The 114638-nt window shown below is 57.8% G+C and carries 108 protein-coding genes and 1 pseudogene (1 of these 109 running past the window's edge); 66 read left to right on the forward strand and 43 right to left on the reverse strand.

Annotation, left to right across the window (positions count from 1 at the left end; translation table 11 throughout):
- Positions 1-116: 116 nt before the first annotated feature.
- A complete protein-coding gene (locus V0R60_RS06615) occupies positions 117-923 on the forward strand; it encodes an aminoglycoside phosphotransferase family protein (protein ID WP_136474933.1) in 807 nt (268 codons plus the stop codon).
- Between the two features lie 49 nt (positions 924-972).
- Positions 973-1863, forward strand: a complete 891-nt coding sequence (locus V0R60_RS06620) for a formate/nitrite transporter family protein (protein WP_136474932.1) — start codon at positions 973-975, stop codon at positions 1861-1863.
- An 8-nt stretch (positions 1864-1871) separates the two neighbouring features.
- Here V0R60_RS06620 and V0R60_RS06625 read toward each other — a convergent pair whose 3' ends face one another.
- Positions 1872-2972 carry an MBL fold metallo-hydrolase gene (locus V0R60_RS06625; RefSeq protein WP_136474931.1) on the reverse strand — a complete coding sequence of 367 codons (1101 nt, stop codon included), beginning with the start codon at positions 2970-2972 and terminating at the stop codon, positions 1872-1874.
- A gap of 126 nt (positions 2973-3098) precedes the next feature.
- On the opposite strand from V0R60_RS06625, the gene V0R60_RS06630 reads away from it, so the two are divergent.
- Positions 3099-4166 (forward strand): diguanylate cyclase, encoded by a 1068-nt coding sequence (locus V0R60_RS06630; RefSeq protein ID WP_330080137.1) that lies wholly within the window; start codon positions 3099-3101, stop codon positions 4164-4166.
- Between the two features lie 23 nt (positions 4167-4189).
- On the opposite strand, the gene V0R60_RS06635 is transcribed toward V0R60_RS06630, so the two are convergent.
- Positions 4190-4513 carry a DUF2025 family protein gene (locus V0R60_RS06635; RefSeq protein WP_136474929.1) on the reverse strand — a complete coding sequence of 108 codons (324 nt, stop codon included), beginning with the start codon at positions 4511-4513 and terminating at the stop codon, positions 4190-4192.
- Between the two features lie 142 nt (positions 4514-4655).
- Positions 4656-5573, reverse strand: a complete 918-nt coding sequence (locus V0R60_RS06640; protein ID WP_136474928.1) for a LysR family transcriptional regulator — start codon at positions 5571-5573, stop codon at positions 4656-4658.
- Positions 5574-5690: 117 nt separating this feature from the next.
- On the opposite strand from V0R60_RS06640, the gene V0R60_RS06645 reads away from it, so the two are divergent.
- Positions 5691-6449 carry an SDR family NAD(P)-dependent oxidoreductase gene (locus V0R60_RS06645; protein WP_136474927.1) on the forward strand — a complete coding sequence of 253 codons (759 nt, stop codon included), beginning with the start codon at positions 5691-5693 and terminating at the stop codon, positions 6447-6449.
- Here V0R60_RS06645 and V0R60_RS06650 read toward each other — a convergent pair.
- Positions 6446-7234 carry a LysR family transcriptional regulator gene (locus tag V0R60_RS06650; RefSeq protein ID WP_136474926.1) on the reverse strand — a complete coding sequence of 263 codons (789 nt, stop codon included), beginning with the start codon at positions 7232-7234 and terminating at the stop codon, positions 6446-6448. The two genes, V0R60_RS06645 and V0R60_RS06650, sit on opposite strands and share 4 nt — an antisense overlap.
- A gap of 100 nt (positions 7235-7334) precedes the next feature.
- Between V0R60_RS06650 and V0R60_RS06655 the strand changes: the two genes are divergently transcribed.
- Entirely contained in the window at positions 7335-8060 is a 726-nt protein-coding gene (locus V0R60_RS06655) for an SDR family oxidoreductase (protein ID WP_136474925.1), read from the forward strand.
- Here the strand turns inward: V0R60_RS06655 and V0R60_RS06660 are convergent, their stop codons facing one another.
- From V0R60_RS06660 to V0R60_RS06685, 6 genes are all read right to left on the reverse strand, one after another.
- On the reverse strand, positions 8061-8930 hold the full coding sequence (locus V0R60_RS06660; RefSeq protein ID WP_136474924.1) for an efflux RND transporter periplasmic adaptor subunit: 870 nt from the start codon (positions 8928-8930) through the stop codon (positions 8061-8063). It abuts the gene before it with no gap.
- Positions 8931-8941: 11 nt separating this feature from the next.
- The gene (locus V0R60_RS06665) at positions 8942-9148 is read right to left on the reverse strand and encodes a DUF1656 domain-containing protein (protein ID WP_136474923.1); all 207 of its coding nucleotides are present in this window, start codon (positions 9146-9148) and stop codon (positions 8942-8944) included.
- The gene (locus V0R60_RS06670) at positions 9135-11123 is read right to left on the reverse strand and encodes an FUSC family protein (protein WP_330080138.1); all 1989 of its coding nucleotides are present in this window, start codon (positions 11121-11123) and stop codon (positions 9135-9137) included. Before V0R60_RS06670 ends, V0R60_RS06665 begins: the two co-directional genes overlap by 14 nt.
- Positions 11124-11302: 179 nt before the next feature.
- Positions 11303-11419, reverse strand: coding sequence for a cytochrome c oxidase subunit CcoM (gene ccoM, locus V0R60_RS06675; protein WP_305956107.1), 117 nt, complete (start codon positions 11417-11419; stop codon positions 11303-11305).
- Positions 11420-11551: 132 nt separating this feature from the next.
- Positions 11552-11713: a hypothetical protein gene (locus tag V0R60_RS06680; RefSeq protein ID WP_168198438.1), complete on the reverse strand. Its 162-nt coding sequence runs from the start codon at positions 11711-11713 to the stop codon at positions 11552-11554.
- Positions 11714-11790: 77 nt separating this feature from the next.
- Positions 11791-12120 carry an aspartate-semialdehyde dehydrogenase gene (locus V0R60_RS06685; protein WP_136474921.1) on the reverse strand — a complete coding sequence of 110 codons (330 nt, stop codon included), beginning with the start codon at positions 12118-12120 and terminating at the stop codon, positions 11791-11793.
- Between the two features lie 200 nt (positions 12121-12320).
- On the opposite strand from V0R60_RS06685, the gene rapA reads away from it, so the two are divergent.
- Together rapA and V0R60_RS06695 are read left to right on the forward strand one after the other, a co-directional pair.
- On the forward strand, positions 12321-15167 hold the full coding sequence (gene rapA, locus V0R60_RS06690) for an RNA polymerase-associated protein RapA (protein WP_330080139.1): 2847 nt from the start codon (positions 12321-12323) through the stop codon (positions 15165-15167).
- A gap of 224 nt (positions 15168-15391) precedes the next feature.
- Positions 15392-17668, forward strand: a complete 2277-nt coding sequence (locus tag V0R60_RS06695; protein WP_330080140.1) for a putative bifunctional diguanylate cyclase/phosphodiesterase — start codon at positions 15392-15394, stop codon at positions 17666-17668.
- Here the strand turns inward: V0R60_RS06695 and V0R60_RS06700 are convergent.
- Entirely contained in the window at positions 17568-18455 is an 888-nt protein-coding gene (locus V0R60_RS06700; protein WP_136474918.1) for an NAD(P)-dependent oxidoreductase, read from the reverse strand. The two genes, V0R60_RS06695 and V0R60_RS06700, sit on opposite strands and share 101 nt — an antisense overlap.
- A gap of 200 nt (positions 18456-18655) precedes the next feature.
- Between V0R60_RS06700 and V0R60_RS06705 the strand changes: the two genes are divergently transcribed.
- Positions 18656-20839, forward strand: coding sequence for a hypothetical protein (locus tag V0R60_RS06705; RefSeq protein WP_203477580.1), 2184 nt, complete (start codon positions 18656-18658; stop codon positions 20837-20839).
- A 224-nt stretch (positions 20840-21063) separates the two neighbouring features.
- Here the strand turns inward: V0R60_RS06705 and V0R60_RS06710 are convergent, their stop codons facing one another.
- Complete coding sequence (locus tag V0R60_RS06710) at positions 21064-21369, reverse strand: DUF2288 domain-containing protein (RefSeq protein ID WP_136474916.1); 306 nt, start codon at positions 21367-21369, stop codon at positions 21064-21066.
- A 320-nt stretch (positions 21370-21689) separates the two neighbouring features.
- Between V0R60_RS06710 and V0R60_RS06715 the strand changes: the two genes are divergently transcribed.
- From V0R60_RS06715 to V0R60_RS06745, 7 genes are all read left to right on the forward strand, one after another.
- Positions 21690-22820 carry a branched-chain amino acid ABC transporter substrate-binding protein gene (locus V0R60_RS06715; protein WP_136474915.1) on the forward strand — a complete coding sequence of 377 codons (1131 nt, stop codon included), beginning with the start codon at positions 21690-21692 and terminating at the stop codon, positions 22818-22820.
- 225 nt (positions 22821-23045) lie between these two features.
- On the forward strand, positions 23046-23969 hold the full coding sequence (gene livH / locus V0R60_RS06720; protein ID WP_128324136.1) for a high-affinity branched-chain amino acid ABC transporter permease LivH: 924 nt from the start codon (positions 23046-23048) through the stop codon (positions 23967-23969).
- Complete coding sequence (locus V0R60_RS06725) at positions 23966-25222, forward strand: high-affinity branched-chain amino acid ABC transporter permease LivM (RefSeq protein WP_136474913.1); 1257 nt, start codon at positions 23966-23968, stop codon at positions 25220-25222. Before livH ends, V0R60_RS06725 begins: the two co-directional genes overlap by 4 nt.
- Positions 25219-25986 carry a high-affinity branched-chain amino acid ABC transporter ATP-binding protein LivG gene (gene livG / locus V0R60_RS06730; protein ID WP_136474912.1) on the forward strand — a complete coding sequence of 256 codons (768 nt, stop codon included), beginning with the start codon at positions 25219-25221 and terminating at the stop codon, positions 25984-25986. The genes V0R60_RS06725 and livG overlap by 4 nt, the downstream gene beginning before the upstream one ends.
- On the forward strand, positions 25987-26688 hold the full coding sequence (locus V0R60_RS06735) for an ABC transporter ATP-binding protein (protein ID WP_136474911.1): 702 nt from the start codon (positions 25987-25989) through the stop codon (positions 26686-26688).
- Between the two features lie 153 nt (positions 26689-26841).
- Entirely contained in the window at positions 26842-27513 is a 672-nt protein-coding gene (locus V0R60_RS06740) for a COG3650 family protein (protein ID WP_330080141.1), read from the forward strand.
- A 106-nt stretch (positions 27514-27619) separates the two neighbouring features.
- A complete protein-coding gene (locus V0R60_RS06745) occupies positions 27620-29233 on the forward strand; it encodes an NAD(P)/FAD-dependent oxidoreductase (protein WP_136474909.1) in 1614 nt (537 codons plus the stop codon).
- Positions 29234-29280: 47 nt separating this feature from the next.
- Here V0R60_RS06745 and V0R60_RS06750 read toward each other — a convergent pair whose 3' ends face one another.
- Positions 29281-30375 carry a PLP-dependent cysteine synthase family protein gene (locus V0R60_RS06750; protein ID WP_330080142.1) on the reverse strand — a complete coding sequence of 365 codons (1095 nt, stop codon included), beginning with the start codon at positions 30373-30375 and terminating at the stop codon, positions 29281-29283.
- A gap of 220 nt (positions 30376-30595) precedes the next feature.
- Here V0R60_RS06750 and nhaA point away from each other — a divergent pair, with 220 nt between their 5' ends.
- Entirely contained in the window at positions 30596-31774 is a 1179-nt protein-coding gene (gene nhaA / locus V0R60_RS06755) for a Na+/H+ antiporter NhaA (protein WP_136474907.1), read from the forward strand.
- Between the two features lie 68 nt (positions 31775-31842).
- Here the strand turns inward: nhaA and V0R60_RS06760 are convergent, their stop codons facing one another.
- Positions 31843-32307 (reverse strand): outer membrane lipoprotein, encoded by a 465-nt coding sequence (locus tag V0R60_RS06760; protein ID WP_136474906.1) that lies wholly within the window; start codon positions 32305-32307, stop codon positions 31843-31845.
- Between the two features lie 145 nt (positions 32308-32452).
- On the opposite strand from V0R60_RS06760, the gene V0R60_RS06765 reads away from it, so the two are divergent.
- Entirely contained in the window at positions 32453-32689 is a 237-nt protein-coding gene (locus V0R60_RS06765) for a hypothetical protein (RefSeq protein ID WP_330080143.1), read from the forward strand.
- Here the strand turns inward: V0R60_RS06765 and pdxH are convergent.
- The 5 genes from pdxH to dinG all read right to left on the reverse strand — a co-directional run bounded on the left by pdxH (position 32686) and on the right by dinG (position 40169).
- A complete protein-coding gene (gene pdxH, locus V0R60_RS06770; protein WP_136474904.1) occupies positions 32686-33333 on the reverse strand; it encodes a pyridoxamine 5'-phosphate oxidase in 648 nt (215 codons plus the stop codon). The two genes, V0R60_RS06765 and pdxH, sit on opposite strands and share 4 nt — an antisense overlap.
- 18 nt (positions 33334-33351) lie before the next feature.
- Positions 33352-34320, reverse strand: coding sequence for an OmpA family protein (locus tag V0R60_RS06775; RefSeq protein WP_330080144.1), 969 nt, complete (start codon positions 34318-34320; stop codon positions 33352-33354).
- 97 nt (positions 34321-34417) lie between these two features.
- Positions 34418-35563, reverse strand: coding sequence for a serine hydrolase domain-containing protein (locus V0R60_RS06780; protein ID WP_330080145.1), 1146 nt, complete (start codon positions 35561-35563; stop codon positions 34418-34420).
- A gap of 123 nt (positions 35564-35686) precedes the next feature.
- A complete protein-coding gene (locus tag V0R60_RS06785; protein WP_330080146.1) occupies positions 35687-37942 on the reverse strand; it encodes a beta-galactosidase in 2256 nt (751 codons plus the stop codon).
- 82 nt (positions 37943-38024) lie between these two features.
- Complete coding sequence (dinG, locus tag V0R60_RS06790) at positions 38025-40169, reverse strand: ATP-dependent DNA helicase DinG (protein ID WP_136474900.1); 2145 nt, start codon at positions 40167-40169, stop codon at positions 38025-38027.
- Between the two features lie 97 nt (positions 40170-40266).
- Here dinG and V0R60_RS06795 point away from each other — a divergent pair, with 97 nt between their 5' ends.
- On the forward strand, positions 40267-40731 hold the full coding sequence (locus tag V0R60_RS06795) for a CopD family protein (RefSeq protein ID WP_136474899.1): 465 nt from the start codon (positions 40267-40269) through the stop codon (positions 40729-40731).
- Positions 40732-40785: 54 nt separating this feature from the next.
- Here V0R60_RS06795 and V0R60_RS06800 read toward each other — a convergent pair whose 3' ends face one another.
- The 4 genes from V0R60_RS06800 to V0R60_RS06815 all read right to left on the reverse strand — a co-directional run bounded on the left by V0R60_RS06800 (position 40786) and on the right by V0R60_RS06815 (position 43394).
- Positions 40786-41544: a collagen-like protein gene (locus V0R60_RS06800; RefSeq protein ID WP_136474898.1), complete on the reverse strand. Its 759-nt coding sequence runs from the start codon at positions 41542-41544 to the stop codon at positions 40786-40788.
- Positions 41537-41812, reverse strand: a complete 276-nt coding sequence (locus tag V0R60_RS06805; protein ID WP_136474897.1) for a DUF1145 domain-containing protein — start codon at positions 41810-41812, stop codon at positions 41537-41539. Before V0R60_RS06805 ends, V0R60_RS06800 begins: the two co-directional genes overlap by 8 nt.
- A 94-nt stretch (positions 41813-41906) precedes the next feature.
- Entirely contained in the window at positions 41907-42614 is a 708-nt protein-coding gene (locus V0R60_RS06810; protein ID WP_136474896.1) for an OmpA family protein, read from the reverse strand.
- A gap of 90 nt (positions 42615-42704) precedes the next feature.
- On the reverse strand, positions 42705-43394 hold the full coding sequence (locus tag V0R60_RS06815; RefSeq protein ID WP_136474895.1) for an OmpA family protein: 690 nt from the start codon (positions 43392-43394) through the stop codon (positions 42705-42707).
- Positions 43395-43553: 159 nt separating this feature from the next.
- Here V0R60_RS06815 and V0R60_RS06820 point away from each other — a divergent pair, with 159 nt between their 5' ends.
- The 5 genes from V0R60_RS06820 to V0R60_RS06840 all read left to right on the forward strand — a co-directional run bounded on the left by V0R60_RS06820 (position 43554) and on the right by V0R60_RS06840 (position 48863).
- Positions 43554-44048 carry a DUF6231 family protein gene (locus tag V0R60_RS06820; RefSeq protein ID WP_136474894.1) on the forward strand — a complete coding sequence of 165 codons (495 nt, stop codon included), beginning with the start codon at positions 43554-43556 and terminating at the stop codon, positions 44046-44048.
- 4 nt (positions 44049-44052) lie between these two features.
- Positions 44053-44526, forward strand: coding sequence for a YchJ family protein (locus tag V0R60_RS06825; protein ID WP_330080147.1), 474 nt, complete (start codon positions 44053-44055; stop codon positions 44524-44526).
- Between the two features lie 19 nt (positions 44527-44545).
- The gene (locus V0R60_RS06830; protein WP_330080148.1) at positions 44546-46243 is read left to right on the forward strand and encodes a recombinase family protein; all 1698 of its coding nucleotides are present in this window, start codon (positions 44546-44548) and stop codon (positions 46241-46243) included.
- Positions 46244-46287: 44 nt separating this feature from the next.
- Positions 46288-47091, forward strand: a complete 804-nt coding sequence (locus tag V0R60_RS06835; protein WP_330080149.1) for a hypothetical protein — start codon at positions 46288-46290, stop codon at positions 47089-47091.
- Positions 47092-48164: 1073 nt separating this feature from the next.
- On the forward strand, positions 48165-48863 hold the full coding sequence (locus V0R60_RS06840; RefSeq protein WP_330080150.1) for a hypothetical protein: 699 nt from the start codon (positions 48165-48167) through the stop codon (positions 48861-48863).
- Positions 48864-48995: 132 nt separating this feature from the next.
- Here V0R60_RS06840 and V0R60_RS06845 read toward each other — a convergent pair whose 3' ends face one another.
- Positions 48996-49181, reverse strand: coding sequence for a hypothetical protein (locus V0R60_RS06845; RefSeq protein ID WP_038607861.1), 186 nt, complete (start codon positions 49179-49181; stop codon positions 48996-48998).
- A gap of 112 nt (positions 49182-49293) precedes the next feature.
- On the opposite strand from V0R60_RS06845, the gene V0R60_RS06850 reads away from it, so the two are divergent.
- The 3 genes from V0R60_RS06850 (at position 49294) to V0R60_RS06860 (ending at position 51006) form a co-directional block, all read left to right on the forward strand.
- A complete protein-coding gene (locus V0R60_RS06850) occupies positions 49294-49542 on the forward strand; it encodes a helix-turn-helix domain-containing protein (RefSeq protein ID WP_330080151.1) in 249 nt (82 codons plus the stop codon).
- A 54-nt stretch (positions 49543-49596) separates the two neighbouring features.
- Complete coding sequence (locus tag V0R60_RS06855) at positions 49597-49806, forward strand: hypothetical protein (protein WP_330080152.1); 210 nt, start codon at positions 49597-49599, stop codon at positions 49804-49806.
- 489 nt (positions 49807-50295) lie between these two features.
- A complete protein-coding gene (locus V0R60_RS06860; protein ID WP_330080153.1) occupies positions 50296-51006 on the forward strand; it encodes a recombinase family protein in 711 nt (236 codons plus the stop codon).
- Positions 51007-51311: 305 nt separating this feature from the next.
- Here the strand turns inward: V0R60_RS06860 and V0R60_RS06865 are convergent, their stop codons facing one another.
- Complete coding sequence (locus V0R60_RS06865; protein WP_330080154.1) at positions 51312-51833, reverse strand: hypothetical protein; 522 nt, start codon at positions 51831-51833, stop codon at positions 51312-51314.
- A gap of 23 nt (positions 51834-51856) precedes the next feature.
- Entirely contained in the window at positions 51857-52516 is a 660-nt protein-coding gene (locus V0R60_RS06870; protein WP_330080155.1) for a hypothetical protein, read from the reverse strand.
- Between the two features lie 214 nt (positions 52517-52730).
- Between V0R60_RS06870 and V0R60_RS06875 the strand changes: the two genes are divergently transcribed.
- From V0R60_RS06875 to V0R60_RS06895, 5 genes are all read left to right on the forward strand, one after another.
- Positions 52731-53201: an LEA type 2 family protein gene (locus V0R60_RS06875; RefSeq protein WP_256658328.1), complete on the forward strand. Its 471-nt coding sequence runs from the start codon at positions 52731-52733 to the stop codon at positions 53199-53201.
- Between the two features lie 6 nt (positions 53202-53207).
- Complete coding sequence (locus tag V0R60_RS06880; RefSeq protein ID WP_136474891.1) at positions 53208-53408, forward strand: SEC-C metal-binding domain-containing protein; 201 nt, start codon at positions 53208-53210, stop codon at positions 53406-53408.
- A 110-nt stretch (positions 53409-53518) separates the two neighbouring features.
- Complete coding sequence (locus tag V0R60_RS06885) at positions 53519-55960, forward strand: penicillin acylase family protein (RefSeq protein WP_330080156.1); 2442 nt, start codon at positions 53519-53521, stop codon at positions 55958-55960.
- Between the two features lie 181 nt (positions 55961-56141).
- Positions 56142-58190: a c-type cytochrome gene (locus tag V0R60_RS06890; protein ID WP_136474889.1), complete on the forward strand. Its 2049-nt coding sequence runs from the start codon at positions 56142-56144 to the stop codon at positions 58188-58190.
- Positions 58191-58334: 144 nt separating this feature from the next.
- On the forward strand, positions 58335-59450 hold the full coding sequence (locus tag V0R60_RS06895; protein WP_330080157.1) for a succinylglutamate desuccinylase/aspartoacylase family protein: 1116 nt from the start codon (positions 58335-58337) through the stop codon (positions 59448-59450).
- Between the two features lie 22 nt (positions 59451-59472).
- Here the strand turns inward: V0R60_RS06895 and V0R60_RS06900 are convergent, their stop codons facing one another.
- Both V0R60_RS06900 and dcd read right to left on the reverse strand, forming a co-directional pair.
- Entirely contained in the window at positions 59473-59706 is a 234-nt protein-coding gene (locus tag V0R60_RS06900; RefSeq protein WP_136474887.1) for a hypothetical protein, read from the reverse strand.
- A gap of 104 nt (positions 59707-59810) precedes the next feature.
- The gene (gene dcd, locus V0R60_RS06905) at positions 59811-60377 is read right to left on the reverse strand and encodes a dCTP deaminase (RefSeq protein ID WP_028943496.1); all 567 of its coding nucleotides are present in this window, start codon (positions 60375-60377) and stop codon (positions 59811-59813) included.
- A 351-nt stretch (positions 60378-60728) separates the two neighbouring features.
- On the opposite strand from dcd, the gene V0R60_RS06910 reads away from it, so the two are divergent.
- Positions 60729-60938, forward strand: coding sequence for a cold-shock protein (locus tag V0R60_RS06910; RefSeq protein ID WP_010221054.1), 210 nt, complete (start codon positions 60729-60731; stop codon positions 60936-60938).
- A gap of 161 nt (positions 60939-61099) precedes the next feature.
- Here the strand turns inward: V0R60_RS06910 and apbC are convergent, their stop codons facing one another.
- Positions 61100-62194 (reverse strand): iron-sulfur cluster carrier protein ApbC, encoded by a 1095-nt coding sequence (gene apbC / locus V0R60_RS06915; RefSeq protein WP_136474886.1) that lies wholly within the window; start codon positions 62192-62194, stop codon positions 61100-61102.
- A 154-nt stretch (positions 62195-62348) separates the two neighbouring features.
- Here apbC and metG point away from each other — a divergent pair, with 154 nt between their 5' ends.
- The 8 genes and pseudogenes from metG to V0R60_RS06955 all read left to right on the forward strand — a co-directional run bounded on the left by metG (position 62349) and on the right by V0R60_RS06955 (position 68945).
- On the forward strand, positions 62349-64388 hold the full coding sequence (gene metG / locus V0R60_RS06920; protein WP_330080158.1) for a methionine--tRNA ligase: 2040 nt from the start codon (positions 62349-62351) through the stop codon (positions 64386-64388).
- Positions 64389-64484: 96 nt separating this feature from the next.
- On the forward strand, positions 64485-65066 hold the full coding sequence (locus V0R60_RS06925; protein ID WP_330080159.1) for an Rnf-Nqr domain containing protein: 582 nt from the start codon (positions 64485-64487) through the stop codon (positions 65064-65066).
- A pseudogene (gene rsxB, locus V0R60_RS06930) lies at positions 65063-65887 on the forward strand (electron transport complex subunit RsxB); the annotation flags it as partial. The gene V0R60_RS06925 and the pseudogene rsxB, both read left to right, overlap by 4 nt.
- A gap of 16 nt (positions 65888-65903) precedes the next feature.
- The gene (locus V0R60_RS06935) at positions 65904-66890 is read left to right on the forward strand and encodes an RnfABCDGE type electron transport complex subunit D (RefSeq protein WP_136474882.1); all 987 of its coding nucleotides are present in this window, start codon (positions 65904-65906) and stop codon (positions 66888-66890) included.
- A 26-nt stretch (positions 66891-66916) separates the two neighbouring features.
- Complete coding sequence (locus V0R60_RS06940) at positions 66917-67504, forward strand: RnfABCDGE type electron transport complex subunit G (protein WP_330080194.1); 588 nt, start codon at positions 66917-66919, stop codon at positions 67502-67504.
- Positions 67497-68018 (forward strand): Rnf-Nqr domain containing protein, encoded by a 522-nt coding sequence (locus V0R60_RS06945; protein ID WP_330080160.1) that lies wholly within the window; start codon positions 67497-67499, stop codon positions 68016-68018. The genes V0R60_RS06940 and V0R60_RS06945 overlap by 8 nt, the downstream gene beginning before the upstream one ends.
- A gap of 4 nt (positions 68019-68022) precedes the next feature.
- On the forward strand, positions 68023-68661 hold the full coding sequence (gene nth, locus V0R60_RS06950) for an endonuclease III (protein WP_136474880.1): 639 nt from the start codon (positions 68023-68025) through the stop codon (positions 68659-68661).
- A gap of 104 nt (positions 68662-68765) precedes the next feature.
- Positions 68766-68945 (forward strand): PA3496 family putative envelope integrity protein, encoded by a 180-nt coding sequence (locus V0R60_RS06955; protein ID WP_136474879.1) that lies wholly within the window; start codon positions 68766-68768, stop codon positions 68943-68945.
- A gap of 95 nt (positions 68946-69040) precedes the next feature.
- Here V0R60_RS06955 and V0R60_RS06960 read toward each other — a convergent pair whose 3' ends face one another.
- On the reverse strand, positions 69041-69667 hold the full coding sequence (locus tag V0R60_RS06960; protein WP_136474878.1) for a response regulator transcription factor: 627 nt from the start codon (positions 69665-69667) through the stop codon (positions 69041-69043).
- A gap of 424 nt (positions 69668-70091) precedes the next feature.
- Between V0R60_RS06960 and V0R60_RS26945 the strand changes: the two genes are divergently transcribed.
- Entirely contained in the window at positions 70092-70652 is a 561-nt protein-coding gene (locus V0R60_RS26945) for a hypothetical protein (protein ID WP_371922254.1), read from the forward strand.
- A 44-nt stretch (positions 70653-70696) separates the two neighbouring features.
- Here the strand turns inward: V0R60_RS26945 and V0R60_RS06970 are convergent, their stop codons facing one another.
- Together V0R60_RS06970 and V0R60_RS06975 are read right to left on the reverse strand one after the other, a co-directional pair.
- Positions 70697-71914 (reverse strand): argininosuccinate synthase, encoded by a 1218-nt coding sequence (locus tag V0R60_RS06970; RefSeq protein ID WP_136474877.1) that lies wholly within the window; start codon positions 71912-71914, stop codon positions 70697-70699.
- Between the two features lie 129 nt (positions 71915-72043).
- On the reverse strand, positions 72044-72985 hold the full coding sequence (locus tag V0R60_RS06975) for a flagellar protein MotY (RefSeq protein WP_330080161.1): 942 nt from the start codon (positions 72983-72985) through the stop codon (positions 72044-72046).
- A gap of 130 nt (positions 72986-73115) precedes the next feature.
- On the opposite strand from V0R60_RS06975, the gene pyrC reads away from it, so the two are divergent.
- Both pyrC and rnt read left to right on the forward strand, forming a co-directional pair.
- Positions 73116-74162 (forward strand): dihydroorotase, encoded by a 1047-nt coding sequence (gene pyrC, locus V0R60_RS06980; protein ID WP_136474875.1) that lies wholly within the window; start codon positions 73116-73118, stop codon positions 74160-74162.
- Positions 74159-74827, forward strand: coding sequence for a ribonuclease T (gene rnt, locus V0R60_RS06985; RefSeq protein WP_136474874.1), 669 nt, complete (start codon positions 74159-74161; stop codon positions 74825-74827). The genes pyrC and rnt overlap by 4 nt, the downstream gene beginning before the upstream one ends.
- A gap of 62 nt (positions 74828-74889) precedes the next feature.
- On the opposite strand, the gene V0R60_RS06990 is transcribed toward rnt, so the two are convergent.
- Entirely contained in the window at positions 74890-75492 is a 603-nt protein-coding gene (locus V0R60_RS06990; protein WP_136474873.1) for a peroxiredoxin, read from the reverse strand.
- A gap of 235 nt (positions 75493-75727) precedes the next feature.
- On the opposite strand from V0R60_RS06990, the gene V0R60_RS06995 reads away from it, so the two are divergent.
- Positions 75728-75946 carry a bacterioferritin-associated ferredoxin gene (locus tag V0R60_RS06995; RefSeq protein WP_136474872.1) on the forward strand — a complete coding sequence of 73 codons (219 nt, stop codon included), beginning with the start codon at positions 75728-75730 and terminating at the stop codon, positions 75944-75946.
- A 198-nt stretch (positions 75947-76144) separates the two neighbouring features.
- Positions 76145-76615, forward strand: coding sequence for a bacterioferritin (bfr, locus tag V0R60_RS07000; protein ID WP_116548853.1), 471 nt, complete (start codon positions 76145-76147; stop codon positions 76613-76615).
- A 65-nt stretch (positions 76616-76680) separates the two neighbouring features.
- Here bfr and grxD read toward each other — a convergent pair whose 3' ends face one another.
- Together grxD and V0R60_RS07010 are read right to left on the reverse strand one after the other, a co-directional pair.
- Positions 76681-77016: a Grx4 family monothiol glutaredoxin gene (gene grxD, locus V0R60_RS07005; protein ID WP_038999109.1), complete on the reverse strand. Its 336-nt coding sequence runs from the start codon at positions 77014-77016 to the stop codon at positions 76681-76683.
- Between the two features lie 91 nt (positions 77017-77107).
- On the reverse strand, positions 77108-79216 hold the full coding sequence (locus V0R60_RS07010) for a molybdopterin oxidoreductase family protein (RefSeq protein ID WP_330080162.1): 2109 nt from the start codon (positions 79214-79216) through the stop codon (positions 77108-77110).
- Positions 79217-79595: 379 nt separating this feature from the next.
- Between V0R60_RS07010 and argF the strand changes: the two genes are divergently transcribed.
- Both argF and V0R60_RS07020 read left to right on the forward strand, forming a co-directional pair.
- A complete protein-coding gene (gene argF / locus V0R60_RS07015; protein ID WP_136474870.1) occupies positions 79596-80516 on the forward strand; it encodes an ornithine carbamoyltransferase in 921 nt (306 codons plus the stop codon).
- Positions 80513-81622, forward strand: a complete 1110-nt coding sequence (locus V0R60_RS07020) for an ABC transporter ATP-binding protein (RefSeq protein ID WP_136474869.1) — start codon at positions 80513-80515, stop codon at positions 81620-81622. The genes argF and V0R60_RS07020 overlap by 4 nt, the downstream gene beginning before the upstream one ends.
- 37 nt (positions 81623-81659) lie before the next feature.
- On the opposite strand, the gene V0R60_RS07025 is transcribed toward V0R60_RS07020, so the two are convergent.
- Positions 81660-82439 (reverse strand): PhzF family phenazine biosynthesis protein, encoded by a 780-nt coding sequence (locus V0R60_RS07025; protein ID WP_330080163.1) that lies wholly within the window; start codon positions 82437-82439, stop codon positions 81660-81662.
- A 95-nt stretch (positions 82440-82534) separates the two neighbouring features.
- Positions 82535-83005 carry a Cys-tRNA(Pro) deacylase gene (ybaK, locus tag V0R60_RS07030; RefSeq protein ID WP_136474867.1) on the reverse strand — a complete coding sequence of 157 codons (471 nt, stop codon included), beginning with the start codon at positions 83003-83005 and terminating at the stop codon, positions 82535-82537.
- A gap of 283 nt (positions 83006-83288) precedes the next feature.
- On the opposite strand from ybaK, the gene V0R60_RS07035 reads away from it, so the two are divergent.
- The 11 genes from V0R60_RS07035 (at position 83289) to V0R60_RS07085 (ending at position 95456) form a co-directional block, all read left to right on the forward strand.
- Complete coding sequence (locus V0R60_RS07035; RefSeq protein ID WP_136474866.1) at positions 83289-84140, forward strand: MIP/aquaporin family protein; 852 nt, start codon at positions 83289-83291, stop codon at positions 84138-84140.
- 66 nt (positions 84141-84206) lie between these two features.
- Positions 84207-85706 carry a glycerol kinase GlpK gene (glpK, locus tag V0R60_RS07040; protein WP_136474865.1) on the forward strand — a complete coding sequence of 500 codons (1500 nt, stop codon included), beginning with the start codon at positions 84207-84209 and terminating at the stop codon, positions 85704-85706.
- Positions 85707-85840: 134 nt separating this feature from the next.
- Positions 85841-86596 carry a DeoR/GlpR family transcriptional regulator gene (locus V0R60_RS07045; RefSeq protein ID WP_136474864.1) on the forward strand — a complete coding sequence of 252 codons (756 nt, stop codon included), beginning with the start codon at positions 85841-85843 and terminating at the stop codon, positions 86594-86596.
- Positions 86597-86774: 178 nt separating this feature from the next.
- Positions 86775-88313, forward strand: a complete 1539-nt coding sequence (gene glpD / locus V0R60_RS07050) for a glycerol-3-phosphate dehydrogenase (protein ID WP_136474863.1) — start codon at positions 86775-86777, stop codon at positions 88311-88313.
- Positions 88314-88624: 311 nt separating this feature from the next.
- The gene (locus V0R60_RS07055; RefSeq protein ID WP_136474862.1) at positions 88625-89557 is read left to right on the forward strand and encodes a glutamate/aspartate ABC transporter substrate-binding protein; all 933 of its coding nucleotides are present in this window, start codon (positions 88625-88627) and stop codon (positions 89555-89557) included.
- 99 nt (positions 89558-89656) lie between these two features.
- Positions 89657-90403, forward strand: a complete 747-nt coding sequence (locus V0R60_RS07060; protein ID WP_136474861.1) for an amino acid ABC transporter permease — start codon at positions 89657-89659, stop codon at positions 90401-90403.
- The gene (locus V0R60_RS07065; RefSeq protein ID WP_330080195.1) at positions 90400-91068 is read left to right on the forward strand and encodes an amino acid ABC transporter permease; all 669 of its coding nucleotides are present in this window, start codon (positions 90400-90402) and stop codon (positions 91066-91068) included. Before V0R60_RS07060 ends, V0R60_RS07065 begins: the two co-directional genes overlap by 4 nt.
- Positions 91065-91799, forward strand: coding sequence for an amino acid ABC transporter ATP-binding protein (locus V0R60_RS07070; protein WP_136474859.1), 735 nt, complete (start codon positions 91065-91067; stop codon positions 91797-91799). Before V0R60_RS07065 ends, V0R60_RS07070 begins: the two co-directional genes overlap by 4 nt.
- Before the next feature lie 68 nt (positions 91800-91867).
- Complete coding sequence (gene aauS / locus V0R60_RS07075; protein ID WP_330080164.1) at positions 91868-93775, forward strand: two-component sensor histidine kinase AauS; 1908 nt, start codon at positions 91868-91870, stop codon at positions 93773-93775.
- Complete coding sequence (gene aauR, locus V0R60_RS07080; protein WP_330080165.1) at positions 93772-95097, forward strand: two-component response regulator AauR; 1326 nt, start codon at positions 93772-93774, stop codon at positions 95095-95097. The genes aauS and aauR overlap by 4 nt, the downstream gene beginning before the upstream one ends.
- 32 nt (positions 95098-95129) lie before the next feature.
- The gene (locus tag V0R60_RS07085; protein ID WP_168198509.1) at positions 95130-95456 is read left to right on the forward strand and encodes a GlpM family protein; all 327 of its coding nucleotides are present in this window, start codon (positions 95130-95132) and stop codon (positions 95454-95456) included.
- Positions 95457-95468: 12 nt separating this feature from the next.
- Here the strand turns inward: V0R60_RS07085 and V0R60_RS07090 are convergent, their stop codons facing one another.
- Positions 95469-96461, reverse strand: coding sequence for an alpha/beta fold hydrolase (locus V0R60_RS07090; RefSeq protein WP_136474855.1), 993 nt, complete (start codon positions 96459-96461; stop codon positions 95469-95471).
- A gap of 206 nt (positions 96462-96667) precedes the next feature.
- Here V0R60_RS07090 and metR point away from each other — a divergent pair, with 206 nt between their 5' ends.
- Positions 96668-97585 carry a transcriptional regulator MetR gene (gene metR / locus V0R60_RS07095; protein WP_136474854.1) on the forward strand — a complete coding sequence of 306 codons (918 nt, stop codon included), beginning with the start codon at positions 96668-96670 and terminating at the stop codon, positions 97583-97585.
- Between the two features lie 3 nt (positions 97586-97588).
- Here the strand turns inward: metR and V0R60_RS07100 are convergent, their stop codons facing one another.
- Both V0R60_RS07100 and V0R60_RS07105 read right to left on the reverse strand, forming a co-directional pair.
- On the reverse strand, positions 97589-98227 hold the full coding sequence (locus tag V0R60_RS07100; protein ID WP_136474853.1) for a LysE family translocator: 639 nt from the start codon (positions 98225-98227) through the stop codon (positions 97589-97591).
- Positions 98228-98251: 24 nt separating this feature from the next.
- Positions 98252-98665 (reverse strand): NUDIX hydrolase, encoded by a 414-nt coding sequence (locus V0R60_RS07105; protein ID WP_136474852.1) that lies wholly within the window; start codon positions 98663-98665, stop codon positions 98252-98254.
- A 144-nt stretch (positions 98666-98809) separates the two neighbouring features.
- On the opposite strand from V0R60_RS07105, the gene V0R60_RS07110 reads away from it, so the two are divergent.
- From V0R60_RS07110 to V0R60_RS07120, 3 genes are all read left to right on the forward strand, one after another.
- Positions 98810-103108, forward strand: coding sequence for a DEAD/DEAH box helicase (locus tag V0R60_RS07110; RefSeq protein WP_330080166.1), 4299 nt, complete (start codon positions 98810-98812; stop codon positions 103106-103108).
- A 139-nt stretch (positions 103109-103247) separates the two neighbouring features.
- Positions 103248-104867 (forward strand): FMN-binding glutamate synthase family protein, encoded by a 1620-nt coding sequence (locus tag V0R60_RS07115; RefSeq protein ID WP_136474850.1) that lies wholly within the window; start codon positions 103248-103250, stop codon positions 104865-104867.
- Positions 104868-105039: 172 nt separating this feature from the next.
- Positions 105040-106161, forward strand: a complete 1122-nt coding sequence (locus V0R60_RS07120; RefSeq protein ID WP_330080167.1) for an OpgC domain-containing protein — start codon at positions 105040-105042, stop codon at positions 106159-106161.
- Between the two features lie 45 nt (positions 106162-106206).
- Here the strand turns inward: V0R60_RS07120 and V0R60_RS07125 are convergent, their stop codons facing one another.
- Positions 106207-107628, reverse strand: a complete 1422-nt coding sequence (locus tag V0R60_RS07125; protein WP_136474848.1) for an amino acid permease — start codon at positions 107626-107628, stop codon at positions 106207-106209.
- A gap of 438 nt (positions 107629-108066) precedes the next feature.
- Between V0R60_RS07125 and V0R60_RS07130 the strand changes: the two genes are divergently transcribed.
- From V0R60_RS07130 to V0R60_RS07140, 3 genes are all read left to right on the forward strand, one after another.
- Positions 108067-111201 (forward strand): transglycosylase domain-containing protein, encoded by a 3135-nt coding sequence (locus V0R60_RS07130; protein WP_136474847.1) that lies wholly within the window; start codon positions 108067-108069, stop codon positions 111199-111201.
- 170 nt (positions 111202-111371) lie between these two features.
- Positions 111372-111941 (forward strand): PadR family transcriptional regulator, encoded by a 570-nt coding sequence (locus V0R60_RS07135; RefSeq protein WP_136474846.1) that lies wholly within the window; start codon positions 111372-111374, stop codon positions 111939-111941.
- A complete protein-coding gene (locus tag V0R60_RS07140) occupies positions 111938-112708 on the forward strand; it encodes a siderophore-interacting protein (RefSeq protein WP_136474845.1) in 771 nt (256 codons plus the stop codon). The genes V0R60_RS07135 and V0R60_RS07140 overlap by 4 nt, the downstream gene beginning before the upstream one ends.
- 9 nt (positions 112709-112717) lie before the next feature.
- Here the strand turns inward: V0R60_RS07140 and V0R60_RS07145 are convergent, their stop codons facing one another.
- On the reverse strand, positions 112718-113371 hold the full coding sequence (locus V0R60_RS07145) for a Pr6Pr family membrane protein (RefSeq protein ID WP_330080168.1): 654 nt from the start codon (positions 113369-113371) through the stop codon (positions 112718-112720).
- A gap of 4 nt (positions 113372-113375) precedes the next feature.
- Positions 113376-113600, reverse strand: coding sequence for a VF530 family protein (locus tag V0R60_RS07150; protein ID WP_136474843.1), 225 nt, complete (start codon positions 113598-113600; stop codon positions 113376-113378).
- A gap of 209 nt (positions 113601-113809) precedes the next feature.
- Between V0R60_RS07150 and V0R60_RS07155 the strand changes: the two genes are divergently transcribed.
- Positions 113810-114638, forward strand: the beginning of a protein-coding gene (locus tag V0R60_RS07155) for a TonB-dependent receptor (RefSeq protein ID WP_330080169.1). The gene runs 1226 nt beyond the window's last position; only the first 829 of its 2055 coding nucleotides appear in the window; the start codon lies at positions 113810-113812; its stop codon lies off the right edge, out of view.

Consider the following 114638-nt stretch of genomic DNA (forward strand, 5'->3'; position numbering starts at 1 on the left):
GTTCCGACTACGCCAGAAGTGGGGCGAATTATAGAGAGATCCGCAGGGGCGTCAAGGACTTATTACAACTTTGTTTCCGAAAGCTATATATAGGTACATCAATACAGGAAACCCGAATGTTCGAACCCTACCTGCAGCGCTGGCACCTGATCGTCGATGGTGCCCCGTTACTCACCCACAGCAGCCACCTATTGCCAGTGCGCTATCGCAATCAGCCTGCAATACTCAAAGTTGCCTGTGTGGCCGAAGAAGTACGCGGTGCCTTCCTCATGAAGTGGTGGAACGGCCAAGGATCGGCGAAGGTCTTGGCCCATGCCAACAACGCATTGTTGCTGACCCGAGCACAAGGCCCGAACTCCTTGGTCGCTTACGCAGAAAATGGGCAGGACGAGCGAGCCACGAGGCTTCTGTGCCAGACGATCGAGCGCTTGCATGCTCATCAGGGAAAGCCCGACTTCCCCCTTGTTGACCTGCACACCTGGTTTCAAGGATTGAGGGACGCGGCGCAGCTCCATGGCCACTTATATGTACGCAGTGCGCAGATCGCCGACGGCCTGCTGGCAAGCCCGCAAGAGGAGCGTGTCCTGCACGGTGATATCCATCACGGCAATGTCCTCGACTTCGGCCCTGACGGCTGGTTGGCCATCGATCCCAAATGCCTTTACGGCGAACGGACCTTCGACTACGCCAACCTGTTCTGTAATCCCTCCCCCGGTGTAGCGAGCCAAGTGCAGCATTTCAACAGTCGACTGCAGATTGTCTGCAAGTTCGCCAAGCTGCCACGCCAACGCCTGCTGCAGTGGGTAGTGGCCTGGTGCGGTTTGTCAGCTGCCTGGTTCCAGGAGGACAACATGCAGACGCAAGTCGAGCAACGCCTGGAGTTGGCGCAACTTGCACTCAATCTATTGGAGGCAGGCAACTAAACAGCATCGGCGACGCTCTGTAGAAGATGCCCCCATGCGAGACACTGCCATGAGCGAATCCGAGAGCAGCAAGACACCAGGCCTGTCGGCGGATGAAGAACAGGAAGTCAGTCAGCACCAGCCACCTCGTGCAGCTGTTTTGCACGAGATCATCCGCTACCAGGGTGATCAGGAGCTTGAGCGCACCCTTGCAGCCTTATGGTGGTCGGCACTGGCTGCAGGGCTAAGCATGGGGCTATCGATGATGGCCATGGGGCTTTTCTACGCGCGACTTCCGGAGGGCGATAGCAGCCAGGTCATTGCCAGCCTGGGTTATAGCGCAGGTTTTCTCGCGGTGATTCTGGCCCGCCAACAACTGTTCACCGAAAACACTATCACCGCCGTGCTTCCCGTGATGACCGAACCGACTCTGCGCAAACTCGGTCAACTCTTGCGCCTATGGTCGGTGGTGCTGCTCGGCAATCTCGCCGGCACCATTCTGGTGGCTTACATCATGCTGCACTTGCCTATCTTCGACAGTAAGACCGATGAAGCCTTTCTTGAGATAGGTCGCAAGGTGATGGAGAACGATCTACGTCAGATGTTCGCCAAAGGCATCATCTCCGGCTGGATGATCGCCACCATGGTCTGGATGATCCCCTCCATGGAGCACGCCAAAATCTGGATCATCCTGGTGATTACCTACCTCATGGCGCTGGGCGACTTCACCCATATCGTCGTCGGTTCAGTGGAGGTGTCCTACCTGGCTTGGGCCGGCGAGGTCAGTTGGCAGGACTTCTGGCTGGATTTCGCCGCGCCGACATTAATAGGCAACATTATTGGCGGCAGCTTCATCTTCGCCCTGATAAGCCATGCTCAGGTGCGCAGCGACAGCGGCAAGCCACCCTCGCAACTACCAGCACTGGACAAGGAAATAGCGCGTAATCACCCATCGAAATAACGCGCGCCCTACAAGTCCTTCATGGCCATGACCCGCTCGCCAGCCTTGAGTGGTTGGCGCAACGGTTTGGGCAACCACCAGGCCGGGCCGCTGTGAGGCTGGTCAAGACTGATCCGCTCCCCCATCTGCGGGGTACTGAGCGGCACTTGCGCCGCATTGGCCAAAGCCAGGATGCGGTCGAACGGTTCATGCCAGCTATGAACCGAAAGATCGAAGGTTCCGTTGTGCACCGGCAACAGCCAGCGCCCGCGCAAATCCTGGTGAGCCTGCAGGCTTTGCTCAGGCTGCATGTGTACGTTGGGCCATTCAAGGTTGTAGGCACCGGTTTCTATCAGCGTCACATCGAACGGACCGTACTGGTCGCCGATTTGTTTGAAGCCTTCAAAGTATCCAGTGTCGCCGCTGAAAAACAGGCGCAGGTTTTCTTCCACAATGACCCAGGAAGCCCATAACGTGCTGTTGCTGTCGAACAGCCCTCGTCCAGAAAAATGCTGGGCTGGGGTCGCGACAAACCGAATGCCCTCAATCTGTGTTTCCTGCCACCAGTCCAGTTGCTTGACCTTGGCTGCGGGTACCCCCCACTCAATCAACAGGTCGCCCACCCCCATCGGTGCAAGAAAATGCTCGGTCTTGTCCGCCAGTTGCCGTATGGCCTGCTCATCAAGATGGTCATAGTGGTCATGCGAAAGAATCACCGCGGTCAGCGGAGGTAGCTCAGCAAGCTTGAGTGGCGGCTGGTGAAAGCGCTGCGGACCCGCCCACTGCACCGGTGAGGCGCGTTCAGCGAACACCGGGTCGGTAATGAAGAAGTGATCACGCAGTTTCAGCAATACAGTGGAATGCCCCAGGCGCCACAGACTTCGGTCCGGGGCCTCGAGCAGTTGCTGACGACTCAACGGCTGAACCGGGATCTCAACGTTTGGCCGGGTTTCGGGCGGTTTGCCAAGAAACAGGAACTTGAAGCCTATGCGCAGTTTTTTCAGCACGCTGTCCTGAGGAAGTTGGCGCAGGTTGTGATACCGCCCATCCTCATGCGGCGCCGGGTCACCGGCCTTTGCGATCAAAGGGATCATGAGCAGAAGCACTCCGAGGATAAGGGCTGGTTTCATATTACCCCAGGGTGGCTGGATCAACTGTGAATTGGCTTGTAAGGCCATTTTTCAGTTGCCGCAGATTGTTCAACAATATTCACCTGTTTTATGCGATAAACGGCGTCCCGGAATAGACCAGCAACCATGATGGACAACAGAAGCGGCAAGGGACTTTCATTTGTAAGAAGGATATACCTGCCGCGTATTATTGGCCTGGGCATCGGCATGCTCAGTGTCATGGCCGGCATTTCGACCCTGGACCTGCCCGTTTGGGCCTGGGGCTTGTTGCTATTCAACGGCCTGGTCTGGCCACACCTCGCTTTTCGGATTGCCCGACGCGCTGCGGTGCCCTATCACGCCGAGTACCGCAATCTACTGCTCGACTCATTGATGGGCGGGTTCTGGACGGCCGCCGTGCAGTTCAATCCGCTTCTCAGTGTGACCATTCTGGCGATGATGACGATGAACAACTTCGCCGCCGGCGGCCAGCGCTTGTTCCTCAAGGGCCTGGTTGCTCAATGCCTCGGCGCGGGGCTGGCCATTGCTCTGTTTGGTCCTGGCTTGCAATTGCAGACGTCTTCCCTACAAATCTACGCGTGCCTGCCCATGCTTACTCTCTATCCGATGGCGGTAGGATGGGTCTGCTACAGCCTGGCCATGAAGCTCTCGGAACATAAACGTCGGCTCAGTGCACTGAGTCGCACCGACAGTCTGACGGGCCTGCTCAATCATGGATCGTGGAAGGATCTGCTGCAGCTCAAGTTTCAGGTATGTCAGCAACAGCACTGCCAAGCGGTGATTGCGCTGATCGATATCGACCACTTCAAGTCCATAAACGACACTTACGGGCACGTTGTCGGCGACTGTGTGTTAAGCCAACTCAGCAACGAACTCAAACGTAACTTACGTGAAGATGACTTGGCGGGCCGTTATGGCGGCGATGAGTTCTGCCTGATACTCCCCAACACCAATATGGAACAAGCCAGCCTGGCCATGGAGCGCCTGCGCGAGCGCGTCGGCAGTTACCGTAATCCGCAGCTACCTGAACTGCGGATCAGTCTGAGCATCGGCCTGGCGACCTGCCACCAGGGGCTGGCAGACGCCGAAGCCTGGCTCAATGAGGCCGACAGAGCCCTGTATACAGCCAAGAGAAGCGGCCGCAACCAGGTTACTATTTCCCAACAGGATGTCACCACACTGAAGCTTGCCTAGGCTGACCGCCCATCCCTTTTGGCTCAGGCTTTCAGGCGTCGCTGCGCAGCAATCTCCGGTAGGTCCTGACGTCGCAGGTAAACCCGCAAGGGCTCGCTGACATTGAGTCTTTCGTCAACATTCTGCGCCAGGAGAATCTCGATGAGTGCACGACTCAACGTCATGACTTCACCCTCGCCTTGCTTCCAGACAAATTCGTTACTGGGGATGATGCTGTCATCAGCTACGTCCATACCGAACGAGTCTTCACTGAAACGCACGATGTGCTTGCCGAGCTTACGGTGAAATCCGACAAAACCCTTGAGCTGGTCGGCGGCGGCACAGATGTCCTGTGATGTGATGTGCATGTCAAACCTCACTGAAGCATCCTCGGGATGCAGGGCGAATGGGATTGGCACGCTGGGCAATGTTGGTCGCTTTCTAACGGAACGACTCGGTGCCCAAGGTTAATGGAAAACCCTGGCAGATGGGTATGGTTTTTCTTTCTGTTCAGTGTTCGCCGTTGGCCGGGTCCAGTCGAGGCTCGAGCAATGCTGACAACCAATCCATGAATGCGCGCAGTCTCGGTGGCACATGCTGCTGCCTGGCATACAGCAACGACACCGGCATTGGCGGCGGAACAAAATCCTCCAGTAACGCCAGCAATTGCCCACTTTGCAGATACTCCCGCAGCCCTGCCCCGGGCGCCTGAATCAGACCAAGACCGGCAAGACAGGCACTTTCATAGGCCTCGGTACTGTTGACGGTAACGGATCCGGCCATGGGTTGTACCTGCAAGGCCCCACCTTGCAGATATTCAAAACCCGGGCCTCGGCTACCCAGGTTCTTCACATAATGAATCAGTTGGTGATGATGCAGGTCTGCCAGGGTTTTCGGCATTCCATAGCGCTGCAGATAGCGCGGACTGGCGCAGTTGATCTGCGCCAGAGAGCCCAAAGGCCGGGCGCTCAAGTCCAAGTCACTCAAGGTGCCAATCCGCACCACGCAATCAAATCCTTCGCGCAACAGGTCGACCTGCCGATCTGTGCAACTGATCTCCAGCTCAATACCAGGATGACAATCAAGAAACTGCCCAAGGTTGGGCAGGATGATTCGCCGTGCCATCAAAGTTGGCAAATCAATCCGCAAACGTCCTGTCAGCGCAGCCTTCTCGCTGTGGAACAGCCCTTCGATCTCATCCATGCGCGATAGCAGGTCTTTGCTACGCTCGTACAGATGCAGGCCATCCTGGGTTGCCTGGACCCGCCGCGTGGTGCGGTTGAGCAGCCGCGTTCCCAGCAAGGTTTCCAAGGCTCGGACCTGTTCGGAAACCGTTGATCGCGGTAACCCCAGGCTCTCTCCAGCCAAGGTGAAACTGGACAGCTCACTAACGCGGACAAACGTGCGCAACAACTCCAGCTTGTTCATGATTTCGGGCTCGATTGTTCGCCAGTGCCGATCAGTATTTCCGATTTCAGCGGATTTATCAGCAGTCAGGCGACCAATAGACTTTCCATGACTTCCCGTCTTTTCGAGGTACAGCGCATGAATCGGAAAATCGCTTTGATCACCGGCGCCAGCCGCGGCCTGGGCAAAAATACTGCCGTGCATCTGGCCGCTCAAGGTATCGACATTATTGGCACCTATAACAGCAAGACAGAGGATGCCCAAGCGCTGGTACGAACCTTGGAACAACAGGGTGTGCGTGCAGCCATGCTGCAACTGGATGTCAGCGACAGTGCACGTTTTCCAGATTTCGCCGTACAAGTGCAGCAGACGCTCACTTCAGTTTTTGGCCGCGAGCAATTGGATTTCTTAGTAAATAATGCCGGCATCGGCATCAATGCGCGATTCGATGAGACCAGCGAGGCGCAGTTCGACCAGCTGTGCAATATTCAGCTCAAAGGCCCATTTTTCCTCACCCAACGTTTGCTGCCGCTGATTGCCGACCAAGGCCGAATCGTCAATATTTCTACCGGTCTGACTCGTTTCGCACTGCCCGGATACGCAGCCTACGCTGCGATGAAAGGCGCCATGGAAGTCTTGACCCGTTACCAGGCCAAAGAACTGGGAGCACGAGGTATACGCGTCAATATCCTTGCCCCTGGTGCTATCGAGACTGACTTTGGTGGCGGTGTGGTACGCGACAATGCCGACGTTAACGACTTCATTGCCAGTAACACGGCGCTGGGTCGGGTTGGCTTGCCTGATGATATCGGTGCGGCGGTGGCCTTGTTGCTCGGCGATGGTGGCGGTTGGATCAGTGGGCAGCGCCTGGAGGTGTCCGGGGGCATGTTCCTTTAATCGATCTGCACGCCACCAAGGGCTTGGTGCAGTTGTTTGAGAACCGGCAACTGCAAGGCCTGTACGGCAAAACACAGTCCGATCCGGCGCGTCAGGGTCGACTCCTGCCAGGGGCGCCAGTGCAGACCGCGATGGCAATCGACCAGCGACTGCGGCAACAGCGCCGCGCCCAATCCCGCAGCGACCATGGGTACCGCCTGCTGCAAGGAGCCCGCATGCCCGACTTGCTCCAGATTGCCATAGAACCCAAGCAGGCGTTGATGGGCAAAGTGCTCCGGGCAGGAGATCCACTGCTCGACCTGAGTGCTGCCCGTTGCCATGGCCAACACGTAGGGCTCTTCCCAAAGGGCCAGAAACAACTCGTCTTCACAGCACAGCGCTTCAACACCAAGACGGGCATCTCCAGCGCAGCCGTCGAGCAAGGTCAGTTGCACTGCCGGTACAGCCTGACAGGCCATCCGGACAAACGCCTCGACATGACTGGAGGCGATGTCCGCCTCCACACCCAGTTGCAACGGCAGTCGCCTCTGCCCTTCGCGAAACCACCGACTCAGGGCCTGGGCTTCGGCCACCAATCGTTGCGCTTGCGGGTACAACTGCCGGGCCTGCTCACTCACCTCGACACCACGTGCCTGACGCAAGAACAGCGCGACCCCCAATTGTTCCTCGAGCTGGCGGATGGTCACCGACAAGGTCGGCTGGGCGACGCACAAACGTTGTGCCGCCGCGGTGATATTGCGCTCCTCAAATACGGCAAGAAACGCTTTTAGATGGCGAATATCCATAGGTAATTCCGATGCCAGCCAGAGAAACAAGCTGTTTTTCAGCATCCATGCAAGCTAATACACTTGAGTCATATAAATTGATTATGCCTAAGAGGTCGTCATGAGCAAACCACTGATCGTTATCACCGGCGCCAGTTCGGGCATTGGCGAAGCTGTTGCGCGCCTGTTCTCTCAAGCGGGCCACCCCCTCTTGTTACTGGCCCGACGACTGGAGCGACTGCAGGCACTGGCATTGCCCAATTGTTTGAGTCGAGCGGTGGATGTCAGTGACCGCGACGCTTTTCTTGCTGCGGTGAAAGAGGCCGAGGCACTGTACGGCCCAGCCGATGCACTGATCAACAATGCCGGCGTGATGTTGCTGGGCCAAATGCACGAACAGGACCCGAGCCAGTGGGACCAGATGCTCGAGGTTAACGTCAAGGGCCTGCTCAATGGTATTCATGCCCTGATAAGTGGCATGATCGAACGCCGCCACGGAACAATCATCAATGTCAGCTCGGTTGCTGGGCGCAAGACTTTTCCCAACCACGTGGCTTACGTGGGCACCAAGTTCGCGGTGCATGGAATTTCCGAAAATTTGCGCGAAGAAGTCGCCGCCCACAACGTGCGAGTGGTAACCATCGCACCGGGTGCGGTAGAAACAGAGTTGCTGGGCCACACCACTGACGCGGGTATAAAGGACGGCTACCAGGCCTGGAAAGCGGAAATGGGCGGCCAGGTGCTGAGTGCCGAAGATGTGGCAGAGGCGATTGCCTATGCCTACCAGCAACCTCAGCATGTGTGTATTCGCGAAATCGTTCTCGCCGCTACTCGCCAGCAGCCTTGATCAACGCTGCAACTGATCTTCGCGAACCTGCACGCTTGCCGTCATCCCTGCACTGAGCGTCACACCCTCGGGAATATGGTCCAGCTTGATTCGCACTGGAATGCGCTGGGCCAGGCGCACCCAATTGAATGTCGGTTCTACTTCGGCCAGCAATTGGCTGTCAGGGTTGGCATTGCGGTCGGTGATACCACGGCTGATGCTTTCGACATGGCCCTGCATCGGCTCACCGGCACTCATGAGCCAGACCTTGACGGGGTCTGCGACACGAATACGTGGCAACTTGGTTTCTTCGAAATAAGCCTGAACATAAAAAGTCGAATCATCGATCAAGGCCATCACCGGCTGCCCGGCATTGACATAGTTGCCTTCGGCCAAGCGCAAGTTGGTGATGTGGCCATCGCGCGGTGCCTTGAGCTGACTGCGGGCCAGGTTGATGGCCGCTGCCTTGACATCAGCCTGGGCCTGGCGCAGTTCACCACGGGCCACTGCAGCATTGATCTGGGCATTTTCGCGGAGCTCGGCGCTGATTGCCTGCGGCCCCAGCGCTGCGCGGCGGGAAGCTTCATGTTCACGCAGGCGCAACTGCTGCTGGCGGGTTTCGGCCACTGCGTTGGCTTTATCCAGAGCGGCCTCGAAGCGGTCACGGTCGATCGACATGAGTAAATCACCTGCCTTGACCTGCTGGTTGTCATGCACCTTGAGTTCGCGCACCCAACCTGAAACATCCGGGGCAATAATCACTACGTCGGCGCGGATCTTGGCATCGCGGGTCCAGGGGGTAAGCATGTAGTACTGCCAAAGCTTCCAGCCGGCCAAAATAGCCACGGCTACCAGGCACAAGGTTACTGCTATACGTACCAATGCACGCATGACGACTCTCCTTACAAAGGCCCCAGCCCGAGGGTTATCAGGGTCAGTACACACACGAACAACGCACAATCGAACAGCGCTTCGTGCCATACCCAGCGCCCCAGAGGGGTTAAACGCAACAACAAACGCACGACTCCGGTCAGCACCAGTGCCAGCACTACATAGATCAAAAACGGACTGAGCAGAACACCGCCCAGTGCCCACTCACGCAAGCCCATGAATTTCCTCCTGCCGACGACACCATTTACTCCAGCTGCGTTGCAACTGCAGCACTGCACCGACTGCCAGGCGCAAGGGATCGCTGGCGGGCTGGGTTCGCAAGGCTTCAATAAACGCAGCGCTCGCCGCATCCAGGCGTTTGCCTCGGCCCGGTGCCGGGCCGCGAGCCAGTACGTTCTCCAGTTGTTGCATGTACTCGCGCTCAGCGGTTACCAAAGGCAGCTGTGCCACCGCTAGACAATGGCGCAGATGCAACAGTTCGTCGCCGATATCCAGGCCATGCACCCCATCATCCCAGCGAGCGCGCTCATACTCGGGCAAGGCCGAGTAATGCCGCGCCAGTTGCAACAAACGATCGGCCATGCGGCCACCGAACCAGGTATCGGCGCCGCGCAGTTCGCGGCGGGTCAAGCGCACCAGATCATTTTGAGTTGCAGCACGCAAACGACGGCCGTGCCAGGCCGGATTGCGCAACACCAGCAACTTGAACGCCAGCACCGCTGCGCCGACGCCGATCAGCATGGCCTGGGCGCTGTTAAGGAAGGTTGCCACTTCAAAACTCATGGCGTTGAGCGGTGCCACCAATACAATGAAATGCAGGCAGTAAGAGGTCGCCGTGGCACCGATACGTGGATTGGCCATGCCCAATGCACCAAAGAACAGGGGCACTCCCATGGCCATGCAAAGCATGGCAAAACCGCTCCACTGTGGCAGAAGAATCTGCCCGACAACAAACGCCACCGGTATCGCCAACACAATCCCGCGCATAAAGCTCATGCCGATCTGCGCACCGTTTTCACGGCTGGCGAACAGGCTGCACACCACACAGGTCAGCACCATCCCTCCGGGAGCGGCCGTCCAACCGGTAGCCAGCCAGAAACTGGCCATGGCTAAAAATGCCAGGGCACTGCGTGACCCGAACAGAAGCGCCAGGGGCAAGTCACGATGCGAGGCGAGACTATCGGGTAGGTCCGGCGGCGCTTTACCCTCCTCCACGGCCCGTAACGCGAGTGTTGCGGCCATGGCGTTATCCAACAGCAAGGTCAGCCGCGCCAGGCAATAATGTTCTGCCGGGCTGATGCGTTCATCGTGCGCGGCATCCCAGATTCGTTGACGCAACAGCAGCAAGCCAGCCTGGTCCGGGGTGGCCAGGGCATCGTGCACTTGATCAAGCCAGGGCTGCAAAGACTGCGCCTGTGGCTCGTCCAGTTGCTGCCACTGACGGCGCACCGAACGGGCGATGCGCAAAAGAATAAGCAGTTTCTGACTCAGACCGCGGATAGCCCTGGCCCGCTGGCGGCCAAGCGGCCCTTCGAACCAGGCATGCTCGCGCTGGGCATCGACCGCGACGATGCGCCCAAGAATGTCCAGCAAGCCTTTGCGCGCCTGAGCTTCACCGGTCAAGGTTGCACTCGCCGCTTGTAGTCCGCTACTCCAGGCCTGTCGCGCCTGTCCGCCTAGCTGCTGCTCGACCCGCATAGGCCAGAGCAAGGCGCTGGTCACCGTGGCGCAGACAATCCCCAGACAGATTTCGGTACATCGGGCCACCGCTTGATCGAATACCGCCAACGGATGATTGATCGCCGGCAAGGCGATAATAGCGACGGTGTATCCCGCCAGCACAAATGAGTAAGCCCAGGCACTGCGCAACATGGTCGAGCAGGCGGTACACAAGGCCAGCCAGAGTGCCAAGGCGAAAAGAAACAACCAGGGTGTCTGGGCAAACAGGCCAATGAACAGCACCGACATCACAGTGCCAACCAAGGTACCGATCAGACGCGCCAGCCCTTTCTGCAAGACCATGCCCGACAATGGCTGGGCGACGATGAAAGCAGTCATCAGCGCCCAGGCAGGTTGTTCCAGGCCCCAGCGCAAGGCAAGCCAGAGGGCCAGGCCACCCCCTAGGAGCGTCTTGATGGCAAATTGCACGGCGGGCTTATTCGGCGCAAACAGCGCCTGCAAAGTGATGGGCACGGGGCGAACCTTGGCTGACTGTTTTGTAAAGATAGACAGGATGGGATAAGTAGCTCAGACACAGATTATTAGCTAGCTAACTAATAAAAGTCCAGTGTCAGCTGAAAGGTTTCTTGCGGACAAAAAAATGGGCGACCGAAGTCGCCCTAAATGCCTTGCGTGCTCATTTTCCAGAAGAATCAGCGCTGCTTGCGCTTGTTCGAATCCTTCCAGATGAAAATTCCGAATCCGACGAAGAACATCAGCATGAGGCCGACGGTAATTACTCCAGCGATAACCACATTATCGAAGAACATCTCGGCCTCCATTTGCCTGCCCCGTTGATGTGCCTAAGGTAGCCAATGGATCGCGAAAGGAAATTGACCGAGGTCAATGGCGCCCAGAGACGGGCGCGCGAGGCGGGCGCAGGCTTGACCTGCATCAAGTTTTCAACGTTTCTTGGGTTTGCCCTTGGGCTTTTTCTTGGCCTTGGCCAACGGCATGGCCTGCTCGAATGCCTGGCGCACTTCGTTCAGGCGCTTGTCATTGAGGTCGTGAACACGTCGGGCGCGCTCGGCGCCAAGGTCTATCAGATTGTCATCTTGGCTCATGGTCAGACTCAGGAAGCGGACTGCGATCCAGCAATAATGAAGGCTGTTGTCTGATCTGACCAGTCGCAGGCTGAACGTCAGACTTCAATATCCACCAACAGCCCCTGGCGTGAGGGCGTATCCATCAGCGGTGCGACGGGAACAGTATTGTCGGCATTGGTTTCTTCACCCGGCAGCGCCAGGTAATGATCTTCGTCCTGGGTTGATTGACGTCGTCCTTGATGGCGACGCTGTTCTTCACGCAACAACAACGCCGATTTTTCCGGGTCGCGGTGCTTCAGATCGATCGCCCCCTCGCTGGAAGCAGGTTGTGTAGGCACGACTGGCTTGATATCAGGCGTCGGCTTGACCGGGTCCAGTTGCGAGGTAACGGGGGCAGCGCTAAGCGGAATAATGGGCGGCAGCATGGGCAAGGTCTCCTGTCGCCAATGTGTCGGCTGGCCTGCAGCGGCCTTGAGCCGGGATTATTGTATTTAGGCGTCACATCACAGATGCCACTGACAAAGTATAGCGACGGCAGTTTTTGTCGCTGAAATTGCTAGACTCTTTGGTCTGTACAGTCCTATCCGTTAAGATAGTCGGCTTTTCAAGGCGGGAGTCAGGCAGTATGGCGCAGCAGTATCAACCGGGGCAACGCTGGATCAGCGACAGCGAAGCCGAGCTAGGTTTAGGGACCGTTCTGGCACAGGACGGCCGCTTGTTGACCGTGCTCTACCCGGCAACTGGCGAAACTCGCCAGTACTCCTTGCGCAATGCGCCCCTGACTCGGGTGCGCTTCTCGCCCGGTGACCAGATCACCCATTTCGAAGGTTGGAAGCTGACCGTACGCGAGGTCGATGATGTCGACGGTCTGCTGGTCTATCACGGTCTCGATGGTCAGAACCAGGCCTGCACCCTGCCAGAAACCCAACTGTCGAACTTCATTCAGTTCCGACTGGCCAGCGACCGACTGTTCGCCGGTCAGATCGATCCGTTGTCGTGGTTCTCGCTGCGCTACAACACCCTGGAACATACCAGCCGCCAGTTGCAGTCTTCACTGTGGGGCCTGGGGGGCACACGTGCCCAACCCATCGCCCACCAGTTGCACATTGCTCGCGAAGTTGCCGACCGGATTGCCCCGCGGGTATTGCTGGCCGATGAAGTGGGCCTGGGCAAGACCATCGAAGCGGGCCTGGTGATTCATCGCCAGCTGCTCTCCGGTCGTGCCAGCCGTGTATTGATCCTGGTTCCGGAGAACCTGCAGCACCAGTGGCTGGTGGAAATGCGCCGGCGCTTCAACCTGCAGGTGGCCTTGTTCGACGCCGAACGCTTTATCGAAAGTGATGCCAGCAACCCGTTCGAGGACGCCCAGTTGGCGCTCGTTGCCCTGGAGTGGCTCACCGAAGACGAAAAAGCCCAGGACGCGTTGTTCGCCGCTGGCTGGGACCTGTTGGTAGTCGACGAGGCGCACCACCTGGTCTGGCACGAAGACCAGGTCAGTCCTGAATATGCCCTGGTCGAGCAGTTGGCCGAGGTCATTCCCGGTGTTCTGCTATTGACTGCAACCCCCGAGCAACTGGGACAGGACAGCCACTTTGCCCGTCTGCGCCTGCTCGATCCAAACCGTTTCCATGACCTGGTGGCCTTCCGCGCCGAGAGCGAAAACTACCGCCCGGTGGCCGAAGCAGTACAGGAATTGCTGGACGAAGGTCGGTTGTCGGCCAAGGCTCACGCCACCATCGAAGGCTTCCTCGGTGCCGAAGGCGAAGCACTGCTGGCGGCGGTCAGCGATGGCGATACCCAGGCCAGCGCCCGACTGATTCGCGAACTGCTCGACCGTCACGGCACAGGTCGCGTACTGTTCCGTAACACGCGCGCCGCCGTTCAAGGCTTCCCAGAACGCAATCTGCATCCCTATGCATTGTCGAACCCCGACCAATACATGGAACTGCCGCTGGGCGAGCATGCCGAGTTGTACCCCGAGGTGGCGTTCCAATCCCAGGCCGATACCGACGAAGAAGAACGCTGGTGGCGCTTCGATCCACGGGTCGACTGGCTGATCGACACCCTGAAAATGCTCAAGCGGGTCAAGGTCCTGGTGATCTGCGCCCACGCCGAAACCGCCATGGACCTGGAAGACGCCCTGCGCGTTCGCTCCGGTATTCCGGCCACGGTTTTCCATGAAGGCATGAGCATTCTGGAACGCGACCGCGCCGCCGCCTACTTTGCTGATGAAGAGTTCGGTGCCCAGGTGCTGATCTGTTCGGAAATCGGCAGCGAGGGTCGCAACTTCCAATTCGCCCATCACCTGGTGCTGTTCGATCTGCCAGCCCATCCTGACCTGCTCGAGCAGCGTATTGGCCGTCTCGACCGTATCGGTCAGAAGCACACCATCGAACTGCATGTTCCATATTTGCAGGACAGCCCGCAGGAGCGTCTGTTCCAGTGGTATAACCAAGCCCTGAATGCCTTCCTGGCCACCTGCCCGACTGGCAACGCCTTGCAGCACCAGTTCGGCCCTCGCCTGCTGCCGCTGCTTGAAAGCGGTGATGACGACGAGTGGCAAGCGCTGGTCGACGAAGCCTGTGCCGAGCGCCAGCGCCTGGAAGCCGAATTGCACAGCGGTCGCGACCGCCTGCTCGAACTCAACTCCGGGGGCGCTGGCGAAGGCCAGGCACTGGTCGAAGCAATCCTTGAGCAGGACGATCAATTTACCCTGCCGATCTATATGGAGACCCTGTTCGACGCTTTCGGCATCGACAGCGAAGACCATTCGGAAAACGCCTTGATCCTCAAGCCGAGCGAAAAAATGCTCGACGCCAGCTTCCCACTGGGCGACGACGAAGGTGTCACTATCACCTACGACCGCAACCAGGCCCTGTCTCGCGAAGACATGCAGTTCATCACCTGGGAGCACCCTATGGTGCAGGGTGGCATGGACTTGGTGCTGTCTGGCTCGATGGGCAACACCGCGGTGGCGTTGATCAAGAACAAGGCGCTCAAGCCAGGCACTGTTTTGCTCGAGCTGCTGTATGTCAGTGAAGTGGTTGCGCCACGTGCGCTGCAGCTCGGCCGTTACCTGCCACCTGCTGCACTACGCTGCCTGCTCGACACCAACGGCAACGACTTGGCCTCCCGTGTTTCGTTCGAGACCCTCAACGATCAGCTCGAGAGCGTGCCAAAAGCCAGCGCCAACAAGTTCATCCAGGCCCAACGCGATGTGCTGACGCCGCGGATCAACAGTGGTGAAGCCAAGATCATGCCGCGTCATGCCGAGCGGGTTGCTGAGGCCCAGCGCCGTCTGGCTGCGGAAACCGATGAAGAGCTGGCGCGTCTGACTGCTCTGCAAGCCGTCAACCCAAGCGTGCGCGACAGCGAAATCGAAACACTGCGCAAGCAGCGTGAACAAGGCCTGGCGATGCTTGAAAAAGCGGCCTTGCGCTTGGAGGCGATTCGGGTATTGGTCGCAGGCTGATTCCGTTGCTTTAATCGCGGGGCAACCCGTTCCCACTGGTAACTCATTGGGAGCGGCTTGCCCCGCGATGCTTTAGACCCCTTCGCTATTAATCCAATGCCCAAATCGTAGAAATCAAAGTGCCATTAATCAGGATGGGTTAATGCTCTCTTTCTATACTCCCCCAGAACAGTCTCCAGACAGGCTTTGGGGGGACGAGTGAACACTCGACAAAGAGGCAAGCTATGGAGTGGCTGGGACTACAGATGCTCGCCGATCTTCCGGCAACCGGACAGATCATTCTGGAGTGCAACTACAATCCTTACCTTTTGGTACTGGCTTTTCTGGTCGCGGGAGCGGGTTGCTTCGCCACATTAAGCATGGCTGAGCGCCTCAACCATGTGGAGCAGCCCGCCGCCCAACGGCAATGGCGCCTTCTAGGCGCTTGTTGCCTGGCAGGAAGTGTCTGGGCCTTGCACTTCATCAACATGCTGGCGCTGCAGGCGCCGGTTGAAGTCCAATTCGACTTTGCCCTCACCGGTTTGTCCTTGATTATCATGTTGTTTGCCGCATGGCTGGCAATGAACACCCTGGGCTATCGCGACTTACGCCCTCGCCATTTCCTCCAGGCTGCCATCTGTATTGGCCTGGGCATCGCCGCCATGCACTACATTGGCATGGCGGCCATGCACTCCAACGCCCAGCAGTTTTATCGGCCGGATATGTTCGCCGCATCGATTGCAATTGCAATCGTCACCAGCCTGCTGGCATTGCTGCTGGCCCGATACTTCCGCTACGGCAGCGGTACGCTTCATCAGCTACTCAAGTACGGGGCAAGCCTGTTGATGGCCGGCGGCATCTTTGCGACTCATTTCACCGGCATGTGGGCGATGACCTTGATCATCCCCGCTGACTCGACCGTGACGCTGCCCAATGCGGACAACAACTTGCAATTGAGCCTGACCATCGCCTTCATCACTCTGCTGATCAGCGCCAGTAGTATCAGTGCAGCCCTTTCAGACCAGAAACTACAAAGCAAAGAGCACGACCTACGCCGGGTGAATGTGTTGCTCAGCCAACTGGATCAGGCGCGCGTATCCTTGCAGCAAGCCGCTCATTACGATGCCCTGACCAACCTGATCAACCGCCGTGGATTCAATCAAGTGTTTGCCGAACGCCTGGTCGAACAGACCGTCAACGAGGGCATGCTGGCGGTGATGTTTCTCGACATCGACCATTTCAAACGCATCAATGACAGCCTCGGCCACGATGCTGGCGATGAACTACTCAAGGTTATTGCTGGCTATATCAAGGCGGCAACTCGCAGCCAGGATGTGGTAGCCCGGTTCGGTGGCGACGAGTTCTGCATACTGATCGCCCTGAACAGCAGAGAAGAAGCCCGACATCTGGCACAACGCATCATGTTGAAGATGAAAGAGCCGATCGACCTGGCCGGACGGCGTATGGTGATGACCACCAGTATCGGGATCAGCATCTTCCCGGACGACGGCCGCACCAGCGAAGAGCTGCTCAAGAATGCCGATCTGGCGCTTTATCAGTCCAAGGGCTGCGGGCGCAACAGCCTTAATTTTTTCAACAACAGTCTCAAGACCCGCGCGACGCTGGAACTGCAACTGGAGGAAGAGTTGCGCTCAGCGCTGTTCGAGGAGCAGGGCCTGCGTATTCACTACCAGCCTATTTTCGATCTGCATACCGGTCAGGTGGCCAAGCTCGAGGCCTTGGTACGTTGGCAACATCCACAACACGGCTTGCTCAGTCCGGACCGGTTCATTGGTATCGCCGAAGCCAACGGCCTGATCACCGAACTTGACCTCTGGGTATTGCGTCATGCCTGCAAGGACCTGGCACTGTTAAGTCGCCATGGATACAAAGGGCTGAAGGTAACGGTAAATTGCTCGGCCTTGACCCTGGGCCATGAGGAACTGGCTGAAGAGGTCGAAAGCGCCTTGCAGCAAGCCGGACTTCCAGCCTGCCAGCTGGAACTTGAAGTCACCGAGAACGCGCTGATGGGCAATATTCAAAGCACCATCGCCCTGCTCAAGGATATCCGCGCATTGGGTGTTTCGTTGTCAATCGACGACTTCGGCACTGGCTACTCATCGTTGGCCTATCTCAAGCGTCTGCCACTGGACACCCTGAAGATCGATCGCTCGTTCATTCAGGATGTACCGCGCTGCCGACAGGACATGGAAATTGTCCAGGCGATCATCATCATGGCTCACACCCTGCACCTACAAGTCATCACCGAGGGGGTGGAATCCATCGAGCAGTATCAGTTTCTTGCCCAACAGAGCTGCGATTTCGTCCAAGGCTACTTGCTAAGCCGCCCCGTCCCCTTGAGTAAACTGCGTACCATCCTCAATCAGCTCAACCAGCGCAATGAGCAGTCTCTGGTCAGCTTCAATCCTTACGTCGGTACAGATCGATCAGCGTCGCCGGATCTTTTTGCAAATAACCCTGGCTACCGTGCAAGCGCATCAGCTGCGCGGCCAGGCCACTGAGAGGCGTTGCCGAGCCCTGTTCACGGGAGAATTTCACTGCCGTATCCAGATCCTTGAGCAAGGTGCGCACATGCCACTTGACTGGCTCGAAGCTGCTCTGAGCCATCTGGGGGGCCAGAATCTGTAGAGGCTTGGAGTCGGCGAAACCGCCCGCCAGAGCCTCGGCGATCAAACTGGCATCGACGCCAGACTGCTCGGCGAGGGCAACGACTTCGGCGATCACCAACGCGTTACAAGCGACAATCATCTGATTGCAGGCCTTGGTCACTTGCCCTGCGCCCACTGCCCCCATGTGCGTGACTCGCTGCCCCAGAGTCAGCAATACCGGCCGCACCCGCTCAAGGTCCGCAGCATCGCCACCGACCATGATTGCCAGACTGCCAGCCTGCGCCCCAACGGTGCCGCCAGAGACAGGGGCATCAAGCCAACTCATGCCACTCAACGCGGCAAGCTCGGCGGCCATTTCACGCGTTGCTGTCGGTTCCAGGCTGGAAAAATCCACCAGTAATTGTCCGGCCTTAGCGCCCTTGGCAACGCCCTCTGGCCCGAACACCACTTCACGCACCACCGCCGTATCGGCCAGGCACAACAGCACCAGATCTGCCGACCGACATAGCTCTGCCGGCGTGGCCACTACTCGGGCACCGGCCTCGGCCAATGCCGCGCATTTGTCCGCCGAACGATTCCAGACCGTTAGCGGGTAACCCGCAGCCAACAAGCGCCGACACATCGGCAACCCCATCAGACCGATTCCGGCAAACCCCAATGAAGGACGTGCAGTGCTCATGAACATCTCCAGACAAATTAAAGAAGTTGAACGTTTGGACGATTCAGTCTGCAGGCAAGGGAAAAAACAACCCCTGGATCTGTAGGGTATTCCCCTATCGCCCACGCTGAATGCGCACTGATAAAGTCGCGAAACTCGTCCAGTGATGGCTTTATGACATCCACTAGAACAGCCACCCACCTTCAGGCAAATGGCGCAAAATGACCTCCAAGACTACTTCTGCCAACGCGGTTTCCGAGCTGACCTCACCGCTTCCCGCGCTCAGCGCTACCGGGTCCAAGGAATTCTATAACCCGCGTGCGCTTAACCCGCAGCAGTACCTTTATTTCACCGAGCCCGACATTCAGCGCATTCTCGACAACCTGGACGGATTGCGCGATCTGGTGTTTCCACCGAGCATTCATGTCGAGGACGAAAGCCAGCTGCGCCTGGATCAGCAATTCCCATCGGTATGCCTGATTGGCCTGGGCAGGTGCGGCTCGAACATCGCTCTTGATGTCGCCGAACTTGTATACAACGCCCGCACCTTTTATCTCAATGAATTCAACAACGAAGACCGCGCGGGTAACGAGCCCAATTACAGCCCGGCACGCTGGATTCGCAACAATCTGCGCCTGGTACAGAACAAAGGCAGCAAGCCGGTGTTCCTTGTCGAACCCCTGGTAATGCTGGGCGATCTGGACAAAGACATCGCCGGACGCATTCGCTTCTCGCGCAAGGGTGAAAAAAGCGGCTTCATTCGCGACTACAGCAAGATGAAAATCATGGACCTTTCGGAAGTCCATGCCGGGGGCGCTGGTAATGCTCCGATCCTGGGCCAGTACCTGGCCAAGATCATCCTCAATAAGGAAACCCACCGTTTTTCCAGCGCCGACTGGAAGCTGATCCATTCCTATCTGATCGATTCCTGCGGGATCAAGGCCAACCAGTCACGGTTGTACTTCTACATCTTCAGTGCTGGCGGCGGAACCGGTTCGGGCATGGCGTCGGAGTTCGGACTGGCGCAGCAGTACTCCTACATGAATAAGACATTCGACACCAAGCCCGCCGACGAAAACGACGGCAAAAGTGGGCATTCGTTTGTCTTCGAGCCCATCTTCACCAGCGGTATCTGCGTCCTGCCGAATATTTCGGACCACCGCAGTGAGATGTCAGAAGCCCTGCATATCAACGCCGGACGTCTTCTTTGCAAATATCTGTCCGAAGAATGGGATTTTTCCTATAACTTCGACAACGAAGACAGCAGCGAAGCCAGCGTGATGGGGCGTATCCGCCCCTGGAACGCAATGATGCTGATCTCCAATGACATCATGCGTTACGCCGAAGAGAATGATGACGGCAACATCCAGAACATTGATGTCAATGCCATGGAAAAGCATGCCAACCAATACATTTCCCAGCAGATCTTCAATATTCTGACCGCCCAGGCGGTAACCACCGACTACGACCAGAACTACTTCCGTCGCGCCGGCATCGACATCGGTGAAACCATCCGCCTGGATGCCAACGACCTGTTCATGAGCCTGGCCGGTCCCGTGGCCATCGCCTATGCAGAGTCCGTGGTCCCGGAACAGCCCTCCCCGAGCTCGGATAAATTCAAGGTATTCGAGAAAGAACAGGCACGGCTGAACATCGATGACTTGTTCTTCCGCTCCATCGACCTGCCGCACTTCAACAAAGTGACCCAGGCCATCGAGGGCATCAGCCTGCTGCCAATCGAGTCCAAGCGCTATCGTGCAGCGCTGGAGCAATACAAGGCTTCTGGCTATGACGCCGCGGCGCTGCATGACCTGCACTTCTTCAAGAATTGCTCTTCGGTCGTGTCGATCGTTTCGCTGCCCAAGGACTACAAGCTCTCGTACATGGACCTGAACCGGCTCAAGACCCACCTCAACAGCTTGTTCCCCAACACCACATTGAAGCGCTATGCCCTGGTGATCGGCGCATCGGCGAACCTCTCGCTGACCACCCTGATAGCCAAGAGCCCATGCTTGTCGGATGATTTCCTGACCTTGATCGTGGCCTTCATCAAGCGTTGCTTTGCGCGTAACCCATACCGCTTCGACGACACCCTGGATAACGCCATCCTCGAGTTCATCACCAGCGAAACGTTCGATGAGGGAAGGATTGACGACTTGCTCAACGAATTCGAGAATCCGGCGAAAATCCTCGATACCAACTGGTACGCAATCAAGCCGATGTACGAGAAAAAGTACCGCGAGCTGATCAACGACAAGAGCAAGTTTGTCTCGATCAATGACATTCGCCTGTCACGGGAATGCGTGAAGAAAGCGGTTAAATACCTGCGCGAAATCTTCCGTCATCGCATCGGCAAGACGCGGGTCATCTCGCTTAACAGCCATACTGGAAAAGTGGATCACTGATTCAGCGTTCCGTTTTGCTGCGCGGGCATGCCCGCTCCTACCGGACACACATTTGTCGGCGGTAGTGAGCGGGCTTGCCTGGCGATGGTCGCAAAGTGCTTCCAGCGGGTTGTTACCGTTAACGTTAAGCACACTCAACTGTTACCAACAGCCACCCTGCCTGAACGCCCCTGCGCACCAAAATCTCCCCACTGCTCGTTTTCACGCACCAATCTGGAGCGTGCTCAGGTTAATTTCTTCTCTTGAATCACGATGAACGGCGATACCACCACTGCCCATATCTCTGGATCGCGGCTCTGAAGGTCTAGCGCCTGCTCGGTAGACACCGGGCCTACAGTGCCAGCATTGCGCCATGTAGCGAAGGTTTCGCTGCGGTTTTCGGCCATTGCCTGTGCAACTTCGATCAGGTCCAGGCTGGGCGCGACCCAAATCAGGTCACCCTTGGCCCAGAAACGCTCCAGGGCTTTCCACTCGATTACTGCGGTCTCGCCAAGCAGTTTGGCATAGAGGGTGCTTGGTTGATCAGTCATGGGTTCCTGCCAGAAATAATTCGACTACGGTAAGAGGTCGGTATTTTTGCAGAAAAACCCGGTTTCAAATAAGTAATTGATCGAAAAGGACTTGAAAGCAAAGGATGGCCGCGCCAATTCGAGCATGACCAGGCCGCTTTCTTGTAAGTTTCTGTCAATTAAGCGACACGCGCCGAATTTGCCCCAGCTGGGCTGCTTTTCAAGCGACAAAGCAGCGCTCTACACTGTACCGGTACAGTTGCCAGGGTAAATTCGGAGCCATCCGGTCCTAAGCTCTGGCCGCAGGACTATAAAAATTACAACAGAATGAGTGGAGCACTATGAGTAAGGCTACTAAGCAGATTTCCAAGCTGTTTGCCGCAATGGTACTGGCCGGGGTTGCCAGTCATTCGTTTGCAGCCGATACCATCAAGATCGGCATCGCCGGCCCGAAAACCGGCCCGGTTACTCAGTACGGCGACATGCAGTTCGTGGGTGCTAAACAAGCGATCAAGGACATCAACGCCAAGGGCGGCATCGACGGCAAGATGCTTGAAGCCAAGGAATACGATGACGCTTGCGATCCGAAACAAGCCGTAGCGGTCGCCAACAAAGTGGTCAACGATGGCGTCAAGTTCGTGGTCGGCCACCTGTGCTCCAGCTCCACCCAGCCTGCTTCCGATATCTATGAAGACGAAGGCGTGATCATGATCACCCCAGCGGCCACCAGCCCGGAAATCACCTCTCGTGGTTACAAGCTGATCTTCCGCACCATCGGCCTGGACAGCGCCCAGGGCCCTGCTGCCGGTAACTACATTGCCGACCACGTCAAACCAAAAGTGGTTGCCGTGCTGCACGACAAACAGCAATACGGTGAAGGCATTGCCACCGCGGTTAAACAGACCCTGGAAGGCAAAGGCACCAAGGTAGCCGTCTTCGAAGGCCTGAACGCGGGTGACAAAGACTTCTCCTCGATCATCCAGAAGCTCAAGCAAGCCAACGTCGACTTCGTCTACTACGGCGGTTACCACCCAGAGCTGGGCCTGATTCTGCGCCAAGCTCAGGAAAAAGGCCTGAAAGCCAAGTTCATGGGCCCAGAAGGTGTTGGCAACGACTCCATCTCGCAAATCGCCCAGGGCGCTTCCGAAGGCCTGCTGGTTACCCTGCCGAAGTCCTTCGACGCTGCGCCTGAGAACAAGGCCATCGTTGACGCGATCAAAGCCGACGGCAAAGATCCAAGCGGCCCATTCGTGTTCCCGGCCTACTCCGCCGTCCAACTGATTGCCGATGGCATCAAGGCCGCCGGTACCAGCGACGACGCCGAGAAAGTGGCTGCAGAGATCCACAAAGGCACCTTCAAGACCCCGACTGGCGACCTGTCGTACGACGACAAGGGTGACCTGAAAGACTTCAAATTCGTGGTCTACGAATGGCATTTCGGCAAACCTAAAACCGAAGTTTCCCCTCAGTAATCCCGTCTGACTACATGACTACAAGCCCACTGTGCGAGCAGTGGGCTTTGTTTTACGAGGTTCATGGGCCTGATTCCCGCGATCCGGGAGCAGGTTCACCTGAAAATCTTAAAACCGTCACCAGCGGTTCTCTGGCAGTGCCCGTGTCGAAGTGGCTCAAGTCCACAAGACCGCGCCGGGATTTCCCACCAGTGAAATGCGTATCGGGTTTTTAGGAGCGCTGTAATGCCTGAGATCTATCACTTCTTCCAACAGCTGGTTAATGGTCTGACCATTGGCAGCACCTATGCCTTGATAGCCATTGGCTACACAATGGTTTACGGCATCATTGGAATGATCAACTTCGCCCATGGCGAGGTCTACATGATCGGTTCCTACGTGGCGTTCATTGCCCTCGCCGGGCTGGCCATGATGGGAATCCATTCACTGCCGATATTGATGACCGTCGCCTTTGTCGCCACGATCTTCGTAACCAGTGCCTATGGCTACAGTATCGAACGGGTCGCCTACCGCCCTTTGCGTAACAGCAATCGGTTGATCCCGCTGATTTCTGCCATCGGTATGTCGATTTTCCTGCAAAACACCGTATTGCTATCCCAGGACTCCAAGGACAAGTCCATCCCCAACCTGATCCCGGGGAGTATCTCCTTCGGCCCAGGCGGCGCAGAGGAAGTGCTGATCTCCTACATGCAGATCCTGGTTTTCGTTGTCACCCTGGTGGCCATGACCGGTTTGACCCTGTTCATCTCCCGCTCTCGTCTGGGTCGCGCCTGCCGCGCCTGTGCCGAAGACATCAAGATGGCCAACCTGTTGGGTATCAACACCAACAACATCATCGCCCTGACATTCGTCATCGGTGCTGCGCTGGCGGCTGTGGCTGCGGTATTGCTGAGCATGCAGTACGGCGTGATCAACCCCAACGCCGGCTTCCTGGTGGGCTTGAAAGCCTTCACCGCGGCCGTGCTGGGTGGCATCGGCAGTATTCCGGGGGCCATGCTCGGTGGCCTGGTACTGGGTGTGGCCGAAGCGTTTGGCGCCGACATATTCGGCGACCAGTACAAGGACGTGGTGGCATTCGGTCTCTTGGTTCTCGTGCTGTTGTTCCGTCCGACCGGCATCCTCGGCCGTCCGGAGGTTGAAAAAGTATGAACAAAAATCTTAAACAGGCGTTTTTCAGTGCCTTGCTGGTCTGGGCTGTGGCCTTCCCGGTGCTGGGCCTGAAGCTCAGCATCGACGGCATCAACCTGATTGTTCACAGCCAAGGACCGTTCACCATTACCGTGATTGCGGTGTGCTCGGTGCTTATGTTCCTGCGTGTGCTGTTCGACAAGCAATGGAGCGCGGTAACCAGTCGGCGTTCGGATCGCAAGTTGATCTCGCCAGCCATGAGCAACTTCCTGACTCTGCCCAAGACCCAACGCTGGGTAATCATGGGCCTGATCGTGGTTGCGCTGGTCTGGCCGTTCTTCGGTTCGCGCGGTGCGGTCGACATTGCCACCCTGATCCTGATCTACGTTTTGTTGGGCCTGGGCCTTAACATCGTGGTTGGTCTGGCTGGCCTGCTCGACCTCGGCTATGTCGGCTTCTATGCCGTCGGTGCCTATACCTACGCCCTGCTGTCGCACTACTTTGGCTGGAGCTTCTGGATCTGCCTGCCGATTGCCGGCTTGATGGCGGCCACGTTCGGCTTCCTGCTCGGTTTCCCGGTATTACGCCTACGTGGCGACTACCTGGCGATCGTGACGCTTGGCTTCGGCGAGATCATTCGCTTGTTCCTGCGTAACCTGACCGGTCTCACCGGCGGCCCCAACGGCATCAGCAACATCGAAAAGCCGACCTTCTTCGGTCTGAGTTTCGAACGTCGCGCCGCCGAAGGCATGCAGACTTTCCACGAGTACTTCGGCTTGCCGTACAACTCGATCAATAAGGTGATCTTCCTCTACCTGGTTGCGTTGTTGTTGGCGCTGCTGGCCCTGTTCGTAATCAACCGGCTGCTGCGCATGCCGATCGGTCGGGCCTGGGAAGCACTTCGTGAAGACGAGATTGCCTGCCGTGCGCTGGGGCTGAACCCAACCATCATCAAGCTCTCTGCGTTCACCCTGGGTGCCTGTTTCGCAGGTTTCGCCGGTAGCTTCTTTGCCGCGCGCCAAGGCCTGGTGACGCCCGAGTCGTTCACCTTCATCGAGTCGGCCATCATCCTCGCTATCGTGGTGTTGGGCGGTATGGGGTCGCAGTTGGGCGTGATTCTCGCGGCCATCGTGATGATTCTGCTGCCAGAGCTGATGCGTGAGTTCAGCGAATACCGCATGTTGATGTTCGGTGCGCTGATGGTGCTGATGATGATCTGGCGTCCGCAAGGCCTGCTGCCTATGCAACGCCCACACATGGAGCTGCGCCGATGAGCCGCGAAATTCTGCAAGTCAGCGGCCTGAGCATGCGCTTCGGCGGCTTGTTGGCGGTTAACGGCGTAGCCCTGACCGTCAAGGAAAAACAGGTCGTGGCACTGATCGGCCCCAACGGGGCCGGCAAGACCACGGTGTTCAACTGCCTGACGGGTTTCTACAAGCCTAGTGCTGGCACCATTTTGCTCGACGGACAGCCGATCCAGGGTCTGGCCGGTCATGAAATCGCCCGCAAGGGCGTAGTGCGCACGTTTCAGAACGTGCGCCTGTTCAAGGACATGACCGCGCTGGAAAACCTGCTGATTGCTCAGCACCGGCATTTGAACACCAACTTTTTTGCTGGTCTGTTCAAAACCCCGGCGTTTCGCCGCAGCGAACACGAAGCCAAGGATTTCGCTCAGTATTGGCTGGAAAAGGTCAACCTCACCGAGTTCGCCAACCGTACCGCCGGTACCTTGGCTTATGGCCAGCAGCGACGCCTGGAGATCGCACGTTGCATGATGACCCGCCCGCGGATCCTCATGCTCGACGAACCAGCGGCCGGCCTGAACCCAAAAGAGACCGAAGATCTGAAGGCGCTGATCAGCATTCTGCGCGAAGAGCACAACGTCACCGTTCTGCTGATCGAGCACGACATGAAGCTGGTCATGAGCATTTCCGACCATATTGTCGTAATAAACCAGGGCACTCCCCTGGCCGACGGTACGCCGGATCAGATCCGCGACAACCCTGAAGTGATTAAAGCCTACCTGGGGGAAGCGTAAATGCTGCAGTTCGAAAACGTTTCCACCTTCTACGGCAAGATCCAGGCACTGCACAGCGTCAACGTCGAGATTCGCCAAGGCGAGATCGTTACCCTGATCGGTGCCAACGGTGCCGGCAAGTCGACGCTGCTGATGACCCTTTGCGGTTCTCCGCAAGCCCACAGCGGTAGCATCAAGTACCTGGGCGAAGAGCTGGTGGGCCAGCCGTCCTCGCACATCATGCGCAAGAGCATTGCCGTGGTGCCCGAAGGTCGTCGGGTATTTGCCCGCCTGACCGTCGAGGAAAACCTGGCCATGGGTGGCTTCTTTACCAACAAGGGCGACTATCAGGAGCAAATGGACAAGGTCTTGCACCTGTTCCCGCGTCTGAAGGAGCGCTTTTCTCAGCGCGGCGGCACCATGTCTGGCGGCGAGCAACAAATGCTCGCCATTGGACGGGCACTGATGAGCAAACCCAAACTGCTGTTGCTGGACGAGCCATCGCTAGGCCTGGCACCCATCATCATCCAGCAGATCTTCGATATTATCGAACAACTGCGCAAGGATGGCGTGACGGTGTTCCTGGTTGAGCAGAACGCCAACCAAGCCTTGAAAGTCGCCGACCGCGCTTATGTATTGGAGAACGGTCGCGTGGTGATGCAGGGCACCGGGGAAGCGCTGCTGACCGATCCGAAGGTGCGTGACGCTTACCTGGGCGGTTGATCTGCCTCAGCAAGTGAGAAAAGGCCTTCGGGCCTTTTTTCATGCGCAGGCTTTGTACCGCCAAGGGCGCTCATGCGGGCGAAAGCCTTGTGATCGCCCTTGAGCCTGCGTAACGTGACGGCACCTTTCGGTAGAGACCCTGGAGTTTGCTCGATGCGTGCCGCCCCTTCGTTGTTGCTTGTCGCCTTGTTACCGCTGTTCGCGGGCTGCCAGATGCTGGCGGAAAAACCCCAGGCATCCTCAGCCGGCATGATACGCATGCAGGGTGAACTCAGCGCCAAAGGTGGTCAGCTGCTGTTCAAGCCTTGCGCGGAAAATCGTCACTTTGTCGTATTCGATGCCGGGAACACGGGCCTGCTACAAGAAGCTGCAGCACTTGCCGACGAGCCAGGTACCCTGTTCGCAGATGTCGGCGCAAACCTTTCTGCCAGCCAGAAAGAAGGCAACGATGGGCAATTGAATGTGCAACGCCTGTACCGGGTCGAACACTCCAATAGCGCCTGCAGCGACCCGAACTTCAAACGCCTGACCGTGCGTGCACATGGCAACGAGCCTGACTGGGACCTCAAGGCCGGGAGCAAAGGGATGGTGTTGACCCGCCCAGGACAACCGGAGCTGGCCGTCCCTTACCTTGAAGAACAATTGCCCGATGGCCGCTTCAGCCTCAGCACCGAAGCCAATGGCCAACGTGTGGACCTCTGGATCGCACCGCAACGCTGCGTCGACACAATGAGTGGGGCGGTGCGCCACCTCAGTGCCGAACTTCGGGTAAACGGCCAGACCATGCGTGGATGCGCTTACTACGGCGGCTCCCGTAACGACTGATCATCGGCGTCTGCGTTTATCCTGCCTGCTTATGCGGCGAACAGCTTATACTTGGCGGTTTGTGTAAAGCCGACGGCCGTTCATGGCCGCGATACTGGACCCTGCCATGTTACGAATCACCGAACTGAAGCTGCCGCTTGATCATCCTGATGAAGCCCTGCGCGAGGCCATTGTGCAACGCCTGGGCATCAGCGATGAACAATTGCTGGACTTCACCCTGTTCAAGCGCAGTTATGACGCCCGCAAGAAGAACAGCGAAATGCTGTTCATCTACACCATCGACCTGACTGCCAGCAACGAATCTGAACTGCTGAAAAAATTCGCCGACGATCACAACGTCAACGTCGCGCCGGATGTCAGTTACAAGGTCGTTGGCCACGCTCCTGCCGACCTGCAGGAACGCCCCATTGTTGTCGGCTTTGGCCCCTGCGGTATTTTCGCCGGCCTGCTGCTGGCGCAGATGGGTTTCAAGCCGATCATCCTCGAGCGCGGCAAGGAAGTGCGCCAGCGCACCAAGGACACCTGGGGCCTGTGGCGCAAGAGCGAACTCAATCCTGAGTCGAACGTACAATTCGGTGAGGGCGGTGCCGGTACGTTCTCTGATGGCAAACTCTACAGTCAGATCAAAGATCCGCAGCACCACGGTCGCAAGGTGCTGAACGAGTTCGTCAAGGCCGGAGCTCCGGATGAAATCCTCTACGTCAACAAACCCCACATCGGTACCTTCCGCCTGACCGGTATGGTCGAGAACATGCGCCACGAGATCCACGCGCTTGGCGGCGAAGTGCGCTTCGAACAGAAGGTTACCGATCTGCTGATGGATGACGGTCAACTCAATGGCGTTGTCCTGGCCAGCGGTGAACAACTGCATTCCCGGCATGTCATTTTGGCCCTGGGCCACAGCGCCCGTGATACGTTCCGCATGCTGCATGCCCGCGGCGTATTCATGGAGGCCAAGCCGTTTTCCATCGGTTTCCGGATCGAACACCCGCAATCGTTGATCGACCAGGCGCGCCTGGGCAAGTACGCCGGGCACCCGAAACTCGGTGCAGCAGATTACAAACTGGTGCACCACGCCAAGAACGGACGCTCGGTCTACAGTTTCTGCATGTGCCCTGGCGGCACTGTGGTTGCGGCCACCAGCGAACCAGGCCGGGTCGTCACCAATGGCATGAGCCAGTACTCGCGTAACGAGCGCAACGCCAACTCAGGCATCGTCGTCGGCATCACGCCAGAGCAGGATTATCCCGGTGGCCCGCTGGCAGGTATCGAGCTGCAAGAGAAACTGGAGTCGCTCGCCTACGTACTGGGCGGTAGCAACTACCAGGCGCCAGCCCAGTTGGTAGGTGACTTCGTCGCGGGCAAGCCCTCCACTGCCCTGGGCAGTGTCGAGCCTTCGTACAAACCTGGGGTCAACCTTGGCGATCTGGCGCCAAGCCTGCCTGACTTTGCTATCGAAGCTATTCGTGAAGCCTTGCCGGCATTCGATCGCCAGATCAAAGGCTACAACCTCCATGACGCCGTGCTGACCGGGATTGAAACCCGTACTTCTTCGCCGCTGCGCATCACCCGCGATGCCAGCATGCAAAGCCTCAACCTCAAGGGCCTGTTCCCGGCCGGTGAAGGCGCTGGCTATGCCGGTGGGATTCTGTCTGCGGGCGTCGACGGTATTCGTATCGCCGAAGCCGTGGCGCGGAGCATGCTAGGACTGGAAGCCTGATGTAGCTGACACGGGGCAAGTCGCGTCGACTTGCCCCGCGATGTGTTTCAGATCCCTGCGCGCAGCACTGATGCCGGCAGCGGATGCCCCTCCTCGACACAGGCCTTGACCGTCTCGATCAACGCTTGCAACTGGTAGCCCTGCCCTAGCAGCCAATCCTGGTCGTAATAGCTGGTCGCATAGCGATCACCGCCATCGCAAAGAATCGCCACGATCGACCCTACCTCCCCGGCTGCGCGCATCTGCTGTGCTGCCATCAGTGCACCGATCAAATTGGTGCCACTGGAAGCGCCTACCCGACGGCCCAAGCGCTCAGCCAGGTAATGCATGGCAGCCAGGGACAATGCATCCGGCACCTTGACCATAGCGTCGATCACTTGTGCCAGAAATGACGCCTCGACCCGTGGGCGGCCAATCCCCTCGATTCGCGATCCACAGTCCAGGCGCAACGTGCGGTCGCCGGTCTGGTAGCTGTCGAAGAACACTGAGCGTTCGGCATCGGCACAGAGCACGCGTGTTGTGTGCTGGCGATAGCGAACATAACGGCCCAGGGTCGCGGTCGTTCCGCCCGTACCCGGGCTTGAGATCAGCCAGGTCGGTTCCGGGTGCCGCTCAAACCGCATCTGGGTAAAGATCGACTCGGCAATATTGTTGTTCGCTCGCCAGTCGGTCGCGCGCTCGGCATAGGTGAACTGGTCCATGAAATGACCGCCGGTTTCACCCGCCAGGCGCTCGGACTCGGCATAGAGTTGGGTAGGATCCTCCACCAGATGACTCCGTCCCCCGTAGAACGCAATTTGCGCGATCTTCTCTTGAGAGGTACTGGCAGGCACCACGGCAATGAACGGTACACCGAGCAGACGCGCAAAATAGGCTTCGGAGATTGCCGTCGAACCGCTGGAAGCCTCGATGACCGGTGCTCCCGGACGCAGCCAGCCATTACACAGGGCATACAGAAACAATGACCGCGCCAATCGATGCTTGAGACTGCCCGTGGGATGGCTGGATTCGTCCTTGAAGTACAGTTCAACGTCGGGGAAGCCCGGTAGAGGCAAAGGGATCAGATGCGTGTCAGCGCTGCGTTGAAAGTCGGCCTCGATGATGCGGATAGCTTCACGTGCCCACTGGCGGTGATCGTTCATGGTCCAGTCCCGGAAAATAGCTGTTCAGATGAGCATGTTAAGAAAGTCCCTACATCTATGACAGGTACAGCCAGGCAAAATAATCCCGGCCAACTGCTAGGCTGCTCAAGCCAGAGACGGTCAAATCTTATAACAAAAAAGAATATAATTTTTGTTTTAATGCATATCCTCACAGGGTAGGGTGTGCCCCTGTTCAGAACCCTCAGGATGGAGAGCGCCCTTGCTGCGTAGCACTTTCACACGTTTTTTTCAGTTGGAAGCTGCCAGCGGTCTATTACTGATTGCTGCAGCCGCCCTGGCCTTGATCATCAACAACTCGCCCTTGTCGTATCTGTACAACGGCCTGCTTGATGTGCCCGTGGTCGCCCAGATCGGCGCCCTGAAAATCGCCAAGCCCCTGCTGCTGTGGATCAACGACGGATTGATGGCCCTGTTTTTCCTGCTGGTTGGCCTGGAGGTCAAACGCGAGGTCATCGACGGCCACCTGTCCAAGCCTTCGCAAATTGTCCTGCCCGGTGCAGCGGCAATTGGCGGCATGGTCATTCCGGCACTGATCTACTGGTTCCTGAACAAAGACGACCCTGCTGCCGTTGCCGGCTGGGCCATCCCAACCGCCACCGACATCGCCTTCGCCCTGGGCGTGCTGGCTCTGCTGGGCAAGCGTGTGCCCGTGTCGCTCAAGCTGTTCCTGATGACCTTGGCAATCATCGATGACCTGGGCGCAATCATTGTCATTGCCCTGTTCTATTCCGGTGAACTGTCCAGTCTGTCGCTGATGCTCGCCGGGGCCTGCCTGCTTGCATTGATCGCCATGAATCGTCTGGGCGTGGTCAAGCTCGGCCCGTACATGGTCATCGGCCTGATCCTCTGGGTGTGCGTACTCAAGAGTGGTGTCCATGCCACCCTGGCAGGGGTCACCCTGGCCCTGTGTATTCCGTTGCGCACACGTAATGCCGAAGCCTCGCCGTTGCTGAGCCTCGAGCATGCCCTGCACCCCTGGGTGGCCTACGGTATCTTGCCCTTGTTCGCCTTCGCCAATGCTGGAGTCTCGCTGGCGGGAGTGACACTGGAAAGCTTCACCCACTACGTACCGATGGGCATCGCTGCCGGCTTGCTGATCGGCAAGACCGTGGGGGTATTCGGACTCACCTGGATCGCAGTCAAACTTGGCTTCGCGGCACTGCCAAGCGGTGCCAATTGGGGCCAGGTGCTGGGGGTTGCCATTCTGTGTGGCATTGGCTTTACCATGAGCCTGTTCGTCGGCTCGCTGGCATTCGTTCCGGGTAGCAGCGACTACGCTGGTATGGATCGCATGGGTATCCTCACCGGCTCCATTCTGGCTGCGCTGATCGGTTATACGGTCACTGCCTTGGCGAGCCGCAAGGCAGCCACTGCCTGATTAAGCCCTGGCACTAAAAAACCCGACCGGCACTGCCGAGTCGGGTTTTTTTATGGGCTACCAACGTCTCAGTGTGAAACTCGGCTAGTGCCATCAACGGTCATGATACGAACACGATCACCCACGCGGAAAATCTCGTTTTCCTGGACGGCCTGCACATAGGCGCGCATGCTGCCGTCGTCTTCACGAACAGTAATTTCTACACCCTGAGTACGGGTGAGCCCTTCTTCAGCAGCGGAACCTGCCAGACCACCGGCCACCGCACCAATGACCGCGGCAACGATGCTGCCACGGCCGCCCCCGATGGCACTGCCCGCTACACCACCAACTACGGCGCCAGCGCCACCACCGATTGGGGTCTTGGTGCCCTCGATTTTGACTGGACGCAAAGACTCGATGGTTCCCATGCGTACGGTTTGCACCCGGCGCGCTTCGTCGCGAGAGTAGGAGTCGCCGGTCAGGCTGGAAGCACAGCCCGTAAGCAGAAGCGACATCGTGGTGAAGCTGGCAGCCAGCAAAACAGATTTACGCATAGGATAATCTCCGAAAGACAGGTGTTCATTAGACTCCGCGCATTGACGACTGTCACGACTGATGCGGGGTAAAATTGATTCCATTCAGCTTCCATACAGTCTGTGTCATCGATGCAGTCTGAAAACGTTAAACGCAAGGATAGACATGGATTACTTCATCGTCGTCATCACAACTGTGGCAGGGCTGTACTTTCACTGGTGGTTGTATGTACGAATCCGCCGCTGGATGGACCGGGACCTGGCGCTCTCAATGGCAGGAACGGACGAAAGCAAAAAAGCCTATATGCTTGAATGTCTGGACAACGCCAAAGCACAAAAGGTCAAACGTGCAGACCTGGCGGCCTGGCTGGAACGCGAGGCCACCGGTTACCGGGGAGATTAAGGCGCCAGGCGCTCGCGCAACCAAGCGTCTTGTTGCAGACGATAATTGAGCCGGTCATGCAAACGACTGGCTCGACCCTGCCAGAATTCGATACGTTCTGGCAGCAAGCGATAGCCACCCCAATGTTCAGGACAGTGCGGCTGCGTGTCGCTGAATCGCTTCTCGGTGGCTTTTACCAGACCTTCGAGTTCGGCACGATCTGCAATCACTCGGCTCTGCGGTGACGCCCAGGCGCCAAGGCGGCTGCCCAGCGGACGAACCTGGTAATAATCATCTGATTCCTGGGCACTGACTTTAACCACCTTGCCCTCGATCCGTACCTGACGCTCAAGCGCTGGCCAGAAAAAGGTCATGGCCGCACGGGGATTGGCCTGCAGCTGTTGCCCTTTGGCACTGTCGTAATTGGTGAAGAAGGTAAAGCCCTTGTCATCCAACCCCTTGAGCAACAGGATCCGGCAATGTGGCTGGCCGTCGGCATCTACCGTAGCCAAGGTCATGGCATTGGCTTCTACCGGTGGTTGCTCGGTTTTTACCGCGTCATCGAACCATTGATGAAACAACGCAAAAGGCTCGACCGGGGCCTGGGCTTCTGCCAGGCCATCCCGGGTATAGTCGCGGCGCATATCTGCCAGGGTTTGAGTCATTGCTGCGTTCCTTGACGATCAGTTGGTCTTCGCAGGGCTGGTATTGGCGGCCACTTTCTTGGCAGCAGGCGCTGGCTTCTTGGCCGGGGCTTTGGCTGCAGGAGCTTTCTTTTTTGCCGTTGTGGCTTTGGCTGGAGCGGCTTTCTTGGTGACGCTGGCCTTTTTCACCGGCGCCTTGGCAGCAGGTTTTACCGCTGCCTTGACCGGGGCCTTGGCATCTTGCACGGCAACCAGCTCAGCTGGGCTCGGCGTAGGTTGTTTGTACTTGGCAACCAGAGCGATCATGGTGTTCTGTGGCGTCAGGACCATTTCTACTCGACGGTTAAGCGAACGACCTTCCACGCTGTCGTTGGCTGCGCGCGGCATTTCCGAACCCATGCCACGCAAACTCAAACGATCACGCTCAAGACCGCTGAGGCGAAAGATTGCGGCAACGGACTGGGCACGCTCTTGGCTGAGCTTCTGGTTACCGACCGCGGCACCGCTGGTATCGGCATGCCCGAGCACCAGTACTGCCGTCTGCTTGTCGGTTTCAACCGCCTTGGCCACCCGGGTAATAGGGCCGAGCGTAACAGGCAAAAGCATGGCCGGGCGGTCTGGGTTGTAGGAGCTGTCTACCGGCACAGTCACTACCAGCACATCTTCGCGGCGCTCAAGCTCGAACTTACTGTCTTTGATGGCTTCGCGCAGACGCGGCTCATAGCTGTCCAACCAGGCTTGAGTGGCCTTGTGGTCAATTTTCGGCACAGCTGCGGTCTTGGACTTGTCACTGTCGCCGAACGGCCACCACCAACGACTGCTTTGCGACTTGGCATCTGCCTTGGCAACTTTTTCGGCGACCACTTCCTTCACTTCCTGGTTGGCAACCTTGTCCGAACCGAAGGGCCACCAGTCGATCCCGCTGTCTGCTGTGCCTTGTTGAGAGTGCTGTGCGCAACCGGTCATAGCCAGACACAGGGCGATAGCTAAGGTTTTATGTGAAGACATCAGTGATACACCATGAAAATGAAAGAGATTCTACCAATGCGAACAGCATTGGAATTCAGAATAGTCAAAGGGTTCAGGCTGCACCGGGGTTAACCGATCAAAGGCACGCTGCCAGGACCCGCACCAGTTTTTGCGCACGCGGATCCATCAACACATAGGGGCCAAGGGTATTGGTGACAAAACCAAAGGACACATCGTACTCCGGATCGGCAAAGCCAACCGATCCTCCCGCTCCTGGGTGACCAAAGGCCTTGCTGCCCAGACCAAAGGTAGCGTTCGCCACTGTCGGCTGGTCGAGCATGCAACCCAGGCCAAAGCGGGTCTGGGTCAAGAGGGTTTTGTCCTGGCCCAGACTGTGTTCGCGGGTCAGTTCATCCAACAGTTCCGACTCCAACAGGCTGCCATCAAGCACGCCTGCATAAAAACCGGCAAGGCTGCGGGCATTACCGTGGCCGTTGGCAGCCGGCTGTTGCATCCGTCGCCATTCGGGCTTGTTGGTGCTGGTGAGCATGCCAGGCGGATTGGTAAATGCGCGGGTGGACAGTGCCTGTGGCTCGCGCATCGTTACCTGGAGCAGACGCTGGGCGGCTTCGTCCCCCATGTTGCCCTTGCCGCGGGCAAGATGCGCGACCCGAGGAAAATCCTCGTCAGCCATGCCTAGGTGAAAATCCAGACCCAACGGGCGTGCAGTACGGGCAACAATCGACTCGCCTGGACTGCGACCGTCAGCACGACGAATCAACTCACCAATCAACCACCCATAAGTGATAGCCGCGTAGCCGTGCGCCGTACCGGGTGTCCACCACGGAGCTTCGGCTGCCAGCGCCTGCACCATGGTTGGCCAATCATAAAACGCTTCTGCGGGCATCAGTTCGCGCAGCGCAGGCAGGCCGGCACGATGGCTGAGTAATTGGCGCAGGGTTATCGCCTGTTTGTCGGCCTGGGCAAACTCCGGCCAGTAACGCGCGACAGGGACATCGAGGTCCAGCTTGCCCTCGCCCACCAATTGCAAGGCAGTCACAGCCGTAAACATCTTGGTGCAGGAGAACAGGTTGACGATAGTGTCACTGTGCCAGGCCTCGGCGCCATCCTTGTCGGCGGTACCCGACCACAGATCAACCACGGTCTCGCCACCAACCTGAATACACAGTGCGGCACCGCGCTCCTGGGGATCGTCGAAAAGCGCGGCAAAAGCTTCGCGCACGGCTTCAAACTTAAGCTCGTAATGACCTTGAATCTGCACCCAGCCGCTCCCCGCACTCATCGCAATCGAAAATGGCGTGCATTGTTTCAGCCTCTGAGGGTTTTGGGAACAGACAGCGGTCTGGCGGCCATGGCAACACCCCTGCGCCAGACCGCCTCTGGCCTACTGAGCCTTTGCGGCCTTCTCGGCTATTGGCGCCTTGGCAATCTGCTCTTGTGCTTGCAAGTTGCTCTTGCGCACGCTGTCGACAAAACCCTGGAACGGTACATCGGTTATTCCCACAAGCCCGAAGTGACCATTTTCCCCATCCAGCAAGCGACCGCTGGCCGGCTGATCCAGATATTGGAACCAGTGCACACCGACAATCGAGGGCTCGCTCAATGCCGCCTTGACGAAAGCGTCGTAGGCCGGGCCTCGACCTTCTTCCCTGGCGACCTCCATCGGCCCAGGCCAGAACGGGCCACGATCACGCGACCCAAACTGAAACTCCGACACCAGTACCGGTTTGTCCAGTGCGTTGAGCTGACTGAAGTCGTATCCGTCCTGCGGCTTGGGTGTGTAGAAGTTGAAGCTCAGCACATCGCAGAATTCAGCGCAGGCTGCCACCGCCTCCGGCGTGCTCACCGCAAAGCGACCGCCAAGCAGCAGATGATTGGGCGCATGCCATTTGAGCGAGTCAGAAATGGTTTTGAAGTAGGTTTGCGCAAAAACCTTCTGAAAATGCTTGAAGTCGGCCTCGATTTCCGGATGCTCCGCGCTAGGCAGCGGTGGCTCGAAACCAGGGTCTTCCATCAGTTCCCAGGCCGGCAAATCGATACCCCAGGCCTTGGACAAGCCCGCCTGGTTACGGTATTTGTCACGCAATTGTTTGAGGAAGGCACGTTTGGCCGGTACATCAGTGGTCAAGCGCAAGGTGCCGTAGGCCAGGGCGTAACGTGCCTTGGGATCGTCTCCCGGTGCGGCCCAGGCCAGTTCGTTGTCGGCAAAATAGCCGATCAACCAAGGATCGTCCCGGTGATCACGCGCAGCGATGGCCACAGCACGCTCGGTGGCCATGGCAAAGCGTGGGTCGAAGGGATCGGGCATGCGCCCCCACCAGTCGACACCAGTGCTGATGCTGGTGTAGTCCCCGCCAATGGACAGCGGCAAGGTGTAAGGCAAGCGATTGGCCTGTCCCAACGCCGGATCGCTCCAATTGCCCAAGGTGTTGAAACCCCAGGCCTGCAGCCGGTCGAGGGTATGTCCCTGCCAGCGCTGATGGTCGAGCGCTGGTGCAGGGCACTCTACCGCCGCAGCGGCACTGGTCGCGGCGGCCGGGGTGCAGGCTTTGCCATGACTGCGCTCCAGGTTGGCAGCATAAAAATCGAACCAGCGTCCCTGATTGAAGTTACGGCCGCTGGACGAGCCGTTACCATCGTTGTTGTTGCCCTCGCCGAAGAACTGCGCCAGCGGTTCGCCGGCTTGTGGGAGTGCGCTGAACATCGCCTCACGCCCGGCCACATAGGTACGGCCACCGTCCGCGGCAACTGTGTTGACCCCAAGCGAGTAGAACGGGTGACCTTCAGGGGTGACCAAGTACCAGCGGCCGTCACGTTTTTCGGTACGGAAGAAGCCTTTGGCATCGAAGCTCGGGCCGCTGCTCACGCCACCGAACTTGTCCCGTGGTAATTGGCTACGCTCGGCCAGCCAGCCTTTGAGGTGCTGTTGCTCACGCGCCGCGCCTGCCTTGAGTTGGTCGTCATTGACGATTTTCTCCGGCCAACGGCTACGGGTGGACTGGCCATATGCGTCGATCAACCCGGTATATACGGCCTTCTGCAACTGGTCGTCATCCTGGATGCCTACGCGCTCGATCAGCAGGCTCTGGGCAACATTGGGCTTATTCATCGATAAGCTCACCGATACCACCTGTTTCAAGTCCAGCTCGCCGCTGCTACTGGTGAGTATCCAGCGCTGCCCCTCGTGGGTCCAGGGCATGGGTGGCCCGGCGCGCATACCCTGGCTCGATGGCGAAGAGGCCACGAGTGGCACCAGCACGGTCTGCGCCGGGCCGGCCGGAAGATCAATGCGACTGGTCAGGGTTTGACCGTTGCTGCTCAACACCGTGACATCCACGGTCAGCGGCCAGTCCATACCGCTCTGCAGGCGCAGGGTCAGGGCTGTGGCTGCTGACCAATCCCAAGCACCCGTTTGCGGGCTCAGGCGCAGCGTTGGCCGCTGCACCGGGTTGAACACCACGCGACGCAATACCTCGCCCTCAGCCGTCTGCTCTGCATTGTATTGCGGCAAGCTGGCATCTTCGGTTACCACATTGACCACCGCGGCCGGGCGCACGAAGCTGAACAGCGTCTGTTGTCCGGCCAGCAGCGAAGAGCTGAACAACAGTGCGAAGACAGCAGGCAAGGTACGACGAATCATAGGGCTGAAACTCTCCTTTAGGGCCCATGCGGGCCTTGAACTGAGTCATAGACAACGCCCCGAAGCATAGATCCCCGGGGGTTTAGGAAATTTCCCGTCGAAACGGTGGCAGTGCGTTGAGAATAGCCTTGCCATAGCGCTGGGTGACGACACGTCGATCCAGCAGGGTGATGGTGCCGCGATCTTGTTCGGTTCGCAGCAGGCGCCCGCAGGCCTGAATCAGGCGCAACGAGGCGTCCGGTACGGCGATCTCCATGAATGGGTTGCCGCCACGGGCCTCGATCCATTCGGCCAAAGCCGCTTCGACCGGGTCATCGGGAACCGCGAAGGGGATTTTGGCGATGACCACGTGCTCGCAGTACGCCCCGGGCAAATCGACGCCTTCGGCAAAGCTCGCCAGGCCGAACAGTACGCTGGCGTCACCGCCATCGACCCGTGCCTTATGCTTGTTCAAGGTTTCCTGCTTGGACAAGTTGCCCTGAATGAACACCTGCTTGCGCCAATCCCGATCCAGTCCGTCGAATACGTCCTGCATTTGCTTGCGCGAGGAAAACAGCACCAGCGAGCCCCGCGAACCCTCGACCAGGTCCGGCAGATCGCGAATGATAGCGGCTGTATGGGCCACGGCATCCCTAGGGTCGGCACGCAAGTCTGGCACGCGCAGCACGCCCGCATCGACATGGTGGAATGGACTGGGGACAACACTGGTCACCGCGGTCTTGGGCAGGCCGGCACGCATGCGGAAACGATCGAACTTACCCAAGGCGGTCAGCGTTGCCGAGGTAACCAGCGCGCCATGGGCAACGCTCCACAAGTTACGGCGCAACATTTCGGCCGCCAGGATCGGGCTGGCATTGACCTCGATGTCGAACAACGCCCCGCTTTCCGCCAGGGTCAGCCAGCGAGCCATGGGCGGGCTGTCTTCCGGATCTTCAGCAGTGAAGGCCGTCCACAATTCCCAATTGCCCTGGGCGCGCATCAACAGGCTGCCAAACAGTGGGTACCATTCTTCAGCTTGATGACTGGCGATGCCGATGCTCTTTTCAGCGTCCATGCCCTCTTTGAGCAACTCGGTCAGACGAGTGAACAGATCGGTCAGGCGTGAAAACCCCTTTTTCAGTTCAATGCCCATTTCGCGCATATGCTCGGGCACCACGCCGGCGACGAAGCGATGCCGAGGCCGCTCGCGGCCTTCCATGTCTTCGCCGGGGCGGAAGTCGGCCACCTGCTCGCAAGCGCTGAACATGAATTGCTGTTGCGCCTTGATCTCGCGGGCCAGCTCAGGCACTTGCTCGATCAATTTGCCCAGATCACCCGGCAATGGGTGCTGAGCCAACAGTTTGGTCAGGTTCTTGGCGGTTTGTTCAAGCCAGTCGGCGGTAGAACGCAGGCGGGTGTAATGGGCAAAATGACCAATAGCCTTGTCGGGCAGGTGATGGCCTTCGTCGAACACATAAATGGTATCTCGCGGATCAGGCAGTACCGCTCCACCGCCCAACGCCAGATCCGCCAGGACCATGTCGTGGTTGGTGACAATCACATCGACCTTGCCCATGCCTTCACGCGCTTTATAGAACGTGCACTGGCCAAAGTTCGGGCAATGGCGGCCGGTACACTGGCTATGGTCAGTTGTCAGGCGCGCCCAGTCCTGGTCTTCCAGGGCCTGGGGCCAACTGTCTCGGTCACCATCCCAGCGATTACCGGCAAGTTTTTCGATCATGCTGGTGAACAGCTTCTGGCTGACCTCGTCCACCTCGATCTTGAAACCATCTTCCTCGAACAGTTGGGCGGTAGCCGATTGCGCGTGGCCTTCCTGTAACAGCATGTCGAGCTTGGACAGACACAGGTAGCGGCCGCGCCCCTTGGCCAAGGCAAAGCTGAAGTTCAGCCCGCTATTGCGCATCAGATCGGGCAGGTCCTTGAAAACGATCTGCTCTTGCAAGGCGACTGTCGCGGTGGCGATTACCAGGCGCTTGCCAGCAGCCTTGGCTGCGGGAATGGAGGCCAGGCTGTAGGCGACCGTCTTGCCGGTACCCGTACCAGCCTCGACCGCCACCACAGCGGGCTCACCGGCACGTCGACCTTCATCGTCGCATTCGATATCGCCAAGTACCTTGGCGACTTCGGCGATCATCAGGCGCTGGCCGTAGCGTGGCTTGAGGCTCTTGGCTTCGAGAAAACGCGAATAGGCGCCCTGAATCGTGGTTTTGAGTTCGTTGCTGATCATGGTGTCGGGGCGCCCGAAGGGCTGGATAAATTTTCAGTGTTTCGATTGGGTCGCTATCATACCCCGCTATTGCCCCTTGCGCCGAATGGAGATCCTGATGACTGCCTTTTCCCTTCCTTATAGCCTGCACGTTCTGGCCGCCCTGGTCTGGGTCGGTGGGATGTTCTTCGCCTGGCTGATCCTGCGCCCAGCGGCGGTTTCAGCCCTGCAGGGTCCCGAGCGCCTACGCCTGTGGGTGGAAGTGTTTCAGCGTTTTTTTGGATGGGTCTGGGTGGCGATCGCAGCGCTGGCGATCAGTGGCGTAGGTATGTTGCACATGCGCTTTGGTGGATTTGACGCAGCCCCGCGCTACGTGCAGGTGATGATGGGCGGCTCGATTGTGATGATCGCGCTGTTCATTCGCGTCAACACATTGCTGTTCCCGGAACTGCGCAAGGCGGTGCAGGCGCAGGACTGGCCAGCCGGTGCGCTGGTACTGGGAAAAATTCGTCGCTTGGTGGGTATCAACCTGTTGGTCGGAATTGCGGTAGTGCTGGTGGCGACTACACGTCTGGCGATATGACGTTGTCTGTGTGATGGGCTGCGCAGCCCATCACAAGACAATCGCAAGCGTGATCTACAGGCGCTGCAGAATCAGCTCGCCGGCATTGCCGGCCAACCCTGGCTGGCCTGCCGTTCCTGGCTTACCGGGTGCCCCTGCAGCCGTGCGATATACCAGGCAACCTTTGCTCGCCCCACCAGCCCCTGCCTTGCCAGCAGCACCGGCCAGGCCTGGCGCGCCGCCATCGAGCTGGACCTTTATGCGCTCTGCTGGAAAATCCGCGGGCAATGCCAGGCGCACGCGACCACCTGCGGCGCCATCATGGCCATTACCACCGTTGTCGCCATTGGCCCCACGACTTGCCTGCCCCCAGGTGCAGCCACCAGGCTTGCCATTGGCACCATCAAGCCCGACGAACCCCGGCGCACCGGTCCCACCGCGAGCATCGATTGCCAGCGATGAAGCCTGCACGGCATGCAACTGCAGATCCAGGTCGCGCCCGGCCATCGCCGCACGTTCATAGGTACCGGGAGCACCGCGTGCCGCAATCTGGCTGCCCTCACCCAACTGCGCCCGCGCCACTTCGAGCCGCAGGGTGCTTTGCGCAGGAGCGACGGCGATGCGTGCTTCCTGGCCCAAATGCAGGTCGTCCACTTTCAGCTCGACCAGGCTGGCCGGCAGTAACAGCGTCGCCGCATCAGCCACTTCCAGGCGTTGCAGGTGGACAACACTGGACTTGTTCGGCAAACGTAATACCGAATGCGGTGCAACACTGATCGACTCAGCCAGAACCAAAGGGCTGAACAGCGCTGCAAGTAAAACCAACTTACGCATGGGGCGTCTCCTGACGTGGCGCCGGAATCGAAAGGACATGAAAGATACCGACCAGCAGGATCTGCAAGCGGTCAAACCAGCGGTGGCTACGCCCGCGCAGGCGGCCATTGAAAAAAAGTACTTCCAGCAGGTGCAAACCAAGCAGCGCCGCGCCAGCCAGACCGATCAAACGATTGAAGGGGTATTCCTGGGGAATAAGCAGATTCACCAGCACAACCCACCAGAACACCACCGTCAAAGCCTTGCCCAGCGCCAGAAAGCCTTTCATATGCGCCCCTGCTGTTATTGTTCGTAGGCGATGCCAATTACTTAGCATCGCCTACCACAGTAACCACTGGCAGGGCTCGACACCAGAGGCTCGATCAATTGAGATGCAGTTCTACCCGACGGTTCTGCGCCCGTCCGGCTTCGGTTTCATTATCAGCAATCGGCTCGCTCTCGCCACGGCCTTGACTGGTTAGCTTGGACGGCGCCACGCCTTGGCCGATCAGGTACTCGGCAACGCTGTTGGCGCGCTGCTCGGAAAGCGTCTGGTTATAGGCGTCGGAGCCTTGGCTATCGGTGTGGCCGATGACCTTGATGCTAACCACACTGGGCGCGTTGAGTTTGTCGACCAGGGCTTGCAGTTGGCCATGGGCGCCGGTGGTCAGTTCGGCGGAGTTGTAGGCAAACATCACCGAACCCTGATCATTGAGGGTGATGATTTCAGGCTCTGCCGCCTTGTCGGCAACCGGATACTGCGGCAACGGGCAACCTGTATGGCTTACCGGCGTATTAGCCGGCGTATCCGGGCAACGATCACGGCGATCGAAGACCCCATCGTCATCCTCATCGCCATCCTGGGCATAGCAGATCAGTCCGCCAGCAATTACCCCGGCAGCACCGGCACCGGCCGCCCAGGCAGAACTTTCGATAGCCCCCAGTCCCCCACCCACTAAACCACCGAGCAGGCTGCAGATTGGCCAGGTCCTTTGATTGAGTGGTGCGCTGCCATCGCTGTGGGTGGCGCAACCGGAGAGCAGGCTTGCAGCCACCAACACTGGCACTGCGGCCTTGGAAAAAACACTCATGGGAATAGCTCCTGTGTCACCGGCGTCTACCGGTCACACAGGAGTAAAGACTGGCCTGCAACACTTCTCAAGGCGCATGTCGTTTGCGTGTTACCGCTCGATGCGAATCTCGACGCGGCGGTTCATTGCGCGACCTTCTGCGGTGGCATTGTCTGCTTCCGGCCGGGACTCACCAGCGCCCTGGACCGAAACGAAGCTGGCTTGCGGCACGCCGCTGCTAACCAGGTAGTCGGTTACCGACTGGGCACGCTGCTCGGAAAGTTTCTGGTTATAGGCATCACGGCCGACACTATCGGTGTGACCGGTTACGCTCAACCGGGCGGTAGGTGCCTCATTTTTCAGGCGCGTCGCGATGGTATTGAGACGCTCCTTGTCCGCTGCGGTCAGCCTGGCAGAATCGAACTCGAAGCGAACATCGCGAATAACGATGACCTCTTCCTTGACCACCACCACTTCTTCAACCACAGCAGGTTCAGGTGGGCAGCCGTTGGCATCGACTTGCACACCACGTGGAGTACCTGGGCACTTGTCGCGACTGTCTGGTACACCATCACCGTCTTCATCGCCATCGCCGTGGGCCCAGCAATAGCCAGCCGCCATGCCGGCGCCAAGCAACGCACCCCAGCCAGCCCAGCTTGAACTTTCTATAGCGCCCAATGCGGCGCCGCCTACGCCCCCGACGGCAGCACACTTCGGCCAGTCGGTTTTTTGCAGACCTGCGCAACCAGTCAACACGCTGGTTAGCAGAACCAGAGGTAATGCTGTGCGTACTATGCTCATTTTGTTGCATCTCCTAGGGGGAATCGGTTTAAACCGATGCTCTGGGAGTAAAGACCGCACAAACCATCTCCGCCAGCAATAAGCCATGACGCGGCCGTCAGCCACTATGCCTGACGGCCGCGGACCGTTAGTCTTGACGCATCTGACCGAGGATTCCCGATGATTGACGGATTTTCCCAACGTACACCTCAGCAAGCACTGGCAGCGTTGCTTGAACGCCATCCACCGCAACGCCTGTTGCTGGTTGGCACGCGTTTTCCGGCTTTGGAAGCCTTCATCCAGGCACACCCGCATGTGGAGATTGCCCAGGCCACACCGGGCCTTCTGCCTAAGGAGCTGGCAGCCCAGCGCTTTGACCTCGCCCTGCTGGTCGATTGCCTTGAGCATTTGCCCAAACGCGATGGTCTGCAGTTACTGGGGGGTATCCGCAACCTAAACGCCAGTCGCGTAGCCGTGCTGGCCGACATGAAGGCCTGCGGCTGGCAGGAAACTGATTTCTTCGCTCTGGCGATGCAGGTCAATGAAAAGTTTCAACGTGACGATCAGGTTCTGAGCCTGTTCACCTATGATCTACGTGAATACAAACAGGTCCCGGACTGGCTCAACGCCAAGTTCTGGGCCAACCCGCAAAATTTTGGCAAGTACTGGTGGTGAAACAATGAGTGTCTCGGTTTGTCCCTGCGGCAGCGGTAACGTGCTCGACGCCTGTTGCGGACACTATCACGCCGGGCATCCGGCGCCCGATGCACAGGCCTTGATGCGATCGCGCTACAGCGCCTATGTATTGGGACTGATCGATTATCTGATCAATACCACCTTGCCTGCCCAGCAAGCGGGCCTTGACCGCGCCGCGATTGCCGCGTGGAGCGCACAAAGCACCTGGCTGGGCCTTGAGGTAGAGAGCGCCGAAGTATTCGGAGGCCAACCCGAGCACGCTTTCGTCACCTTCACCGCTCGCTGGCATGACCATGACGGCGAACATAGCCATCGCGAGCGCTCAGCCTTCGTGCAAAACGGCGGACAGTGGTACTTCATCGATCCGACGGTAGGACTCAAGGCCGGTCGTAACGACGCCTGCCCTTGCGCCAGCGGGCAGAAATTCAAGAAGTGCTGCCACAATTACCTACCATAGCAATTTGAGCGGTTGTCCCGTGAGCAAGGTTTTCAGTTACATCAGATTCAGTAGTGCAAAGCAGTCAGCAGGCGACAGCTACGCAAGACAAGTGAGAGCCGCCAAGGCGTTCTGCGATGAGAATGACTTAGAGCTGGCTGACCCTCGTGAATACCTTTTCTTCGATGCAGGCCGCTCAGCATTCAAGGGCAAGCACCTTGACGACACTGGCGAGTTAGCCCGATTCCTGAGCTTCGTTGAAGACGGAACAATCCCACCGGGCAGTTATCTCGTAGTGGAGTCTTTGGACCGTCTTTCACGTGAACGAGTGAGAGACGCCCTTCCTCGTTTCCTTGATCTTCTGGCAAAAGGCATCAACGTCTACACCAGTGTGGACAAACGCCTGTACACCAAGGATTACAACGAACTCGACCTGATCATCTCGATCATCTCAATGTCACGTGCCCATGAGGAATCGGCAACCAAGGGTGGCCGGGTATCCTCTGCATGGCGTGCGAAGCAGAAGGAGGCTCGCACCACTGGCAAGCCCTTGGGCAAGCTCCGTCCGTTATGGCTTGATGTGACACCAGATAGCTATGTGCTCAACCCTGACAAAGCTGCCGTTGTTCGCCGCATATTCGACCTGTCCACCAAGGGCCACGGCTCCCGCATCATCGCAGCAACATTGAATCAGGAAGGCATTCCCGCTTTCAGTGCAGGAAGAAAGAATTTCTCCGGTCTCTGGGGCTTCTCGACCGTGCGACACATCCTTGATAGCCGGACGACCCTTGGAGAGTATCAGCCTCACATCTTCATAGACGGCAAGAGAACTCCTGACGGAGAGCCCATTAAGGGCTACTTCCCCGCCGTGGTAACCGAAGATGAATTCTACCTAGCACATGCTGCCCGAACATCTCGCAAAACCCATACCGTCACCAAGACCACCACCAATTTCAACGTGCTGGCAGGCATCCTTAATTGCTACAAATGCGGGGCCGCCATGCACCTCCAAGGCCAACGTGGCCGCAAGTATTACAAATGCTCCAAGGCTACTAGGGGGCTGTGTGACGCCGGGATCATCAGCGCCCCACGCACCGAGGAAGTATTTAAAGAGATGCTGCCTAAGGTAGACAGCCTGTCGCTGGTGCAGGACAGCTCGGGCAGATTGCAGAAGTCTTTGCATATTGTAGAAGGCCGCATTGCATCTCTTAAAGTGCGTCAGGACGATGCAGAAGCGTCACACGCTGAGTTCCCATCCCGCATCACTGCGAAGCTACTACACGAACTAGAAGCCGAGATTGGTGCTCTTGAATCGGAGTGTGCAGCCATCAGTGAGCAGTTGGCATCTGACAGGGTGATGAACAAAGACGACTTCTTTAAGAAGCTGGACCTCGTTTCGTTTGAAGGCCGGGTAGCTGCTAACAATCTCATCAAGAGGCTTGGCCTCTACATCTTCGTCAACAAGAACGGCAGAACAGACGAGACGTATTGGGTCACTAAGAACAACGCCATCCCCACTCTGTTCAGTGCCGAATCACCAAACCTGCTCTTCTACCTGATGCACCAAGGCGGCAACATCCGTTTTGAAGCAATGCACGACGAGCATGTCGACCTTCAGGTGACCCAAGGCGACCTGAACGAGGTGGAAGCCACCTTTGCCAAAACTGAATCTTGGGATGAGCTACCGCCAGAGCTTCTGGCGATGTGGAAAGCGCGTCACGGAACCGTTAAAGAATAGCCTGTAACCCTACCACCTAGGAATATTAGAGAAGGACTTAAAGCATGGCTAAGAACAAAGGAACTCCACCAAAGCCACGTACGGAATGGGTATACGGCACAACAAAGGATGTAGTTTCGGAGTTGACAATTAGTTTTGACCCGGCGACAGGACTTTTCTCCATCCCCCAATTAGACCCCACCTCTGTTTACAACAAGGTTACGCATCCGCGAGACACCAAGGAAGACAAGGTTGTCTCCTCCTTCCCAATTGGAGGCAATGAGTTTTATCTAGATGACATGTGGCCACAGCTCGTCAAAAACTTTGATCACTTAATGGCGATTGATACCAATTATTACGGCGACCCTGGCTTTCGAGAGAGACATAACGGCTACGCCATTGGAGTCTGCTCTTCATACATAATAAAGAAGAAACTAAGCGAATTGGAGATGCCTTTTCCTGTAGAGCCTCACAAAGCATTCTTGATTGCTACGAAATCTGATAGCAGTGTATTTGAACCGATTGGCTGGCATCTAGCTATAACCTCTCTTAACCACAACCTATTGAAAGGCAAAAGACTTGGCATAATTGTTGATCATGATCTGGGCAAAATCCCAGCTTTCAACAACCGAGAAGAAAGCTATTTCAAAAACCATCTACTACCCGAACACATAAAGCTTCTATACGGATCATCTGACAAAACTGGAAGCATAATCAACAGCATCTTCAAACACTGCGACAGCGCAGGAAAGTCCGTAATGGACCATATGAAAAAGCATGGATTCTACGTGCCTAAAAATTCGCGACAAATTCACCTTGACGACTTCATCATTCACGATGTGCACATCACCCACAACCAACATTCATAATCAGAAAGTTCGCAATCGGCCAACTATTAACATGGATCAAATTCAATCTTCCACATCAATTAATCCTTGACAGCTTATTGAAGATCAGGTAAGATTTTCGACTCAGCCAGACACGCCTGAAACATCCGCCGCTTATGGGCGATTGATGTCAGTATCGTGCTGCCTGAGATTCACCAAACTACACCGGCATCTACCGAGAGGAATTGCCTATTGAAATGAACTGACACAGGAGAACATCCATGCCGTACCCGCTCGACTTGAATTTGACTTCCCCGGCCTTCCAAGCCAAACCGTCTGAACCCACCACCCCCACCCCAGACTCTGCCAACGATAGTGTTAGCGGAAAGCTTGTGTGTGGAGTTGGGATTAACGACCTCCCCGGACACTCGTCCTACCGTGACCCCAAGACCGGTAAGCTACGGCTACAGCCAGAGTATTCAGCGTGGAACGCTATGATCAATCGCGGCTATGGCAAGAAAACCCATGCTCGCTGCCCCACTTATATCGGTTGCTCAGTACACCCTGATTGGCTCCGCTTCTCTGGGTTTAAAGCGTGGTTCGATCAAAACCACGTTGAAGGCTGGTGCCTAGATAAAGACCTGATTTGCCCCGGCAACAAGGTGTATGGACCGGAGCACTGTCGATACGTGCCCCCGTATCTCAATCTCATCGTAACCGACTCCGCAGCCACCCGTGGCAAGTGGCCGCTAGGGGTAACTAAGCATGTACGAGGGGTTGGGTATCAGGCGTTTTGCAGAGCTGATGGCAAGCAAATTCGCCTCGGCAGCTTTGCCTGCCCCTTATCAGCTCACAAAGCTTGGCAGGAGAAGAAGGCAGTTGTGATCGATGACGCCCTACAGCGGTACATGAAGGAACGAGTGGTGCACATAGAAGTTGTGCGAGCGCTGATCCACTACGCCGACAGACTTCGGGCTGACGCAGCAGCAGGTAGGGAAACCACTGGATTCTCAACTTAAAAGTTTCACTGAACACGGCCGCTGGTATTCGCTTGCGGCCCAACCACATACCGAGGCAACCGCCCATGAAATGAACTTACCCCAAGGAGGATTCCCATGGCTTTCAATCCCGCTCATAACTTCAACATCAGCACCCACCGCACCGATGATTACTGCATCAGCACAGATACTGGAGAAATCATTGGGCAATACGTTTCCTATGCATTCACACCCCCTACAGACCCGATCCAAGAGCCCAAATCAGAGGCCGTAAGCAGCGGTTCAAAATCCTGTTTGAGCTCTAAGCAATCCCAAGATGCACTGCGATTGCTGTCCGCAGCGAACGATTCGCAGAATGCACCAGCTGAGCCGCAGAAGAAAATTGCGACGATGAAGAGCGTGACCCGTCCTTTTACTGTCATGCACAACCCGCTCCACCGCCTGATTGCACTTGCTGACGTGCATCCTGAGCACGATCTATATGATCTGCCCGCTCAAAATTGGGTGGAGGATTACGTGATGGCCGCCTGCTACACCGTAGCCAAAGCGAGCAAAGGGAAGCTGAACGTTAGCCCTCAGCACGTGTACGCGGCAGTGAAGATGCCAGATATAAGCACCGCAGCTGTAAGAAACGCCACAGGACTTGGAAAGTCTCAAGGTTCACTGATCGCCCAGTGCGCTCGACATGCTCTGGACGGAATGATGATGTATCTGGAGCACAATCCACAGGTTCGGGACGTACTGCAAGCCGAGCTCGATTGCATCGATGATTGCACCAGTGCTTACACAGAGCTCCGACAGGCCAACGCTGCTTGATCACCTAACGGATTCGAGGGGAGATAGTCCGGGACTAAATAGACGAGACCTTACACGGGTGATCGAGATAGTCCGGGACTATAGAAAGCAAGGGTAGCAAGATTGGACCTTCCTCCCTAATAGGCTATCAATCTACGCCTTGCGTTGCAGAATCTGCTTGATCTGTTTGTCGATCTTACGATTGTGCCAGTCATTCGCACGCATATTCATGCCCCAGACGAACAGCCATAACCCACAGGTAGGGATGCACATCAGCAGGTGCAAGATGTGGTTCGTTGTCTTCTTCTGGCTGGTCAGGTAGTAGAGCTGATCGTTCATGGTCTATCCGTGGTTCGTGGATGGCATACCTAGGCGAATCAGAATATCCGAAATTCAGATATCTGAAAACCGGATATAGGTTGAGAGGCTACCCATCTGTAGCCAGCCAGCCATGCCGAAGACGATCTATCGACCTGAACACACAGTCTTACTGAATCTGCTACGAAAGCACAGAAAGGCGGCGGGCTTGACCCAAGTCGATTGCTCCAAGGCACTGAGTCGACCCCAGTCATTCATGAGTGACGTTGAGAACGGGACACGTCGATTGGATATTGTGCAGCTCCGCGACCTATGTGAGGTTTTGGGAATCAGCCTTATCGAACTAGTGCAAGAACTTGAGAAAGGCATACTGGAGCTCTAACCTGCTCTGACGCCCATGCAGATGCCGTAATCTCAACCGATCAGGAAGCCACACATGGAAGATAAGCGCTTGGTCACCGCTGACACACTGGAATTGCTTCTGCTAAATCAGCACGCCCTGAGAGCTGGGCTTGAAGAGCTCTCCCTCTGGATCAGTCAGCGAGGATCAACCACCGTGCATGACAATGTACTGACCATCCTCACCACGCTAGACACCAATACCGTAGCAATCTCGTCAGGGATCGAATCTCTACGCTCTCTATAATGTGCGTCGGAAAAGCAAAGCACCGGATACAGCTACCGGGCAACCTTAGAATAACTAATCTAAAACTATCAATAACTCACATTAAATTTAAGTTATTGGCATAGCCGTGTTGCCAGAAAACTCCCTCCAACAATCCTCCAACCCTTGATTTCATTGGCCCACAGCCTATCAGGCACAGTATGCCAAGCCGGGAAAACCCGTTTTTGCTTAGCGAGACGCTTTCTCTCGCTCCGTCGCGGAATTTAAAAATTGAGCAAAAGCTTTCAAACAGACGTGCCAGACTGCTCGCCCACCAGATGCTAGACATTCTGTCAGCTATTTCTGCACGATGATTTCAAACGAATGAATACTCCTTGGTGCAAATCCCCAGTAGTCCATTTGTCATTTGGGATAACTTGAAAATATCATTAGCACTGACGAACGTCTGCCCAATTGACAATTATTCATGATCGTTGATACAGTGGCCTCACACACAGACGGGCCATCATCATGACAGACGTTGTTGCTTACATTCGGGTATCCACCAAGAGCCAAGGCGATTCTGGTCTGGGTCTGGAAGCACAGCGTGATTACATCGAACGTGCAGCACACACGAACGGCTGGAACGTCATTGGTGAGTATGTGGATGTGGTGAGCGGCAAGCTCGCCCTTGAAGATCGTCCAGAAGGTGCAAAAGCTCTGGCAGCGTGCAAACAGCACACCGCTCAGTTGCTGGTAGCCAAGTTGGACCGTCTTTCCCGCTCCGTTCTGCACATCGCCCAGTTGATGGAACAGGTTGATTTCAAGGTGGCAACAATGCCGCAAGCCAACACCTTCCAACTCCACCTGTTTGCAGCACTTGCCCAGCAGGAGCGGGAGTTTATCGCCACCCGTACCAAGGAAGCTCTGGCTTCCCTTCAGAAACGTGCAGACGCTGGTGATGCAGTAGCCCAGCAGAAGGTGGCCAATCGTGCAGAAGCTCAAGCCAAGGGCCGTGCAGTGGCCGACATTACAGCAGCCAACAACATCCGTATGGCGAGCGTAGCGAAGTATCAAGCCACCATTGAGCCTCACCTGAAATCCTGCCTGCATGACAAGATCAGCACGCTGCAATCGGTCGCTGACTGTCTGAACAAGAAGGGTCTTCGCACTCCAAGGGGAAGCGAGTTCAACGCTACTGCTGTTCGCCGTCTGATGCTGGCCATCAACGTTTCGTTCTAACAGCGGGTTAGTAGGCATTCTATCGGGATGCATTCACCCCTAAGCCACGTATTCTGTGGCCTACAGCCGTTTTGGGCTGACGGATTCCTCATGCCCCTGCCAACACACGCCCCAGTTACTTTCAGATTTCAACAGCTACTGCCTAGGCAGGTCGCACAGCGTTGAACACCCCTCGCTCGAAACCGTCTTTTCCAAATTCCGTCCTGCTTATAATTCCAGACAGAAGACCAAAGCTTACCAAAGGTGCATGTCCTTCGCGGCGCGGGCGGAGGAAATCCGTTGATATTGACTAGGTGAAACCACAATCACCACCAGAACGACCATCCTCGAACAACTTTGAAGTTTATATACTTCGCCATTTGCTGCTCTAGAATTTGTATCGCTTTCCCCATTTTCTCCCGTGCATCTACACTCTTCTCATGTAGCGAATGCATCGCATCCCCTTGCTTACCCTCGGCTATCATTTCTTGGTAAAGAGCTATCACACCCCCAGCATCCTTGATACTTGTAAGTGTCTTATACAGCCCATCCTTCTCCGAAAAGAGAAACTGCGATTCCCGGTAGCACTTGATAAATTCTGCTGCCTTTATCTTGAGCTCGCCATCATTCTTCCCCCATACCGACTGATAGTATTCCAGTGCAGAAAGATAGACATTGAAACGCTTGTTATACAAATCCAGTTTCACTTTGGCACTGGCGATCTTCATCTGCGTGTAACCAACAGTGAGCGTGGCGAGGCTGACCAATGCAGCCGCAATGCTGAGGTAGAAAGTTACATCCGCATAGATCGGATCTCCAGCAACAGTTTTTACAACGTCAACCGCCATCCCTTCGCTCCAGTTCTTTCCGATTATTGCATATCTTCTAACAGCTTCTTAGTAATCACTTCCTGCTGAATCCAGTTCACTGTAATCTGAATCAGCAGCTTTAGGTCTTTGATATCCTTGTCCACCCACTTCCTGACGTAATGGGTTTCATCATTCCCAAGCCATACTGCCCGCTTCGCACACTGTTTGACATTCTCGTTAGTGACGAAGCCCTCGATCACTTGTCCGATAGGCCGCTTCTTAATATCATCTTCTTTATCAGGATGCTGTGCAACGCAGTAATCTTTAATAAGATACTCTAACGACTTTCTGTAGCCAACCCCTGCAATTTCATCCAATCCGTACTGTTCCGCCTGAGTTGCCTGAGTGAAAATCTCCGTAAATTGAGGAGAAATGTCCTTGACTTCCTTCACAACATCCACTGGTCCAAGTGAGCGTGGCGACAATGTCTTTAAGTAGTAAATACCTTTTGGAGCGTCTAACCTGTAAGATGCTATAAAAAATTTATTGCAATCGATTTTCGGACAGGCGAATAGTGCATCAACTTCATATTGCGTACTGCAATAGCGTCCTTGTAAATACTCAGAATTGATCCCTACGCGGCATACAGGACAGCAATCAGGAAGGGCCGCCACAGTAATTTTCGCTGTACCATTGTTTATCGTTAGTTGAGCCATATTCATCCAGTCGTCAGTTAGAAAAATTGATCAAGCCGCGAACGAATAGCCATTAGAGCACCCCACCCTTCGCCCGTTTCCTTGTCTAGACTACACTCCGGCGAGGCGACAGTGGCAGAGTGCTTGCAGAGGATGAGCGAAAAATGATGGATCACATTGGTAGTGTTTTGTTGCAAAATATCAAGAAATGTTGCGCCAGTTACATAGGGGGCTAAGTTCGATGATCCGTCTGTTGCTGTTCAGCTTTCTGCTACTGCAACTGACGGGCTGCGCCAGTTGGTTCGGCGGTGACTACCGGGATCCCGAAGTCCACCTGGTGAAGGTCGAAGCGGTCAAGGTGCGCCTCCTGGAGCAAGAGTTCGTCCTGCATGTGCGGGTCGACAATCCCAACGATGGGCGCCTGTTCATTCGCAATCTTACCTATGCCGTGCGCCTGAATGACCTGCTTTTGGTCGAGGGCGAATCCAGCCTGTGGCGCAGTGTGGGGGGGCATGCCCGGCGCACCTTCAAGATTCCGGTGCGTACCAATCTTTGGCAGCAGGTCAAACCCCTGGCCAAAATGCTCAAGAAGACCGATGGCCCATTGCGTTACCGTCTAGATGGCGAACTCAACAGTGGAATAATCTTCACCCGCGAAATGCACTTGTCGCGCAGTGGTGAGATAATTCCCGGCGATCTTTTACCGGAGTAACCCGCAATGACCCAACAACCCCATGTCCATGGCCCAGACTGCAACCACGATCATGATCATCACGACCATGATCACGGCCATGTTCACGGTCCAAACTGCAATCACGGTCATCAGGAGCCGGTGCGCAACGCCTTGAAAGACGTTGGCCGCAACGATCCGTGCCCATGCGGCAGCAACAAGAAGTTCAAGAAGTGCCACGGAGCCTGATAGTGGCCTTTGAGCAGCCCGAAAAATAAAGGCTGCGCCCCGCTTGCATGGCGTGGTCGGGCTCACTAACGTAGCGCCTTTTAGACGCCACGCCCTGCAGGAGCCCGATCATGGCCGCGCCAGCCTCCCCCTCTTTTTCACCCCGGTTCGGCGTAGCCGCTGCGATGCTGGCCTTAACTGCCCTGAGCGGCTGCCAAGTGGGCGGCTATCGCGATAGCGTGCCACCAACCAGCGGTGTCCAACCGCTGAAAGGACTGGCCCAAAACGTATCCGTGCGACGCAATGCCCAAGGCATGCCACTGATCGAAAGCAGCAATTTCCACGATGCCCTGTTCGCCTTGGGTTATGTGCACGCGGGTGACCGCATTGGTCAGATGGTCAGCATGCGTTTGTTGGCGCAAGGCCGACTGACCGAAATAGCCGGCCCTGAGGTTCTGGAAGTCGACCGCTTGATGCGCGCGGCAAACCTGAAGAAGACTGCCAACCAGCTCTATGCCGATGCCTCGCCACGTCTTAAGCGCTTTTTCGAAGTCTATGCCCGTGGCGTCAACGCCTATATGTTCCGCTACCGCGACAAACTGCCAGCGCCACTGGCACAAACGGGATACCGTGCGGAGTATTGGAAACCTGAAGACTCGGCGCTGATCTTCTGTCTGTACAACTTCAGCCAGTCGGTCAATCTACAAGAAGAGCTGGCCGCCCTGACCTTGGCACAGAAGGTCGGCAACGACAAACTGCCGTGGCTGTTGCCAAGCTATCCTGACGAACCCCTGCCGACAGCCGAGGCCGACAAACTTAAAGGCCTCAACCTCGGTAGCCAACTGGCCTGGCTGGAGCCGCTCAATGCTGCCAGTGAACAATTGGCCGCGTTCAATTTGCTCGGAACTGCCGGCTCCAGCAATTGGGCCATAGCGCCACCACGCAGCCGTAGCGGCAAGAGCTTGCTGGCCAGCGACAACCTGGGTGCCTGGGCCATGACCCCGGTGCAGATCCGATCACCCAAGTACCAGGCCGCCGGGGTTTCGATTGCGGGCTTGCCGCTGCTGCTCGCGGGGTACAACGGTAAGCTGGCCTGGAGTGCCAGCGCCGTCATGGCCGACAATCAGGACCTGTATTTCGAACGGCTCAAGCGTGAAGGCAGCCGTCTGCTGTACCAGGCCGACGGCAAATGGCTCCCAGCCTTGGCGCGTAACGAAACCTTCTTCATCAGGGGCCAGCGCCCCCAGCGCGAGACCCTCTACGACACCCGCCACGGCACTTTGCTCGGACAAGCGCAGAACACAAGCCTGGGCTTGGCCTTGCAACTGCCCCAGCTCAAGGGTGACCAGAGCCTGGACGCCTTCTTCAACCTGTCGCGAGCGCAGAACGTCGAGCGGGCTTTCGATAACACCCGCGAAATCGGTGCAGCGGCCTTGAACTTCGTCTTCGCCGACGCAAGCAATATCGGCTGGCAGGTCAGCGGGCGTTTTCCCAACCGTCGCGAGGGTCAGGGGCTGCTGCCTTCACCGGGCTGGGATGGGCGCTATGACTGGGATGGCTATGCCGACCCCATGCTCCATCCTTACGATCAGGACCCGCAACAAGGTTGGCTGGGCAATGCCAATCAGCGCAGCGTCCCCAAAGGCTACGGGATGCAGCTTTCCAACAGCTGGTATTACCCTGAGCGCGCCGAACGCCTGGGACAACTGGCCGCCAATGGCAAGCACGACAGCCGCAGCCTGATCACCATGCAAAATGACCAGACCACGCTGTTTGCCGGCAAGCTCAAGCAAATGTTCGAAGCGCCAGGCATGGCCCAGCCCTTGAAAAAGGCAATCGATGCCTTACCAACTGATCAGCGCAGCAAGGCGCGCGAGGCCTACACCCGCTTGATGGCCTTCGACGGCAGGCTGAGCACCACCTCCGCGGACGCTGCGCTGTACGAACTGTTTCTGCAGGAAAGCGCGAAAGCGACCTTCCTCGATGAGCTCGGTCCGGAAAATTCGGCGACCTGGCAGGCCTTCGTCACCAACGCACGGTTGTCCTATTCAGCCCAGGCGGACCATTTGCTGGGTCGTGAAGACAGCCCGTTCTGGGATGACCTGCGCACGGCGAACAAAGAAGACAAACCGGCGATCCTTGCCCGCAGCCTAGCCGCGGCCATCAGCGCCGGCGAGACCCAACTGGGCGGCGACCGTCGCGCCTGGCAATGGGGCAAGCTGCACCAGTACCGCTGGCCTGCGCCAACCTTCCATGGCCTCGGTGACGCGATCAGCCGCAGCCCTCAGGCCACAGGTGGCGATCACAGTACCTTGAACCTGGCGCCATATGCCTGGGGCAGGGATTTCAATGCCCAGTTGCCCCCCTCCCTGCGCATGGTGGTGGACTTCGGCCAGAGCGAACCTTTGCAGTTGCAGAGCAGCAGCGGCCAGTCCGGCAACCCGGCCAGCCCACACATTGCCGATGGTCTGGATGCCTGGTTCAAGGGGCGTTACATGACCCTGCCGCTGCAATCGCAGAACTTCGATCGCGCCTACGGCAGCAAACGCCTGACCCTGGTACCGGGCAAATAACCTACCAATACCCGCAGCCGGTGCAATGCCGGCTGCGCTGATCCATATCAACTGCCCTTGCCAACAATTGCTTTACAACGAAACCAGGACAAGTTTCGTCCCCAGCACTGCCTGATGAACCATAAAAACGATTGCACACCTGCGTTCGAGCTCCCAAACCAGGTGACTAAAGGAATATGCAATGGCATCCGTACTCTCCCGTTTGGCCCTGTGCGCCACGACGCTCCTGCTGCTACCCGCCCTTCACGCCGCCGAGCCAGAAACCCCAGCGCCCGAGCCGCCTGACAACACGCTGCTCGAACGTGGCAAATACGTTGCTCAACTGGGCGACTGCATCGCTTGTCACACCGCCCCGGATGGCCCGCTCATGGCCGGCGGGCTACAACTACAGACGCCCATGGGCACAATTTATTCGAGCAACATCACCCCGGACCCAGAAACCGGGATCGGTCGCTACAGTTTCGAGCAGTTCGACAAAGCCATGCGTGAAGGAGTGAGTGCCGATGGCACCCATCTCTACCCGGCAATGCCCTACCCCTCCTATGCAAAAATGACCGAAGAGGATATGCGGGCGCTGTATGCCTACCTGATGCAGGCAGTAGCACCCATCAGTCAGGCCAACCAGGCCGCCGATATGAGCTGGCCGTTCAATATGCGCTGGGGGTTGGCGTTCTGGAATTGGGCCTTTGTCGACGACCAGCCGTTCGAGCCCGATCCTGACCGCTCGCCGCTCATCAATCGAGGCGCCTACCTGGTACAGGGCCTTGGCCACTGTGGCGCTTGCCATACACCGCGCGGCATTGCCTTCCAGGAAAAGGCCATGAGCGATTCAGGCAGCAGTGGCAAGCACTTCCTTGCCGGGGAAACCGTGGAGCACTGGCGAGCGCTGAGCCTGCGCAACTTGTGGACGGTGCCCGATACGGTGCAATTGCTCAAGACCGGACAAAACCGTTTCGCCACGGTTTCCGGAAACATGGCCGATGTGATTCACCACAGCACCCAACACTTCAGCGACGCGGACCTCACAGCCATTGCCAGCTACCTGAAGTCGTTGCCACCCGGTGAAAACGACTTGCCGATGCCAGCCGTCGCCCTGGCACCGACCTCCGCCCCCGCCGATCTGTTCAGCAGCCGTGGCGGGCTGGGTTACACCCAGTTCTGCAGCGATTGCCACCGTACCGACGGCGCTGGCGTGCCGGGCATGTTTCCGCCATTGGCGGGCAACCCGAGCATTGCCTCCAGCGACCCGACTTCGCTTTTGCACATCACGCTGACCGGCTGGAAAACTGCGCAGACCGCCACTCATTCGCGGGTCTATACCATGCCCGGGTTTGCCCGACTGTCGGATCAGGAGATCGCCGAGATCCTCAGTTTCGTACGCAATCGTTGGGGCAACCAAGGTTCTGCAGTTTCCCCGGAACAAGTGAAAAAGCTACGTGGCCAGCTCAATCCACAAACAACCGATTCAACAGCGTTCGAGACCCCGCGCTTGGCCGATCTGCTGGCTGCACCAAATGCCGACCAGGTTGTTCGTGGTATGCGACTACACCTGCAGACCAAGGAATTGCTGCCGGACAATGTCGGCAATGCACTGAACTGCACCAGTTGTCATCTCAACGCCGGCACCGTGGCTGACGGTTCGCCCTTTGTCGGGGTTTCCGCATTTTTCCCTGGCTATGCACCGCGGGCCGGAAAAATCATCACGCTGGAAGAACGCATCAACGGCTGCTTCCGCCGCTCGATGAATGGCAAGCCAATTCCCCCGCAATCGGCCGATATGCAGGCCATGGTCGCCTATTTCGATTGGATGAAAAACAATACCCAACCAGGGGACAAGGTAGCTGGACGGGGGGTTGGCAAGATAGACCCGGCAATCAAGCCCGATCTGGCCAACGGCGAGCAGGTTTACGCCAAACAGTGCGCCGTGTGCCATGGCACCAACGGCGAGGGATTGGCGCGCGAAGATGGCAGCATGGTCTTTCCACCGCTCTGGGGTGAGCAGTCCTTCAACATCGGTGCCGGCATGGCGCGCACCTATACCGCCGCAGCCTTCGTCAAACGCAATATGCCCATCGGCTTTCATGAGCGCTTCCCGCTTGGCCAGGGAGGCTTGAGTGACCAGGAAGCAGTGGACGTTGCGGCGTGGTTCTCGCAGCAGCCGCGACCGGACTTCCCGGACAAGGTCAAAGATTGGCCAAACGGCGGCAAACCGGTCGACGCCAGGTACTGACGTTCTCGGCAGCAAGCCCCTCCAGTGGGGTGGGGCTTGTCCTGCGACAAGTGCCGAAGGCCTGCATGATCAGCAAGTTTATGCTTATATCATCATGCCGCCGGCGCTGACTGGCTCCTCCCGGACCGACTCACTAGGACTGACATGCACCACTCGACCCACGACATTCTGGCACCGGTTCCTGGTATCGCCCGCCAGATCCACAGCTTTCACTTCGGCCCCCGTGGTGCCGGCAAAATCTACATCCAAGCCTCGCTGCACGCTGATGAACTGCCGGGCATGCTGGTGGCCTGGCATCTCAAACAACGCTTGAGTGAGCTCGAATCCCAGGGCCTGCTGCAGCGTGAAATCGTTCTGGTGCCGATTGCCAATCCAGTGGGCCTGGAACAGGTATTGCTGGATGTACCACTGGGACGCTTCGAGTTGCAGAGTGGCGAGAACTTCAACCGCAACTTTGTCGATCTGAGCGACTCCATCGGTGATCAGATCGAAGCCCATCTGACTCAAGATCCTGAGCATAACGTTGCGTTGATTCGCGAATGCCTGCGCCGCCTACTGGACGCCCAGCCTGCGCATACACCGCTGCAATCGCAACGGTTGACGTTGCAGCGACTGGCTTGCGATGCAGAAATGGTGCTGGACTTACATTGCGATTTCGATGCAGTCGTCCATTTGTACACCACCCCGGAAGCCTGGCCGCAAGTCGAGCCGCTGTCGCGCTATCTAGGCGCCCAGGCCAGCCTGTTGGCTACCGACTCCGGCGGCCAGTCGTTCGACGAGTGTTTCACCCTGGTCTGGTGGCAACTGCAGCAACGCTTCGGCAAGCAATTCCCGATACCGCAGGGCAGCTTTTCAGTCACCGTCGAGTTGCGCGGCCAGGGGGATGTCAGCCACCCGCTGGCAGAGAAGGATTGCGCGGCGATTCTGGCCTATCTAAAGCGTTATGGGGCGATAGCCGGTGAGCCCACAAGCCTGCCAGGCCTGAGCTATGCCGCCACGCCACTGGCGGGGGTAGAGCCGGTAGCCACTCCACTAGGGGGATTGTTGGTGTTCCACGCACAACCTGGCCAGTACCTGGAGGCAGGACAGTTGATAGCGCAGGTCATCGACCCACTCAATGATCGGGTAACACCGATACGCAATGTGCAGCCGGGACTGCTCTACGCCCGCTCTCTGCGCCGCATGGCGACCAGTGGCATGGTCATCGCCCATGTGGCGGGCAACCAGGCCTACCGCAGCGGTTACCTGTTATCGCCGTGACGTTTTGTTGGGCGCAGCGGACCTAGGCTACTGGCGCGGGAGGCGCTTCGTCTGGAAGCGTCGGCTCGCCCGGCTCCATTGGCTGATTTTCGCCGGGTTGCGGCTGGTCAGGCGTATCCGGATCGGGCTGGCCAGGCACACCGCCCGCTTGCACGCTATGCGGATGCGGATGGGCCAGCAGCGACCAGGCCATTACACCGATGTGATTTGGCTGCAACACGGCCAGCTTGGCACTGATGGTCGGGTCGAGTTTCATGGGCAACTCCTTGGCGTGATAACGCTCGCCAGGCCTGTTGCCTGGCGAAACAGTTCACCTAATAGGAGTCTGCCAGAGAAAAACAATTCCCTGATTTTATCGGATCAAGTGCGTGGCAGGGTGACACCGCGTTGCCCCTGGTACTTGCCGCCGCGATCCTTGTACGAGACTTCGCACTCTTCATCGGACTCCAGGAACAGCATCTGCGCCACACCCTCATTGGCGTAGATTTTCGCCGGCAAGGTCGTGGTGTTGGAGAACTCGAGTGTCACGTGACCTTCCCACTCGGGCTCGAGCGGGGTGACGTTGACGATGATCCCGCAACGGGCGTAAGTGCTCTTGCCCAGGCAGATAGTCAGCACATTACGTGGAATACGGAAGTACTCCACGGTGCGGGCCAAGGCAAAGGAGTTCGGCGGAATGATGCAGACGTCACTTTTGACGTCGACAAAGCTGCCGGCATCGAAATTTTTCGGATCGACGGTCGCCGAATTGATGTTGGTGAAGACCTTGAACTCGTCGGCGCAGCGCACATCGTAGCCGTAGCTGGAGACACCGAAGGAGATCAGGCGGTTGTCGCTCTCACCGCGCACCTGGCGCTCGACGAACGGCTCGATCATGCCGTGTTCCTGCGCCATGCGGCGAATCCACTTGTCCGATTTGATGCTCATGGCGGGTGTCCTGAAGTAACGAGGTGAAGAAATTCTGTGGCGCATCTTACCGGGCCTGGCGCCTGGTTCAAAGTTCCGTGCAGTGTCAGAGGTCGAATCCCCCGTGCGCTGGGGCTTTCAGCGGGGCGGACAGCACCGTCAGTCATGATTTGCGCGAAAGCTTAACAAGACCATTGGCACGTTCTGGAAAAAGGGTTAAGGTGACGCCACTGTGCTGCACGTGTCACTGAGAATATCTACCTGATGCAAGATCTCGATCAACCCATCTTCATGATTTTTCTGCCTCTTTGCACTCAGTCTCGACCAGGGCAATTCCTGAGTCGTAGTTAACTTCGTCCAAGGAGACAGACAATGTCCAATCGCCAAACCGGTACCGTTAAGTGGTTCAACGATGAAAAAGGCTTCGGCTTCATCACCCCACAATCCGGTGACGACCTGTTCGTACACTTCAAAGCCATCAAGGCTGACGGCTTCAAGAGCCTGAAAGAAGGCCAAGCGGTCTCTTTCATCGCTACCCGCGGTCAGAAAGGCATGCAGGCTGAAGAAGTAGAAGTTATCTAACTTCCGCTTTACAGCTTGAAAGAACCCCGCCCTTAACAGGCGGGGTTTTTTTATGCCTGCGATTCATCCTGTCGCCACATGGAATGTTCACCCACTACGCCAGCGCGGCAGCCCATCACAGGCCACCGCCAGCACCCATTACAGCGCCCGGTACAATCGTATCAATCTTCGCTGATGGTGATGTTCGGCATCGCGGGTGCTGCGGCTTCCTGCAACACAATGCGCGCACCCACCTGACGAGCCAGCTCCTGGTAAACCATGGCGATCTGGCTTTCCGGCTCGGCAATGGCCGTCGGCTTGCCACTGTCGGCCTGCTCCCGAATCAGCATCGACAGCGGCAGCGAAGCCAGAAGCTCCACTCCATATTGCTCAGCCAGCTTCTCACCACCACCCTCACCAAACAGATGTTCGGCATGGCCACAATTGGAACAGATATGCACGGCCATGTTCTCGACCACACCCAACACCGGAATATTGACCTTGCGGAACATTTCCACGCCTTTCTTGGCATCGATCAGGGCGAGGTCTTGCGGGGTGGTAACGATCACCGAGCCTGCAACCGGAACCTTCTGCGCCAGCGTCAGCTGAATGTCACCGGTGCCTGGCGGCATGTCGATCACCAGATAATCGAGATTGTCCCAGGCTGTCTGCGTTACCAGTTGCAGCAATGCCCCAGAAACCATCGGCCCACGCCAGACCATCGGCGTGTTGTCGTCGGTCAGAAACGCCATGGACATAACTTCGACGCCATGAGCCTTGAGCGGAACAAACCACTTCTGGTCGCGGATCTGGGGACGGGTGCGCTCAGGAATGCCAAACATCACACCCTGGCTGGGGCCATAGATGTCGGCATCGAGGATACCCACCCGAGCCCCTTCGCGGGCCAGCGCCAGGGCGAGGTTGGCGGCGGTGGTGGACTTGCCCACCCCACCCTTGCCGGAGGCAACGGCAATGATGTTCTTGACGTTGGCCAGTCCCGGGATCTGCGCCTGGGCTTTATGCTCGGCAATCACACAGTTGATCTCAACCTGTGCCGAGACGACTCCGTCGATCCCTTCGATGGCGGTTTGCAGGACTTGCGCCCACCCGTTTTTGAACAGGCCGGCAGCATAGCCCAGTTGCAACTGGACATTGACCCGCTCACCCTGGATATCGATCGCTTGCACACAGCCGGCACTGACCGGGTCCTGGTTCAAATAAGGATCGGTGTATTGGCGAAGAACGGCTTCGACGGCTGCGCGAGTGACGGCACTCATGGAGACTCCCGTTATAAAGACTGAGTAAAACAGACCGCTATGCTAACCCGCTAAACATCTACAGATACGTCCATGGGGTGAAATAAATTTCCCGGCGTTTTATAGTGGCCGATCACCGTTTCATCTCAAGTAGCCAAAAAAGTAGCCGAGCCCCATGTCCGAGCAACGTAAGATTCTCGTAACCAGCGCCCTACCCTATGCCAACGGGTCGATCCACCTTGGTCACATGCTCGAGTACATCCAGACAGACATGTGGGTGCGCTTCCAGAAGCACCGTGGCAACCAGTGCACTTATGTCTGCGCCGACGATGCGCATGGTTCTGCAATCATGCTGCGTGCTGAAAAGGAAGGGATTACTCCTGAGCAATTGATTGCGGCCGTCCAGGCTGAGCACGCCGGGGACTTTGCCGACTTCCTGGTGGATTTCGACAACTTCCATTCGACCCACGCCGAAGAAAACCGCGAACTGTCGAACCAGATCTACCTCAAGCTGCGTGATGCCGGGCACATCGCTACTCGGTCGATTACTCAGTACTTCGACCCGGACAAGAAAATGTTCCTGGCCGACCGTTTCATCAAGGGTACCTGCCCCAAGTGCGCCACTGAAGACCAGTACGGCGACAACTGTGAAAAATGCGGTGCCACCTATGCCCCGACCGAACTGAAGAACCCCAAGTCGGCCATCTCCGGTGCCACTCCGGTTCTCAAGGATTCCCAGCACTTCTTCTTCAAGCTACCCGATTTCCAGGCAATGCTCGAACAGTGGACTCGCAGCGGTACGCTGCAAGACGCTGTCGCCAACAAGATCGCCGAGTGGCTGGATGCCGGCCTGCAGGAATGGGATATCTCCCGTGACGCGCCCTATTTCGGTTTTGAAATTCCGGGCGAGCCAGGCAAATACTTCTATGTATGGCTGGATGCCCCCATCGGCTACATGGCCAGCTTCAAGAACCTTTGCGCCCGTCGTCCAGAGCTGGACTTCGATGCGTACTGGAACAAGGACTCTACCGCCGAGCTGTACCATTTCATCGGCAAGGACATCGTCAATTTCCACGCGTTGTTCTGGCCCGCCATGCTCGAAGGTGCAGGGTTGCGTAAGCCGACCGGGATCAACGTGCACGGCTACCTGACCGTCAACGGCTCAAAAATGTCCAAATCCCGCGGCACCTTCATCAAGGCCCGTACCTACCTGGATCACCTGGCGCCGGAATACCTGCGTTACTACTATGCCTCCAAGCTGGGCCGCGGCGTCGATGACCTGGACCTGAACCTCGAAGACTTCGTACAGAAGGTCAACTCCGACCTGGTCGGCAAAGTCGTCAACATTGCCAGCCGTTGCGCAGGGTTCATTCAAAAGGGTAATGATGGCGTGATGGTCGAGGGCGATGCAGCGCCTGAGCTCACCGAAGCCTTCCTGGCCGCAGCGCCAAGCATTGCCGAGGCTTATGAAGCACGCGATTTCGCTCGCGCCATGCGCGAAATCATGGGTCTGGCTGACCGCGCCAACGCCTGGATCGCTGACAAGGCACCGTGGTCGCTGGCCAAGCAGGAAGGCAAGCAGGACGAAGTTCAGGCCATCTGCGCCCAGGGCATCAACCTATTCCGCCAACTGGTTATCTTCCTCAAGCCGGTATTACCACTGCTGGCTGCCGATGCAGAGGCGTTTCTCAACGTTGCCCCGCTGACCTGGGACGACCACCTGACGCGCCTGGACAACCATCAGTTGAATCCATTCAAAGCGCTGATGAGCCGTATCGACCCAGCCAAGGTAGAAGCCATGACTGCCGCCAGCAAGGAAGACCTGGCCGCCAGCCAGACATCCGTAGCGACTGGCAACGGCGAACTGAGCAAAGACCCGTTGTCGGCAGAGATCGACTTCGACACCTTCGCTGCAGTCGACCTGCGCGTGGCCCTGATCCTCAAGGCTGAAGCCGTCGAAGGTGCCGACAAGCTCTTGCGCCTGACCCTGGACATCGGTGACGAACAACGCAACGTCTTCTCGGGCATCAAGTCGGCCTATCCAGACCCCGCCAAGCTCGAAGGGCGCTTGACCATGATGATCGCCAACCTCAAGCCGCGCAAAATGCGTTTTGGCGTTTCCGAAGGCATGGTCATGGCTGCAGGCCCTGGCGGCGAAGAAATCTACCTGCTCAGCCCTGATAGCGGTGCCAAGCCGGGCCAGCGCATCAAGTAAGCAAGTCCCCCAGCCCCGGACGAATAAGTCCGGGGCGTTCTATTCCTCGCGTCATTGCCGGATAATGGCGAACAGCCCCCGGCATTGTGCATCTCCATGAGCGAATTCATTCTGGCCCTGATCAGCGCCGCGCTGGTCAACAACCTGATCCTGCATCAGGGACTGGCCATCGACCCTGCGCTTCGATTATCGGCTGACCAATCGCGTCGTCGACTCCACGCCCTGGGACTGGCCACGCTGGTGTTGCTGGTACTTACCAGCAATATTGGGCAACTGCTGTATCGCTACGTCCTGCAACCCTTGCAGTTGGGTTACCTTCACGTTTTCATCCTGCTCCCCCTTTGCGTACTGCTGATCGAGCCTCTGCTGGCCGGACTGTCCCGCACACTGCCGACACTACCCTTCAGCGGACTAATGCCGCTACTGCTGGGCAATGTGGCACTGCTAGGCTTGGGCCTGCAGTTGATCCAAGGCGACTATGGCACGCTGCAGACCCTCGCTTGGAGCCTGGGTGGTGGGCTGGGATTCTGGCTAGCCTTGTGTTTGTTCGCCGACCTGCGTGAGCGCAGTGACAACGACTCCATTACACCAAGCTTTCGCGGCCTGCCGGTGGAGCTGATCGGAGCGGGCGTAATGGCCTTGGCGTTTCTCGGTTTCAACGGATTATTTACCTCATGAGTCTGATTCAACGCATCGACGCCTTACTCCCGCAGACCCAATGCGGCAAGTGTGGCCATCCTGGGTGCCTGCCTTATGCACAGGGCATGGCCGAGGGCGAGGCGATCAACAAGTGTCCGCCTGGTGGCAGCGAAACCATTGCCGCGTTAGCCAAGCTTCTTCAGGTGCCGATCACCGCTCTGGATCCTGAACGCGGCAGTGCCCCGCCCCAGGTGGCCTATATCCGCGAGGCGGAATGCATTGGTTGCACCAAATGCATACAGGCCTGCCCAGTAGACGCCATTGTCGGTGCAGCAAAGTTGATGCACACCGTTATCCGCACCGAGTGCACCGGCTGCGACTTGTGCGTGGCGCCCTGCCCGGTTGACTGCATCGACCTGCTTCCCTTGAGCATAGACAGCGGCATCATCGCGGTTGTCGGCGGCATGGCTCACGACCCTCAGGCGCTGGCGGCACGCAACAGCAAGCGTAACCACGCCCGGCGCCGCTTTGAGCTGCGCAACAGTCGCTTGCAAGGCGAAGAAGAACGAAAACAAGCCGAGCGCGCCGCTCGCACTCGACCTGCCGCCCCCAGCACCAGCGCTGCACAGAACAGCAGCAGCGATGACCCGATCAAAGCAGCCATCGAACGTGTCAAGGCGCAGAAAGCCGCCGCTGCTGATGCGGCGTTGAAAAAAGCCAAGATTGCGGCGGCAATGAGCCGAGCGCAGTTGAACAAGGCCAGAACTGCCTTCGGTGAGGCGCCGAGCGAAGCACAATTGACCCAATTAACGGAGTTGGAGCTGGAGGCCGAACAAGCCCAGGCGACATTAATGGCTTTGCTGGCGGTTACCTCCCATGCCAGTCACTGATATCAGCGAGCGCCTGCGCAGCACCATGATGCTGGTGCTGCTGGCATGCCTGCCCGGGGTGCTGACGCTGCTTTGGCAGCATGGCTGGGGCACGCTGTTCAATTTGATCCTGTGTACAGCCAGTGCACTCGCCAGCGAAGCATTGCTGCTGAAGCTGCAACAGCGACCGGTGCTGATCGCGCTCAACGACGGTAGCGCATTGGTCAGCGCGACCCTGCTTGCAGTCGCCTTGCCCGCATACGCCCCCTGGTGGGTGCCGGTCGTCGCTAGTGCCAGTGCCATTGCCCTGGGCAAACATCTGTACGGCGGCGTCGGCAAGAACCCCTTCAACCCCGCCATGCTCGGCTATGCAGTGGTGCTACTGACCTTTCCTCAACACATGACCCAATGGCCGGGCGCGCAGTTGCTCGACGCAGCGACAAGCCTGCAGCATGTATTCGGCCTGAGCGGCAACGCACAAGCCGATGCCTGGAGCCAAGCCACGATACTTGATGGCTTGCGCAACAATCGCAGCCTGACCATGGACGAACTGTTCAACAGCCACGCAGGATTCGGCCAACTAGGCGGCAGAGGCAGCGAATGGGTCAACCTTGCCTTTTTGCTTGGGGGCTTGCTGTTGCTGCAACGCAAGGTCTTCAGCTGGCAGGCCCCAGTGGGCTTGCTGGCAAGTCTATTCATTGTCAGTCTGCTTTGCTGGAACGGAACAGGCTCGGACTCCAATGGATCTCCGCTGCTCCACCTGTTCAGCGGCTCGACCATGCTCGCGGCGTTTTTTATCGCCACCGAACCGGTTTCCGGACCCAGGTCCCCGCAAGCCCGCCTGCTGTTTGGTATTGGCATGGGGATTCTGATCTATTTGATTCGCACCTGGGGTAGTTACCCAGACGGCACGGCGTTCGCGGTGCTATTGATGAACCTGTGTGTACCGGCACTTGAGCGCTGGGCCGATCGGCGCAATGCGGTGACCCCGTGAACAGTTCTTCGATTCGTACAGCCGCGATGCTGGCGCTGGTTGCTGCAGCAAGCCTTGGCAGCAGCATGCTCTGGCAACACTTCAGCGCATCCGATGTAAGCAAAGCCGAACAGAAACTCAAAGCGCAAACCTGGCTCAGTGTTCTGCCAGAGGAAACCTACGACAACCAGCCTTTGCAGTTCCCACTGGTATTGAGTAGCCCCTCCCTGGAGCACAGCCAGCTATTGGCAGGCTATCGTGCCACGCTTGGCGCAAAGCTCAGCGCCGTGGTACTGCACAGCCAGGTCCAAGGTTACGCCGGCAAACTCGAGTTGTTGATCGCTATCGATCCTCAGGGACGTCTTATTGCCAGCAAGGTAATTCGCCAGCAGGAAACCCCTGGTCTTGGCGGTAAGTTGGTCGAACCGGGCAACCAATGGCTACAAGGCTTCAACGGTGCCAATCGCCATAGCACTGCCGACGCCGCATGGGCACTCAAACGCGACCATGGGCAATTCGATCAGTTGGCAGGTGCTACGGTGACCTCACGTGCAGTGATTCACGCAATTCATGACGCCCTACGCTACTTCGACGAACATCGTCCGCAGTTGCTGGAGGAAGGGCGCGATGAGTAAACATTGGTTGACCGCGGTGAGCCTGGCACCGTTGCTGGGCGCCACGCAGACGCTGCTCAACGCCTGCGCGATCGCAGGCCTGAGTGTATTGCTGATCGCCTTGCATCAAGTAGCCATGGGTGCGTTGCGACGCGCGCTAAAAGACCGCAGCAGATTGCTGGCGAGCGTGTTGTTGGCAGCCACACTCGTTACCTGCCTGGACCTGAGCCTGCGTGCCTGGGCCTTGCCTTTACACCAGGCATTGACCCCCTATCCAATGTTGATCGCCGTACAATGCCTGGTATTCGAGCACGCGCGCACCGACAGACAGCCCTGGCGGCAAACGGCCAGGTTGCTCGGTGGATTCATCCTCCTCTGTACAGCCCTGGGAGCTATTCGGGAGTTGGCTGGATGGGCTGGATTACGTCTGGCGACGCTGCTACCCGGTGCACTTTTTCTGTTGGGCTTGTTACTGGCCCTGTACAACAGGGCTTGCCTGTCGCGAGCCCCCTTACGTCGTCAAGGAAAGCGTTGACCCCATGAATGCTGCCAAACGCCTGGAAATATTTCGCAGGCTGCATGAAGACAACCCGGAACCCAAGACAGAGCTGGCCTATTCCTCACCCTTCGAGTTGCTGATTGCAGTGATTCTTTCAGCCCAGGCTACCGATGTCAGTGTGAACAAGGCGACGGCCAAGCTCTATCCAGTGGCCAACACCCCGGAGGCTATTTATGCCCTGGGTGTCGATGGGCTTTCGCAGTACATCAAGACCATCGGCCTGTACAACAGTAAGGCTCGCAATGTAATCGAGACCTGTCGCTTGCTGGTGGAACAACACGGCAGCCAGGTGCCGCAAACCCGCGAGGCACTTGAAGCGTTACCCGGGGTCGGTCGCAAGACCGCCAACGTAGTGCTCAACACCGCATTCAGGCAACTGGCGATGGCGGTGGACACGCACATCTTCCGCGTCAGTAACCGCACCGGCATTGCGCCAGGCAAGACCGTGCTTGAGGTTGAGAAGGCGCTGATGAAATTTGTGCCTAAAGCTTACCTGCTCGATGCTCATCACTGGTTGATTCTGCACGGACGCTACGTATGCCTGGCGCGCAAGCCCCGCTGTGGCAGTTGCCGAATAGAAGATCTGTGTGAATACAAGCAGAAAACCTCCGACGATTGAGGCGATAGTGAGAATGGTGCTCACTCGATTGAAAAAATCTTTTTTACCCGCTCATGAAATCTCGCTATAAGGTGCGCAAATGGCCTTTAGGCTTGGAGTGACATATGAGCACCGTTAAAGAAGACCTGGATGTAGATGAAGAAGTCTCTTCTGTTGAGTCAGACGATGTGGAACCGACTGTCGAAGTAGCGAAAATCAACCTCAGCAAGCGCCGTACCATTGATAACCTGCTGGAAGAACGTCGCCTGCAGAAACAGTTGGCTGATTATGATTTTGACCTCTAACGATCCGATATTAAATTGCCATTAACTCCAGGCAGTTCAACAGTAGATGCTGCGACAAAGCCTCCTTCATGGAGGCTTTGTCACGCTTGATACCGTCAAAGCAAGCCGTTGCGCTGTGCCAACTCGATCAGATCAACCAGTGATCGTGCGTTTAGTTTCAGCAGCAGGCGAGTCTTGTAGGTGCTGACTGTCTTGTTGCTCAAGAACATGCCATCTGCAATTTCCTTGTTCGTCTTACCTCGCGCCAGTTGCTGCAGCACCATCATTTCTCGCCCAGACAGGCGCTCGACCATGTCTGCCTCACTCGCCCCTCCCAGGTTGGTGCGCACCGAATGCAAGGCCTGGTTCGGAAAGTAGCTATAGCCAGAGAGCACCGCCTTGATTGCACTGAGCAGCTCAGTCAGGTCCTGCTGCTTGCAGACGTAACCAGCAGCACCTGCCTGCATGCAGCGCATCGAAAAATGTCCTGGCGCCTGTGAGGTCAGTACCAGAACTTTGGCTCCCGGGCAGGTGATGGTAAGTCGGGCAATGACTTCAAGTCCGTCAAGCTTGGGAATACCGATATCAAGAATGACAATATCCGGATCATGTTCCCGTGCCAGCTGTAATGCGTCCACGCCATTATCCGTCTCCGCGATGACTTCATAACCATGCCGTTCCATCAGCATACGTACCGCCAGGCGAATGACCGGATGATCATCCACGATCAGCACTTTATTCATGGGCAGATCCAATTGTTCGCTATTCGATTTTTTTTGAGCTCGCACAATAGCCTAGTCACAAGACATATTGTATTGCGACACCCGCGAGCAAATGCACACAAAGATAAAACCTACGCCTAATGAGGATTAGTCCTACAAAATACTTAAACCTAGGCACTCGATGCTTTTCCAGCAGTGCCTCTTGGAGATACAAAAGCAAACGTCACAGCTCAAAATAGCACTTGGACAAGTAAATATCTTCGGTCTCAAACCCTTTAGACGTGCAGGAAATTTCCTTTAAATTGGATCGATATGTTCCGCACACTTCAAGTAAAAGAAAAGCCGGGCAATAAGTACCCACCCAGAAACCCGACCGAGTGCCAGGCCGCTTAACTTCCCGAAAACATACAACTCGACTGGAAATGCCAAGGACGAGGAAAGCACTATGAGCAATGCCGAGCCTAGAAGCCCATTGACCATCATTGCAATATTCGCCGGAATTATCGAAGCATCGGCACTTGCCTCATTACCTTTTCTGAGTGAAGAAAGCCAAACGACCTACACCTGGTTTCTAGTGGGCTTCCCATTTTTTCTTACTGTTCTTTTCTTTCTAACGCTGAACTTCAACTACAAATCCCTCTACTTGCCTTCCAATACCGATGCCGGGCCTTCCCTCCCACCCCATCTCTCAACAGATTCTGCTTTGGCCATAGATGCATCGATAGGCGACCCGATCGTGCCGTCGATGCAAGTGCAAATGGATGAGATATCTAATGAGGCCCAGGAAGATGCCGATACACAATTTGTTCGACGGAGCGAAAAATCACCGCAATGTGTACAGGCACGGGTAACCATTACCTTGAGTGGAGCGCGGGCCAATCAACTGTTCGAACACTTTGCGACCCACGCACTTAAACAGGTGCAATTTCAAGGCAGCACATGGACGCTCTACAACATGGAAACAGGAACTCGCACAACCCTTACAACTCAATCATTCGACAGATAAAAAAAAACCCCGGGCATGCCCGGGGTTTTCTTTCAAATAGCCATTCAGATTAACGAACGGCCTTTGTTTGCAGCAATACGCATGCGCAACGCGTTGAGCTTGATGAAGCCTGCCGCATCTGCCTGATTGTAAGCGCCACCGTCTTCTTCGAAGGTTGCGATATTGGCATCGAACAGGGAGTCGTCAGACTGACGGCCAGTGACAATCACGTTGCCCTTGTACAGCTTCAGGCGAACAACACCATTCACGTTTACCTGGGAAGCGTCGATCATCTGTTGCAGCATCAGACGCTCCGGGCTCCACCAGTAGCCGGTGTAGATCAGGCTGGCATACTTGACCATCAGTTCGTCTTTCAAGTGAGCGACTTCACGGTCCAGGGTAATCGACTCGATTGCCCGGTGCGCGCGCAGCATGATGGTGCCGCCTGGGGTTTCGTAGCAGCCACGGGACTTCATGCCGACATAGCGGTTCTCGACGATGTCCAGACGACCGATACCGTTTTCGCCACCAATGCGGTTTAGCGTAGCAAGCACAGTGGCTGGCGTCATTTCAACGCCATCGAGGGCGACGATGTCACCGTTGCGGTAGGTCAGTTCGATATAGGTAGGAACGTCAGGCGCGGCTTCCGGCGACTTGGTCCACTTCCACATGTCTTCTTCGTGTTCGGTCCAGGTATCCTCCAGCACGCCACCCTCGTAGGAGATGTGCAGCAGGTTGGCGTCCATCGAATAAGGCGATTTCTTCTTGCCGTGACGCTCGATTGGAATGCCGTGCTTCTCGGCATAATCCATGAGCTTCTCGCGGGACAGCAGGTCCCACTCACGCCAAGGAGCGATGACTTTAACGCCTGGCTTGAGTGCATAGGCGCCCAGTTCGAAACGTACCTGGTCATTACCTTTGCCGGTAGCACCATGGGAGATGGCATCGGCGCCGGTTTCGTTGGCGATTTCGATCAGGCGCTTGGCGATCAGCGGACGAGCGATGGAGGTACCCAGCAGGTACTCTCCTTCGTAAACGGTGTTGGCACGAAACATCGGGTATACGAAGTCACGCACAAACTCTTCGCGCAGGTCATCGATGTAGATTTCTTTCACGCCCATCGCCTGAGCCTTGGCGCGGGCCGGCTCGACCTCCTCGCCCTGCCCCAGGTCGGCAGTGAAAGTCACCACTTCACAGTTGTAGGTATCCTGCAGCCACTTGAGAATCACCGAAGTATCAAGGCCGCCGGAATACGCCAGTACGACCTTTTTTACGTCCGCCATGCCATCACTCCACGGGGTTGTACGGAAAACCGTCGATTCTACCGACCTTGCAGAATAATTTACAGTGGGGCGACAGCTTGTGACGACAAAGCGACAGGAACTGTCGAGAGCGCGACGGACGGTCGCAGCTCAAGACTTGGCTGAAGGTTTGCCAGGGTCAATTTGTGCTGCCGGGTTGACGCGAGGCTCAGCGGCTTTTTCGGCAGCGGTCTCAACCGCTGGCACGCGATCGAGCTGAATGTTCACCCGGCGATTGCGCGCACGGTTGGCAGCTGAATTGTTGGCCGCCAGCGGATAGCGCTCACCATGAAAGCGTACCCTGATCTGGTCTTCAGCGATGCCATGCGCCTTGAAATATTCCATCACTGCCAGGGCGCGGCGCCGGGACAGGTCGCGGTTGGTCAGACGGTTGCCACTGTTATCGGAGTGCCCATCGATTTCGATCCGGTTGACCGTAGGGTCGGCCTTGAGGAACGCCAGGATAATGTCCAGGCGTGCTTTGGCACTGGCATCCAGTTCAATACCGCCCCCGGGAAAACCTACCCGTGCCTGACGAACCTGGTCATAGTTCATCGGTAACAGCTTGGCTGTACAAAGCTGGTAGTCACCGTACGCCTTGCTGAATTTCACCGGCAACAAGCGGACCTCCATCGCCCGTCCGGCTTCGCCTGCATGGTTGCGAACCACGGTGCTGCGCCCGTCGAGCAGACCGTTGATCAGACGGCTGGCCTGGCCCTGGGTACTGGTAAACAGTACGCCGCTGCGCGCCATGCGTACCGATCCCAGGTTGATATCGCCGCGCCCCGGCTGCCACGGCGCCGCAGCAGCGAGCAACGCAGCTGAGCCGCTACCCAATACATTGCTGCTTGAGCGCAATTGAAAAGTGGCTTGCTCACCGGCACGGCGCACGAACTCACCGCTGCCGAAATCGGCAACCGGTTGTACCAGACGGCATTCGAACTGATCGCCTTCGACCTTCCACTCAATATTCTCCAGACGAGTCTGGAAAGTGAGTGCCGTCGCAGGCAAGCAGGCAAACACACTGAGCAGGGCTAGATAACGCTGGCGCACGGGCGGCTCCACAGATTTTCACGGTATACCCGCAGGCTATCGGTCAAGCGCGGCAAAACTTGATAGCGAGTGCTCACCCCCCGCTTTTCCGGTAGCATTCACCCTGAGTACGACCCGCCTGGAATCCCCAATGTCCGACCGCCTGACCCTCCTGCGTCCCGATGACTGGCACATCCATCTTCGCGATGGTGCTGTGCTGCCCCACACCGTTGGCGATGTTGCGCGCACCTTTGCTCGCGCAATCATCATGCCCAACCTGGTCCCGCCAGTGCGCGATGCTGCCGAAGCCGGCGCCTATCGTGAGCGCATTCTGGCCGCTCGCCCGGCCGGTAGCAGCTTTGAACCGCTGATGGTGCTGTACCTGACCGATCGCACCCAACCCGAGGAAGTCCGCGCAGCCAAGGCCACCGGTTTCGTGCATGCGGCCAAGCTCTACCCGGCTGGCGCCACGACCAACTCCGATTCTGGTGTCACCAGCATCGACAACATCTTCCCCGTACTCGAAGCCATGGCCGAAGTCGGCATGCCGCTGCTGGTACACGGTGAAGTAACGCGTAGCGAGATCGATGTGTTCGACCGCGAGAAGCTGTTCATCGACGAGCATCTGCGTCGCGTCGTCGAGCGCTTCCCGACCCTGAAAGTGGTGTTCGAACACATTACTACCCGTGAAGCTGTGCAGTTCGTCAACGAGGCCCCGGCCAACGTCGGCGCGACGATCACCGCCCAGCACCTACTGTATAACCGCAACCACATGCTGGTTGGCGGGATTCGGCCGCACTTCTACTGCCTGCCGATCCTCAAGCGCAACACCCATCAGGTGGCCTTGCTGGACGCAGCTACCAGCGGCAGCAGCAAATTCTTCCTCGGCACCGATTCGGCACCCCACGCCCGTCACGCCAAGGAAGCTGCCTGCGGCTGTGCCGGCTGCTACACCGCCTATGCGGCGATCGAGATGTACGCCGAAGCGTTCGAACAACGCAATGCGCTGGACAAACTCGAAGGTTTTGCCAGCAAGCACGGCCCTGACTTCTATGGCCTGGCGCGCAATACCGACACCATTACTCTGGTCCGCGAAAGCTGGACCGCCCCAAGCAGCTTGCCGTTCGGCGAGCAGACTGTTATCCCGCTGCGCGCCGGTGAGCAACTGCGCTGGCGCCTGCTGGAGGAAACTGCGTGAGTGAAGATCTGTACGACGACCAGGACGGTCCAATCGGTGGCCCTCGCCACCCAATGGCAGAACGCTTTCGCGGCTACCTGCCTGTAGTAGTGGACGTGGAAACCGGTGGCTTCAATTGCGCCACCGATGCCCTGCTGGAAATCGCAGCGGTGACCATCGGCATGGATGAAAAAGGCTTCCTGTTCCCGGAACACACCTATTTCTTCCGTGTCGAGCCTTTCGAAGGCGCCAACATTGAACAGGCGGCGCTGGAGTTCACCGGTATCAAGCTAGATCACCCACTGCGCATGGCTGTGGGCGAGGAGTCGGCCCTGACCGATATCTTCCGCGGCGTACGCAAGGCACTGAAGGCCAATGGCTGCAAACGGGCAATCCTGGTTGGCCACAACAGCAGCTTCGACCTTGGTTTCCTCAACGCAGCCGTTGCGCGCAACGACATGAAACGCAACCCGTTTCATCCGTTCTCCAGCTTCGACACTGCAACCCTCGCTGGCCTTGCCTATGGTCAGACAGTGCTGGCCCGCGCCTGCCAGAGTGCCGACATCGACTTTGACGGTCGTGAAGCCCACTCAGCTCGTTACGACACCGAAAAAACCGCCGAACTGTTCTGCGGTATCGTCAACCGCTGGAAAGAAATGGGCGGCTGGCACGACTTCAACGACTGATGCCCGCGTCTGCAGGCCATAAAAAAACCGGCCATATAGGCCGGTTTTTTTGTGGCTCGCTTTTACAGCTTGCCGGCGTTTTCGCTCAGGTAAGCAGCAACGCCTTCTGGCGATGCGGTCATGCCTTTGTCGCCTTTTTTCCAGTTTGCCGGGCAAACTTCGCCGTGCTCTTCGTGGAACTGCAGAGCATCGACCAGACGCAGCAGCTCGTCCATGTTACGACCCAGTGGCAGGTCGTTGATGATCTGCGAACGAACTACGCCTTTGTCGTCGATCAGGAACGCGCCACGGAAGGCTACGCCGCCTTCGGATTCAACGTCATAGGCCTTGGCGATGTCGTGCTTCATGTCAGCAGCCATGATGTATTGCACCTGACCAATGCCACCGGCATTGATCGGGGTGTTACGCCAGGCGTTGTGCGTGAAGTGCGAGTCGATCGAAACGGCAATCACTTCAACATTGCGGTCACGGAAATCGGCCATGCGGTGATCCAGAGCGATCAGCTCGGACGGGCAGACGAAGGTGAAGTCCAGAGGGTAGAAGAACACCAGGCCGTACTTGCCCTTGATGGCCGAGGCCAGGTTGAAGCTGTCGACGATTTCGCCATTGCCCAGAACGGCTGGAACGGTGAAGTCCGGGGCAGTTTTGCCAACGAGTACGCTCATTAGATATCTCCTGATGGTTTGAAACACGCTGTGCAAGCCGGCATAAGCCAACTGACAGTGCAAAGGCCGGCCATGATACACCGCCTTGCGCTACGCGCCGAATTTCAAGCAGCGATCTCCTCCCTCCGTGCCATTGGTCGCTCTTGTTCACGGATCGGCGGATTGTGCTTTGACAAGCATTCTCATTAACATTAAGCTTCTTCGCATTGAGCCTTTACCAGTGATGGTCTGCCCTATGTATGTGTGTCTTTGTGTTGGTGTAACCGACGGACAGATCCGCGATGCGATCTATGAAGGATGCTGCAGCTACAAGGAAGTCCGAAATGCCACTAACGTGGCAAGCCAGTGCGGCAAATGTGCGTGCCTGGCCAAGCAGGTTGTGCGTGAAACCCTGACTGATTTGCAATTGAGCCAGGCTGCACTGCCCTACCCTGTAGAATTTACTGCAGCGTAAAACACCCTATTCCAAGAACCGGACCTCGTGTCCGGTTTTTTTATGCCTGTAATTCAATAAGTTAGGCTTAAAACGCGGAACACAAACATTCTTATTCCGATTAATTTTTATTTATTATTCAATAACTTAGGTTTGACAGTCGTAGTTACCGGGCTCAAACTCTTGCTTATAGGCACACTTATAGGGCGGGACCCCATCATGAAAGGCGACGTTAGCGTCATCCAGCATCTCAACAAGATCCTCGGAAACGAGCTGGTCGCAATCAACCAATATTTCCTGCATGCGCGCATGTACGAAGACTGGGGTCTGGAAAAGCTCGGCAAGCACGAGTACAAGGAATCCATCGACGAAATGAAACACGCTGACAAACTGATCAAGCGTATTTTGTTTCTGGAAGGCATCCCCAACGTTCAGGACTTGGGCAAGCTGTTGATCGGCGAGCACACCAAGGAAATGCTTGAGTGCGACCTGAAGATCGAGCAAAAAGGCCTGATCGACCTCAAGGCAGCTATCGCTCATTGTGAAACGGTCGGTGACTTCGGTAGCCGTGAGATGCTCGAAGACATCCTCGAATCTGAAGAAGAGCACATCGACTGGCTGGAAACCCAACTGAGCTTGATCGACAAAGTCGGTCTGGAAAACTACCTGCAGTCGCAGATGGGCGAATAACCTCGTTTTTCAGGCGCAACAAAAAGCCCCGCATTGCGGGGCTTTTTGTTGCGCGAAGACCTGACTCAGGCCTTGGCAGCCTCAGCCTTGGCTGCAGCATCCTTGATCAGGGTCTGCAGTTCGCCGTTGGCAAACATTTCAGCCATGATGTCGGAGCCGCCAACCAGCTCACCGCCAACCCACAATTGTGGGAAGGTCGGCCAGTTGGCGTATTTTGGCAGGTTGGCGCGAATTTCCGGATTCTGCAGGATATCCACGTAAGCGAACTTCTCACCGCAACCCATCACGGCCTGTGCGGCCTTGGCCGAAAAGCCGCACTGCGGGGCATTCGGCGAGCCTTTCATGTAAAGCAGGATGGTGTTGTTAGCAATCTGCTCTTTGATTGTTTCAATGATATCCATGAAGCACCTCGCGGCTGAACTTTCCGACCTGGTTGTCGGCACGGTGTCGCATTGTATCGGAAAGCCGAGCGCGACGCTCGGCTCACCGACATCAGGCGGCAACCACCTGCACAGGCACACCATTGAGCGCCGCATTGCCCGACACCGCATCGTATTGATGCTCATCAGTCAGGTCGTTGGCGCTGGCGCCAGGCTGGCCCTGGGCAACGTCCATTCGCACCCCCGGACGAGCATGACCAAAGCCATGGGGCAGACTGACCACCCCCGGCATCATGTCACAGCTGGCCTGCACCTCGACTTCCACTTCCCCGACCCGCGAGCTGATGCGCACCCGCTGGCCATCCTGTAACTGGCGGCTGGCGAGATCATCCGGGTGCATCAGCAACTGATGGCGCGGCTTGCCTTTTACCAAGCGATGGAAGTTGTGCATCCAGGAGTTGTTGCTGCGTACATGGCGACGACCAATCAACAGCAATTGACCTGGAGCCAACGGCTGTTGTCGGGCAAAGCGCTGCAAATCCCGCAGAATTGTCTCAGGTGCCGCCTGCAGCCGTTGGTTGGCAGTCTTCAAGCGCAGCGCAAGGTTTGGTTGCAACGGCCCCAGGTCGACGCCGTGCGGATGCTGCTCCAGGCCCTGCAGCGACAGTTTTAACGCGCAAGCATCGCCATAGCGCCCTTGGCGTAAACCCATATCGATCATTTGCGCAGGAGACATGGTCGGCTTCAACGCCTTGCCACTGATCGCAGAGAAGGCCTTGGCCAGGCCGACGAAGATCTCCCAGTCATGCAAGGCGCCCTCCGGTTTAGGCAGGACGGCCCGATTGAAACGACTGACGTTGCGAACCGCCAGCAAGTTGAAGGTGGCATCGTAATGATCGTTCTCCAACGCTGAAGTCGAGGGCAGGATCAAATCGGCGTAGCGCGTGGTCTCGTTGATGTACAGGTCGATACTGAGCATGAACTCGAGGCCATCCAATGCCCGCTCCAGCTGCCGGCCATTGGGCGTCGACAACACCGGATTGCCAGCTACCGTCACCAAGGCCCTGACCTGCCCTTCGCCCTCAACCAGCATCTCTTCAGCCAACGCCGCCACCGGCAGCTCCCCGGCGTACTCGGGCAATCCCGAGACGCGGCTTTGCCAGACGTTGAAATGCCCACCCGAAGTCGTCGCCACCAGATCCACCGCCGGTTCGGTACACAGTGCACCTCCGACCCGGTCGAGGTTGCCGCTGACCAGGTTGATCAATTGCACCAGCCAATGGCACAAGGTTCCGAAGGACTGGGTAGATACCCCCATGCGCCCATAACAGACCGCTTTATCCGCGGCAGCAAAGTCGCGCGCCAACTGCCGAATCACCTGGGCATCGACACCGCACAAGGGGCTCATGGCCTCGGCAGTGAAGGGCGCCAACGCCGCCTCTACCGTTTCCAAGCCATCCACCGGCAATGCCGAGGCGCGGGTCAGCCCTTCAGCAAACAATGTGTTGAGCAGGCCGCTGAGCAACGCGGCATCACCGCCCGGACGGATGAACAGATGCTGATCGGCAATGGCGGCCGTTTCGCTGCGCCGCGGATCGACCACCACCAGCTTGCCGCCACGGGCCTGAATAGCCTTGAGGCGCTTCTCGACGTCCGGTACGGTCATGATGCTGCCATTGGATGCCAGCGGGTTGCCACCCAGGATTAGCATGAACTCTGTGTTGTCGATGTCAGGAATGGGCAGCAGCAAGCCGTGGCCATACATCAGATAGCTGGTGAGGTGTTGTGGCAACTGGTCCACTGAGGTGGCGGAAAAGCGATTGCGGGTCTTGAGTTGGCCGAGGAAGTAATTGCTATGAGTCATCAAGCCATAGTTGTGCACGCTCGGGTTGCCTTGATAAACCGCCACCGCATTCTGACCATGTGCCTGTTGGATCGCCCAAAGCCTGCTTGCGGCCAGCTCGAAGGCCTCTTCCCAACTGATTGCCTGCCAACTGTCACCCACTCGCTTATGGGGCGCACGCAGTCGGTCCGGATCGTTCTGGATGTCCTGCAGGGCCACCGCCTTGGGGCAGATGTGGCCGCGGCTGAAGCGGTCCTGATGATCACCCTTGATCGAAGTGATGCGCGGGGCGGCATCGGGCTCATGGGTGACTTCCACGGTCAAGCCGCAGATGGCTTCACACAGATGACAGGCACGGTGATGCAAGGTCTTGTTCATGGCCACCTCTTGCTCGGGGGTCTGGGATGAAGATGACTATGAGCCCGGCCTTGCCTGCGCACCAGTGAGGTTTGTCGCGTGAATCTTCGCCCATCAGGCGCAGCGATTCGCCCCGCAGCCAGCAAGCGAGTTTGCCAAGGCGCTGGCAGGCAGTGTAAAACCCCTGTGTAACGTATAAAAAAAGCTTCTATCCAATGGGTTACGACACTACCTCAGACATCGGTGACGAAACCCCCTCTTGGTATGGCGCGACATTTAATTATAGTATTGCGTCTTCCCCTAATTCGTCGCCCCGTGCGGCTTTCGCCGCAGGTCACTTCCGTTGTTTCAGAAAACCGGTATGACTGATCTGCGGTCTGTTGCAAAAAGGTAGTCAAAAATGAGCGCTAGGCACTTTCTCTCCCTGATGGATTTCACACCCGAAGAACTGCTCAGTGTGATCCGTCGAGGTATCGAGCTGAAGGACCTGCGTAACCGCGGCGTACTGTTCGAACCGTTGAAAAACCGCGTACTGGGAATGATCTTCGAAAAGTCCTCGACCCGTACTCGCCTGTCGTTCGAAGCCGGTATGATCCAGCTCGGCGGCCAGGCCATCTTCCTGTCGCCACGGGACACCCAACTGGGCCGTGGTGAACCGATCGGCGACTGCGCCATCGTCATGTCGCGCATGTTGGATGCGGTGATGATCCGCACCTTCGCCCATAGTACCCTGACCGAATTTGCGGCAAATTCCCGCGTTCCGGTCATCAACGGTCTGTCCGACGATTTGCACCCATGCCAGTTGCTGGCCGACATGCAAACCTTCCTCGAGCACCGTGGCTCGATCCAGGGCAAAACAGTGGCCTGGATCGGTGATGGCAACAACATGTGCAACAGCTATATAGAAGCGGCCATCCAGTTCGACTTCCAGTTGCGCATCGCCTGCCCGGCCGAGTTCGAACCCAATCCGCAGTTTCTAGCCCAGGCCGGTGGCCGCGTACAGATCTTCCGCGAACCGAAGGAAGCCGTACAGGGTGCCCATCTGGTGAGCACCGATGTCTGGACTTCCATGGGTCAGGAGGAGGAAACTGCACGTCGTCTGGCCTTGTTCGCGCCTTACCAGGTAACGCGCGAACTGCTCGACCTGGCAGCACCCGATGCCCTGTTCATGCATTGCCTGCCCGCCCACCGTGGCGAGGAAATCAGTATGGACCTGCTCGACGACCCCCGTTCGGTCGCCTGGGACCAGGCTGAAAACCGCTTGCATGCACAGAAGGCGCTTCTCGAATTTCTTGTTGAACCGGCCTATCACCACGCATGAGTCAACCTTTACTGCTTAACCTGCGCGAACTCGCCTGTGGCTATGGCGAGCAGCGCATCGTCCAGAACCTCAACCTGCACCTGAATGCCGGCGACATTGGTTGCCTGCTGGGCTCCTCAGGCTGCGGCAAGACCACTACCCTGCGCGCCATCGCCGGTTTCGAACCGGTACACGAAGGTGAAATACAGTTGGGCGGCGAGGTTATCTCCAAAGCCGGTTTTACCCTGGCACCGGAGAAACGCCGAATAGGCATGGTGTTTCAGGACTACGCGCTATTTCCACACCTGACCGTCGCCGAGAACATCGCCTTCGGTATTGCCAAGCATCCGCAACAGCGCCAGGTGATTGAAGAAATGCTCGAGCTGGTCAAGCTCGGCGGTCTTGGCAAACGCTATCCTCACGAGCTTTCCGGGGGCCAGCAGCAACGGGTTGCCCTTGCCCGCGCACTGGCACCCGAGCCACAACTGCTGCTGCTCGACGAGCCGTTCTCCAACCTCGATGTGGAGCTGCGCCGCCGCCTCAGCCATGAAGTTCGCGAGATTCTCAAAAGCCGTGGCACCAGCGCAATTCTGGTAACTCACGATCAGGAAGAAGCGTTCGCCGTGAGCGATCATGTCGGCGTCTTCAAGGAAGGCCGCCTGGAGCAGTGGGACACGCCATACAACCTCTACCACGAACCGTTGACCCCATTCGTCGCCAGCTTCATTGGCCAGGGCTATTTCATTCGTGGCCAGTTGACCAGTCCGGAATCGGTGCATACCGAGCTCGGTGAACTGCATGGCAACCGCGCCTACAACCTGACACCGGGAAGTGCCGTGGACGTGCTGTTGCGCCCCGACGACATCATTCACGCCCCGCATAGCGAGCTGAAGGCGCTGATCGTTGGCAAAAGCTTCCTCGGCGCATCCACCCTGTATCGACTGCAACTGCCCACCGGCAGCCAACTCGAAGCAATCTTCCCGAGCCACAACGATCATCAGGTTGGTAGCGATGTGGGAATTGAAGTGGCAGCGGACCACTTGGTGGTGTTTGCCGTGCCGGGCAGTGTCGCAGCGCAACTGCCGGCACTCGAGAACGGTGTTCGCCGCTATAGCTCGGCGGTTTGATCGACGACCTCATCGCGGGGCAAGCCCCGCGATGTTGTTAGAGCATCAAGGTTCCACTGGCCACACGCCTTGCGTGCCCGCCAATCTTCACACGATCCCCTTCCAAGCGACAGAACAAGGCCCCGCCCCGGCTCGAACACTGAAACGCTCGTAGCTCGGTCTTGCCCAGTCGATTCGCCCAGTACGGCGTCAAGCTACAGTGCGTCGAGCCCGTTACCGGGTCCTCGGGGATGCCTATTCCCGGGGCAAAGTAACGCGAAACAAAATCGTGGTCGATGCCCGGCGCCGTAACAATCACCCCGAGCCCCGGGAGTTGTGCCAAAGCGGCCATGTCCGGGGCACAGGCCCGCAACACTTGCTCAGACTCGACCACCACCAACAGCTCCGCAGTTTTCCATACTTCCAACACTGGGCACCCCAGCGCCTCGGCCACCGGCACATTCTCGACCAATGGCTGCGGATCGCTACGTGGGAAATCCAGCAGCAGGCGCTCGCCCTCACGGGTGACACCCAAGGGGCCGGATCGGCTTTGAAACTGCAGCCGCTCACTGGGTTCTTTATAGACGTCGAACAACACATGGGCACTGGCCAAGGTTGCATGACCGCACAACGGCACTTCAGTGGTGGGCGTAAACCAGCGAATCTGCCAGCCTTCGGCGCGGGGAACGACGAACGCTGTCTCGGCCAGGTTATGTTCGGCGGCGATCTGCTGCATCAGCTCGTCGGTGAGCCAGCTATCAAGGCGATAGACCATGGCCGGGTTACCAGCGAAGGGACGGTCGCTGAAAGCATCGACCTGATGGAATTCAAGCTGCATGGAACGACTCTCTCTGTGTGGCGGGCCGCAGAGCATGCCCTGTCGGTGCTGGCGGCCGACAGAGACAGAATCGTCCGATTTCGAGCATACAGATTTCAGCCGCGGGCAACGGCCGCGAATTTTGCCTGAGTGTGCTCGGCTAGCACCGCAGCCGCCAACTCCACCTCCAGGCCTCGGCGCCCGGCACTGACGAAAATTGTTTCAAAGGATTGAGCCGATTCGTCGATGAACGTGCGCAATCGCTTCTTTTGCCCCAGCGGGCTGATGCCACCGAGCAGGTAGCCTGTGGAACGTTGAGCGGCCGCGGGATCAGCCATTTCGCACTTCTTGACGCCCGCCGCATGCGCCAGCCCCTTCAGATCCAGACTACCGACGACGGGGACAACGGCCACCAACAACTCCCCCTTTTCACTGCTCGCCAACAAGGTCTTGAACACTCGTACCGGCTCAAGACTCAGCTTCTCGGCTGCTTCCAGGCCGTAGGACGCTGCTTTGGGATCGTGTTCATAGCTGTGGATTGTGTGTTCGGCACGAACTTTTTTCAGCAGATCCAGAGCGGGGGTCATGCGCGACTCCAAACAAATAGTTGAGTACTTTTCCGCCAGCTACTTTAGGGCAAAACCTGCGCATCATCCAACGCCCCTTAATGTCGCCAATAGTCAGATTATGAACGACGGTTCACTTTCGACCTTTGACATAAGCGTTTCTTGTCTATATTTTTTCGATTCTGAATATAGCTATGCCCCGATAAGGTGCATTTCCTGCCGCTGCCTGACTGAAATGGGGATTTCTGTCGGGTTTTTGTCGAGCGCTCACAGCGCCTCACAACAACAAGAACCGAGGTAACGAATGACGACTGCTCAGCGACAACCAACACTTTCAAGTCAGTGCATGGCCGAATTCCTCGGCACCGCGCTGCTGATCTTCTTCGGCACCGGCTGCGTCGCCGCGCTCAAGGTCGCGGGCGCCAGTTTCGGGTTATGGGAAATAAGCATCATCTGGGGCGTCGGCGTAAGCATGGCGATCTACCTGACTGCCGGGGTTTCCGGCGCGCATTTGAACCCTGCGGTGAGTATTGCCCTGTGGCTGTTCGCAGGCTTCGAAAAGCACAAGCTGCCCTTCTACATCATTGCCCAGATCGCCGGCGCCTTTTGTGGCGCCGCGTTGGTTTACACGCTCTACAGCAATCTTTTCTTCGATTTCGAACAAGCGCATCAAATGATCCGTGGCAGCCAAGCCAGCTTGGAACTTGCCTCGGTATTCTCGACCTACCCACACCCGTCACTGTCCACGACTCAAGCCTTTCTGGTCGAAATGATCATTACCGCGGTGTTGATGGCAGTGATCATGGCCCTGACCGACGACAACAACGGCCTGCCACGAGGCGCCCTGGCGCCACTGTTGATCGGACTGCTGATTGCCGTGATCGGCAGCGCAATGGGTCCCCTGACCGGTTTTGCCATGAACCCTGCTCGTGACCTTGGGCCCAAACTGATGGCATTCCTCGCTGGATGGGGCGAAATCGCCTTTACTGGCGGTCGTGACATTCCCTATTTCCTGATTCCGATTTTTGCGCCGATCATAGGAGCGATCCTTGGAGCCGCCCTGTATCGCGGCGTCATCGCCCGTAACCTACCGGTTGCCGAGAGCGACAACGCCCAGACCGACGCCAACCCTCAGGGCAAGACCCAGGCATCTTGATGCCGGATCGGCGAGCCCGGCTCGCGCTGCTCTGATAACCACCCTATTGAGTGCAAGGCCACCGACATGACAGACACCCACAACAAGAACTACATCATTGCCCTGGACCAGGGCACGACGAGTTCCCGGGCCATCATTTTCGACCGCGATGCCAACGTGGTAGGCACCTCGCAGCGTGAGTTCGCACAGCATTACCCGCAAGCCGGCTGGGTCGAGCACGACCCCATGGAAATTTTCGCCACGCAGAGCGCGACCATGGTCGAAGCGCTGGCCCAGGCTGGCCTGAGCCATGACCAGGTAGCCGCCATCGGCATCACCAACCAGCGTGAAACCACCGTGGTGTGGGACAAGGAAACCGGTCGGCCGGTGTACAACGCCATTGTCTGGCAATGCCGTCGCAGTACCGAGATCTGCGAACAGCTCAAGCGTGACGGGCTGCAGGAATACATCCGGGAAACCACTGGTCTGGTCACCGACCCGTACTTCTCCGGCACCAAGCTCAAGTGGATACTCGATAACGTCGAAGGCGCCCGCGAGCGCGCCGAGCGTGGCGAGCTGTTGTTCGGCACGGTCGACAGCTGGCTGATCTGGAAATTCTCCGGCGGCAAAGTGCATGTCACTGACTACACCAATGCCTCGCGCACCATGCTCTTCAACATCCATACCCTGCAATGGGATGAGAAGATGCTCGAAGTGCTGAACATCCCTCGGCAGATGCTTCCGCAAGTTTGCAGCTCGTCGGAAGTTTATGGCCGCACCAAGAGCGGCATTGCGATTGCCGGTATTGCGGGCGATCAGCAAGCGGCGTTGTTTGGACAAATGTGCGTGGAACCCGGCCAGGCCAAGAATACCTATGGCACCGGCTGCTTCCTGCTGATGAACACAGGCGACAAGGCGGTAAAATCCTCCCACGGCCTGCTGACTACCATCGCTTGCGGTCCACGTGGCGAAGTGGCCTACGCACTTGAAGGCGCTGTGTTCAACGGCGGTTCCACTGTGCAGTGGTTGCGTGACGAGCTGAAGATCGTCAATGACGCCCATGACACCGAATACTTTGCCAGCAAGGTCAAAGACAGCAACGGCGTCTATCTGGTGCCCGCCTTCACTGGCCTGGGCGCGCCCTACTGGGACCCTTACGCCCGTGGCGCATTGTTCGGCCTGACCCGCGGCGTGAAAGTCGATCACATCATCCGTGCCGCGCTGGAATCGATCGCCTACCAGACCCGCGACGTTCTCGATGCCATGCAGCAAGACTGCGGCGAGCGCCTGAGCGAACTGCGTGTGGACGGCGGTGCAGTGGCCAACAACTTCCTCATGCAGTTCCAGGCCGACATTCTCGGCACCTGCGTCGAACGTCCGCAAATGCGTGAAACCACAGCCCTGGGCGCTGCCTACCTGGCCGGTCTGGCCTGCGGATTCTGGAGCAGCCTGGATGAGCTACGCGGCAAAGCGATCATCGAGCGCGAGTTCAGCCCACAGCTGGATGAAGCGCAGAAAGAAAACCTGTATGCCGGTTGGCTCAAAGCTGTAGATCGTACCCGTGACTGGGAACCGCATGAGGAATAGCCGCTAGCTGCAAGCTGGAGCTACAAGCTGCAAGCTGCAAGCTGCAAGGGCAAGCTGATCATCTTGTGGCTTGCAGCTTGTAGCTTGAGCTGCTTTCATGGCGCAATTTGCCCGGCAGCCGCAAAGGACCGCCCATGAACCTCCCTCCACGCCAACAACAAATCCTCGAACTGGTCCGCGAGCGCGGCTATGTCAGTATCGAGGAAATGGCGCAGTTGTTTGTCGTTACCCCGCAAACCATCCGCCGTGATATCAACCAACTCGCCGAAGTGAATCTGCTGCGCCGTTACCACGGGGGCGCCGCTTACGACTCAAGCATCGAGAACACCGCCTACGCCATGCGCGCAGACCAGATGCGCGACGAAAAGCAGCGAATTGCCGAAGCTATCGCGGCCCAGATTCCTGACCACGCCTCACTGTTCATCAATATCGGCACGACGACCGAGTCGATCGCCCGCGCCCTGCTCAATCACAACCATCTGAAAATCATCACCAACAACCTGCACGTCGCCTCCATCCTCAGTGCCAAGGATGACTTCGAGGTGCTTCTGGCAGGTGGCAATGTCCGCCGTGACGGCGGCGTGGTTGGCCAGGCCAGTGTCGACTTCATCAATCAGTTCAAGGTCGACTTCGCTCTGGTAGGTATCAGTGGGATCGACGAGGACGGCAGCCTGCTGGATTTCGATTATCAGGAAGTACGGGTTTCCCAAGCGATCATTGCCAACGCCCGCCAGGTCATCCTCGCGGCCGACTCGAGCAAGTTCGGCCGCAACGCCATGGTGCGTTTGGGATCGATCAGCCTGATCGATTGCCTGGTCACCGATCACGCCCCTGTTCCAGCCCTCACCCAACTGCTCAACCAGCACAAGATCCGTCTGGAAGTGGTCTGAAAGCGCAGCTGCCACCGCTTGGGTGGCAGCGCATATGTTCGTAAATCTTCATTTATCTGTAATCTGATCAGTATTTTCTATTGAAAGCGACTGGCATGCAGCATTTCGTTGCGCTACTATTTTCGAAAATGAACATTGATGTTCAGAATCGATACTAGAGATCTTGAGGAAGCCGCCCGTGCCGCAATCCAGCTTGTCATCGCCCCCCCTTGCCGACATCTATGACCTCGCCGTAATTGGCGGCGGCATCAACGGCGTCGGCATTGCCGCCGACGCGGCCGGGCGCGGGCTGTCGGTTTTTCTCTGCGAGAAAGACGACCTGGCAAGCCATACCTCGTCGGCCAGCAGCAAGCTGATTCACGGCGGCTTGCGTTACCTGGAACACTACGAGTTTCGCTTGGTGCGTGAAGCGCTGGCCGAGCGTGAGGTACTGCTGGCCAAAGCCCCGCATATCGTCAAGCCGATGCGCTTTGTGCTCCCGCATCGCCCGCACTTGCGACCCGCATGGATGATTCGTGCTGGCTTGTTCCTTTACGACAACCTGGGTAAACGCAAACAGCTCGGTGCTTCCCGCAGTCTGCGCTTCGGCCCCGGCAACCCGCTCAAGCCGGCAATCACCCGCGGCTTCGAGTACGCCGACTGCGCGGTCGATGACGCGCGACTGGTCGTGCTCAACGCCATGGCAGCCCGTGAAAACGGTGCCGATATCCGCACGCGCACCCGTTGCATCAGCGCTCAACGCGTTGATGGCGTATGGAACGTGGTGCTGGAACACGCCGATGGCAGCCAGAAATCGATTCGCGCCCGCGCGCTGGTCAATGCCGCCGGTCCATGGGTTGCAAAGTTCATTCAGGACGACCTCAAGCTCGACGCGCCTTATGGCATTCGCCTGATTCAAGGCAGCCACCTGATCGTACCGAGACTGTACGAAGGTGAGCACGCCTACATTCTGCAGAACGAAGACCAGCGCATCGTGTTCGCCATCCCGTATTTGGAGCGCTTCACCCTGATTGGCACAACCGATCGCGAATACACCGGTGATCCGGCCGAGGTCACGATTACCGAAGGCGAGACGGACTACCTGCTCAAGGTGGTCAACGAGCATTTCAATCATCAACTCAGCCGTGCAGACATCCTCCACACCTACGCGGGCGTACGTCCGTTGTGCAACGACGAATCCGACAACCCATCAGCTGTGACCCGTGACTACACCCTGGCGCTGTCCTCCAGCACCGGTGAAGCACCTCTGCTTTCAGTGTTTGGCGGCAAGCTGACCACCTACCGCAAGCTGGCTGAATCGGCCATGGGCCAACTCGCGCCTTTCTTCACCCAGATGCGTGGAAGCTGGACCGCCAGCGCCACGCTGCCGGGAGGCGAAGACATGACCACCCCGCAAGCCCTCAGCGACGCCATCCTCGCCCGTTGCGGCTGGCTGCCAGCGGAAATCGCCAAGCGCTGGGCGCTCACCTACGGCACGCGGGTCTGGCGCCTGCTCGAAGGGGTTGACGGCCCCGTGGACCTGGGTGAAGCCATCGGCGGCGGCCTGTTCACTCGCGAAGTGGATTACCTGTGCAGTGAAGAATGGGCAGTCAGCGCTGACGATATCTTGTGGCGTCGGAGCAAACTGGGCTTGTTCACCAGCGCAGGGGAGCAACAGGCACTGCGCGATTACTTGCAACGCCTGGAATTGAATCGAGCACGCGCTCAAGCGGCCTGAAGTCAGCAAAGCATCGCGGGGCAAGCCCACTTCCCCTGAGTTCCGGGGGGAGCGGGCTGGCCCCGCGCCTCATTCGGCTTTCCGAACATTGCCACTCAAAGCATTCGGACATCCGGACAAGGCAGCCCGCCCCACGCTCGTCATAAAAGATTAATCCCTCGCTTTTACAGGCCCTTGTGATCGAAATCACGGCTTGGCACGACTCATGCTCTACACTCAGTACCCGAATGCGCAACGCTTCATTGCAGTGTTCGCTGAACGAAAGAGCCCGCCAACGGCTCCATAAAAAAAACAACGTCGAGGAAATTTTGATGCGTATCGTTCCCCACCTGTTGGGCGCAGCTATCACAGCTGCTTTGATCAGCACGCCAGTTGCAGCCGCCGAGCTGACCGGCACCCTGAAAAAAATCAACGACTCGGGCACCATTACTCTGGGGCACCGCGACGCTTCTATCCCGTTCTCTTACATCGCCGACGCATCGGGTAAACCCGTCGGTTACTCCCATGACATTCAGCTGGCTATCGTCGAGGCCCTGAAAAAGGACCTGAACAAGCCGGACTTGAAGGTCAAGTACAACCTCGTCACCTCCCAAACCCGTATTCCACTGGTTCAGAACGGTACCGTTGACGTCGAGTGTGGTTCGACCACCAACAACGTCGAACGCCAGCAGCAAGTGGCGTTCTCGGTCGGTATCTTCGAAGTCGGTACTCGTCTGCTGACCAAGGCCGAAGACGGCAAGCCGGAAAACGCCAAGTACAAGGACTTCCCTGACCTGGCTGGCAAAAACGTGGTAACGACCGCGGGCACCACTTCCGAGCGCATCCTCAAGTCGATGAACGCCGACAAGCAGATGAAAATGAACGTCATCTCGGCCAAGGACCATGGCGAGTCCTTCCAGATGCTCGAGTCTGGCCGCGCCGTTGCCTTCATGATGGATGACGCGCTGCTCGCAGGCGAAATGGCCAAGGCCAAGAATCCAAAGGGCTGGGCAATCGTCGGCACCCCACAGTCCTATGAAATCTACGGCTGTATGGTTCGCAAAGACGACGCACCGTTCAAGGAAGCCGTCGACAAAGCCATCGTGGCCCTCTACAAGTCGGGCGAGATCAACAAGATCTACGACAAATGGTTCAATCAGCCAGTCCCACCAAAGGGCCTGAACCTGCAGTTCCCGATGAGCGACGAGCTCAAGGCACTGATCGCCAATCCTACCGACAAAGCTGCAGACGAAAAGAAGTCCTGATCCCCAGCTAGTTAGTGTCTAACCTTTCATCCGAGGGTGCCTTGCACCCTCGGATGCTCGAAGGTGCCCGTGAAACAACCGATCTGAGGGGAGATCCCGATGAATTACAACTGGGACTGGGGCGTATTCTTCAAGTCCACTGGCGTGGGCAGCGAGACCTATCTGGACTGGTACATCACCGGTCTGGGCTGGACCATCGCCATTGCCGTCGCCGCCTGGATTATCGCGCTGTCGCTGGGCTCTGTGCTCGGTGTCATGCGTACTGTGCCGAACCGTCTGGTGTCGGGTATCGCCACGTGCTACGTGGAACTGTTTCGTAACGTACCGCTGCTGGTGCAGCTGTTCATCTGGTACTTTCTGGTGCCAGACCTGCTGCCGGAAGGTCTGCAGGAATGGTTCAAGCAAGACCTTAATCCGACCACTTCGGCGCTCATCAGCGTAGTGATCTGCCTGGGCCTGTTCACCGCGGCGCGTGTTTGCGAACAAGTGCGCACCGGTATCCAGGCGCTGCCACGCGGCCAGGAAGCCGCCGCCCGCGCCATGGGTTTCAGGCTGCCGCAGATTTACTGGAACGTACTGCTGCCGCAAGCCTACCGGATCATCATTCCGCCGCTCACCTCAGAATTTCTGAACGTCTTCAAGAACTCCTCGGTGGCCTCGCTGATCGGCCTGATGGAGTTGTTGGCGCAAACCAAACAGACCGCCGAGTTCTCGGCCAACCTGTTTGAAGCCTTCACCCTGGCGACACTGATCTACTTCACCCTGAACATGAGCCTGATGCTGCTGATGCGCATGATCGAGAAGAAGGTCTCGGTACCCGGCTTGATTTCCGTGGGGGGCAAATAATGGACTTCAGTGGAATCATTCCGGCCCTGCCAGGGCTGTGGAACGGCATGGTCATGACCCTGCAACTGATGGTCATGGGCGTGATCGGTGGTATCGCGCTGGGCACCGTTCTGGCCTTGATGCGGCTGTCTTCGAGCAAGCTGCTGGCCAATGTTGCCGGTGCTTACGTCAACTACTTCCGCTCCATCCCATTGCTGTTGGTGATCACCTGGTTCTACCTGGCAGTGCCTTTTGTACTGCGCTGGATCACCGGTGAAGACACGCCAATTGGCGCATTCACCTCCTGCGTCGTGGCATTCATGATGTTCGAGGCAGCGTACTTCTGCGAAATCGTCCGGGCGGGCGTGCAGTCGATCTCCAAAGGTCAAATGGGCGCAGCCCAGGCCTTGGGCATGACCTACGGCCAGACCATGCGCCTGATCATTCTGCCCCAGGCGTTTCGCAAGATGACGCCGCTGCTGCTGCAGCAGAGCATCATCCTGTTCCAGGACACCTCGCTGGTCTACACCGTCGGTTTGGTCGACTTCCTCAACGCGGCACGTGCCAACGGCGACATCATCGGACGCTCCAACGAGTTTCTGGTATTCGCCGGCGTTGTCTACTTTGTCATCAGCTTCTCCGCTTCCTTCCTGGTCAAGCGTCTGCAGAAAAGGATAACCGTATGATCTCCATCAAGAACGTCAACAAATGGTACGGCGACTTCCAGGTTCTGACCGACTGCAATACCGAGGTCAAGAAAGGCGAAGTGGTTGTAGTCTGCGGTCCTTCGGGCTCGGGCAAGTCAACCCTGATCAAATGCGTCAACGCTCTGGAGCCTTTTCAGAAGGGTGACATCGTCGTCGACGGCACCTCGATTGCCGACCCCAAGACCAACCTGCCCAAACTGCGCTCGCGCGTTGGTATGGTGTTCCAGCACTTCGAGCTGTTCCCGCACCTGACCATCACCGAAAACCTGACCATTGCCCAGCGTAAGGTACTGGGTCGCAGCGAAGCGGAAGCAACCAAGAAGGGCCTGGCCCTGCTCGACCGCGTAGGCCTGAGTGCCCACGCTAAAAAGCACCCTGGGCAACTCTCCGGCGGCCAACAGCAACGGGTAGCCATTGCCCGGGCTCTGTCGATGGACCCGATCGTCATGCTGTTCGACGAACCAACGTCGGCACTGGACCCGGAAATGGTCAATGAAGTGCTCGACGTAATGGTCGAGCTGGCTCACGAAGGCATGACCATGATGTGCGTAACCCACGAGATGGGCTTTGCCCGCAAGGTTGCCAATCGGGTGATTTTCATGGACCAGGGCAAGATTATCGAGGACTGCCAGAAGGAAGCCTTCTTTGGCGACCCGACAGCACGCCACGAGCGTACCCAACACTTCCTCAGCAAAATCCTGCAACACTGAGGTGATGGCCCGCACCCTGTGCCGACGCAAGACGGACACAGGGTGCTGGTCGTACTAAGGCCACTGTGATGAAATGCGACCCTACGCTCTTTCGCCCAGCCAAGCCTGACCTTGCCGTGAAACCCCGCCTGATCCGACAACTGCTGATTCCGCCCTTGATCATCCTGCTGATGATCGGCCTGGGCATGGCTGGCTTCCTGATCAGCGAGCACAACGGCATTCGTAGCTTGAGCGAATCCGGCGAGCGCCAGCTTGAGCTGCACGCACGCGGCGTCGAAAGCGAAATCAGCAAATACACCTATCTGCCGAGCCTGCTGGAGCTGGAAAACAGCGTTTCCAGCTTGCTGACCGAGCCCGATGGCGATTATCGCCAGACAGTCAACGAATACCTCGAAGGTCTCAATCGGCGTAGTCGCAGTCGGGCGATCTTTGTGCTCGATACCACCGGCCGGGTCCAGGCCACCAGCAACTGGCGCGATGTCGACAGTTTCCTCGGTGAGGATCTGTCCTTCCGTGCCTATTTCCAGCAAGCCGTACGCGGCCAGCCTGGACGCTTCTACGGGATTGGCAGTACCACCGGTGAACCAGGCTACTATCTCGCCCACGGGCTGGAAGAACACGGCAAGATCATTGGCGTCGCAGTGATCAAGGTTCGCCTTGAAAACATGGAAGAGCGTTGGCAACGGGCGCGCCTGGAAGCCTTCGTCAGTGACGAAAACGGCATCATTATTCTTTCCAGCGATCCGGCCCGGCGCCTCAAGTCCGTGCGCCCGCTGACCCCGGAAATCAAGGAACGCCTGGCCCGCAGCCTGCAGTATTACTGGTGGCCACTCAATGAACTGCAGCCTTTGTCGCGCGAAACCTTGGCTGACGGCATCGAAAAACTCAGCTTTCCGGCCAACGCCGAGCTCGACGATGGCCATCGCGAAGTAGCTTTCCTGGCCCAGACCCGTCGGTTGAACGACACCCCCTGGCATTTCACCTTGCTTACTCCGCTGCAGGACCTGCGCCGCGAATCGATCATTCAGGGTGTACTCGTAGCAGTGGCCTTTGCCTTGTTGACCATTGTCTTGATTGCCTGGAACGAACGGCGCAAGGTTATCGCCACACGCCTTGCCGCACGGGAGGCGCTGGAGGAAGCCAACAGCCAGCTGGAGCGCAAGATCACTGAGCGCACTGCTGACCTGCGCGCCAGCAACGACCGTCTCAAGGGGCAGATCCGTGAGCGGCGCCAGGCCGAACAAACCTTGCGTCATGCCCAGGATGAATTGGTCCAGGCCGGAAAACTCGCGGCCATTGGCCAGATGTCCACCAGCATAGCCCATGAGTTGAACCAGCCATTGGCAGCGCTGCGTACACTGTCAGGTAATACTGTGCGCTTTCTGGAGCGTGGCGCCCTGGAAACCGCCAGTACCAATTTGCTCACCATGAACGATCTGATCGACCGCATGGGACGCATTACCGCCAGTCTGCGCTCGTTTGCCCGACGTGGTGAAGACAGCGGTCAGGCTTCGCTGGGCAAGGCAGTGGACGCCAGCCTGCAAGTGCTCGGCAACCGCATTGCCGGCTGCCACCTGAAGCTGCACAGCCAGTTCGACGACTACAAGTTGGCCATAGATCAGACTCGCCTGGAGCAGATTCTGGTCAACCTGATTGGCAACGCACTGGACGCCATGGCCGCCCAGCCCAAACCAGAGCTGTGGCTCGAAGGCGAGTTGCAGGGCGACAAGTATCGCCTGCGGGTACGCGACAACGGTCATGGCATCGACGACGAAACCCGCAAGCACCTGTTCGAACCATTTTTCACCACCAAGCCGGGAGAGCATGGTCTGGGCCTGGGTCTGACCCTGTCCGCCAGCCTCGCCGCCGCTGCCAAAGGTAGCCTGAGTGTCGAGCACCCTGCCAATGGCGGCACGGCGTTCGTGCTTGCGCTGCCATTGGTCAATGCCCCTACAGAATCTGTCGAGCCCCTATGAATCAAGCGCCTCTTACCGTCCTGATCGTCGAAGACGACCCGCATGTGCTGCTCGGCTGCCAGCAGGCGCTGGCGCTGGAAGATATCGCCTGTGAAGGCGTCGGCAGTGCCGAAGAAGCCTTGCAACGCATCGGTGATGATTTCGCCGGCATCGTGGTCAGCGACATCCGCCTGCCCGGCATCGATGGCCTGGAACTGCTGAATCGCCTCAAGGCCCGGGACGCCAGCCTGCCCGTGGTACTGATCACCGGACACGGCGACATCGACATGGCTGTCGGAGCGATGCGCAATGGCGCCTACGATTTCATGGAAAAGCCCTTCGCGCCGGAGCGCCTGGTCGAAGTGGTCCGCCGCGCCTTGGAACAGCGTGGGTTGTCGCGCGAAGTTTTCGCCTTGCGTCGGCAGTTGGCTGAGCAAAGTACCCTGGAAGGCCGGATCATCGGTCGCTCCCCCGCCATGCAGAACCTGCGTGATTTGATCGCCAACGTCGCCGACACCTCTGCCAACGTCCTGATCGAAGGTGAGACCGGTACCGGCAAGGAGCTGGTCGCCCGCTGCCTGCACGACTTCAGCCGCCGCCAGGGTCAACCGTTCGTTGCCCTGAACTGTGGGGGGTTACCGGAAAACCTGTTCGAAAGCGAGATATTTGGCCATGAGGCCAACGCCTTCACCGGAGCAGGCAAACGCCGTATCGGCAAGATCGAGCACGCCAATGGCGGCACGTTGTTTCTCGACGAAGTCGAAAGCATGCCGATCAACTTGCAGATCAAACTGCTGCGGGTATTGCAGGAGCGTACCTTGGAGCGTCTGGGCTCGAACCAGAGCATTCCTGTCGATTGCCGGGTCATTGCTGCCACTAAATCCGATCTCGATGCCTTGGGCCAAAGCGGACAGTTTCGTAGCGACCTGTACTATCGCCTCAACGTCGTAACCCTGGAATTGCCACCGCTGCGCGAGCGTCGGGAAGATATCCTGCAATTATTCGAACACTTTCTGCAGTTGTCGTCATTGCGCTTCGATCGAGAAATCCCGCAGTTGGACAGCCAGACCTTGTCGCGCCTGATGGCCCACGACTGGCCGGGCAACGTGCGGGAGCTGCGCAACGTTGCCGAACGTTACGCCCTGGGTTTGCCAGCCTTCAAGAAAGCCGGCGCCAGCAGCAACCAGGGCTTGGGGTTCGCCGAAGCGGTCGAGGCTTTTGAACGCAACCTGCTCAGTGACGCCTTGCAACGCACTGGCGGCAACCTTAGTCAGGCCAGCCAGGAACTGGGCATGGCCAAGACCACCCTGTTCGATAAAGTCAAAAAGTACGGTTTGGGTTGACTGGCCCATTAACGAGATAAAACGTGGACTTGATACTCAAAGCTTGCCTGGGCGCCGCAGTGGTGGTGATTCTTGCCGCCTTGGCGAAAACCCGTAATTACTACATTGCCGGGCTGGTTCCGTTGTTCCCGACCTTTGCCCTGATCGCCCACTACATTGTCGGCAAGGGCCGCTCGCTGGAAGACCTGAAAACCACCATCCTCTTCGGCATGTGGTCGATCATTCCTTACTTCGTCTACCTGGCAGCGCTGTATGTGCTAGTGGATCGCATGCGCCTGGAGCTGTCGTTGGCGCTCGCGGCGGTGGCCTGGCTTGTGGCTGCGACGGTGCTGGTCGGTGTCTGGGTAAGGTTGCACTGAACCTGCCGATGTTCAAAACACCGCCAGGTGCGCATCCGTCAGCCGCTGTGTTTTCAGGTAGGGCAATATCGCGCCCAACAAAGGCGCCTTGAACGGCTCCTGAAAACGATGGGCAAGCCCGGGAATCAGGCGCAATTGGCTGCCGCGAATATGCGCCGCCAGATGCACTCCATGCATGACCGGCAACAGCGGGTCTGCGGTGCCGTGCACCACCAGCGTCGGCAGGCGTAAATCATCCAGTAGCTCGACCCGACTGGGCTCGGCAAGAATCGCCATGATCTGACGCTTGCCGCCTTCAGGATTGAAGGCACGGTCATAGGATTGCGCCGCCTGCTGCAACAGCGCCTGGCGATCATCCTCAACCTGTGGACTACCCAAGGCTGCGAGCAAATCCGCTTGCTGCTCGATGGCCACCTCACGCGTGGGCGCCTCGCGCCTTGCCAGCAGTTGCACCAAGGCTGGGCTCGGTAAAGGCAAGCCCAGGGCGCCAGAGCTGGACATGATCAAGGTCAGGCTTTCGACCCGTTGCGGTGACAGCGCTGCCAGGTGCTGAGCAATCATCCCGCCCATGCTCACGCCAATTACGTGGAAACGCTCCACGTGCAGCGAGTCCATCAGGCCCAAACCGTCTTCAGCCATATCGGTGAGCGAGTACGGCGCTGCAACGGAAAGCCCCAGCTTGTAACGCAGCAACTGATAGGTCAGATTGGCGCTGGACGGAGCCTGGCGCCACTGCGTCAGGCCAACATCACGGTTGTCATAGCGAATGACCCGAAAGCCCTGCTCGCACAACGCAACCACCACTTCATCGGGCCAGTGGATCAACTGGCCGCCCAGTCCCATTACCAATAGCAATACCGGATCCGATTCCCGACCAATGCTTTGATAGGCCAGGCTCAGTGTCGGCAATTGCGCGTACTGGGTGGCCACATCGACGTCGCAACGGGACGTCGCAAACGCTGGTAAAGCGCCTACCAGCGCCAGAAATAATAAAAATGCCCGCATGAAAGAAACACCAGAATGCAAATCCCCAGTAGAGCGAGAGTCTGATGACTTTCATGCGGGCGCGCTGCCACAGAACCGTGACCGTTTAATGACAGGCGCTGAACGGTCCAATGCCCACCCGATGATCGAAAGCTCGACACATGCACCATCATGAGACAAACTCATGCAGCCTAATTCAGTCACAAAATTTATTCATGGAGCCGCTGGTGCTGGAAATTCGCCACCTCAAAACCATGCACGCCCTGCGCGAGGCCGACAGTCTGGTCGAAGCTGCCGAGCGCCTGCATTTGACCCAGTCCGCGTTGTCCCATCAGTTCAAGGAACTGGAAGAGCGCTTGGGCATGCAACTGTTCATGCGCAAGACCAAACCGATTCGCTTCACCAGCGCCGGGCTGCGCCTGCTGCAACTGGCTGACGCCACCCTGCCGCTGTTGCGTGGTGCTGAACGTGACATCGCGCGGCTGGCCGGAGGCACAGCCGGGCGCCTGCACATGGCCATTGAATGCCACAGCTGTTTTCAGTGGCTGATGCCAACTATCGACCAGTTCCGCGACGCCTGGCCCGAAGTCGAGTTGGACCTTGCCTCAGGCTTTGCCTTTGCCCCACTGCCGGCACTGGCCCGCGGTGATCTGGACCTGGTAGTGACGTCCGACCCCGTGGAGCTGCCAGGACTCACTTATGTCCCGTTGTTCACCTACGAAGCCATGCTCGCTGTCGCCAATCAGCACCCCTTGGCCGGCAAGCCCTACATTGTTGCGCAAGACCTGGCCTGTGAGACCTTGATCACCTATCCGGTAGAGCGTGACCGCCTGGACATCTTCACCCGCTTCCTGGAACCCGCCGATGTGGAGCCTGCGCAAGTGCGCACGGCTGAGCTGACGGTGATGATGATGCAACTGGTGGCCAGCGGTCGCGGTGTCTGCGGCATGCCGCACTGGGCCCTGCACGAGTACAGTTCGCGCGGCTATGTGAAAGGCAAGCGCCTGGGCGACAAGGGCTTGTTCGCCACGCTGTATGCAGCAGTGCGCACCGACATGCTCGACGCGCCCTACATGCGCGACTTCCTGCTCACGGCGAAGGACACATCGTTCTCAACCCTTGATGGCGTCAGCGCAGTCCGCTAGGCCTCAGGCCAGTTTGCGCTGCTCCTGCACCAGGCGCAGCGCCAGGCCCGCAAGCACAAAGCCCATTACATAGCGTTGCACCATCAGCCACAGCGGATACCGCACGAACCAGGCAGACAAACCGGCGGCGAACACAGCAATCAGCAAATTTACCGTGAAACTCACGGTGATCTGAGTCAGCCCCAAGGTCAGGCTTTGGACCATGAGCGAGCCATGTTCCGGGGAGATGAACTGCGGCAGGATCGACAGGTAGAACATCGCTACCTTGGGGTTGAGCAGACTGGTCAGAAAACCCATCATCATCAGCTTTACCGGCGAATCCGGGGTCAACTCACGTGCCTCGAACGGTGAACGTGCGCCAGGCTTCACCGCTTGCCATGCCATCCACAGTAAATAAGCAGCACCTGCCCATTTGAGCAGGTCGTATCCCAACGGCACGGCCATGAACAACGCAGTCAGGCCCACCGCGGCTGCCGTCATATGTACCAGAAAACCTGCCACTACCCCTACCAGCGAAGTTATCCCCGCCAATCTCCCTTGGCAGATAGAACGTGAAATCAGATAGATCATGTTCGGCCCAGGGGTGAGGACCATCAACAGGGCGGCACCGGTGAACAGTAGCCATTCGTGAACGGGGATCATAGGCATTCCTTTGCAAATGGGCGCTTAGCCAGGCTGGCTGGTCATGGTGCGGTACAGGGGCAAAATCAGGTCTCGGGTCAACGGCGCCAATTCGAGGCTCAGTTGCTTGCGTGCAGAAATCCAGACCACCTCTTCAATCTCGGCAGCAGGCTCGACAGGCATTGAAGTATGCACCTGGAACAGCTCGGCCTGAACTTCAAAACCCGGTTCGTTGGCCGCTGCTGCGCGGAACTGCCCGAGCGGATGGGCGTCCTGGGGGTCGATCTGCAACCCCAGCTCTTCGAACAGTTCACGTGCCAGGGCCACGACCGGCTGTTCGTCGCCCTCGATTTTGCCGCCGGGCTGCATGAAGGCCTGGGTGCCGCGTTTGCGCACCAGCAAGGTTCGGCCTTGTGGGTCGAGAAGGAGCGCAGCGGCAATGCGGATGATTTTGCTCATGGGAGACTCGTGTTTCACAAAGCAGGCAAGGATCACATGCGCGAGGCGTCGTTACAATCCAGTCGCGGGGAAACCCCCTAACGGCGAATGTCCGTCTGACGAACGTAGCTTGCAACACTGCGCCAATAGCCGCATATACCCTTCATGAACCTACCCGCCTTGAACCACCCGGAACTGGACGCTTTCCACCCCGCCGTGCGTGCGTGGTTCCAGCGACGCTTTGCTACCGTGACTGCGGCCCAGACTCGAGCCTGGCCATTGATTCGCCGCGGCCATTCGTTGCTGGTGGCTGCACCCACCGGTTCAGGCAAGACGCTCACGGCCTTTCTGGCGATTCTCAATGAACTGTTCGAGCAGGGATTGGCTAGCGGCCATTTGCCTGATCAAACCCAGGTTATCTATGTCTCGCCACTGAAGGCGCTGTCCAACGATATCCAGATCAACTTGCAAGCACCGCTGGCAGGTATCAATGAAGCTCTGGTCGAACAAGGCGCCGAGCCACTGGCGATTCGCACCGCAGTGCGCAGCGGGGATACCTCGCAGAAAGAACGCACCGCCATGCGCCGCCAGGCACCTCATATTCTGGTGACCACCCCTGAATCCCTTTATGTACTGCTCGGGTCCGAATCTGGACGCCAGGGCCTTGCCCATGTACACACGGTAATCGTCGACGAAATTCATGCCTTGGCTGGAAACAAGCGTGGCAGCCATCTGGCCCTGAGCCTGGAGCGGCTGCAGGCCTTGTGTGGCAAACCGCTGCGCAGGATCGGGCTGTCCGCCACGCAGCGTCCGGTGCAACGGGTGGCCGAGTTTCTGGTGGGTAAAGACCGCTCCTGCGCCATTGTCGATATCGGCCACGCCCGTACTCGCGACCTGGCACTGGAGGTGCCTCCCGTGCCACTGGGCGCGGTTATGGCCACCGATGTCTGGGGCCTGGTCTACGACCGTCTGGCGAGTCTTGCCCGCGAGCACCGCACCACCCTGGTGTTCGTCAACACTCGGCGCTTGGCCGAACGCGTGACCCGGCACTTGAGCGAACGTCTGGGCGCCGAAGCCGTAGCCGCGCACCACGGTAGTCTGGCCAAGGAATATCGCCTGGAGGCCGAACAGCGCCTCAAGCGCGGCGAACTACAGGTGCTGGTTGCCACCGCTTCGCTGGAGCTGGGGATCGACATCGGTGAAGTCGAACTGGTGTGTCAGATTGGTTCGCCAGGGTCGATTGCAGCCTTTTTGCAGCGGGTCGGACGTGCTGGACACCAGGTCGAGGGTACCCCCAAGGGCCGCCTGTTTGCGCTCTCGCGCGACGACCTGATCGAATGTGCAGCGTTGCTCGATAGCGTACGCCGCGGTGAGTTGGACCTGCTGCAAATCCCTCGGGCGCCATTGGATGTACTGGCCCAGCAGATCGTTGCCGAAGTCAGCTGCCAGCCATGGCAGGAGCAGGCGTTGTATGACTGCCTGCGCCAGGCCATGCCCTATGCCGACCTGGACCTGGCGCACTATCAGGCGCTCTTGCGCATGCTCGGTGAGGGCTTCAATGGCCGCCAAGGTATCCGTAGCGCCTACTTGCATCGCGATGCCGTCAACAACAGTCTGCGCGCACGACGAGGCAGCCAACTGACCGCGTTAACCAGCGGCGGCACCATTCCTGACAACGCCGATTATGCGGTCCTACTTGAACCTCAGGGGCTGAACATCGGCAGCGTCAACGAAGACTTTGCCGTGGAGAGTATCGCCGGTGACATCTTCCAACTGGGCAACACTTCCTACCGTATCCTGCGGGTGGAAGCCGGCAAGGTTCGGGTTGAAGATGCCCGGGGCCTGCCGCCGAGCATTCCTTTCTGGCTTGGCGAAGCACCGGGACGCAGCGACGAACTGTCATTCGCCGTCGCTCGTCTGCAGGGCGAAATTGATCAGCGCTTGCGTACCTCAGCGGGGCATTTGCCAGACATTCTCGCCTGGTTGCAGGATGAAATTGGCCTGGCCCCGGACAGTGCCGAGCAATTGCTCGATTATCTGGCCAGCACCTGGAAGGTTTTGGGCGCATTGCCTTCGCAACAGACGCTGATCATGGAGCGTTTTTTCGACGAGTCCGGTGGCACCCAACTGATCATCCATACGCCCTTCGGCAGCAGGATCAATCGTGCCTGGGGCCTGGCGCTGCGCAAACGCTTTTGCCGAACCTTCAATTTCGAACTGCAAGCCGCCGCCAGCGAAGATGCCATCGTGCTGTCGCTATCGGCGAGCCATAGCTTTGCCCTCGACGAGGTGTGGCGCTACCTGCCAAGCAACAACGCCGAGTCGATCCTGATTCAGGCGCTGCTCGATGCACCGCTGTTTGGCGTACGTTGGCGCTGGAACGCAGGCGTGGCGCTGGCCCTGCCACGCTTTGTCGGCGGACGAAAAGTGGCACCGCAGATACAGCGGATGAAAAGCGAAGACCTGATCGCCGCAGTGTTTCCCGATCAGATCGCCTGCCTGGAAAACATCGCAGGCGAACGGCAGATCCCTGATCACCCGCTGGTTGAACAGACACTCGACGACTGTTTGCATCAAGCCATGGACAGTGAAGGCTGGATAGCGTTGTTGCGGCGCATCGAGCAAGGACAGATCAATCTGATCAGCCGTGACCTACCGGCCCCGTCACCCTTGGCCTCGGCGATTCTCAATGCACGCCCCTATACCTTTCTCGATGATGCACCTTTGGAGGAACGTCGTACTCAGGCGGTGCACAGTCGACGCTGGAGTGATGTGCAAGGCAGTGATGACTTGGGTGCCCTGGATCCCGAAGCCATTACGGCGGTACAGAGCGAAGCCTGGCCTGCGCCTACCGGTTGCGATGAAATGCATGAAGCGCTGATGAGCCTGGGCTGTATCAACCAGCATGAAGCATCGGTCAATCCACAATGGCTGACCTGGCTTGAGCAGCTACAGCAGACAGGACGAGCCTGCTGCCTGCAACTGGAAGGCGGCCACACCCTTTGGCTGGCTCGCGAACGGCTGGTTATGTTACGTGCCATCTACCCCCGCGCATCGTTGACCCCTGCCCTCGAGGCCCTGCCTGGTTTCGACCAGCCCATCGACAGTGACGCGGCGCTGGTGGAAATGCTGCGGGCCCGCTTGAGCGGTTTCGGGCCGCTGACGCTGGAGCAGATCAGCGTGCCGTTACAGCTGCCTGTCAGTGGTCTGGCGCAGGCTTTGGCACGTCTTGAGGGCGAAGGCTATGTAATGCGCGGCTATTTCTGTCCTGGTCAACAAAACCTGCAATGGTGCGAGCGGCACCTGTTGGCACGCATACACCGCTACACCGTCAAGCGCCTGCGACGAGAAATCGAGCCCGTCAGCCTGCAGGATTTCATGCGCTTTCTATTCGATTGGCAGCACGTTTCGTCGACCCATCGCCTGCAAGGTCCTGCCGCACTCAGCGAAGCACTCGAGCGGCTCGAAGGCTATCCCGCGGCCGCCTCAGCCTGGGAAAGCGATTTGCTCCCCAGCCGGATCAAGGACTACAGTCCACGCTGGCTGGACGAATCCTGTCGGGCCGGCAAACATGTCTGGGCGCGCCTGGCTCCGGGAGCCGCCAGCACCACTCTGCGCAGTACACCACTGCTGCTGTTGCCTCGCCCGCAACTGAACCTGTGGCGTAGTTTCAGTCCTGTCCTGGATAGCGACGGCCTGAGCCTGCGCGCGCAGCGGGTGCACACCGCTTTGGGCGAACACGGTGCACTATTTTTCGACGAACTGCTCAGCGATGCCCATTTGCTTCCCAGTGAACTGGAAACGGCCCTGCAAGAGTTGGTGGCGGCGGGGCTGGTCAGTGCCGACAGCTTCGCCGGCCTGCGCGCACTGATCACTCCGGCCAGCAAACGTCAGGGGCGCAGTCATCGGCGTGGTCGCGGGGCGCTGTTCGGTGGCATGGAAGACGCTGGACGCTGGGCCTTGCTACGCAAGGTGCACGTTTCGAACAACGCTGATGAGCGCCTGGAGCATATCGCCCGTACCTTGCTGCGCCGCTACGGCGTGATCTGCTGGCGACTGCTGGAGCGCGAGGCCGACTGGTTACCCAACTGGCGCGAACTGCTGCGTTGTTACCATCGACTGGAAGCCCGCGGCGAAATTCGCGGTGGGCGCTTCATCGCGGGCCTGGCGGGCGAGCAATTCGCTTTGCCCGAAGCCGTAGCGTTGATGCGGGCCGCTCGTAGGCGACCACTGGATGACAGCCTGGTCGCCATCAGTGCCAGTGACCCGTTGAACTTGCTCGGTACGCTGCTCCCTGGGAACAAAGTGCCCGCCGTAAGCGGCAACCGTCTGCTGTACCGCGACGGCCTGCCCGCCGCCACTCTGATCGCAGGAAAAATGCAGATACTCGCTGATGTGCAACCGGCCCAGCAGGGTGAACTTCGGGACCGCTTGATCCGTGATCCGCGACACCAGAACGGATAACGCCGGCGAGAATGATTTTCACTACAAACGTCACACCGCAAACGTTCATGTTCATGGGCTAGCGCCGGTGCAACCAACCGGGCTATGGTCGGGGTTTGCCCAGGCCCTGAGCCTGACCGCGCCATAGCAAGGAACCCGTATGAGCCTGTCACTTCTCAGCCGCTACGCCTTTTTCGCCGCTTGTGTGTTGTTCACCCTGGTAAGCCTGCCTTTTCTGCATCACGAGTGGCTTTGGCCATTCACGCTGACCACCGCCGTACTCAGCCTTATCGGCCTGTTCGATCTACTGCAAAGCCGCCACGCGGTACGACGCAACTACCCGATTCTGGGCAACATCCGTTACCTGGTCGAAGGTATTCGTCCGGAAATTCGCCAATACCTGCTGGAAGCCGACAGCGATGCCCTACCCTTCTCCAGGGCGCAGCGTTCGCTGGTTTACTCCCGCGCCAAAAGCGAATCATCCGACAAGCCTTTCGGCACCCTGATCGACGTCTATCAGTCCGGTTTCGAGTTCATCGGCCATTCCATGCGCCCGGCGCCGCTGAGCGATCCCGCAGCTTTCCGGGTGATTGTCGGTGGCCCACAGTGCACTCAACCTTACTCCGCCTCGGTCTTCAATATCTCGGCCATGAGCTTTGGCTCACTCAGCGCCAACGCCATTCGCGCCTTGAACCAGGGGGCCAAGCTGGGCAATTTTGCCCATGACACCGGTGAAGGCAGCATCAGCCCCTATCACCGCGAACATGGCGGCGATCTGACCTGGGAGTTGGGCAGCGGCTATTTCGGCTGCCGTACTGCGGAGGGGCGCTTCGACCCGGAACGTTTCGCCGAACAAGCGCGCAACCCGCAGGTGCGCATGATCGAGATCAAGTTGAGCCAGGGGGCCAAGCCCGGCCATGGCGGCATTCTGCCCAAGCATAAGGTCACACGCGAAATTGCCGAGACGCGCGGAGTGATGATGGGCGAAGACTGCATTTCACCCTCGCGCCACAGCGCCTTTTCCACACCGATCGAGATGATGCAGTTCATCGCCCAGTTGCGCGAGTTGTCAGGCGGCAAACCGGTTGGCTTCAAGTTCTGCCTGGGTCACCCGTGGGAGTTCATGGGCATCGCCAAAGCCATGCTGCAAACCGGCATCCTGCCTGACTTCATCGTCATCGATGGCAAGGAAGGCGGCACCGGCGCAGCGCCAGTGGAGTTCACCGACCATATTGGCGTGCCCCTGCGTGAAGGCCTGCTGTTCGTGCACAACACCCTGGTAGGGCTGAACTTGCGTGACAAGATCAAACTGGGCGCCAGTGGCAAGATCGTCAGTGCCTTCGACATCGCCAGCGTGCTGGCTATTGGTGCCGACTGGGCCAACTCGGCTCGGGGCTTCATGTTCGCAATCGGCTGCATCCAGTCGCAGAGCTGCCATACCAATAAATGCCCCACTGGCGTCGCCACCCAGGATGCCCTGCGCCAGCGCGCACTGGTGGTGCCGGACAAGGCCCAGCGAGTCTTCAGTTTCCACCTGAGCACCCTCAAGGCGCTGGCCGAAATGCTCGCCGCAGCGGGCCTTGATCATCCCTCGCAACTTGAAGCCAAGCATCTGGTCCGGCGCGTCTCGGCCACCGAGATCAAGCTTTTCTCGCAGCTGCATGTATTTCTCAAACCAGGCGAACTGCTCAGCGGAGAGGTCAATGGCGAGTTCTATTCGCGCATGTGGCAAATGGCTCAAGCGGAGAGTTTCGAGCCCCGCAGCGATCTGGCAGCTTGAGTGAACCCTCTAGGCATGTAACGAGAAGTAGAGAATTCCGGCAATTATCGCTTGAGGTAATTGCCGGCATCGCTGGCCATGGTTGCGCCGCCGATCGATCTGGACCGACGGCGCGGAACCGCGACCTGTGGGCATCCATCTCTATTGAAACACCCTCGCCAAGGCTTTGCTCATGAACAACGGTCGCGACCATCGCATCGACTTCTTTCGCGGGTTAGCACTGATTTTCATTTTCTGGGATCACATTCCTGGCAATCCCCTGGCCAACCTGACCGTGCGCAATATTGGTTTGAGCGACGCGGCAGAAATTTTCGTGTTTCTGGCTGGATACGCAGCGGTGCTCGCTTATGGAAAAATAGCCCTGCGTGACGGCTGGTTGGTCGCCTGTGTGCGCATGCTGCGGCGGGCCTGGGTGCTTTATATAGTGCACATCTTCCTGCTCGTGCTGCTGATGGGCATCGTTTTTGTGGCCAACAATCATGTCCAGACTCGCGACATGATTGAGGAAATGGGCCTCTACTATTTCCTCAGTAACCCCCAGCAGGCACTGGTGGATGAACTGTTACTGCGCTTCAAACCCAACCTGATGGACCCTTTGCCGCTGTACATTCTGCTCCTGCTTGGGCTGCCCCTGGTATTGCCAGCGATGCTGCGCAAAATAGAAATTGTCATCGGGCTCTCTACCGCGCTGTATTTACTCGCGCCGATGTTTCAATGGAACCTGGCAGCCCAGGAAGGTGGTGTGTGGTTCTTCAATCCATTGGCTTGGCAACTTCTATTCATTCTAGGTGGCGCCGCGGCCTTACATAACCAGCACCAGCAACCTGCCAAGTTGAGTCCAGTATGGCGACAGCCGCTGTTCATGATTGCGGCTACTTACCTGGCGGTCTGCGCAGTGATTGCCCTGTCCTGGCGCTGGCCGGGGGTTCACGACGCGGTGATGCCAAGGCTACTGGCCGAATGGCTTTACCCGATCAGCAAGACCAACCTGTCCCCCGCCCGTCTCCTGCATTTCCTGGCCCTGGCCTATTGCACGGCCAAACTGCTGCCACAAGGCGAATGGATACACTCCTGGTTGGCCAGGCAAAGTTGTCGAATGGGGCGTTATTCACTGGAAGTGTTCTGCGTGGGCGTGTTGCTCGCGCCCTTGGCAGACATGGGCAATGCCTTGGCAGGCGATCACTGGTCGATGCAAGTGCTGACTGCACTGCTGGGAGTGGGCTTGATGGTATTGCTGGCGGCCTGGCTTGATCTGAACAAGCGCTTGAACCAGCCGATACAAGTACCGGCCTGAAGCCCGCTCCCTAAAGGAGCGGGCTTGCTCCGCGATTTCGTTACATCACGACGCAGAACGCGCCAACTGAACGTTGTCAGCTTTTGGCGCCAGTTTGAAGGCGTAGTAGAGCACCGTCAGCATCACCAGGAACGCTGGGCCAATGTACAGTGCCACGCGGGTCTCCTCGAAGTAGGCCATCAGGCCAACCACAAGAATGAGGAACGCCAAGGCCAGGTAGGAGCTCAGCGGCCACAGCCACATACGGTATTTCAACGCGGCACGTTCGGCAGTGCTCAGGCCAGCACGGAATTTCAACTGTGCCAACAGGATCATTACCCAGGTCCAGATTGCCCCGAAGGTTGCAATGGCAGTTACCCAGACAAAGACTTTTTCCGGTACCAAGTAATTGGCCAGAACGCCCAGCAGCAAGGCAGCGATGGACAACAGCAAGGCATTACGCGGCACGCCATTGCTCGAGGTACGGGCAAAAGTCGCCGGAGCCTGACCGTTTTGCGCCAGGCTGTAGAGCATGCGCCCGGTGCTGAAGATACCGCCGTTGCACGACGACAACGCAGCGGTAATCACCACGAAGTTGATGATACCGGCAGCCGTCTTGATGCCCAGACGTTCGAAAGTCATGACGAACGGGCTGCCCTGGCTGCCGATTTCGTTCCATGGGTAGATCGACAGGATCACGAACAGTGCGCCGACATAGAACAGCAAAATGCGCCAGAACACCGAGCCGATGGCCTGGGGAATGGTCTTTTGCGGGTTGCGTGCTTCACCGGCGGTCAGGCCGATCATTTCTACGCCCAGGTAGGCGAACATCACCATCTGCAACGACATCAGCACGCCGGTCACGCCATTTGGCATGAAACCGCCGTTGCTCCAGAGGTTGGAGACACCCACTGCCACACCTTCATTGCCGAAACCGAAAGCAATGACGCCAATGCCGCCCAGAACCATGGCAATAATGGTGACGATCTTGATCAGGGCAAACCAGAACTCGAACTCGCCGAAAGCCTTGACTGCAATCAGGTTGATTGCGCCCATGCTGCCCAACGCCGCCAAGGCCCAGATCCAGCGCGGTACGTCAGGGAACCAGATGCCCATATAGATGGCGACTGCGGTGATCTCTGCCACGCACGTTACCAGCCACAGGAACCAGTAGTTCCAGCCAGTCAGAAAGCCCGCCAACGGGCCAAGGTAGTCTTGAGCATAACGGCTGAAAGAGCCTGCGACCGGATTGTGTACGGCCATTTCACCGAGGGCACGCATGATCACCAGGATCGCAAGACCACCGATGATGTAAGACAGCATGATTGCCGGTCCGGCCATTTCAATGGCTTTGGCCGACCCCAGGAACAGGCCGACACCGATACAGGCGCCCAGCGCCATCAGGCGAATATGTCGCTCGCCGAGTTCTCGCTTGAGTGGGCCGCCCTGAGCGGTCTCACCGTGAGAAGGATGGTTGCCGACTGGCATAGAAATACAACCTCATTTTGTTATTGGATATAGACCGTTCGTGCTGGCGTGGTACCACCGATAGGCTAGGTACGCTGCCTTGCCGGGCACCACCTTGTGAGCGGTCCCGTCCGCAAACATGCAAGCTGTCGGCGAAGCGAAAGGGGCGAGCAGTATAGAAAGGCCCCTACAGGGCATTTCACTATAAAAAGCGTGATATTCGGAAAGAACTCTCGGCAAAGACCGCCTTCACAGAGGGGCATTCCCCGTGTTTTCTCCATGCACTCAAAAAGGGCGGCTAACATAGCACCAAAAGAGGGCATTACAACCTCCACCAAAGGCGCAATTCCTGCTGAGGTTTTGGAAAAGACCTACAACGTTTACAAATTTTTCACCATATCCGCTCACCGTCTAAGCTTCAGGCAAGCAATACGAAAATACGTAGCCGGGCTGAAAACTATGGGCGCATTGTGGCAATCGGAACCAAAGAGTAAGGAAACTCCCACTGAACCTCTTGAAGAATCGCCATTGCCGAAAAGCCCTCGCCAACGTCGTTTATGGTGGCGGCTGTTCTGGGTAGTGTTGCTGCTCGCCCTGATCGCACTGGGTCTTGCCGTCGCCAACGAAATGCACACCTCTCGCCTGCAATCACGCGAACTGAGTCAACTCGCGTCGACCTTGACCTACTCGCTGCAGCCTGGACCGAGCGACGCGATCATTTACCCTGGTGACGGACCGTTCGACAAACGCCTGGGCTATAGCGCATTGGGAGACTTCCTTCCGCGACTACTCAAGCGCGACTATGTGATCAGCGAACAAGTGCACTTCTCCCCCGCCTTAATGAACTACACAGAGCACGGTTTCTTCGTGCCCTATAAAGAGAAGATCCAGACTGGCCTTTCGATTACCGACTGCAAAGGCGATGTGCTGTACCAATATCACTACCCGCAGTATCTCTATCCAGACTTCGACTCCATCCCTTCAGTGATCGTCAACAGCCTGCTATTCATCGAAAACCGCGACCTGCTCGACCCTGACGACCCCAATGCCAACCCAGCAGTGGATTGGCCGCGTTTTGCCAAGGCGGCATACAGTCAGGTGGCCAAATACCTGGCCCTGCCCGGCCAGTCCGCCGGTGGCAGCACCCTGGCCACCCAGCTGGAAAAATACCGGCATTCGCCAGACGGTCTCACCGTCTCGGGCGGCGAGAAAATCCGCCAGATGATTTCAGCCAGCGTGCGTGCCTACCAGGGCGGCCCGCAAACCATAGAAGCGCGCCAACGCATTGTGCGTGACTACCTCAACAGCGTTCCGCTTTCAGCCGTTCCCGGCCACGGCGAAGTGCATGGCATGGCCGAGGGCCTGAGGGTCTGGTACGGCGCGGATTTCGCTCAGGTCAATCAGGCCCTGGCGGCAACCGAGACCGATCCTGCGAGCATGGCCGCACGCGGCCTGGCATTGCGCCAAGTGCTGTCATTGATGATTGCCCAGCGCCGTCCTTCGCATTTTCTGTCGAAAGGGCGAAATGAACTGGCCGAATTGACCGATAGTCACATCCGCGTTCTGGCGGCCAGCAACGTTATCGATCGCCCCCTCGCTGACGCCGCGCTGGCAAGCAAAGCGATCTATCGCGACTGGGTAGCCCAACCGACCATCCAGCCCATCGTTACCAACAAGGGCATCAGTGTGGCCCGCAGTCGCCTGTCCCTGGCGTTGGCTCGCCCCCTGTACGATCTTGACCGCCTCGACCTGTCTGCCACCAGCACCTTGCAATCGGACTTGCAGGGACAAGTCAGCCAATACCTGAAGGATCTGGCCGACCCGGCCATTGCCGAGAAGCTCGGCCTGTTTGGCGAGCGCTTGTTGACCCCGACCAGCACAACCCAGGTGCGCTACAGCTTCACCTTGCTCGAACGCACCGCCAATGGCTCACGGGTGCGGGTGCAAACCGACAGCACCGACCAACCCTTCGACATAAACGAGGGCAGCAAGCTGGAACTGGGCTCCACCGCCAAGTTGCGTGTGCTTACCAGCTATCTGGAGATCATCGCGGAACTGCATGACAAATACGCAGCCACTGCATCGGCGGACCTGAAGAAAGTCGAGGTCGCCGAGTTGGATTTCATCACCCGCTGGGCCATCGACTACCTGATTCAGAACAAGGACCGTAACATCACTGCAATGTTGGATGCGGCCCTCAACCGCAAGTACTCCGCCAGCCCGGGTGAGGCGTTCTTTACCGGCGGTGGCATGCACGTGTTCAACAACTTTCGCAAGGAGGACAACAGCCGCATCCCGACACTCAAGGACGCCCTTCGCGAATCGATCAACTTGCCATTCATCCGCTTGATGCGTGATCTGGTGCGCTACAGCACCTATCAGACACCAGGCAGCAGTATCAAACTGCTCAAAGATGATGCCGAACCTCGCCGCCAGGAATACCTGGCTCGTTTCGCCGACAAGGAAGGCACCGACTACCTGCGCAGGTTCTGGAAAAAGTACCAACGCAAATCCTCGCAACAGCGTCTGGACACGTTTCTCGACAGCCTGCGAATTACGCCCATCCGCCTCGCTGCCGTCCACCGCTACCTGTTTCCGGAGGCCGACCAGGCCACCTTCAACGCCTTCGTCCGCGCCCACCTGAAAAAGGAGCTGCAGGAAACCAAGCGCGCACCGACCAAGCAGGACACAGTAACCGACAAGCGCCTGGACGATATGTACTACGCGTATGGCCCTGGCAAATTCGACCTGCCTGACCAAGGTTTTGTCGCCAAGGTCCACCCGCTGGACCTGTGGTTGCTGGGCTACCTGTTGAACAACCCCACGGCCAGCTTTCAGGATGCCGTGCAGGCCAGTCAGTTCGAGCGTCAAGAAGTCTACGGTTGGTTGTTCAAAAGTCGCCACAAGGGCGCTCGCGACAGCCGCATTCGTACCCTGGTCGAGATCGAGGCCTTTCTCGATATTCATCGCCGCTGGAAACGCGTCGGTTATCCCTTCGACCATCTGGTCCCTTCGCTCGCTACCGCCATCGGCAGTTCCGGCGATCGTCCGGCTGCACTGGCAGAGCTGATCGGGATCATTCAGAACGATGGCATCCGTTTGCCGACACTGCGCATCGATACCCTGCACTTCGCCGCCGATACGCCATATGAAACCCGCCTGGCAGGTGATCCGGACCTAGGCCAGCGCGTATTGTCGGTGGAAGTTGCACAGGCGTTGCGCGGCGCCCTGTCACAAGTGGTCGATGCCGGTACAGCACGACGGGTATCCGGAAGTTTCAAGCTCAACGATGGCACGCCAATGGTCATGGGAGGCAAAACCGGCACCGGAGACAACCGTCTCGAAAGCTGGGGCGCGGGGGGGCGACTACTGGGGTCCAAGGCGATCAACCGCACCGCAACCTTTGTGTTTTTTCTTGGCGACAACCACTTCGGTACCCTCACCGCCTTCGTACCCGGGCGTGCTGCCGAATCCTTCAAGTTCACCTCGGCCCTGCCGGTGCAGGTGCTCAAAGGTATGGCCCCGATCCTCACGCCCTACTTGCAACCCGGTAGCCATACCCTGTGTAAAGCGCCGCAAGTGGCGCAAAAGTAGCGCTTTGCAACCTACGCCCAGGCTCAACAACGTGCCCGGGCGTTGACTGGTTCGGCACGACTGCTCATCACTTCAACGCCCATTATGAGAAATATTCTCAATCTCATGCTTGCAATAAGATATATCTTGAGTAGTATCTAAAGATATATCTAACGCAAACGGAGATTTCCATGCGTGACCATCACACCCACCGTGACCACGGCGACCGCCATGACGGTCAGGAGCGTCGGCACAGCCGCGAGCGTGGCGACCGCGGCCCACGGGTCTTCGCTCCGGGCGACCTGAAACTGCTCCTGCTGTCGATGCTTACTGAACAGCCCCGCCACGGTTACGACCTGATCCGCCAGATCGAAAGCCTATTCGGCGGCAACTACAGCCCGAGCCCGGGCGTTATCTATCCAACCCTTACTTTTCTTGAAGAAAGCGAACTGATCGTCGGTCAGGTGCAAGGCAGCAAGAAGCTCTACAGCGTCACCCCGGCAGGTGTGCAATCGCTGGCCGAGCAAGCCATAGCGCTGGACGGCGTGCGCATGCGCATTGAAGTCAGCAAGCGCTCCCTATGCGGACACGATCGCCCCCAGGAAATTCACGAAGCAGTACACAACCTGCGCCATGCCCTGCAGATGCACAGTGGCCGCTGGAGTCCGGAAGAAATCGAGCGAGTGCGTAGTTTGCTCAACAACACCGCCAAAGCCATCGTCGCAGGACCGCCTGCGACTGTTACGGAGAACCCGCAATGAGTGTCAGCGAAAACCACGCGATCCATCGCGTGAACCATGAGATCAAACAGCGTCGCCTCGACGTGCTGCGCGTTACTGATTTAACCCCACGCATGCGCCGCATAACCTTGGGTGGGCCGCAGTTACAAGGGTTCACCAGCGTTGGCAGCGACGATCACGTCAAACTGATGTTCGCCTGTTCGCCAGCAGAACAAGCTGCGCTGGACAACCTCGATTTCAGTCGCGAGGGCGTGCGTCCAACCATGCGTGAGTACACCCCGCGACGCATCGATCTGGACGCCGGTGAGCTGGATATCGATTTTGTTCTGCACGGCGACGGCCCTGCCTCGACTTGGGCTGCCCAGGCCGAAGTCGGCCAGGTCCTGAACATTGCCGGGCCACGCAGTTCGATGGTGGTACCGGATATCTTCGACAGTTATCTGCTGATCGGCGATGAAACAGCGATCCCGGCCATTGCTCGACGGCTGGAAGAGTTACCCGCCACCCGTAAGGTGCTTGCGATCATCGAAATCGAAGATGCCGAAGAACAACAGCCGCTGCAAACTCAAGCACAGCTGGACGTGATCTGGGTTGAACGCCACCAGCAGAGTTTGCTGGAGGTGCTGCAGGAACTGAGCCTTCCCCAAGGTCAGTTGTACGCCTGGGTCGCGCTGGAAAAAGCACTGACGCGTAAAGCCAAGCGCTTGTTGATCGACGACAAAGGGCTCAAGGACGATCAGGTAAAGGCTGCCGCCTATTGGCGACTGGACCCTACCGACAACGATTGACAGGCACCATCAGGGTTGCGTCCTGGCTTTGGCCAGGCGCCCGCCCTGCCAGCGATCCAGGCCTATAACCAGCAGACCAATGACGATAAAGCCGACAAGAATCGCCAATGCATTGAGCAGCACCTGGCCATAACCAAGCTTGACCACATCAAAGAAAGGATAGGGATAAGCCCCGATCGACTGCCCGCGCAACAGCGCATAGGCAAAATACCCCACCGGATACAACAACCAGGCACCCAGGTGCTTGAGCCGAAGGCTGCCCTTTTCTACGCAGCACCACCAGTAGATGACAAACACCACGGGCATGACATCGTGCAATAACTCATCGGCGAGCCACTGCCAGCCTTGCGGATGCCACAGGTGGCGCAACAAAAGACTGTAGGCAAGCCCGACCAGCACGATACTGGCAGTTACACCGGAACTGACTGCAGGGGCGAGAAAAAAATCTCGCGCGCGACCAGGCTTGCCGAACGCAGCATGGCTCAGCACCACTGCCACCAGGGTATTGCTCAATACCGTGAAGTAACTGAAATACGTGATCAGGCCGCCGATCAGGCTTGCCTGTTCATCCCAGCGCGCCAGCAGTACCAAGTACAGCTGGATCGCCAACGCGCTCCAACCGAGGATGGCTGCCAGGCCGACAAAGACCTCGCGCCAAATCATGCTGTTAACGGCGACCGCGCTGCAACTTCACGTACAACCGCTCGACTTTCTCCCGGGCCCAAGGTGTGCGGCGCAGAAACGTCAGGCTCGACTTGATGCTTGGGTCGCTCTTGAAGCAGCGAATGTCGATGCGCTCGGCCAACCCTTCCCATTGGTAATGCTCCACCAGCGCGGTAAGGATCTGCTCCAGGGTTACACCATGCAGTGGATTGGGGGTGGCTGTGGTCATGCCTGTACTCCAGCGAATCAAAGGTGCGCACCTTAGCCCAGGGGTGAGCTGACTACAAACATTCTAGTGCAGGCTCGCTTGCTTCAGCGCCAGGCGATGAAAAGCTACGTCGTAGAGCACACCCCGGCATAAAAATCCCTCAGCGAAAATGACAAAGGGAATGTTATATTGTATCAATACTAAAACACTGCCTAGGAAACTCGCTGACCATGCGTCGCTTGCCGCTTCGACACTCCCCCCTTACCGCCGCCCTCTTACTGGCTTCACCATTGAGCCAGGCCGTGGAGCTTGACCCTCAACTCATTACAGCCAACCCATTGGGCAACAGCACCTTGGCCGCCCCCAGTACGGTGCTCGAAGGTGACGAACTGACCCTGCAACAGAAAGGCAGCCTCGGCCAGACCCTGAGCAATCAGCCCGGCATCGCCTCGACCTGGTTCGGACCCGGCGCCAGCCGCCCGGTAATTCGTGGTTTGGATGGCGACCGCATTCGTATTTTGCGCAACGGCGTAGGCGCCCTGGACGCCTCATCCCTTTCCTACGACCACGCCGTACCGCTGGACCCCGCGACCGTGGAGCGCATCGAAATCGTGCGTGGCCCGGCCGCCCTGCTCTACGGGGGTAACGCCATTGGCGGGGTCGTGAACAGCTTCGATAACCGCATCCCCACCTCTCCCATCGACGGTATCCACGGTGCCGGGGAGTTACGTTATGGCGGTGCCGACACCACCCGCAGCAGCGCCGGCAAGCTGGAAGCAGGCGATGGACGCTTTGCCTTGCACATGGATGCCAATAGTCGGCAGTTCAACGACCTGCGCATTCCCGGCTACGCGCGCAGTTCCAAGGTTCGCGATGCCGATGACCCAGGTAGCCGACATAAACTCGACAACAGCGACGGCCGCCAGGACGGTGGCGCTATCGGGGGCGCCTACCATTGGGACCATGGCTACACCGGCCTGTCGTACAGTCGTTACGACTCCAACTATGGTTCGGTGGCGGAGCCGGGCGTGCGCCTGGACATGCAACAGGATCACTACG

Source organism: Pseudomonas auratipiscis (genome assembly GCF_036324085.1).
Classification (GTDB): domain Bacteria; phylum Pseudomonadota; class Gammaproteobacteria; order Pseudomonadales; family Pseudomonadaceae; genus Aquipseudomonas; species Aquipseudomonas auratipiscis.

Excerpts from the sequence above, each read along its gene's own strand:
- V0R60_RS06615 (WP_136474933.1), top strand. The coding sequence starts at position 117 with ATGTTCGAACCCTACCTGCAGCGCTGGCACCTGATCGTCGATGGTGCC.
- V0R60_RS06620 (WP_136474932.1), top strand. The coding sequence starts at position 973 with ATGAGCGAATCCGAGAGCAGCAAGACACCAGGCCTGTCGGCGGATGAA.
- V0R60_RS06625 (WP_136474931.1), bottom strand. The coding sequence starts at position 2,972 with ATGAAACCAGCCCTTATCCTCGGAGTGCTTCTGCTCATGATCCCTTTG.
- V0R60_RS06630 (WP_330080137.1), top strand. The coding sequence starts at position 3,099 with ATGATGGACAACAGAAGCGGCAAGGGACTTTCATTTGTAAGAAGGATA.
- V0R60_RS06635 (WP_136474929.1), bottom strand. The coding sequence starts at position 4,513 with ATGCACATCACATCACAGGACATCTGTGCCGCCGCCGACCAGCTCAAG.
- V0R60_RS06640 (WP_136474928.1), bottom strand. The coding sequence starts at position 5,573 with ATGAACAAGCTGGAGTTGTTGCGCACGTTTGTCCGCGTTAGTGAGCTG.
- V0R60_RS06645 (WP_136474927.1), top strand. The coding sequence starts at position 5,691 with ATGAATCGGAAAATCGCTTTGATCACCGGCGCCAGCCGCGGCCTGGGC.
- V0R60_RS06650 (WP_136474926.1), bottom strand. The coding sequence starts at position 7,234 with ATGGATATTCGCCATCTAAAAGCGTTTCTTGCCGTATTTGAGGAGCGC.
- V0R60_RS06655 (WP_136474925.1), top strand. The coding sequence starts at position 7,335 with ATGAGCAAACCACTGATCGTTATCACCGGCGCCAGTTCGGGCATTGGC.
- V0R60_RS06660 (WP_136474924.1), bottom strand. The coding sequence starts at position 8,930 with ATGCGTGCATTGGTACGTATAGCAGTAACCTTGTGCCTGGTAGCCGTG.
- V0R60_RS06665 (WP_136474923.1), bottom strand. The coding sequence starts at position 9,148 with ATGGGCTTGCGTGAGTGGGCACTGGGCGGTGTTCTGCTCAGTCCGTTT.
- ccoM (WP_305956107.1), bottom strand. The coding sequence starts at position 11,419 with ATGTTCTTCGATAATGTGGTTATCGCTGGAGTAATTACCGTCGGCCTC.
- V0R60_RS06680 (WP_168198438.1), bottom strand. The coding sequence starts at position 11,713 with ATGAGCCAAGATGACAATCTGATAGACCTTGGCGCCGAGCGCGCCCGA.
- V0R60_RS06685 (WP_136474921.1), bottom strand. The coding sequence starts at position 12,120 with ATGCTGCCGCCCATTATTCCGCTTAGCGCTGCCCCCGTTACCTCGCAA.
- rapA (WP_330080139.1), top strand. The coding sequence starts at position 12,321 with ATGGCGCAGCAGTATCAACCGGGGCAACGCTGGATCAGCGACAGCGAA.
- V0R60_RS06695 (WP_330080140.1), top strand. The coding sequence starts at position 15,392 with ATGGAGTGGCTGGGACTACAGATGCTCGCCGATCTTCCGGCAACCGGA.
- V0R60_RS06700 (WP_136474918.1), bottom strand. The coding sequence starts at position 18,455 with ATGAGCACTGCACGTCCTTCATTGGGGTTTGCCGGAATCGGTCTGATG.
- V0R60_RS06705 (WP_203477580.1), top strand. The coding sequence starts at position 18,656 with ATGACCTCCAAGACTACTTCTGCCAACGCGGTTTCCGAGCTGACCTCA.
- V0R60_RS06710 (WP_136474916.1), bottom strand. The coding sequence starts at position 21,369 with ATGACTGATCAACCAAGCACCCTCTATGCCAAACTGCTTGGCGAGACC.
- V0R60_RS06715 (WP_136474915.1), top strand. The coding sequence starts at position 21,690 with ATGAGTAAGGCTACTAAGCAGATTTCCAAGCTGTTTGCCGCAATGGTA.
- livH (WP_128324136.1), top strand. The coding sequence starts at position 23,046 with ATGCCTGAGATCTATCACTTCTTCCAACAGCTGGTTAATGGTCTGACC.
- V0R60_RS06725 (WP_136474913.1), top strand. The coding sequence starts at position 23,966 with ATGAACAAAAATCTTAAACAGGCGTTTTTCAGTGCCTTGCTGGTCTGG.
- livG (WP_136474912.1), top strand. The coding sequence starts at position 25,219 with ATGAGCCGCGAAATTCTGCAAGTCAGCGGCCTGAGCATGCGCTTCGGC.
- V0R60_RS06735 (WP_136474911.1), top strand. The coding sequence starts at position 25,987 with ATGCTGCAGTTCGAAAACGTTTCCACCTTCTACGGCAAGATCCAGGCA.
- V0R60_RS06740 (WP_330080141.1), top strand. The coding sequence starts at position 26,842 with ATGCGTGCCGCCCCTTCGTTGTTGCTTGTCGCCTTGTTACCGCTGTTC.
- V0R60_RS06745 (WP_136474909.1), top strand. The coding sequence starts at position 27,620 with ATGTTACGAATCACCGAACTGAAGCTGCCGCTTGATCATCCTGATGAA.
- V0R60_RS06750 (WP_330080142.1), bottom strand. The coding sequence starts at position 30,375 with ATGAACGATCACCGCCAGTGGGCACGTGAAGCTATCCGCATCATCGAG.
- V0R60_RS06760 (WP_136474906.1), bottom strand. The coding sequence starts at position 32,307 with ATGCGTAAATCTGTTTTGCTGGCTGCCAGCTTCACCACGATGTCGCTT.
- V0R60_RS06765 (WP_330080143.1), top strand. The coding sequence starts at position 32,453 with ATGGATTACTTCATCGTCGTCATCACAACTGTGGCAGGGCTGTACTTT.
- pdxH (WP_136474904.1), bottom strand. The coding sequence starts at position 33,333 with ATGACTCAAACCCTGGCAGATATGCGCCGCGACTATACCCGGGATGGC.
- V0R60_RS06775 (WP_330080144.1), bottom strand. The coding sequence starts at position 34,320 with ATGTCTTCACATAAAACCTTAGCTATCGCCCTGTGTCTGGCTATGACC.
- V0R60_RS06785 (WP_330080146.1), bottom strand. The coding sequence starts at position 37,942 with ATGATTCGTCGTACCTTGCCTGCTGTCTTCGCACTGTTGTTCAGCTCT.
- dinG (WP_136474900.1), bottom strand. The coding sequence starts at position 40,169 with ATGATCAGCAACGAACTCAAAACCACGATTCAGGGCGCCTATTCGCGT.
- V0R60_RS06795 (WP_136474899.1), top strand. The coding sequence starts at position 40,267 with ATGACTGCCTTTTCCCTTCCTTATAGCCTGCACGTTCTGGCCGCCCTG.
- V0R60_RS06800 (WP_136474898.1), bottom strand. The coding sequence starts at position 41,544 with ATGCGTAAGTTGGTTTTACTTGCAGCGCTGTTCAGCCCTTTGGTTCTG.
- V0R60_RS06805 (WP_136474897.1), bottom strand. The coding sequence starts at position 41,812 with ATGAAAGGCTTTCTGGCGCTGGGCAAGGCTTTGACGGTGGTGTTCTGG.
- V0R60_RS06810 (WP_136474896.1), bottom strand. The coding sequence starts at position 42,614 with ATGAGTGTTTTTTCCAAGGCCGCAGTGCCAGTGTTGGTGGCTGCAAGC.
- V0R60_RS06815 (WP_136474895.1), bottom strand. The coding sequence starts at position 43,394 with ATGAGCATAGTACGCACAGCATTACCTCTGGTTCTGCTAACCAGCGTG.
- V0R60_RS06820 (WP_136474894.1), top strand. The coding sequence starts at position 43,554 with ATGATTGACGGATTTTCCCAACGTACACCTCAGCAAGCACTGGCAGCG.
- V0R60_RS06825 (WP_330080147.1), top strand. The coding sequence starts at position 44,053 with ATGAGTGTCTCGGTTTGTCCCTGCGGCAGCGGTAACGTGCTCGACGCC.
- V0R60_RS06835 (WP_330080149.1), top strand. The coding sequence starts at position 46,288 with ATGGCTAAGAACAAAGGAACTCCACCAAAGCCACGTACGGAATGGGTA.
- V0R60_RS06840 (WP_330080150.1), top strand. The coding sequence starts at position 48,165 with ATGGCTTTCAATCCCGCTCATAACTTCAACATCAGCACCCACCGCACC.
- V0R60_RS06845 (WP_038607861.1), bottom strand. The coding sequence starts at position 49,181 with ATGAACGATCAGCTCTACTACCTGACCAGCCAGAAGAAGACAACGAAC.
- V0R60_RS06850 (WP_330080151.1), top strand. The coding sequence starts at position 49,294 with ATGCCGAAGACGATCTATCGACCTGAACACACAGTCTTACTGAATCTG.
- V0R60_RS06855 (WP_330080152.1), top strand. The coding sequence starts at position 49,597 with ATGGAAGATAAGCGCTTGGTCACCGCTGACACACTGGAATTGCTTCTG.
- V0R60_RS06860 (WP_330080153.1), top strand. The coding sequence starts at position 50,296 with ATGACAGACGTTGTTGCTTACATTCGGGTATCCACCAAGAGCCAAGGC.
- V0R60_RS06865 (WP_330080154.1), bottom strand. The coding sequence starts at position 51,833 with ATGGCGGTTGACGTTGTAAAAACTGTTGCTGGAGATCCGATCTATGCG.
- V0R60_RS06870 (WP_330080155.1), bottom strand. The coding sequence starts at position 52,516 with ATGAATATGGCTCAACTAACGATAAACAATGGTACAGCGAAAATTACT.
- V0R60_RS06875 (WP_256658328.1), top strand. The coding sequence starts at position 52,731 with ATGATCCGTCTGTTGCTGTTCAGCTTTCTGCTACTGCAACTGACGGGC.
- V0R60_RS06880 (WP_136474891.1), top strand. The coding sequence starts at position 53,208 with ATGACCCAACAACCCCATGTCCATGGCCCAGACTGCAACCACGATCAT.
- V0R60_RS06885 (WP_330080156.1), top strand. The coding sequence starts at position 53,519 with ATGGCCGCGCCAGCCTCCCCCTCTTTTTCACCCCGGTTCGGCGTAGCC.
- V0R60_RS06890 (WP_136474889.1), top strand. The coding sequence starts at position 56,142 with ATGGCATCCGTACTCTCCCGTTTGGCCCTGTGCGCCACGACGCTCCTG.
- V0R60_RS06895 (WP_330080157.1), top strand. The coding sequence starts at position 58,335 with ATGCACCACTCGACCCACGACATTCTGGCACCGGTTCCTGGTATCGCC.
- V0R60_RS06900 (WP_136474887.1), bottom strand. The coding sequence starts at position 59,706 with ATGAAACTCGACCCGACCATCAGTGCCAAGCTGGCCGTGTTGCAGCCA.
- dcd (WP_028943496.1), bottom strand. The coding sequence starts at position 60,377 with ATGAGCATCAAATCGGACAAGTGGATTCGCCGCATGGCGCAGGAACAC.
- V0R60_RS06910 (WP_010221054.1), top strand. The coding sequence starts at position 60,729 with ATGTCCAATCGCCAAACCGGTACCGTTAAGTGGTTCAACGATGAAAAA.
- apbC (WP_136474886.1), bottom strand. The coding sequence starts at position 62,194 with ATGAGTGCCGTCACTCGCGCAGCCGTCGAAGCCGTTCTTCGCCAATAC.
- metG (WP_330080158.1), top strand. The coding sequence starts at position 62,349 with ATGTCCGAGCAACGTAAGATTCTCGTAACCAGCGCCCTACCCTATGCC.
- V0R60_RS06925 (WP_330080159.1), top strand. The coding sequence starts at position 64,485 with ATGAGCGAATTCATTCTGGCCCTGATCAGCGCCGCGCTGGTCAACAAC.
- V0R60_RS06935 (WP_136474882.1), top strand. The coding sequence starts at position 65,904 with ATGCCAGTCACTGATATCAGCGAGCGCCTGCGCAGCACCATGATGCTG.
- V0R60_RS06940 (WP_330080194.1), top strand. The coding sequence starts at position 66,917 with ATGCTGGCGCTGGTTGCTGCAGCAAGCCTTGGCAGCAGCATGCTCTGG.
- V0R60_RS06945 (WP_330080160.1), top strand. The coding sequence starts at position 67,497 with ATGAGTAAACATTGGTTGACCGCGGTGAGCCTGGCACCGTTGCTGGGC.
- nth (WP_136474880.1), top strand. The coding sequence starts at position 68,023 with ATGAATGCTGCCAAACGCCTGGAAATATTTCGCAGGCTGCATGAAGAC.
- V0R60_RS06955 (WP_136474879.1), top strand. The coding sequence starts at position 68,766 with ATGAGCACCGTTAAAGAAGACCTGGATGTAGATGAAGAAGTCTCTTCT.
- V0R60_RS06960 (WP_136474878.1), bottom strand. The coding sequence starts at position 69,667 with ATGAATAAAGTGCTGATCGTGGATGATCATCCGGTCATTCGCCTGGCG.
- V0R60_RS26945 (WP_371922254.1), top strand. The coding sequence starts at position 70,092 with ATGAGCAATGCCGAGCCTAGAAGCCCATTGACCATCATTGCAATATTC.
- V0R60_RS06970 (WP_136474877.1), bottom strand. The coding sequence starts at position 71,914 with ATGGCGGACGTAAAAAAGGTCGTACTGGCGTATTCCGGCGGCCTTGAT.
- pyrC (WP_136474875.1), top strand. The coding sequence starts at position 73,116 with ATGTCCGACCGCCTGACCCTCCTGCGTCCCGATGACTGGCACATCCAT.
- V0R60_RS06990 (WP_136474873.1), bottom strand. The coding sequence starts at position 75,492 with ATGAGCGTACTCGTTGGCAAAACTGCCCCGGACTTCACCGTTCCAGCC.
- V0R60_RS06995 (WP_136474872.1), top strand. The coding sequence starts at position 75,728 with ATGTATGTGTGTCTTTGTGTTGGTGTAACCGACGGACAGATCCGCGAT.
- bfr (WP_116548853.1), top strand. The coding sequence starts at position 76,145 with ATGAAAGGCGACGTTAGCGTCATCCAGCATCTCAACAAGATCCTCGGA.
- grxD (WP_038999109.1), bottom strand. The coding sequence starts at position 77,016 with ATGGATATCATTGAAACAATCAAAGAGCAGATTGCTAACAACACCATC.
- V0R60_RS07010 (WP_330080162.1), bottom strand. The coding sequence starts at position 79,216 with ATGAACAAGACCTTGCATCACCGTGCCTGTCATCTGTGTGAAGCCATC.
- argF (WP_136474870.1), top strand. The coding sequence starts at position 79,596 with ATGAGCGCTAGGCACTTTCTCTCCCTGATGGATTTCACACCCGAAGAA.
- V0R60_RS07020 (WP_136474869.1), top strand. The coding sequence starts at position 80,513 with ATGAGTCAACCTTTACTGCTTAACCTGCGCGAACTCGCCTGTGGCTAT.
- V0R60_RS07025 (WP_330080163.1), bottom strand. The coding sequence starts at position 82,439 with ATGCAGCTTGAATTCCATCAGGTCGATGCTTTCAGCGACCGTCCCTTC.
- ybaK (WP_136474867.1), bottom strand. The coding sequence starts at position 83,005 with ATGACCCCCGCTCTGGATCTGCTGAAAAAAGTTCGTGCCGAACACACA.
- V0R60_RS07035 (WP_136474866.1), top strand. The coding sequence starts at position 83,289 with ATGACGACTGCTCAGCGACAACCAACACTTTCAAGTCAGTGCATGGCC.
- glpK (WP_136474865.1), top strand. The coding sequence starts at position 84,207 with ATGACAGACACCCACAACAAGAACTACATCATTGCCCTGGACCAGGGC.
- V0R60_RS07045 (WP_136474864.1), top strand. The coding sequence starts at position 85,841 with ATGAACCTCCCTCCACGCCAACAACAAATCCTCGAACTGGTCCGCGAG.
- V0R60_RS07055 (WP_136474862.1), top strand. The coding sequence starts at position 88,625 with ATGCGTATCGTTCCCCACCTGTTGGGCGCAGCTATCACAGCTGCTTTG.
- V0R60_RS07060 (WP_136474861.1), top strand. The coding sequence starts at position 89,657 with ATGAATTACAACTGGGACTGGGGCGTATTCTTCAAGTCCACTGGCGTG.
- V0R60_RS07070 (WP_136474859.1), top strand. The coding sequence starts at position 91,065 with ATGATCTCCATCAAGAACGTCAACAAATGGTACGGCGACTTCCAGGTT.
- aauS (WP_330080164.1), top strand. The coding sequence starts at position 91,868 with ATGAAATGCGACCCTACGCTCTTTCGCCCAGCCAAGCCTGACCTTGCC.
- aauR (WP_330080165.1), top strand. The coding sequence starts at position 93,772 with ATGAATCAAGCGCCTCTTACCGTCCTGATCGTCGAAGACGACCCGCAT.
- V0R60_RS07090 (WP_136474855.1), bottom strand. The coding sequence starts at position 96,461 with ATGCGGGCATTTTTATTATTTCTGGCGCTGGTAGGCGCTTTACCAGCG.
- V0R60_RS07100 (WP_136474853.1), bottom strand. The coding sequence starts at position 98,227 with ATGATCCCCGTTCACGAATGGCTACTGTTCACCGGTGCCGCCCTGTTG.
- V0R60_RS07105 (WP_136474852.1), bottom strand. The coding sequence starts at position 98,665 with ATGAGCAAAATCATCCGCATTGCCGCTGCGCTCCTTCTCGACCCACAA.
- V0R60_RS07110 (WP_330080166.1), top strand. The coding sequence starts at position 98,810 with ATGAACCTACCCGCCTTGAACCACCCGGAACTGGACGCTTTCCACCCC.
- V0R60_RS07115 (WP_136474850.1), top strand. The coding sequence starts at position 103,248 with ATGAGCCTGTCACTTCTCAGCCGCTACGCCTTTTTCGCCGCTTGTGTG.
- V0R60_RS07120 (WP_330080167.1), top strand. The coding sequence starts at position 105,040 with ATGAACAACGGTCGCGACCATCGCATCGACTTCTTTCGCGGGTTAGCA.
- V0R60_RS07125 (WP_136474848.1), bottom strand. The coding sequence starts at position 107,628 with ATGCCAGTCGGCAACCATCCTTCTCACGGTGAGACCGCTCAGGGCGGC.
- V0R60_RS07130 (WP_136474847.1), top strand. The coding sequence starts at position 108,067 with ATGGGCGCATTGTGGCAATCGGAACCAAAGAGTAAGGAAACTCCCACT.
- V0R60_RS07135 (WP_136474846.1), top strand. The coding sequence starts at position 111,372 with ATGCGTGACCATCACACCCACCGTGACCACGGCGACCGCCATGACGGT.
- V0R60_RS07140 (WP_136474845.1), top strand. The coding sequence starts at position 111,938 with ATGAGTGTCAGCGAAAACCACGCGATCCATCGCGTGAACCATGAGATC.
- V0R60_RS07145 (WP_330080168.1), bottom strand. The coding sequence starts at position 113,371 with ATGATTTGGCGCGAGGTCTTTGTCGGCCTGGCAGCCATCCTCGGTTGG.
- V0R60_RS07150 (WP_136474843.1), bottom strand. The coding sequence starts at position 113,600 with ATGACCACAGCCACCCCCAATCCACTGCATGGTGTAACCCTGGAGCAG.